Origin of the sequence: Methylobacterium sp. BE186, assembly GCF_031457035.1 — a bacterium.
Lineage (GTDB): Bacteria > Pseudomonadota > Alphaproteobacteria > Rhizobiales > Beijerinckiaceae > Methylobacterium > Methylobacterium segetis.
In genome coordinates this window covers 1-85,186 of record NZ_JAVDVV010000023.1, presented here as the reverse complement: position 1 = coordinate 85,186, position 85,186 = coordinate 1, and the positions used below count along the sequence as shown (strand labels likewise).

Below are 85,186 nucleotides of genomic sequence, written 5' to 3'. Positions count from 1 at the left end.
CTGCTCGGACAGCGAGGTCGAGAGCGTGGTGGCGCATCTGAAGCGCCAGGGCCGACCCGCCTATCTCGACGCCGTCACCGCCGACGACGGGTCGGCCGAGGCGGAGAAGCCCACCCGCGGCTCGAAGGCCGACAAGGCCGAGCGCGCCGAGCGGGCGGAGGCCGAGGAGGAGGCGGACGTCGCGGTCTTCGACGTCGGCAGCTTCGTGGCCTCCGGCGGCGGCGAGGCCGGCGGCGACCTCTACGAGCAGGCGATCCAGGTGGTGCTGCGGGACAAGAAGGCCTCGACGAGCTACATCCAGCGCCGCCTCCAGATCGGCTACAACCGCGCCGCCTCCATCATGGAGCGGATGGAGATCGAGGGGATCGTCGGCCCGGCCAACCACGCCGGCAAGCGCGAGATCCTGGTCGAGGGCGGCCATCACGCCGCGTCCGGCGTGATGTACGACGACGACTGAGACGCGGACGCCGGCCAGGTGCGGCCGGCGTCGCATATTCGCCACAGGGTTCGGGCCTAAGGCTCGGGCCCGCCCCTCGACCGCCCTGCCGCACGCCCCGGAGACGCCCCCCGATGATCGGCCGCCGCCACAGCCTGCTCGCCGGTTCTCTGCTCGTCCTCGCCGGGATCCTCGCCGAGCCGCGGCCGGCGGAGGCGCAGGTCACGTCCTTCCTCGACAGCCTGTTCGGCCGCAAGGAGGAGCCGGCCCCGGCGCCGCAGCCCGCCCCGCCCGCGGCCAAGCCGCAAGCGGCCAAGCCCGCGCCGAAGGCGGCCAAGGATGCGAAGGCCGCCCCCGACAAGGCGGCGGACAAGCCCGGTACCGAGAAGACGGGCAGCCTGAAGGCCGGCGCGGGGAAGCCCGCCGCGGAGGCCAAGGAGGCCAAGGTCGCGGCGATCGGCGCGCCGAGCGCGGGTGCGGCGACCTTCGCCGACGCCGACCCCGCCACGATCCTCGCCCAGGCGAACGGCTACTTCAACGGGATGACGACACTGACCGGCACGTTCCTGCAGATCGGCGCGGACGGCCGCCGGATCGGCGGCAAGCTCACGGTGGCCAAGCCCGGGCGCCTGCGCTTCGACTACGACGAGCCCTCCCCGCTCCAGGTCGTGGCCGACGGCACCTCGGTCGCCGTGCGCGACCGCAAGCTCTCGACGCAGGACCTCTACTTCATCGCGCAGACGCCGCTGAAATTCCTGCTGCGCGAGAAGATCGACCTCGCCCGCGACCTCTCCGTCACCGACATCGCCAACGACCCGGGCGGCGTGCGCATCAGCCTGGAGGACCGCTCGACGCTGGGCGGCACCTCGAAGATCCAGCTCTTCTTCGACGCCGAGATGAAGACGCTGAGCCAGTGGCGGATCACCGACCCGCAGGGCTACCTGACGACCGTCCAGCTCACGAACCTGCAGAAGGGCAAGTCGGTCGACACGGCCCTGTTCTTTATCAATTACGGGCGGAGCGAGGACAAGGCGATGCAGCAGCAGATCCAGCAGCAGCACTGACGCCGCCCGACCCGAGCCTCCGACGTGCGCCTCACCGTCACCACCTGGAACATCAACTCGGTGCGCCTGCGCATCGACCTCGTCCTGCGCTTCCTCGCGGAGGAGCGGCCGGACGTGCTCTGCCTGCAGGAGACCAAGTGCCCGGACGACGCCTTCCCGCTCAAGGCGTTCCAGGGCTCGGGCTACGAGAACATCGTCTTCGCCGGGCAGAAGGGCTACAACGGCGTCGCGATCATCTCCCGCTTTCCCCTGCTGACGCGGGACGTGATGAGCTTCTGCGAGCGCGCCGACGCGCGACACATCTCGGCGGTGCTCGGTCGCGAGGCGGGGCCGGCCGCCGGCATCGTGCTGCACGATTTCTACGTCCCGGCCGGCGGCGACGTTCCGGATGTCGGCCTCAATCCGAAATTCGCGCACAAGATCGATTTTCTCGACGCATTGCGCCTCTGGGGCGGGCGCCGGGTGAAGGGTCCGGCGATCCTCGTCGGCGATCTCAACGTGGCGCCGCTCGAGCACGACGTCTGGTCGCACAAGCAACTCCTCGACGTGGTGAGCCACACGCCGACCGAGACCGAGCGCCTGGAGACCCTCCGCGGCGAGGCGGGCTGGGTCGATGCCGCCCGCCTGCTGACGCCGGAGCCGGAGAAGATCTACACGTGGTGGAGCTACCGCTCGCCCGACTGGGCGGCCGCCAACAAGGGGCGGCGCCTCGATCACGCCTGGGTCTCGCCGGACCTCGCCGGTACGGTGCGCAGCGTCACCGTCGCCCGACACGCCCGCGGCTGGGAGCGGCCCTCGGACCATGTGCCCGTAACGCTCGCCCTCGAACTCTGAGCACGGAACGACGCGCGGCGCGGCGGCATTCTCTCGGCACGTGGCGGGCGCTTCCGTCCCGCGAACCGAACCCGAGAGACCCGATGCGCAAGATCCTCGTCGCCTTCCTGCTCCCCAAGGTCATCCAGTACCTGCGCCGCCGCTACGGCGGCCGGCCGGGCCATCGCCCGTACTGAGCGACGACGCACGATTCGCTTGAAACGCGAGATCCCTCTCCCGCGTCGGGAGAGGGATCCTGTCGCCTCCGCCCGTAGCCCGCATAGATCGCGAGCCCCACGGCGAGCCACGCCCACAGCCGCAGCCACGTCTCCGCCGGCAGGCCCGCCATCAGGGCGAGGCAGGCGAGGATGCCGAGGCTTGCCACCCAGGGTGCCGCCGGGACCCGGAAGGGACGCACCCTTCCCGGCTCCCGCCGCCGCAGCATCAGCAGAGCCGCGCAGACCAGCGTGAAGGCCAGGAGCGTCCCGATGCTGACGAGCTCTCCGAGCACCTCGATCGGCACGAAGGCGGCGACGAGCGCCGTCGCGAGGCCGGTCAGACCCTGGCTCAGGGCGGGCGTGCGCGTCGCCTCGTGAACCCGGGCGAAGGGCTCCGGCAGCAGGCGATCGCGCGCCATCGCGTAGAAGATCCGCGTCTGACCGTAGAGCGCCGTCAGCGTCGCCGTGGTCAGGCCGACGAGCGCTCCGAGCTTGATCGCGATGGCGAAGGCGCCGAGCCCGATCGCGTCGATCGCCTTGGCGATCGGGTCCGCCACCGCGAGGTCCCGGTAGGGCACGAGGCCGGTCAGCACCGCCGCCACCGCCACGTAGAGGAGCGTCGTGACGAGGAGCGCGCCGAGGAGGCCGACCGGCAGGTCCCGCCGCGGCTCGCGGGCCTCGCCCGCCGCCGTCGCCACGGTCTCGAACCCGATGAAGGCGAAGAAGACGACGCCCGCTCCCCGCAGCACCCCGCTCCAGCCGAACTCGCCGAAGGTGCCGGTGTTCGGAGGCACGAGAGGCGACCACAGGCTTGGCTTCACGTGCCAGCCGCCGATCACGATGAAGGTGAGGATGATCGCGATCTTGAGGGCGACGAGCCACGCATTCGCCCCTGCGGCGCGCCGGTTCCCGGCGATGAGAAGCAGGGTTAGGGCGAGCACGATGCCAGCCGCCGGAAGGTTGACGAGCCCGCCGGCGCCCGGGGCGGCTGCGAGCGTGGCCGGTAGGCGAAGGCCGAGATCGGCGAGCAGGCTCTGGGCGTAGCCCGACCAGCCGACGGCGACGGTGGCAGCCGCCATCGCGAATTCGAGGACGAGGTCCCAGCCGATGATCCAGGCGGCGAGCCGCCCGAGGGTGGCGTAGGCGTAGGTGTAGGTCGAGCCCGGCACCGGGATCATCGCGGCGAGCTCCGCGTAGCACAGGCCGACGCAGGCGCTCGCGAACCCGCCAAGGAGGAACGAGATCACGAGGCCCGGCCCCGCATATTGCGCCGCCGCCGTGCCGGTCAGCACGAAGATCCCGGCCCCGATCGTGGCGCCGACGCCGATGCAGCCGAGGCCGAAGGCCGAGAGCGTGCGAGCGAGTGGCGTCCCGCCCTGCCCCGCCCCGTCGAGGATCCGGTCGATGGACTTGGGCGCGATGGGGCCGGGCACGGGCATGGTTCGGGCGGGTCTCCTGCCGGGCGATCCTAGACGGATTCGCGGGCGCAGGCGGCACAACCCGTGCCAGGGCGCCAGCCCTGCGGCGGAGGGCTGGCGCTCCCGGCGGTTTCGTGTATGGTCCGGCCCGCCTCGACCCGGTGACGGGCGGGGCTGAACCGCTTGGGACGAGACCCTGCTGGACGACATCCCGGCAGCGGCCGAGACCTGGGCCCTGAGGCCGCCCCGAGAGGGGGCAGGCCGATCCGATACCCGATACCCGAAAGGCAGATGGCGATGTCGATCACGGCAGAGCGCAAGACCGCGCTCATCAAGGAATACGCTCAGGGCGGCAAGGACACCGGCTCGCCGGAGGTCCAGGTGGCGATCCTCACCGAGCGGATCACCAACCTGACCCAGCACTTCAAGACCCACGGCAAGGACAACCATTCCCGCCGCGGCCTCCTGAAGCTGGTCTCGCAGCGCCGCTCGCTGCTCGACTACGTCAAGCGCAAGGACGAGGCCCGCTACCGGTCCCTGATCGAGCGCCTCGGCATCCGCCGCTAACACCGACCCGCGCGGTCCCGGGCCCGGCCCTGGACCGCGTTTCATCATCGGCGGGGCGGAATGCCGGCCCGTCGGATCCCCGGGCGACTTCGAGGCGCGGCGCCAGGGCAGGATCGCGAGAGGCTTCGGCTCCGGAAGCCTCTCGCCGTCTTGCCGCTGGCGGCGCCGGGTTCGCCCGACCGCATGAAGGCATGAGAGATATGTTCGACGTACAACGTGAAGAGCTGATGTGGGGCGACCGCAAGCTCGTCCTCGAGACCGGCAAGGTGGCCCGCCAGGCCGACGGCGCCGTGGTCGCCACCTACGGCGAGACCTCGGTGCTCGCCACCGTCGTCTCCGGCAAGGAGCCCAAGGCCGGCATCGACTTCCTGCCGCTCACCGTGAACTACCAGGAGCGCGCCTACGCCGCCGGCCGCATCCCGGGCGGCTACTTCAAGCGCGAGGGCCGTCCGAGCGAGAAGGAGACCCTGGTCTCCCGCCTGATCGACCGGCCGATCCGCCCGCTCTTCGTCGAGGGCTGGCGTAACGACACCCAGGTCGTCGTCACCGTCCTGACCCACGACCTCGAGAACGACCCGGACGTGGTCGCGATGGTGGCGGCCTCCGCCGCCCTGACGCTGTCCGGCGTGCCCTTCATGGGCCCCATCGGCGCGGCTCGCGTCGGCTACGTCAACGGCGGCTACAAGCTCAACCCCCTCGTGACCGAGCTGGACGAGTCGACCCTCGACCTCGTCGTGGCCGGCACCCAGGACGCCGTCCTGATGGTCGAGTCGGAGGCGAAGGAGCTCTCCGAGGACGTGATGCTCGGCGCCGTGATGTTCGGCCACAAGCACTTCCAGCCGATCATCGAGGCGATCATCCGGCTGGCCGAGAAGGCCGCCAAGGAGCCGCGCGACTTCCAGGCTCCGGAGAACGCCGACGTCGAGACGGCCGTTCTCGAGGTCTGCGAGGCGGAGCTGCGCGAGGCCTACAAGAAGACCGTCAAGCAGGAGCGCTACGCCGCCGTCGACGCCGTGAAGGCGAAGGTGGTCGCCGCCCTCTGCCCGGCCGAGGGTGAGCAGAAGTTCGCCCCCGAGAAGGTCAAGGCCGCCTTCAAGGAGGCGCAGTCGAAGGTGGTTCGCTGGAACATCCTCGACACCGGCTCGCGCATCGACGGCCGCGACGTGAAGACCGTCCGCCCGATCGTCTCCGAGGTCGGCGTGCTGCCGCGCGCCCACGGCTCGGCCCTGTTCACCCGCGGCGAGACGCAGGCGCTGGTCGTCGCGACTCTCGGGACCGGCGAGGACGAGCAGTTCATCGACGCGCTGGAAGGCACGTACAAGGAGACGTTCCTCCTGCACTACAACTTCCCGCCCTATTCGGTCGGTGAGACCGGCCGCATGGGCTCGCCCGGCCGCCGCGAGATCGGCCACGGCAAGCTTGCCTGGCGGGCGATCCATCCGGTGCTGCCGCCGGCCCACGAGTTCCCGTACACGATCCGCGTCGTGTCCGAGATCACGGAGTCGAACGGCTCCTCCTCGATGGCGTCCGTCTGCGGCGGCTCGCTGTCGCTGATGGATGCGGGCGTGCCGCTGCGCCGCCCCGTGGCCGGCATCGCGATGGGCCTCATCCTCGAGGGTGAGCGCTTCGCGGTGCTCTCCGACATCCTGGGCGACGAGGATCACCTCGGCGACATGGACTTCAAGGTGGCCGGCACGGACGAGGGCATCACCTCGCTCCAGATGGACATCAAGATCGCCGGCATCACCGAGGAGATCATGCGGGTGGCGCTGGCGCAGGCCAAGGACGGCCGCGGCCACATCCTGGCCGAGATGGCCAAGGCGCTGACCGCCGCGCGGCCCGAGCTCGGCGAGTACGCGCCGCGCATCGAGACCATGCAGATCCCGACCGACAAGATCCGCGAAGTGATCGGCACGGGCGGCAAGGTGATCCGCGAGATCGTCGAGAAGACCGGCGCCAAGATCAACATCGAGGACACCGGCATCGTGAAGATCGCCTCCTCGGACGGCAAGGCGATCAAGGCGGCCTACAACTGGATCCGCTCGATCGTGGCCGAGGCCGAGCCGGGCATGATCTACGACGGCACCGTCGTGAAGACGATGGAGTTCGGCGCCTTCGTGAACTTCTTCGGCGCCAAGGACGGCCTCGTCCACATCTCGGAACTCGCCGCCCAGCGGGTCGCCAAGGTGACCGATGTCGTCAAGGAAGGCGACAAGGTGAAGGTGAAGTTCCTCGGTCAGGACGACCGCGGCAAGATCCGCCTCTCCATGAAGGTCGTCGACCAGCAGACCGGCGAGGACCTCACCGAGAAGCTGAAGTCCCAGCGCGACGCCGAGCGGGCCGAGCGCGGGGACCAGGAGCCCCGCCGCGAGCGCGGCGAGCGCCGCAACGCCGGCGAGTAATCGCCCCGGCCACACGGAACGATGCGGAGCGCGGTCCCTCGGGGCCGCGCTTCCCGTTTGGGGGCCTCTCGCTTTGTGCTCTTCTCCGGCCGCGCGAATCGGCGCGACGGAAAGGGAGGCCGCCATGTCTGACGAACTCGTCTTCTACACGACCCCGATGTCCCGCGGCCGCATCGTCCGCTGGATGCTGGAGGAGGTCGGCGCGCCCTACCGGGCCGAGATCCTGGAATTCGGCCGCTCGACGCGCTCGGCCGAGTATCTCGCCGTCAACCCGATGGGGAAGGTCCCGGCGATCCGCCACGGCGACACCGTGGTGACCGAGACCGCCGCCATCTGCGCCTACCTCGCCGACGCCTTCCCGGAAGCCGGTCTCGCGCCGCCGCACGGCAGCCGGGCCCGCGGCCCCTATTACCGCTGGATGTTCTTCGCGGCCGGTCCCGTCGAGGCGGCCACCACCAACAAGACCCTCGGCGTCGTCGTGCCGGACGATCCGCGCATGCGCGGCATGGTCGGCTACGGCAGTCTCGCCACCGTGGTGGACGCCCTCGAAGGCGCGGTCTCGGGCCGCGACTACATCTGCGGCGACCGGTTCACGGCAGCCGACGTCTATGTCGGCGCGCATCTCGGCTGGGGCATGGCCTTCGGCACGCTGGAGAAGCGCCCGGCCTTCGAGGCCTACGTCGCGCGCCTCAACGCGCGCCCGGCCGCGATCCGGGCCCGGGAGATCGACGACCGCCTGCTCGCCGAGCGGCAGGCCGGCTGAGCCCCGCGTGCGGCGCGGCACGCCCCTGCGGAACGCCGCCCCCCGCCCTGCGTTCGCCCCGCGAGAATCCCCTCAACCGGAGACGACGCCCGATGGCGAACGCGATCATCCACGACATCTTCAGCGGCCAGCAGAACCTGACGACGACGGAGCGCGCCGTCTCGGTGGTGCTCGGTCTCGGCATCGCGGCAGCGGCCGCGCAGCCGCGCCCGAACAAGCTTCTGAGCCTCGCCGCGCTGATCGTCGGCGCCGGCCTCGCCATCCGCGGCGCGACCGGGCACTGTTCCATCAAGGCCGCCTCCGAGCATATCTGATCGGACGTCCGGCCACGAAAAAAGGGGCGCCTCGCGGCGCCCCTTTCCGTATGCGCTCCGAGCTTCGCGTCAGAGCGTGGTGGTGCGGCTGCGGCCTGCGACGAAGCCGTAGATCGCCAGGACGACGACGGCGCCGACGATGGCTCCGATGAAGCCCGCGCCCTGGTTCGGTCCGTACCAGCCGACGGCCTGACCGATGAAGGTCGCTACGAAGGCGCCGACGATGCCGAGGATGGTCGTCAGGATGAAGCCCGACGGCTCGTTGTCGCCGGGCATGAGAAACTTCGCGATGACGCCGGCGATGAAGCCGATGATGATGGTTCCGATGATCGAGAACATGGCTCGTGGATCCTGAGCTTCGCTGTAACCTGCCGAAGCAACGTGCTGACGGCTCCTCTGGTTGCGCGGGTCGCGGAAAGTTTGTCGCAGGCGGGAGGCTTCCCCGCTTCATCTCCGTGAACGCCCCTTTACGGTCCCTGCCCGCAGGCGGCACAAGGCGCGGGGGCCGAGGCGGCCCGGCAACGAGGACAGAGGCCAGTATGACGATCGAGCGTTTCGAGACGGGCCCCCGCATGAGCCAGGCCGTCGCCTACGGCGACATGGTCTATCTCGCCGGCCAGGTCGCCGCCGAGGCGGTCGGCACCGGCGTCACCGCCCAGACGCAGGCGATCCTGTCCGAGATCGACCGCCTGCTCGCGGCGGCAGGAAGCGACAAGAGCCGGATCCTCGCGGCGACGATCTACCTCGCCGACATGAGCACCTTCGCCGAGATGAACGCCGCCTGGGATGCCTGGGTCGACCGGGCGAACCCGCCTGCCCGCGCCACCGTCGAGGCGAAGCTCGCGGGCCCGCAATATCTCGTCGAGATCGTCGTGACGGCCGTGCGCCACCCGTCCGGGGACGCGCGGTGAGGCGGCGCAGCCTGATCGGGGCGGCGCTCGCCGCCCTCCTCCTGACACCCGCCGGGGCGGCGCCCGAGCGCGTCGTGAACGTCTACAACTGGTCGGACTATATCGACCCGAAGGTGCTGGAGAGCTTCACCCGCGAGACCGGCATCAAGGTGGTCTACGACACCTACGACAACAACGAGATCCTCGAGACGAAGCTGCTCGCCGGCCGCTCCGGCTACGATGTCGTCGTGCCGTCCGGGCCCTTCCTGCAGCGGCTCGTCAAGGCGGGCGCCTTCCAGCCCCTCGACAAGGGCAAGATCCCGAACCTCGCCCATGTCTGGCCCGAGATCGCGGGCCGGCTCGCCGCCTACGATCCCGGCAACGCCTACGCCGTCGACTACATGTGGGGCACGACCGGGATCGGCCTCAATCTCGGCGCGGTGCGCGAGCGCCTGGGCGCGGGAACGCCCCTCAACACGTGGAATCTCGTCCTCAATCCGGGCACGGCGAACAGGCTCAAGGATTGCGGGATCATGATGCTCGACAGCCCCGAGGACCTGATCCCCAGCATGCTGCCGACCTACGGGCTCAAGGCGGATTCGAAGCGCTGGGACGACATCACCCAGGTGACGGACGCGCTCTACAAGGTGCGCGGCACGGTGCGGAAGTTCCACTCCTCGGAGTACATCCAGGCGCTCGCCAACGGCGACATCTGCGTGGCGGTCGGCTACTCGGGCGACGTGCTTCAGGCGAAGAAGAGGGCGGACGAGGCCAAGAACGGCGTCGAGGTCGGCTACGTCATCCCGAAGGAGGGTGCGCTGATGTGGTTCGACGCCTTCGCGATCCCGAAGGACGCGCCGCACGCCGCCGAGGCCCACGCCTTCATCGACTACATGATGCGGCCGGAGGTGGCGGCGGCCAACACCAACTTCGTGTCCTACGCGAGCGGCAACCTGCCGGCCAGGAAGCTCGTGAAGCCCGAGATCCTGAACAATCCCGGCATCTATCCGGACGAGGCCACGATGCAGCGCCTGTCCACCAACACGGCCTGGGACGACCGCACCCAGCGCTTCGTCACGCGGCTCTGGACCCGGGTGCGGACGGGACGGTGAACCCCGTGCGCCGCGAGGCCCGGATCAGCCGGAGGCGATCAGCTCCTTGATCCGGGCCGCGAGCGCCTCGAGCGCGAAGGGCTTCGTCATCACGTGCATGCCGGGCTCGAGATGGCCGTTGCCCACGACGGCGTTCTCGGCATAGCCCGTGATGAAGAGCACCTTGAGGTCCGCACGCACGTGCCGCGCCGCGTCGGCCATCTGCCGGCCGTTGATTCCCCCGGGCAGGCCGACATCCGTGATGAGGAGGTCGATGCGGGCGTCCGATTGCAGGATCTTCAGGCCCGACGGCCCGTCGGCCGCCTCGATCGCGGCGTAGCCGAGCTCCTCCAGGATCTCCGTGACGAGCATCCGCACGCTCGGCTCGTCGTCGACGATCAGCACCGTCTCGCCGTCGGCGGAGCGCAGGGCGTCGGTCCGGAACTGAGGCTCGTCCGCGGCCGCCACGGCCCCGGCGTGGCGGGGCAGGTAGATGCAGACCATCGAGCCCTGGCCGACCTCCGAATAGATCCGGACCTGACCGCCGGACTGGCGGGCGAAACCGTAGATCATCGAGAGGCCGAGGCCGGTGCCCTGGCCGAGGGGCTTCGTGGTGAAGAACGGGTCGAAGGCCTTCGAAACCACCTCCGGCGTCATGCCGGTGCCCGTGTCGGAGACGCAGATCGAGATGTACTGCCCGATCGGGAGGTCCCGCTCCTTGGCGCTGCGCCAGTCGAGCCAGCGATTGCCGGTCTCGATGGTGATGCGCCCGCCCTCCGGCATGGCGTCGCGGGCGTTGATGCAGAGGTTGAGAAGCGCGTTCTCCAGCTGGTTCGGATCGACGAGGGTCGGCCAGAGCCCGCCCGCCGCGACCACCTCCAGCGTGATCGAGGGCCCGATCGTGCGGCGGATCAGCTCCTCCATCTCGACGACGAGGCGGTTGGCGTCGGTCGCCTTCGGGTCGAGGGTCTGGCGGCGGGAGAAGGCGAGCAGGCGGTGGGTCAGCGCGGCGGCGCGGCGCGCGGCGCCCTGCGCAGCGGTGACGTAGCGGTCCACGTCCCGCAGACGCCCCTGCGCGATCCGGTTGGTGAGGAGTTCGAGGCTGCCGGTGATCCCGGTGAGCAGGTTGTTGAAGTCGTGGGCGATGCCGCCCGTGAGCTGGCCCACCGCCTCCATCTTCTGCGATTGGCGAAGCTGCTCCTCGGCCCGCATCAGTTCGGCGGTCCGCTCACGGACGCGCTGCTCCAGGGTCTCGTTCAGGGCGGCGAGCGCCTCCGCGCTGACGCGAAGCTCGGCCGCGGCGCCGACGCGCTCGATATGGGCCCAGGAGCGTTCCGTCACCTCGCGGATCAGCGCGAGCTCGTCCGCCGTCCAGGCGTGCGGGAGCTTGTGGTGGATCGCCATCAGCGCCGTCAGCCGGCCCTCCTTCACGAGCGGCATGCAGATCGTCGCGGTGATGCCGATGGCCTGGAAGGTGGCGGCCTCCTCGGGCGCGAGTTCGCGCAGGTTGTCGTTGATGATCAGGGGCTCGCCGGACCGCAGGTTCCGGACGGCGAGGCGGCCGAAGGCGGCGAGGCTGTAGTGCCCGACGATGCTCGGCGAGCCCGGCGCCGCCCAGTTCCCGCGGATCGTGAACCCGTCCTGATCCTCGTCCATGTCGGCATAGGCGCAGATCGAGACGTCCATGTGCACGCCGACCATGCGCGTGGTCGTGGCCAGGAGCTCGTCGGCGCTGATGCTGGGCGCCGTCTCCCGCGCCAGGGCGTCGAGGAAGCGCAGGCGCGCCTCGTTCTTCTGGAGCGCCTCGATCGCGCGGTTGCGCTCGGTGATGTCCTGGAAGAGGACGGCGACCTGCCGACGCGAGGGCGGCTCGATCCGGAAGGCCGCGAGTTCGAGATGGCGCCCGGTCGCCACCAGCTCGCGCTGGAAGCGGATCGATCGGCCGGTTCGCAGGACGCCTCCGTAGAGCTCGACCCAGCCGTCGGCCTCCTCCCCCACCATCGTTCGCAGCGTCTGTCCGACGACGTTCTCGATGCCGGCATGCAGCGCGTAGGCGCGGTTCGCCTCGACATGGACGTAGTCGCTGAGGGGGCCGTGCGGGCCGTCGAAGAACTCGATGACGCAGTAGCCCTCGTCCATCTGCTCGAACAGGGTCCGGTAGCGCTCCTCGCGCTCGGCGAGCGCTGCGCGCTGCGCTCGCTCGTCCGTGCGGAGGCGGCCGATCTCCGCTTCCAGTTCGTCGATCCGCCGTCTCAGGCTCTCGGTCTCGCTCACGCCTGCCACCCCGTCGACCCGCGAAACGGCCCGCGAAGTGACCCTGTATGCGGAAAGGCTCCGGTTAGGAACGCTCCGGCGACGGTTCGGCTGCCGACACGAGGCCGTCCCGTGCTCCGTCCGGGCTGCCCAAGGGGGGCCGTGCGGGTGTAGGATGCCGCTCTCGGGCGGGAGGCGCCGGCCATGGACAGGCTCTCCACGAAGGTGTGCATCGTCGGCGGCGGTCCGGCCGGCATGATGGCCGCGCTCCTCCTCGCGCGGGCGGGCCTCGACGTCCTGGTCCTGGAGAAGCACGCCGACTTCCTGAGGGATTTCCGCGGCGACACGATCCATCCCTCGACCCTCGACGTGATGGAGGAACTCGGCCTGCGCCGGGCCTTTCTCGCCCTGCCGCATCGCAAGGTCGCGACGCTGACGGCCTATGTCGGGGCCGACAGTTTCGGCATCGCCGATTTCCGGCACCTGCCGACGCGCAACCGCTTCATCGCCATGATGCCCCAATGGGACTTCCTCGACTTCCTAGCCGGCGTCGGGCGGCGCTATCCGGGCTTCCGCCTGCTCATGGAGACGGAAGGCGACGCGCTGATCGAGGAGGATGGCCGCGTCGTCGGTGTCCGGGCACAGGCGCCCGCGGGCCCGATCGAGATCCGAGCCGACCTCGTCATCGCGGCGGACGGGCGCCATTCCCGCATCCGCGAGCAGGGCGGATTCGAGCGGGAGGAGTTCGGCGCGCCGATGGACGTGCTCTGGTTCCGCCTCGGCCGCCGGCCCACCGACGCCGACGCGACGGGCGGACGTTTCGGGCGGGGCAGCATCCTCGTCACCCTCGACCGGGGCGATTACTGGCAATGCGCCTACGTGGTGCCGAAAGGCGGCGACGCGGATCTGAGGGCGCGCGGTCTCGACGCGTTCCGCGCCGCGGTGGCGGGCCTTGCGCCGTTCCTCGCCGACCGGGTCTGCGAGCTTGAGGATTGGGGAGCGGTGAAGCTCCTCACCGTCCGTGTCGATCGGTTGAAGCGCTGGCACCGACCGGGTCTGCTCTGCATCGGGGACGCCGCGCACGCGATGTCGCCGATCGGCGGCGTCGGGGTGAACCTCGCGGTTCAGGACGCGGTGGCGGCCGCGAACCTCCTCAGCGCGCCGCTCCTCGAAGGGCGCCTGACGGAGGACGATCTCGCCAAGGTGCAGGCCCGGCGGATGCCGCCGACGCGCATGACCCAGCGCCTCCAGCGCCTCGTACAGGACCGGGTCATCGCCCGCGTCCTCGACGGGTCCGGCGCGCCGCTCGCGCCACCCCTGGCGCTACGCCTCCTCGGCCGGGTGCCCTGGTTGCAGCGATTGCCGGCCCGCCTCGTCGGGCTCGGCTTCCGCCCCGAGCACGTCTCGGTTCCTCAGGCCGTCGCGCCGTAGACGCGGTCGGCCCGGCTCTCGAAGGCGTCGGTGAACTTGCGGAAGGCCTTGTCGAACATCTTGCCCATCAGGAGGCCGAGGGCGAAGCTCTTGAATTCGTAGGTGATGAAGAAGTCGATGCTGCAGCCGCCGTTCGGCCCCGGCTTGAACGCCCAGCGGTTCTCCAAGTGCCGGAAGGGACCGTCGATATACTCGGCGGTGATCTTCAGCGCCGCCCGGTCGAGCGTGACGCGGGTGGTGAAGCGCTCGCGGATCGCCTTGTAGCCGACCGCCATCTCGGCGACGAGGACCTCGACGCCCTCGCCCGGTCCCGGCTGCCGCCTGAGCACGCGCAGGGATTCGCACAGCGGCAGGAATTCGGGGTAGCGCTCGACGTCGGCCACGAGGTCGTACATCTGCTCGGGGCTGTGGCGCACCGCGCGCGTGATGCGGAAGGAGGGCATCGGGGATCCGGGTTCAGGCCTGGAGGCGGGCGAGGCGGGCCGCCTTGAGCCGGGCGAAATCGTCGCCGGCATGGTGGGAGGAGCGGGTGAGCGGGGTCGCCGAGACGAGCAGGAAACCCTTGGCGTAGGCGGTGGTCTCGTAGCCCTTGAACTCGTCCGGGGGAACGAAGCGCACGACCTCGTGGTGCTTCTTCGTCGGCTGCAGGTACTGGCCGATGGTCAGGAAGTCCACGTCGGCCGAGCGCAGATCATCCATGAGCTGCACGACCTCGTTCCGCTCCTCGCCGAGGCCGACCATGATCCCGGATTTGGTGAAGATGGTCGGATCAAGCTCCTTCACCCGTTGCAGGAGGCGCACCGAGTGGAAGTAGCGGGCACCCGGCCGCACGGTCAGATAATTGCCCGGCACCGTTTCGAGATTGTGGTTGAACACGTCCGGCTTGGCCGCGACCACGACCTCCAGCGCCGCATCCTTCCGCAGGAAATCGGGGGTGAGGATCTCGACCGTGGTGCCCGGGCTGCGGACCCGGATCGCCGCGATGGTGCGCGCGAAGTGCTCCGCTCCCCCGTCCGCGAGGTCGTCCCGGTCGACGCTCGTGATCACGACGTGGTGCAGGCCGAGCTTGGCCACCGCATCGGCGATCTTCTCGGGCTCGTCCGGATCGAGGGCGCCGGGCAGGCCGGTCCGCACGTTGCAGAAGGCGCAGGCCCGCGTGCAGGTGTCGCCCATGATCATGAAGGTGGCGTGCCGCTTCTCCCAGCACTCGCCGATATTCGGGCAGCCCGCCTCCTCGCAGACGGTGACGAGGCCGTGCTCGCGCACGATGGCGCGGGTCTCGGCATAGGCCGGCGATCCCGGCGCCTTCACGCGGATCCAGTCGGGCTTGCGCGCCTGCACCGGCTGGTCCGGCCTGTGCGCCTTCTCCGGGTGGCGCAGGCGGACGGGGGTGGCCGGACGGGGATCGTTCTGGAGGAGATCGAGGACGACGGCCATGCCACACCGCGCGAGGACTTGGCCCACGCTCGAGGGCGGGGCGTCGGATGATCCTGGGATCGGAACCCCTGACTTAGGGCCTCCCGGGCGCGCCCGCAAACCGGCGCGGCGGCGCGTCGCGACAGGCGCGCCCGTCAGTAACGCATGCTGCGCCCGCGGATGGCCCGGTAGATCGTGATGATGATGACGGCACCGATCGTCGCGGAGAGCAGGTTCCGCCAGAAGCCGAACACCGCGATGTCGAGCTTGGCCGCGAGGAAGTTGCCGAGCAGGCCGCCGAGGATGCCCATGATGATGTTCGAGAACAGGCCCATGTCGGCCGAGGTGAACTTCTCCGCGAGCCAGCCCGCGATCGCCCCGATGAGGATCGCCATCAGGAAGCCGACCCCGGGCTGTCCGAGCGCGCCGTAGACCTGTCCGTCCATGTAGCCGATCCCCTGCTTTGGTGGTGGCGGAGCATGGTCCGAAGCCGCACCGGGAGTCCAGCCTGCGGGCACCGCGGGGCGCTGCCCGACGGCCGTGCAGGGAACCGGAACCGTGTTCGGAGGGCTGCCGTTACAGGCGGCATTCGGGTGCCGGAGGCGGCGCCCCCACCATCGAAGGGACAGGCCCCGTGACCATCAGAACCGTTCTCGCCGCAATCCTCGTCGCCGGCCTCCCGAGCCTCGCCCTGGCCCAGGAGACGGCCAAGCCCGAGATGGCCAAGCCCGAGATGGCCAAGCCCGAGGCGGCGCCCTCGGCCACGGCCTCGCCGACGCCGAACTCGTCCTCCGCCGCGGCGGTCGCCGAGGGCGGTATGAAGATGGCCGACAGCGCCACCGCGAAGGTGCAGTTCATCACGACCCAGCCCGCCGACACCCTCACGTCGAAGCTCGTCGGCCTCACCGTCTACAACAACAGCAACGAGACGGTCGGCGAGATCGAGGATTTCGTGATCCTCGACGGCAAGACGATCCACGCCGTTATCATCGGCGTCGGCGGCTTCCTCGGCATTGGGGAGCGCTACGTTGCGGTCAGCCCGGCGAGCGTCACGCTGTCGAAGAAGGACGACAGGCTGCGCGCCCTCGTCAACACATCGAAGGACGAGCTCAAGAACGCTCCCGCCTTCGAGTACAAGAAGAAGTCCTGAGGCGCGGCGGGTCCCCGTCCGCGCAATGCGCACGCGGGCCTCGCGTCCCGTGCATGGACGGGGACCCGTAGGGCGCTCCCCGAACCCGTCAAGAATTTCCTAACACGAGGTTCACGGCTACGCTTGTCCACAGTGATGGATGAATCGGAGCGGTGATGGTCTCGGCGTTGCGCAGGGCGGTACGGTGGCGGCAGGCGATGCGGGAACGGGACCTGCGCCTCGGCACGAGCGGCTGCGCCAGGGCGCCGGCCGCGGAGAGCCGGGAGACCCCGTCTTCCCCAGGGCGCGGCCTCACGGCGCGCGAACTGATCCGGATGGCGCAGGCTGCCCGGCGCAGCCCGCAGGCGGGGCTCGGCGCGGAGCGCGAGGGCTGAACGGCGGCGCCGGACGCCGGTCCGGCGCTGCCGCCCGATGGCGCGCCGCTTCCCTGACAGAGGGGTCCGGACCGTCCTGCGCCGAGACGCAGGATGCGGGCCGGGATGGAGGGCGTCAGCCGTGGCCGGCCATGCTCAGGGCCACCACCCGGCAGATGTTGCGGGCGGGCTCGTTGAGGATCGTCTGCGCAGCCGTGATCTCCCGCTCCGGCCGAGTCGGGGTAGCCGCTGCCACCGTCGCGGCCGCGGGCACCGGTTCCGGAGCGCCGCGCCCGCGCTTCTCGTAGAAGGCATTGCCCCCGGCGAGCGCCACGTAATGCATGTTGCCGTAGGGGTAGCGGCGCCCGGCCGTGTGGAAGAACATGGCGCGGCCCACTTGCGGATGGCGCTCGCCGGCGAGCACGGCGTCGGCCACCTGCTCGATGCGCGGCCGGTCCTGCGCCCGCATCGGCTTCGTCAGGACGCCGGTGGCGAATTGCCGGGGCTGGCCGACCACGTCGCAGATCCGGTTCGGGTAGGCGGTCGCGTCCACGCGGTTCATCACCACGGTGCCGACCGCGAGCAGGCCCTCCTCGTCGCTGCGGTTCGATTCGAAGTACATGGCGCGGGCGAGGCAATCGCGCTCGGCCGGAGTCGCCGCGACGGGCGTGGCCCGGCCGATCGATCCCGTTGTCAAATCAGTATTCGGGCTGAGTTGGCAGGCGCCGAGGCCCGGCAATGCAAGAACAAGTCCAAGATAGACGGCCGATCTCGTGCCCCGGATAGCCTGCATGCAGCCCCTCTCGACCTCTGTTTCGAATCGTTGCCGTCAGTGATGCCTGAAGCCAAGCTTGATGGCAAATCGGCTATAGCCTGAGGGTGCTCGCGCAGGACTTTCCGGAGACCCTTCGGAAGCGCAGGCGCGGCTTCGTGAACAGGCTGCGGAGGCTGGCCTAACCTGCTGGCGCCGCTGCCCTTCCGTGGCCGTGGCCCCGCCGGCCCGCCGCGCTTGGCCGGGCCGGTGTTGCCGTCCTGTTCTTGTGGGCCTGCGCGGGATCGTGTCTACCGCCGGTCCTTGCCCGCCCTGCGGGCAAACCCTGCGAATCGGGAGCCTCCCTTGCCTCACACGAACGCCGGCGGATCACGTCGCGGTGCGCGGTTCGGCTTCTCGCGCGCGCGCCACGGGTCGTCCCGCAGGGTGTTGCTCGCGGCTCTTCTCCTCGCGACCGTGCCGGCCCAGGCGGAGACCTTCGCCTGCATCACCAAGGGTGCGACCACCGTATTGAAGGACGGCAGCCCCGAGGTGGTCGATGCTGTCGAGGGCAAGGGTGTCTCGGTCAGCCTCGAGGCGAAGGGGATGAGCCTCGTCCTCATCAACGATTCGAACAGCGCGGTCGCCCGCTTCGCCTGCCGTCGGGATCGGCTACGGTCCAGCGTCGTCGAGTGCACGCGACCCGACGAGACCCTGCGCCTCAACCGGCGCACCGGTGTGATGCTGCGAACCGTCACGACGAAGGGCGTGGATTTCGTGCTCTCCCTCGTCCTGGTCTGCACCCGCCCGAAATCGGCGCCGCCAGCGAGCGGCTAACCCCTTCGCGGTGGGGCGGCCTGCCGCCCCAGGATTTCCTGCGCGGGGCCGAGGAAGGCGCTCGTCGGCACCGCGAAGGAGGGACCCGGCGGTCCGCCGGCCCGGGGACCGGCGACGAGGACGCCGATCACCGTCGGCTGACCGTCCTCGACCTGAAGCAGGGCCGATCCGGATTCGCCCGGAATCGCGCGGCAATCGTGGACGAGGAGCGGGGCCGGCCCCTCCGTGAGGCGAGCGGCGCAGCTCCTCTGCGCGCTCATGAGCTGGGAGGTCGTGCGTCGATAGCCCGCCCGCTGGATGTCGATCCGGGTCCTGCGCTCCCCGCCGGCGGCAACGAGGTGCTCCAGGGCCAGGGGCTTGATCGGGATCGGGCTCGCGAGCTCGATCAAGGCCCAGTCATTCGGCATGTTCGGCCGACTCGTCCCGTAGGCATAGGTGTAGTCGGGCGGCTTCCGCACGCTGCTGGCGAGGGCGTGAGCGAGATAGCGACCCTGATCGTAGCCGGCCACGAAGTGGATCGAGTCCGGCTCGACCCAGCGTCGGCGCGCCCGATCCCAGAGACAATGCGCGGCTGTCAGGACGAGGCGGGGCCCGATCAGCGTCGCCGTGCAGAATTGCCGGCTTCCCGGCCCCGTCACGACGTTGAGCTTGCCGATCGCGGCGAAGGGCCAGCGAGCGGGATCGACCGTGATCTCCTCGGCCAGAGCGGTCTCGCCCGCGAGAATGAACCCCGCGAGGATCAGGCAGACTCGGGACGGCCCCCGCACGCGAAATCCTCCCCGGCGCACCGCCGGCTCCGCCCGGCAGATAGCCCGGGAGCACCGTGCGTCAAGCCGGCAGAGCCGCTCAGGCCGCGATGCCGGCGGTCTGGGGACTCGGCGCGGTGGCGGGGCGGTCCTCGTCGAGCCACTGAGCCGAGAGGTGGATGGCTGCCGCGTGCACGATGTGTCCGCTGCCGTCACGCACCGTCACGCGCAGGCCGCGATGCAGGTGCCGTTGGGGCCAATCGCCCGCGATCTCGCACAGGACGCGCAGGGCCTCATCCGAGACGGCGCCCCGGTCGACGCATTCCGCGCCGTACTCGTCGAGGGTCGTCACCTGGCTGTCGTGAACGTCGAAGAAGTAGCGGGCCATGGGTGCATCCGGCGAGTCGACGAGGGTTGGCTGGCGCGTCACCAGCGCGATGCGAAGCGCGGTCGGGCGACGGCTCCGAGCTAGAAACTTGGCCTGACCGCGGCATTAACAAAGTTTAAGTGCATAAACGTACTTGGACAAGCGCGACGCGTAAAAGCTTCGCTCCGTCGTGATGCAACTCCTGATCGGAACATTTCCGGCGATGGTATTCAACGATACCGCGCGGAGTTGCACTTGCAACCTTGCACTAAAGTACGACGCCGGAACCGGCCTCGAAACGGCGTTTTGCTGATTCGCGCTCGCGAAGCGCCCCTCACTTCTGTGCGAAGCCCGCGGCGAGGTTGATGCCGAGGGCCAGGATGCTCGTGTTGAAGAAGAAGGCGTAGATCGTCTGCAGGGTGACGACGCGCCTCATCATCTTCGCGGTGATGTCGGTGTCGGAGGTCTGCGAAGTCGCCCCGATCGTCACCGAGAAGTACAGGAAGTCCCAGGCGTCCGGCGCCTCGTCCCCGTTGAAGTCGAGCCCGCCCCGCGCGCCGCCCGCCTCCCCCTCGCCGTAGTAGAGATGCGCGTAGTGGATCGCGAAGACGACCTGCACGAAGGCCCAGGCGCAGACAAGGGTCGCGGCGGCGAGAACGAGATGGGGGGCACGCATCGGATCGTCTCCCCGCTCACCGAGGACCAGCATGGCCACCGCGCCGATGCTGGCAGCCGCCGCGAGCAGGGCGAAGACCGAGATCACCATCGCGCTGTCGTCGAGGCGGGAGGCCTCGCCGCGAAGCGTCGCCGGGTCGCGGGCGGCCCGCCAACCGACGAGGGCGACGTAGACGCAGACGCCGAGGCACCAGCCGATGAGGAGGCGCGTGGCGAGCGACTCGACGGGGAGCGCCACGGCGAGCGCCGCGACGAGGAGCAGCGAGGCGAGGAGACGCGGGCGCAGCCAGAACGCGCGCAAGGGGTTCGTCATGCCCGTCCGTCTCCCACGATCCCGGCCGCGCCCGCGCCTCAGAATTCGAGCCCGAGCTTCACCCGGACGGCGTGGCGCTCGAAATGGCTGAGGTCGAATGCGCGCCGGGTGTAGCTCGGATCCCGGTCGTGCCCGGCGATCTGCGCGGAATAGGCCAGCGTCACGAATGCCTTTTCCGTGATGCGGTGATAGAGGGCCGGCCCGAGGAAGACCGCGTGGCCCTCGAAACGGTTGAGGAACGCCCCGTCATAGGCACGCAGGTAGCGGAGCTCCGGACCGAGGAACGTGTCCTTGCCCACCCGCGCGACGACGGCGTGCGACCACAGGAAGGTCGAGGAGCGGTCGACCTCGCGCGATCCGCGCAGGCGGCCCACGCTCGGCTCGAAACTGATGTTGCTGCCGTACCAGATCGTGTCCGGAACGAGCCGGATGTCGAACTGCAGCACGCTCTCCATATCGAAGATGTCCGCCCCCTGCCCTTCGATCGGCAGCACCCGGGCGTAGCGGGGGCGCAGTTCCACCGCGAGCCCGAGCGGATTGTCGGCCGACGCCTTGAGGAACCGGACCTTGAACTCCGCCGAGGCCCCGTCGAAGGTGCCGTAGGACTTGTCGGGCAGGTCGGCGATGTTGCGGACGCTGCGAACGTCGGCGAAGACGCCGAGATCGATGCTGAAATTCTCGGCCGGGTCGAACTGATAGCTGAGCTTGGTGTTCGAGACCCCGTAATGCGATGGGCCCGGACCGGCGCGGCGCTTGCTGAACCGGCCGACGCTGTCGAGCAGAATCTCCTGTTCGCCCTTCTTGCCCGTCTCCGAGCCTTCCGTGAAGCCGAACAGGTTCTCGGTATCGACCTCGTCCTCCGAGCCGGACGATGCGCCGCCGGCACCCTGGCCCCCGCTCTTGGCCTCATCCTTGGGCTTGGCATCGTCCTTGGCCTTGGCATCGCCCTTGGCCTTGGCATCGCCCTTGGCCGCGCTGCCCTGCCCCGCCAGGGCAGGCGCCGGCACGGCCGAAAACGGGCCGGCGAGACACAGGATGACGAGGAAGAGGCGGACGGGATGACACGGTCTCATCGGCGCGACTCGGAAGCGACAGGCCCCGATCGACCGTCTTCCGAACCGGATGGCATGCCGGCCCGCGTCCTGACTGCATCCGCACGGACACATTTGTCAGAAATTCACTCATAAGTTGAAATTGTCGGGATGAAGCCCGGCATCTCCGCGTGGGATCCGCGCCCCAGCCCACCGGCGATGGATTATCGCCAGCGGATCATGAAGGCGACGCAGGCGAGGATGACGGCCGCGAACACCCAGGCCGGGCCGCCTTCCGACGCGTATCCCACCATGCCGATGAAGCCGATGACGCCGGCCCAGATCAGGGTGAAGGCAATCGGGTTCACGGTCTTACCGGCCCGACGGCCACCCGTACACACATACGCCGAAGACCTCGCCCGCGCCCGCTCCCACCCCTTCAACCGCGCGAGAACGGCAATATCGCGGCCGGCACGCGGATGTACGGCACCGGGCGCAGACATGCCGGCAAGCATTCGGCCGAGCCACCGTACCGATCAGCTGTCCGGATAAAGAAATAGCAACGGATTCGTCATTTCCTCTCGACAAAATCGCGTCTTGCCTTATCTGTTGAAGCATCGCGTCCGACGCGGTCCTCCGACACTGACGAGTTTCAAACACACCATGTCGCGCAGTCGCGTGCGGCGGTCTTTTACCGTCGAAGTGAAATCGAATGGCCGGCAGAGCCTCGGTCTCGCCATTCCATCCCGCGTTCCCGCCCCAACTCCTGTCTCGTCTGCCCGAGCCCTCGACGCCGAGAGCCTCTGGCTCAAGGCCGAGCGCGTGCCCGAGCACGTTTCGCCCGCGCCTCAGGCCGAGGCGCGGCGGGTGCTGCCGAGCCTGCTCGTCGCGGAGGCTCCGGCGCCCGAGCCCGAGATGCGGACCTTCGAGGAGCCGCCGCTGCCCCGGGTCCGCCGCGTGAAGCCGAGGACGGCGCGTTCGACGATGGCGGAGCCGGCGACTTCCGGCTCGCCGCTCCCGAAGGCCGCGAGGGTGGAGCCTGAACTCTTGCCCGCTGCCGACGCCAGCCCGTTACTCCTGCCGACCGCAGCGGAGCCCCCCGCGGGCCGCCGCAGGACCGTCGCGAAGGCGACCCCCGAGCTCGCCCGGGGCGAGCGCTGGAAGCGGCGGCTGCCCCGCGCCTGCTGGTAGGCAGCGATCCGCGGTGTTCCGCGTTGCTCTCCCGGCCGCGCCGACAGGCGCGGGCGTGATGGACAGCAGGAGGAGCATCCATGGCATCGACCCGCTCGCAGCAGTGGAACGAGGGTAGCGCGGCGAGACGCGCAGGCCAGCCGGACACGGTCAATCCCTACGAGGCCGGCTCCCAGGAGAGCGCCGACTGGCTCGACGGCTTCACCAGTGGCGAGCCGGAACAGAACGTGGATCGGCCCGAGCGCGGAGAGGGCTGAGGGCGAGTCTCGTCCGCGACGAGGCCGATCTACTCGGCCTCGTCGAAGTTGAGGGAGAGGCGGGCTCGGAACAGGACAGTCCCGCTCTCGTCCCGCACGGCTGCAACGCAATGCTGGTGGTCGGAACCGGCCTGAAATCCTTGCGCGACGGCCGACATGATCCCGACGACGCGCTCGCGCGCGATCATAGGCCCCGCGGCCTCAAATCCTTCCTTGTCCTGAATGTGCTGCGACCCGTCGTGAAGATCGATGAAATAGCGCGCCATGGAACAATCCGGTCGGGGTGACCCGAGAACAATACGGGTGCTTTAGCACGAGAACGTTTCCGGTGGGTGTCCCAACGGCCTCGGACGATTCTCGGTACCCTCGGGCACTTTGCCTCATGGGCCGCGGGTAGGAAAAACTCAGTCGTCCTGCTCCGGGTCGCCGCCGCCATTGCGCTCGTGGACGGCCGCTTCCAGACGGGCGCGGTCCTCGAGGGCGCGGATGGCATGGTGGCGGCTCAGGCTCTCGAAGAGATCCACCGCGGAGGTGCGGCCCTCCTGCGACAGGTAGGCAGCGAGACGCGCGTAGTCGCCCGCGAGGCGCTCGCTGCGGGCGGCATCCCGGGCAAGGCCCGCGACGGTGGTCTCGAAGGCGGTGAGGGTCGGGTCGGATGCGCGCATCGGCCAGGGTCCGGGCTCGGGCGCGCGATCGCCGTGCGCGAGCCTCGACGAGATGACGAAGCTTGGCGGCTCCGGTTCCACGGGCCCTCCCCCAGCGTCCGTTAACGCTCCACTCACCTTGTCGCGCGGGATCCGTCACCCGGGGCGGATCGCTGTGCGCCAGCGCATCCGCCGATACGGCAGGCGGCCCTAACCCCGTCGCCTCGTGCGAGAGGGGGCGGGGACGATGGCCTCGAAGGTTCTGCTGGTGCTCACGGTCGTCGCATTTCTGGTCAGCGGCCGGGCGCCGGGCATGCGCGAGTTGCGCAATCCGGATGCGGAGCCGGGCGGCCGCGTCGCTCTGGCGGCCAAGCGCGAGGCCGTCTGAGCGCGCCGGGCCGCGGCTCGCGGCAGGCCGCCAGACATTGCTCTCGCATGGAGTAGAGCCCGTGCCGCGAGGCGCGGAAGCCCGAGGCCGGCGCGGATGCGCGTCGACCGGCCGAGGCCCACGCCACGGGGGCGTGCCGGCGACGGCAAGGCGGATGAGACGGCCGCGACAGGGGTCGAATGAAGCGGAGCCAGGGCGATCAGGCCGGAGGCGGGCGGCCTCTGCCCTTAAACGCTGCGCCGACGCTTTGGCCGGGCGGGCCGCTTTCGTGCCGGCTTCTTGCCCGAGGCCGACCGGCCCGTGGCAGCCCGCGTCATCTCGGACAGGGCGATCTGCTGCTGGCGCCGTGCGGTCGATGTGGCCATGCCCATCCACCAGCCGGCCGCCTGATTGGCAGCGGAGAGCCAGAGGCTCAGTGCGGGATTCTTCATGTGGACCTCTCGGGAGCAGGAGACCGCTCGCGGGTCAACGCACGGGCGTGGATCCCGTTACCGTCCGAAGCCCTGCTGAAACATGCGCGCGAAGGTCTCCCGCATCTGGTCGGGGCTCTGCGAGACCGAGGACAGCCAATTCTTCAGAAGCGCATCGGGAGCGAAGCGATCCATCTCGGCCAGCATCCGCTTCTCCATCTCGGCCAGGAGAGCTGCCTGCATAGGCTGGACATCCGGAAGTCCGAAGAACGCTCGAGCTTCCTCAGGTGTGCAATCGATATTGACGCTGATTTTCATGTTCTCTCCTAAGACTCCGGTTGACATATCGCCGTGTCGGCGTTCGTACGAAAGGAGCGCTCCGGGTGTTTGGCATCCAAGATTTCATAAATACGACACAAAACCCGATTGTTCGTCGCGAATACCGGAAACTGTGGGGTCCGTCGCACATTTGTTAACGCCATGTCGCGACCCGCTCGCTAAAGGCGCATCCACGCAATGATGGATGAGCGAGCTGTGACCTCAGGCGGCCCTGAATACGTGATCGATGCGCCCGACATGGATTGGAACTACGAGCCGTCTCGGGAAGAGCTTTTCAGATCGTTGCGATCCCCTCTCTACACGACCGATGCGGACGGCTGGCTGACGTACTACAACGCGGCCGCCGCGGAACTCTGGGGCTATCCCCCCTCTCTGGGCGAGGCTCGCTGGTGTGGTTCCTGGCGCATCTACACGCCGGACGGCAGGCACCTCCCGCTCGACCAATGCCCGATGGCCGTCGCTCTGAAGGAAGGGCGGGCGGTCCGCGGCGTACAGGCGGTGCTGGAACGTCCTGACGGGTCCCGCCGCCCCTTCATGCCCTACCCGACCCCGCTCTACGATCGAGCGGGTCGCCTCGTCGGCGGCTCGAACATCCTCCTGCCCCTCGACTGAGCCTCGAAGGGGCGCCCGGGGCATCGATCTGGCTCCCGGCGCCCGGGCAGCGTGCGACCCGCGTATGTCGGGTCTCCGGTCAGGTATGGATCACGCGGCCATAGGCGTCGAGCACGCTCTCGTGCATCATTTCCGAGAGCGTCGGGTGGGGGAAGACCGTGTGCATCAGCTCTTCCTCGGTCGTCTCCAGCGTCATCGCGACGACGTAGCCCTGGATCAGCTCGGTCACCTCGGCCCCGACCATGTGAGCGCCGAGCAATTGCCCCGTCTGGGCGTCGAAGATCGTCTTGATCAGTCCGTCCGGTTCGCCGAGGGCGATGGCCTTGCCGTTACCCGCGAAGGGGAAGCGGCCGACCTTGACCGAGAAGCCCTGCTCCTTCGCCTTGGCCTCGGTCAGCCCCACGCTCGCGATCTGTGGCTGGCAGTAGGTGCAGCCGGGGATCTTGCCCTTGTCCATCGGGTGCGTGTGCAGGCCCTTGATGGTCTCGATGCAGATCACGCCCTCGTGCTCGGCCTTGTGGGCGAGCATCGGCGGCCCGGCCACGTCACCGATCGCGTAGACCCCGGGCACGTTGGTGCGGCCGAGCCCGTCGGTGACGACGATGCCGCGGTCGATTTTCACGCCGAGCTTCTCGAGGCCGAGATTCTCGATGTTGCCGACGACGCCGACCGCCGAGATCAGTTTTTCGGCCGTGATCTGCTGCGACTTGCCGTCCCCGGCCTCCACCGTCGCCGTGACCGAGTCGGAGCCCTTCTCGACCTTCGTCACCTTGGCGCCGGTGAGGATCTTGATCCCCTGCTTCTCGAAGCGCTTGCGGGCGAGGCCGGCGATCTCGGCATCCTCGACGGGCAGGATCTGGGGTAGCAACTCCACCACCGTCACCTCGGCGCCCATGGTGCGGTAGAACGAGGCGAATTCGATGCCGATGGCCCCCGAGCCCATCACGAGCAGGCTTTTGGGCATCTTCTCGGGCACCATGGCCTCGTAATAGGTCCAGATCTGCTTCTTGTCGGGCTCGATGCCGGGGATGGCCCGGGGGCGCGCGCCGGTGGCCACGATGATGTGCTTGGCCTGATAGGTGCCCGCGCCCTTGGCGCCCTTCGGCGCTTCGGCGCGCTTCGTCTCCTTGACGGTGACCTGGCCCGGCTGGTTGCCTTTCGCCGCGGAGTCGATCGCCGCCTCGCCCCAGATCACGTCGACCTTGTTCTTCTTGAGCAGCATGCCGACGCCGCCGTTGAGGCGGCCGGAAACGCCCCGCGAGCGCTTGACGATGGCCGCGGCATCGAACCCGACCTTCTCCGCCGACAGGCCGTAATCGGCGGCGTGCTGCATGTAGTGGTAGATCTCGGCCGAGCGCAGCAGGGCCTTCGTCGGGATGCAGCCCCAGTTCAGGCAGATGCCGCCCAGATGCTCCCGGTCGACCACGGCGGTCTTGAACCCGAGCTGCGCCGAACGGATCGCCGTGACGTAGCCGCCGGGCCCGGCGCCGATGATGAGGACGTCGTAGGTGTCGGGCATCTGGCTCTCCGAGCGATTCCCTCCCTTGCGAGGAGGGCTGGGGTGGGGGTGGTGACGCCTGGCCGGCCTGCGCGGCAGGCGCAGCGCGCCGGCCTACACCAGCATCCCCATCGGGTTCTCGATCAGGCTCTTGAAGGCCGCGATCAACTCGGCGCCGAGGGCGCCGTCGAGGACGCGGTGGTCGCAGGAAAGGGTGCAGGTCATCACCTGCACCACGGCCGGCGCATCGCCCTTCACGACCACCCGCTTCTCGCCGGCGCCGACCGCGAGGATCGTCGATTGGGGTGGATTGATCACGGCCGTGAAGTGCTTGATCCCGAACATGCCGAGATTCGAGACCGAGGTGACGCCGCCCTGGTACTCCTCGGGCTTCAGCTTCTTGGCACGGGCGCGGGCAGCGAAGTCCTTCATCTCGTTCGAGATCGTCGAGAGCGTCTTCTGGTCGGCCTTGCGGATCACGGGAGTGAACAGGCCCCCGTCGATCGCGACCGCGACGCCGACCTCCGCGTTGTTGAAGCGCAGGATCCGGTCTTCGGCCCAGACCGCGTTCGCCGCCGGCACGCGCATCAGCGCGAGGCCCATCGCCTTGATGACGAAGTCGTTCACCGAGAGCCTAAAGAGCGGCTTGCCGTCCTTGTCCTTGCCGGCGCTGGAATTCAGCTGCTCGCGCAGCTTCATGAGCGCGTCGAGCTCGCAATCGACGGTGAGGTAGAAATGCGGAGCCACCTGCATCGCCTCGGTGAGGCGCTTGGCGATGGTCTTGCGCATCCCGTCGAGGGGCACCTCCTCGTAGGCGCCCTTGTCGTAGAAGCCGCGGACCTGATCGAGGCTGAGGCCGGCGGCCCCGGCCGCGGCGGCCTTCGGTGCGGGGGGCGGCGCGGCGGCAACCGTCCCGGCGGGGGCCTCGGCGACCTTCGGGGCCGCGGCCTTGCCCGTGCCGTTCGCGGCCGCGGCGCGCACGTCGCGCTCGATCACCCGCCCGTGAGGACCCGAGCCCTGAATGCCAGAGAGGTCGATGCCCTCCTGCTTGGCGATGCGGCGCGCGAGCGGAGAGGCGAAGACGCGCCCGCCCGCGGGCGCGGCCTGCGCGGCTCCGTTGCCCTTCGCCGCCGGCTTTGCCCCGCCGGGCGCCTCGTTCACCCGCTCGTAGCTCATGTGGCCGCCGCCCGGCGTGGTGTTCTGGGCCGCGGGGGACGCCTCCGCCTTCGGGGCCTCCGTCGGCGCTTCGGCCTGCGCCGCGCCGCCCGACGGGGCCTGGACGCTGCCCGGATCCTCACCCTCGGCGGCGATCAGCGCGATGAGGTCGTTGACCGGCACGTCCGCGGTGCCCTCGGGCACCAGGATCTTGGCGAGCACGCCCTCGTCGATGGCCTCGACCTCCATCGTGGCCTTGTCGGTCTCGATCTCGGCCAGCACGTCGCCGGACTTGACCGCGTCGCCCTCCTTCTTGAGCCACTTGGCGAGGTTGCCCTTCTCCATCGTGGGCGAGAGGGCGGGCATCAGGACGTTGATCGGCATCGCTTGATGATCCTGAGCGGCCAAGGGCCTGGAATGAGTTCGTGAGCGGTCAGTTGAGGGCAGAGCCGGGCTCGGGATCCTCGCTGCCGCCGGAGGCGAGACCCTCCCGGATCTGCGCGAAGGCCTCCTCCTCGGTGAGGCCGGTCTCGAGCGCGTAGATGCGGGCCGCGTGACGGGCGAGGTCGATCAGGAGCACGCCCCAGGTGAAGGGATCGTCGAAGGAGCGGCGCAGGGCGATGCTGACCGCCCCGTCGACGACGCTGGCGCGCAGGACCTCGACGCCGCCCTTCTCGAGGGCGTCGGGAGGCGGGGAGAGTTCCTGGAAATCCTTCATCTTACTTGTAGCAGACGCTTTTCGCGGCCTCGACCACCTCGGCCACGGTCGGCAGCGCGAGCTTCTCGAGATTCGCCGCGTAGGGCATCGGCACGTCCTTGCCGGTGATGCGCAGGACCGGCGCGTCGAGATAGTCGAAGGCGTCGACCATCAGGCGCGCCGCGATCTCGGCGCCGACGCCCGATTGCGGGAAGCCCTCCTCCACCGTGACGCAGCGGCCGGTCTTCTTGACGGATTCCACCACCGTGTCCGTGTCCATCGGCCGGATCGTGCGCAGGTCGATCACCTCGGCCTCGATGCCCTGCTCGGCCAGCGCCTGCGCGGCCTTGAGCGCGTAGGTCATGCCGATCGCGAAGGAGACGATGGTGACATCCGAGCCCTGGCGGTGGATGCGCGCCTTGCCGATCGGCAGCACGAAGTCGTCGAGCTTCGGCACCGGGAAGGATTGGCCGTAGAGGATCTCGTTCTCGAGGAAGATCACCGGGTTCGGGTCGCGGATCGCGGCCTTGAGGAGCCCCTTGGCGTCGGAGGCCGTGTAGGGCGCGATGACCTTCAGCCCCGGCACGTTCGAGTACCAGGCCGCGTAATCGTGGCTGTGCTGGGCGCCGACGCGGGCGGCGGCGCCGTTCGGCCCCCGGAACACGATCGGGCAGCCGAGCTGGCCGCCCGACATGTAGAGGGTCTTGGCGGCCGAGTTGATGATGTGGTCGATCGCCTGCATGGCGAAATTGAACGTCATGAACTCGACGATCGGCTTCAGGCCCGTATAGGCCGCGCCGACGCCGATGCCGGCAAAGCCGTGCTCGGTGATCGGTGTATCGACCACGCGCCGCGCGCCGAATTCCTGCAGCAGCCCCTGCGTGATCTTGTAGGCGCCCTGATACTCGGCGACCTCCTCGCCCATCACGAAGACGTCCTCGTCCCGGCGCATCTCCTCGGCCATCGCGTCGCGGAGCGCCTCGCGCACCGTCGTCGTCACCATCTCGGTGCCGGCGGGGAATTCCTCCATCACCGGGGCCGGAGCCTTGTTGGTGATGGTGGCGGGGGCGGCGGGCGCGCGCGGCGCATCCTCGCCGCTCTTGGCCTCGGGGGCGGGCTTCTGCGCCTGCCCCTCCGCCTGCATGTCGGGTGCGGGCGCCGGCTGGCCGCCCGCATCGGCGCCGTTGCCCTTCGGCTTGCCCCCCGAGGAGGCGGCCGCCGAGACGTCCTCGCCCTCCTCCGCGATGATCGCGATCGGCGTGTTGACGGCGACGCCCTCGGTCCCTTCTTGGATCAGGATCTTGGCGAGCACGCCCTCGTCGATGGCCTCGACCTCCATCGTGGCCTTGTCGGTCTCGATCTCGGCCAGCACGTCGCCGGACTTGATCGCGTCGCCCTCCTTCTTGAGCCACTTGGCAAGCTTTCCCTCCTCCATGGTCGGGGAGAGCGCGGGCATGAGGATGTCGGTCGCCATGGAAGGACTCTGTCGGAGGGGCGTCTGGCGGGGCGGCCTGAAGGCGAAGGAGGCGACGTGCCGTCAGGCGCGCGCTTCGAGCAGGATGTCGGTCCAGAGCTCGGAGGGATCGGGCTCGGGATCGTGGGTCGCGAATTCGGCGGAATCGTTGACGATCTCGCGCACCTTGGCGTCGGTCGCCTTCAGGTCGCCGTCGGGTACGCCGTGCAACTCGATCAGGCGCTTGCGCACCATCTCGATCGGATCGTGCTCCTCGCGCATCTTCGAAACCTCGTCCTTCGAGCGGTATTTCGCCGGGTCGGACATGGAATGGCCGCGGTAGCGGTAGGTCTGCATCTCCAGGATGTAGGGGCCCTCGCCCGTGCGGGCGTGCTGGATGGCGCGCGCCGCCGCTTCGCGCACGGTGCGCACGTCCATCCCGTCCACCTGCTCACCGGGGATGCCGAAGGAGAGGCCGCGCTTCGAGAAATCCGTCTGGGCGGAGGCGCGGACGACCGAGGTGCCCATCGCGTAGCGGTTGTTCTCGATCACGTAGACGACGGGCAGCTTCCAGAGGGCCGCCATGTTGAAGCTCTCGTAGACCTGGCCCTGATTGGCGGCGCCGTCGCCCATGTAGGTGAGGCTGACCTTGCCGTTCTTCCGGTAGGCGTCCGCGAAGCCCAGGCCGGTGCCGAGCGAGACCTGCGCGCCGACGATGCCGTGGCCGCCGAAGAACTGCTTCTCGCGGGAGAACATGTGCATCGAGCCGCCCTTGCCGCGGGAATACCCGCCGCGGCGCCCGGTCAGCTCGGCCATCACGCCCCTCGGCTCCATGCCGCAGGCGAGCATGTGGCCGTGATCCCGGTATCCGGTGATCACCTGATCGCCCTCCTCCGCGGCCATCTGCATGCCGATGACCACGGCTTCCTGGCCGATGTAGAGGTGGCAGAAACCGCCGATCAGGCCCATGCCGTAGAGCTGGCCCGCCTTCTCCTCGAAGCGGCGGATCAGCAGCATCTCGTGATAGGCGTGGAGGTCCTCGTCGCGGGTGAATTGCGGCGCGTTCGGTGCGGGCCGGTGGGCGGCTTCCGGAGAGCCCTTCGCCTCGGGCTGCGCCTGCGACTGAGCTTCATCGGGCTTCGGCTGCCCCGCTTCCTTCGCGGCATCCATCGGCGACCTCCCGTGATCTGTCTCTCAGCCACGGTGTAGTGCACGGTCTGCCGGAAAGCGAGGGCCGCCCCTCTGACACCGCCGCGCTCTTGTCAGAGGTGCGGGGCGCCATTTCGATCGTGGGTTGAGTGGCTGCTCGCACCTGCGGCGGCACGTTGCCGAATGCGCGGGAGGTCGGCCGATCAGGGATCGATGATCACGACATCGTTGGCGTGAACGCGGCCGAGCACGACCCGGGCGCGCTCCTCCAGGAGGTCGCGGTCGATCTGCTCGCTGCGCAGGAGGGCGACCCGGTGCTCCCAGACCGCCCGGTCGGCCTTGACGGCGGCAAGCTCCCGGATCAGCCCGAAGGCCTGCTCCTTGACCGCGCGCTTGGCCTCCAGGCCGCGGCTGCCGTTCTCCGCCTGATGGACGAAGTAGCTGACGACGAGGGCCGACACGGTCCAGAGACCGAGCGGCATGAGGACGGATCTGACGCGGCGGCGGACGACCATGGGCCGACCATCGCCGCGCAAGGTTAACAAAGGCTTCAGGGCGCCAAGCGCGCTGCCCGGTCGAGGCTGTCCGTCAGCGCCCGGCGAGCTGCCTGATCGCGGCGCGGCCGGCGTAGCGACCCTGGGGTCCGAGGCCCTCCTCGATGCGGATCAGCTGGTTGTACTTCGCCAGCCGGTCCGAGCGGGCGAGCGAGCCGGTCTTGATCTGCCCGCAATTCGTGGCCACCGCGAGGTCAGCGATGGTCGAGTCCTCGGTCTCGCCGGAGCGGTGGGACATCACCGCCGTGTAGCCGGCGCGCTGGGCCATATCGACGGCCGCGAGCGTCTCGGTGAGCGAGCCGATCTGGTTGACCTTCACGAGGATCGAATTCGCCGTGCCGGACGCGATGCCGCGGGACAGGCGCTCGACATTCGTGACGAAGAGGTCGTCGCCGACGAGCTGGCAGCGATCGCCGACCTTGTCCGTCAGGAGCTTCCAGCCCTCCCAATCGTCCTCGGACATGCCGTCCTCGATCGAGACGATCGGGTACTTGGCCACGAGCTCGGCGAGGTAGTCGACCTGGGTGGCGATGTCGCGGGTCCTGCCCTCGCCCTCGTAATGGTAGGCGCCGTCCTTGAAGAACTCGGTCGCCGCGCAGTCGAGCGCCAGCACCATGTCGGTGCCGGGCTTGAAGCCGGCGGACGCGATCGACTCCATCACGAAGTCGAGGCCGGCCTCGGCCGAGGGGAGATTCGGGGCGAAGCCGCCCTCGTCGCCGACATTCGTGTTGTGGCCGGCCTTCTTGAGCGCGCTCTTCAGCGTGTGGAACACTTCCGAGCCCATGCGCACGGCCTCGGCGAGCGAGGTCGCGCCCACCGGCATGATCATGAATTCCTGGAAGTCGATCGGATTGTCCGCGTGCGCGCCGCCGTTGATGATGTTCATCATCGGCACCGGCAGCACCCGGCCCTGCACGCCGCCGATGTAGCGGTAGAGCGGCAGGCCGGACGCCTCGGCCGCGGCCTTGGCCACGGCGAGAGAGACGCCGAGAATCGCGTTCGCGCCCAGGCGGGCCTTGTTCGGCGTGCCGTCGAGTTCGATCATCGCCTCGTCGATCGCGACCTGATCCTCGGCGTCCATGCCGCCGATCGCGTCGAGGATCTCGGTCTGCACCGCGTTGACGGCCTTGCGCACGCCCTTGCCGGAGAACCGCGCCTTGTCCCCGTCGCGCAGCTCCACGGCCTCGTGGGCTCCCGTTGAGGCGCCAGAGGGCACCGCGGCGCGGCCGAAGGAGCCGTCCTCGAGGAGGACGTCGACCTCGACGGTGGGGTTGCCCCGGCTGTCCAGGATCTCGCGGGCAGCGATGTTGGTGATCGCGGTCATCTTTGGTCCCCCTCTCGAGGCGGCGGGCTTACATCGTCCAGCCCGGGTTCGGTCCGACGCGGGCGCCACAGGCCGGCAGGCGCCGCGGGCCGAAACGCGGGAATCGGCGCTCGGGCTTATCCGTCAACGAGGGGCGGCGGGCAAGCGCCTGCACGCGCCGGGGCTCGGCCGGTCCGGGAGCCCGGGGCGCCAGGCGTGGCTGCTGCGGTCGGGGATGCGCGCGGGCCGTCCGCAGCGTATAGGGCGGTGTCATGACGAATGAGACGACGAACACGGCTCCCGCCAACCTGCAGCTCGGCCAAGCGACGCTGCAACCGGGATCGCCCGAGGAGGCCCGCCTCGACCGGGTGCCGAACCCGCACGCCGACACGGACTATCTCGCCCGCTTCACCGCGCCCGAATTCACATCCCTCTGCCCCGTGACCGGGCAGCCCGATTTCGCGATTCTCGTGATCGACTACGTGCCGGACCGCTGGCTCGTGGAGTCGAAATCCCTGAAGCTCTATCTCACGAGCTTCCGCAACCACGGCGCCTTTCACGAGGATTGCACGGTGGCGATCGGCAAGCGGCTGACGGCACTTCTGGAGCCGCGCTACCTGCGCATCGGCGGCTTCTGGTATCCGCGCGGCGGAATCCCGATCGATGTCTTCTGGCAGACGGGCGAGCCCCCGAAATCCGTCTGGCTGCCCGATCCCGGCGTGCCGCCCTACCGGGCGCGCTGAGACCCGCACGAACGAGAAGAGCGGCCGGTGATCACCGGCCGCCCTCCAAGACGTCTAGGGATGGCTCGACTCAGTAGCCGTAATAGCCGTAGCCCGGACGGTCGTAGTAGCCGTCGCGGGAATAGGCGTCGCGCGCCGCACCCGCCGCGATGGCACCCGCCGCAAGGCCGGCGATGCCGAGGCCGACGGCTGCGCCCGTGCCGATGCCGCGGCGGCCGCGATAGCCGTGCCCGTAGCCGTAGGCGTGGTTGTGACCGTAGCCGTATCCGTGGCCGCGCGGACGGGCATCCGCGGAGGTGGCGGCCATGGTGCCGACCGAGAGAGCAACAGCGGAGATAAGGGCGAGCTTGCGCATGATATCCTTTCGTGAGCTATGACACGATTGGAGTGTCCAACGTCTCTCCTGCCAAGGCGTTCCCCGGAAAGTCGAATCGAATCCAGGCCGTTCCTTGGAAGGCCTCCGGCTTCATCCGGGAAGAACTGGCTCTCGGCTCCCTAGATCCGCGGCGATGCCGCCTCATCCCCTCCCCTTCGCCACCCGGTCGAAAGCCTGCAGGGTTTCGAGGAGCGCCGGCATGTCTCTCAGGGCCACCATGTTCGGGCCGTCGGAGGGGGCGCGGTCGGGGTCCGGATGCGTCTCGATGAACAGGCCCGCCACGCCGACCGCCACCGCCGCGCGGGCGAGAACGCCGACGAACTCCCGCTGCCCGCCCGAGGTCGCTCCCTGACCGCCCGGCTGCTGCACCGAGTGGGTCGCATCGAACACCACCGGCAGGCCGCCCGTCACCTGCGCCATGATGGGAAGGCTCCGCATGTCGGAGACCAGCGTGTTGTAGCCGAACGACGCCCCGCGCTCGGTGACCAGAACGTTGCCGTTGCCCGTCCCCGTCACCTTGGCGGCGACGTGCGCCATGTCCCAGGGGGCGAGGAACTGGCCCTTCTTCACGTTCACGACACGACCCGTCGCGGCGGCCGCCAGCAGCAGGTCCGTCTGTCGGCAGAGGAAGGCCGGGATCTGGAGGACGTCGACCACCTCGGCCGCCGCCGCGCACTGCTCGGCCTCGTGCACGTCGGTGAGCACGGGCAGGCCGAATCGCTCCTTGATCTCGGCGAAGATCGGCAGGGCCCCGGACAGGCCGAGGCCGCGGGCCGAGCCCGCCGAGGTCCGGTTCGCCTTGTCGAAGGACGCCTTGAAGACGAGGCCGATGCCGAGGCGTCCCGTCATCTCCTTGAGCGCCGCCGCGATCTCGAGTGCGTGGGTGCGCCCCTCGAGTTGGCAGGGGCCGGCGATCAGCGCGAAGGGCCGGTCGTTGGCGAAGGTGACCTCGCCCGCGCGGACGGTGACCGGCGGGCAGGAGGCGGCTGAGGGGGCGTTCGGGCTCGACATGGAGCGCGGTCTATCCCGCGGATGCGGCCGGCGAAAGGCCGGCGCGGCTGCGCAGGATCGCGGGTTCGCGCGGCCGGAGCACGCAGACCGTGAGGTTCTGGCCGAGCCCGTCCCCGCGCGGCCCGGTCTCGCAGCGCAGGCTCGCCCGCCCGACGCTGCCCTCTTGCGGCGCGCCCGCGAGGAGCGAATCCTGGTGCAATCGGAGGGCGAGGACCGTGGCCTCGTCGCGCGGGGCGCCTGCGAGCCCTTCGGCAGCGAGCCCGACCAGGGTGAAGAAGCGGCGATCCGGTTCGCGCTCGTGCGAGCCGAGAACGAGCCGGGCGGGTTTGCGGCACTCGAGGCTCATCCTGTCGGCATCGGCCGCGCGAAAGACGGCGAGCGATCCCTGCCGCCCCGCCACCGAGGCGCCGGTGGCGCGGATCATCCGCGCGGCGAGCGCGTCGCAGGCGTCGGCCAGGGCCGGTCCGGCACAGGCGAGGAGCAGAGGCAGGGCGAGGAGAGAGGCGCGCATGGCCCAGGTCTAGCGCGGACGGGCCGCCTCGTCAGCGGGCGCGAGAGACCCGGTGATGTCGTCCGCGCCCGCCCCGAGGCAGGTGCGGTACGCGTTGCCCCGGAGCACGCGGGGCAGCCGCAACGGGCGAGCGCCGCTCGCGTCGCTCAGCGTGCCCGTCAGGGCTTCGGCCGAGACCGTGCCCTCGAAGGAGATGGGGCCGGTCACCGTCAGCGCCGTGAAGGCGACCGTCCGGGCATCGTCGTCGACGGCGGGTGCCGCCTGGACGGGCACGATCCCGCTCCCCTGCCCGACCTCGTAGAGGAGGCCGTTCCCGTTCGGCGAGCGCCGCAGAGTGATGCGGCGCCCGAAGAGGTCCCCGCTCGCGGGCCGCGTGCAGAGATCCGCGTAGACGTAGGTGCCCGAGAGCCAGCCCGGCCGCGCCGCGACACCCGCCGGCACCAAGCCGGTCAGGACGGCCACAGGGAGGCCGAGGGCGGGGAGGAGGCTCGCGGCGCGCATGCGTACTCCGTCTCGTGTCGGCGTCGCACCGCATGCAGGATCTGGGCTAGGAGGCCCCTCCGGCCTGCCAGGCGGCGCGTCCCTGGCCGTCGAGGGCCTCGAATTCCGCGTCCGTGAGCGTGAGGGCGGCCCCCGCCATGTTGTCGGCGAGGTGCCCCGGATCGCCGGTGCCGGGGATCGGCAGCATCACGGGCGAGCGCTTGAGGAGCCAAGCGAGCGCCACCGCCCCGTCGCCGACCCCATGCCGCCCCGCGATCTCGGCGAGCACCGATCCCTCGCGGGCGAGCGCCCCGCGGGCGAGCGGCGCCCAGGGAATGAAGCCGATGCCCTGGGCGGTGCAATGGTCGAGGACGGCCTCGCTGGTACGGTCGACGAGGTTGTACTGGTTCTGCACGGTGGCGACGGGGAAGAATGGCCGGGCCGCCTCGATGTCGTCCACCGACACCTCGCTCAGGCCCACATGGCGGATCAGGCCCTCCTCGCGCATCCGCGCGATCGCCTCGAACTGCATCTCCCGCGGGCAGTCGGGGCCGATCCGGTGCAATTGCCAGAGGTCGATGCGCTCCAGCCCGAGCCGACGCAGGCTCATCAGCACGCACTGGCGCAGGTAGTCCGGATTGCCGACCGGGCGCCAGATGTCCGGCCCGTGCCGGGTAAGCCCGCCCTTCGTCGCGATGACGAGACCGGAATACGGATGCAGCACCTCGCGGATCAGATCCTCGCTCACGAAGGGCCCGTAGCTGTCGGCGGTGTCGATCAGGTCGATGCCGAGTTGCGGCACACGGGCGAGCGTCGCCTTCGCCACCTCGCGCGAGGCCGGGTCGCCCCAGATGCCGGGTCCGGTGATGCGCATGGCGCCGAAGCCGAGGCGGTGGACGGTGAGGTCTCCGCCGATGGCGAAGGTGCCGGAGGGATTCTTGCCGGAGGGATTCTTGCCGGAGGGCGTCTCGCTGGGCATGGGACACTCCGTGAGAGGTTCAGTGGCCGGCATATGGCGCGCCCGGCCGGCGCGGCGAGCCGGCCCCGTCGCTCCGCGCGCGGCCTGTCCGGGCTCCCGTCCTGCAACCGGAGCGTGAAAAAGGCGCCGGCCCGCGAGGACCGACGCCAGTGGAAGGGACCGGAAGAGGGGCGCCTGTCCCGAGCCTGGATGAGGCGGGTGCGCGATCACGAACCGGATCCTCGCGCGTAGAGCGCGATCATCCGGACGGGAGGCCGGTCCGGCGGGAAAGCGCGAGACCGGACAAGGACTTGGAGCCATGCCCGACCGCGCCGCGACCCGGCCTCGTGCTAGCCCGCGTTCTTGGAGAGCGCGACCGCGACGAAGCGGGTCACGCCCTTCTGGTTCTTGACGCGCATCAGCACCGCCTTGCGCCCGCTCGATTCGGCCGACCGGATGCGCTCCGCGACCTCGGAGGGCTTCGAGACACTCTGTCCGGCGACGTCCAGGATGACGTCGCCCTGCTCGATGCCCTTGGCGGCGGCCGGCCCGTCGGGATCGACCTCCACCACCACCACACCCTCGTCCGAGAGGCCGACATCGGCGGCCGGAGCGAGGCTGAGGCCGAGGCGGGGCTGGCCGTCGGAGGTGTCGCCGCCGCGGCTCGCCACCTTGGTGTCGTTCGGCAGCGCCCCGAGCGTGATCGTCGCGGTGTCCTGCTTGCCGCCGCGGAGATACGCGATCTCCACCTTGGCGCCGGGCTTGAGGCCCGCGATCTTGCGGGACAGCTCCTTCGCGTCGTTGACCGCGTTGCCGTTGACCGACTCGATCACGTCGCCGGATTTCAGGCCGGCCTTGGCGGCCGGCGTGCCGTTCTCGGCGTGGTCGACGAGGGCGCCCTTCGGCTTGTCGAGGCCGAGCCCGTCCGCGATGTCCTTGGTCACGGGCTGCACCTGCACGCCGAGGTAGCCGCGGGCCACCTTGCCGTCGGTGCGGAGCTGCTCGACCACCGCCTGCACGGTCTCAGCGGGGATCGCGAAGGCGAGGCCCACGCTTCCGCCGGACGGCGAGGCGATCGCCGTGTTCACGCCCACGACCTCGCCGTTCACGTTGAAGGTCGGGCCGCCCGAATTGCCCTTGTTGATCGGCGCATCGATCTGCAGGAAGTCGTCGTAGGGGCCGGCGCCGATGTCGCGGCCGCGGGCCGAGACGATGCCGGCCGTGACCGTGCCGCCGAGGCCGAACGGGTTGCCGATCGCCACCACCCAGTCGCCGACCCGCGGGGCCGCCTTCCCGAACTGGACGTAAGGGTAACTCCCCTCGTCCTTGATCTTCAGGAGGGCGAGGTCGGTCTTCGAATCCTTGCCGATCACCTTGGCGTCGAGGGTGCGGTTGTCGTCGAGCACGACCTGCACCGTCTTGGCATTGTCGACGACGTGGTTGTTCGTCACCACGTAGCCGTCGGCCGAGATGATGAAGCCCGAGCCGACCGCGCCGCGCTGGCCCTGGCGCTGGGGCATGCCCTGCATGCCGCCGCCCTGGCCGTTCTGCCCGAAGCGCTTGAAGAACTCGCGCAATTGCGGCGGCACGTTCTGGAGACCGCGGCCCTGGCCGGAGCCTTGGCCAGAACCTTGGCCAGGCCCGTCATCGTCGTCCGACGAGGCGCTCGCATCGAGCTTCACCTTCACCGAGACGACGCCGGGCTTCACCTTGTCGACGACGTTGGCGAACGAGCCCGGCGGGTGCTCGGGAGCCTCGATCGGGGTCTTGGGAAGCGCCTGGGCCAGGGCGGGCGTGCTCGGCTGCACGAAGCCGGCGCCGAGCGCGCCGCCCGCCACGAGGGCGGCGGCCGCCACCGAGGCGAGGGCACCGCGGCGAACGCGGGCGGGTCGGGTCTGGCAGTCGGTCATGAAGGTCGCTCCGGAGGTTTCGGAGGCCGCTCGGTCAGCGGGCCGTGGATCCGTCGTAGGGCAGACCCCCTGACCCGGGCGTGACGGCGGCATTACGGTTTCGTCAGGTCGGTGACGACGCGCCGATCCGGGACTGTGATCAGCACGTTCAGGCCGGATCCAACGACAACTTCAAATGGTATCCTCAAGTCTTGTGCAGAACAGTGACATGACGTTTCGTTAAATCGTCCATGCCAGGATATGCTTGTCTCGATTGAGATGGACCGAGCGCATTGCTCGGCTCATCGACAGAGATCCTTGCGGCCCGGCGCGGCGGGCCGCCCGACGAGAGCTTCGAGGAACGCCCCGGCATGATCCCGACGTGGTGCCGTCTGCCGACGCGGAGCCCCCTCCCCGCGCCTCACGGCGTCCAGCCCGCGCACGGGGAAGCCCCGAGGCGCGACGGCCAGGGGCGCCGTGAGGCGCGGGCGGCTCTCCTCGCCGAATCCCTGCAGGTCGCGAAGCTGGTCGCCGTCGTCCAGGTCCTGATCGCGCTGGGCGTGGCCGTCGTCTTTCGCGATACGCCGTCGCGGGCCTACGTCTTCGGGCTGGTCGTCGCCATCGGCTGCGTCGCGACGATGATGATCGTTGCGATGCGGCACGTCCGGACGGTTCTGGCGCGCGAGCCGTCGGACCGGACGGTCGTCGGCTGCACCCGGCTCCTGTCGTTCCTGCACTTCCTGCTCGGGCTGGTCTGGTCGACCATGCCGCCCACACTCATCGAGCGTTCCCTGAGCGACGGCTATTCCGCGATCGGGACGAGCGTGGGCGCAGGGCTGCTCGCGACCACGATCATGCTCGGTTCGATCTTCGCCCTCGGCGCCTGCTTCGCGCTCCCGCTCCTCGTGGGCGTGGTGATCGCCGCGGCGCGCCTGGACGCGCCGTTCGACATCTTCTTCGTGATGCTCCTCGCGATCTATGCCGGCTTCCTGCTCAACCACCATCACCATATGTGCACGCTCGCCCGCCGCCGCGTGCTCGACCGGATCACGGTCGGGCGACAGGGCGAGACGATCGGGCTCCTCCTCAACGATTTCGCCGAGGGCGCCAGCGACTGGCTGTGGGAGACGGATGCGGACGGGCGGTTGCGCCACGGCCCGACGCGGATGGCCGAGGCGCTGAACGGCCCGGCCGCCGACCTGTCCGGCGCGAGGCTCGACGAGCTGCTGACGCGACACGGCACCGGGAGAGCCGCCGAGGACCCCTCCCCGAGCCTGGAGGCGGTTCTCGAAGCCATGCGGCGGCGCGTGCCGTTCCAGGGCGCGCCGATGCCTCTCGCCATCGGCGGTGCTGTGCGCTGGTGGCAGCTGAACGGCAAGCCGATCCACGATGCCGGCGGGGCGTTCGCCGGCTACCGCGGGGTCGGATCGGACGTCACGCAGGCGCACGAGGCGGAGGCGCGCATCGCCCATCTCGCCAGCCACGACGTGCTGACGGGGCTTGCGAACCGCGCGGCCTTCCAGGGCGCGATCGCGCGCGCCTGTGATCCGCGCAACGGTCCCGCTGCCGCGGCCGCGCTCCTCTACCTGGACCTCGACGGCTTCAAGGGGGTCAACGACCGCGCCGGCCACAGCTTTGGCGACCGCCTTCTGCAGAGGGTGGCCGAGCGGCTGCGTGCGCGTGCGAAGGCGGCGGACGGGATCTTCCGGCTCGGCGGCGACGAGTTCGCCATCCTGCTGCCGTGCCCCGCGCCGGTCGAGGGGCATTCCCCGGCAGCCGCCCTCGCCGGCGCCCTCGTGGCCGACATCGCCCGGCCGTTCCGCATCGAGGGGGCCCAGTTCGAGATCGGGGTGAGCATCGGGATCGCCCACACGCCGCGGGACGCCGCGGATCCGACGGCGCTCCTCGCGCGGGCGGACCTCGCCCTCTACGCGGCCAAGGCGGCCGGCAAGGGCAGCTGGCGCACCTTCGACCCCGCGCTCGAACACAGGTCCGCGCGCACCCGCCGCCTCGACGCCGACATGCGCCAGGCGTTGGCGCGCGACGAGCTGGACCTGCACTACCAGCCCCTGGTGCGCTTCGGCGACGGCGCGATTGTCGGCTTCGAGGCCTTGCTGCGCTGGCACAAGCCGGGGCAGGGCTGGATCTCGCCGGGCGAGATCATCCCGATCGCCGAGGAGACGGGCTTCATCGTCGAGATCGGCACCTGGGCTCTTCAGCGCGCCTGCCGGGATGCGCTGGCCTGGCCGGGCCAGCGGATCGCGGTCAACATCTCCTCGCTCCAGTTCCGGATGCCGGACTTCTACGATCGGGTGGCCGAGGCGCTCGACGCCACGGGCATCGCGCCGGAGCGCCTCGAGATCGAGATCACGGAATCGATCATCCTCGACCTCACCGGCGAGGTCATGGAGACCCTGCGCCGACTGCGCGAGCGGGGCGTGCGCATCGTGCTGGACGATTTCGGCACGGGCTACTCGAGCCTGAGCTATCTGACCCGCTTCCACTTCAACAAGATCAAGATCGATCGCACCTTCATCCGCGATCTTCAGAACCGGCCCGACACCGTGGCGGTGGTGGAGGCGATCACCGCGCTCGCCCGTGCCCTCGCCATGGACGTGACGGTGGAGGGGGTCGAGACGCCGGAGCAGGCGGAGATCCTGCGCGGCCGGCGCTGCGACACCGCCCAGGGCTTCCTGTACAGTCCCGCCCGTCCGGCGGCCGAGATCCCGGCCCTCATGCGCAGGTTCCAGGCGCATCCCGTGACCGTCCTGACCGACGCGGCGTGATGCATGCGCCCCGCGCCTGATCGACGCCGATCCGACGGCCCGCCCGAGCGGGCCGCCCCTGGCCAAGCCGGGCCGGGCGGGCCATAGCCGTGCCGCGGGGACGGCCCCGCCCGCGCCAGTGCGGGATCGAGTCGGCTGGGGACGACCCTGCCAGGGACAGGGAGCCCCTCATGGCCTGGGCCATCCTCTTCGTCGCCGGCCTTCTCGAGACCGGCTGGGCGATCGGGCTCAAATACACCGAGGGCTTCTCGAAGCTCGTGCCCTCGGCGCTGACGCTCGCCGCGATGGCCGCCAGCGTGGTGCTGCTGTCGCTCGCCCTGCGCAGCCTGCCGGTCGGGACCGGCTACGCGGTCTGGACCGGCATCGGCGCGGTCGGCACCGCTCTCCTCGGCATCGTCCTGTTCGGAGAGCCGGCGACCCCGGCCCGGCTTGCCTGCATCGGGCTCATCGTCGCCGGGATCGCGGGGTTGAAGTTCGCGGGTTGAGGCGCGGTCAGGCGCCGTCCTTCAGCCGCGCCAGGGCCTCGCGCAGCTTGGCGAGGCGGGCGACCTCGGCGTCCCGCCGCTCGCGGATCTCGTCCACCACCTCCTCCGGCGCGCGGGCGAGGAAGTCGGCGTTGCCGAGCTTGCCGTCGAGCTTGCCGATCTCGCCCTCGGCCTTCGCCGCCTCCTTTCCGAGGCGCGCCACCTCCGCATCGAGATCGACGATGCCCTCCAGCGGCAGGGCCGCCACGCTGCCGCGCACGAGGAGCTGCACGGAGTTCTTCGGGGCAACCTCGGCGAAGGTGATCTCGGAGAGCCGCGCGAGGCGCAGCAGCGTGTCGCGCCACGCCTCGACCCGGGCGCGCACGGCCGCATCGGCGTTGACGAGGACGAGGGGCACCTGGGCACCGGCCGGCACGCTCGTCTCGGAGCGGGCCGAGCGCACTTCGGAGACGAGATCGACCACGAAGCCGATCTCGGCCTCGGCGGCGCTGTCCGCCAAGCCTTCGAGCTGCGGCCAGGGGGCGAGCGCGAGAAGCCCCCGACCTTCCAGCCCCTCGCCCTTGATGGCCCAGAGCTCCTCCGTGAGGAAGGGCATGAACGGGTGCAGGAGCTTGGCGATCTGGTCGATGAGGAAAGCGACCGTCGCCTGCGTCTCGGTCCGGGCGGCGGCATCGGCCCCCTCCCCCTGCAGCACGGGCTTGGCGAGTTCGAGGTACCAGTCGCAGAAGATGTTCCAGACGAAGCGGTAGGCGGCCGCGGCCGCGTCGTTGAAGCGGTAGGCTTCCAGCGCGCCGGTGACCTCGGCGACGGCGCGGGCCGCCTCACCGAGCGCCCAGCGGTTCAGGACCGCTCGCGCGGCCTCCGGCCGGAAGCGCGGATCGAGCCGGCAGCCGTTGAGCTCCGCGAAGCGGGCGGCGTTCCAGAGCTTCGTCGCGAAATTGCGGTAGCCCTCGACCCGTTGCAGGCTCAGCTTGATGTCGCGCCCCTGCGCCGCCATCGCGGTCAGCGTGAAGCGCAGCGCGTCCGCCCCGTACTGGTCGATCAGGCCGAGGGGATCGACCACGTTCCCCTTCGACTTCGACATCTTGGCACCCTTCTCGTCGCGGACGAGGGTGTGCAGGTAGACCGTATCGAAGGGCACGCGGTCGGTGACGTGCAGGCCCATCATCATCATCCGGGCGACCCAGAAGAAGAGGATGTCCTTGCCGGTGATCAGCGTATTGGTCGGGTAGAAGCGGGCGAGCTCAGGGGTGCTCTCCGGCCAGCCGAGCGTCGAGAAGGGCCAGAGCGCGGAGGAGAACCACGTGTCGAGGACGTCCGGGTCGCGGGTGAGCCTCACCGGGCCGCCGCGCGCTTCCGCAGCCTTCGCGGCGGCGGCGGCCTCGTTTTCGGCGACGTAGATCCCGCCCTCGGCATCGTACCAGACCGGGATCTGGTGACCCCACCAGAGCTGGCGCGAGATGCACCAGGGCTCGATGTTGGTGAGCCACTGGAAGAAGATCTTCTCGTAATTGTCGGGGACGAAGCGCGTCTGGCCGTCGCGCACGGCCTGGAGCGCCCGCTCGGCGAGCGGCTTCACGTTCACGTACCACTGGTCCGTGAGGTAGGGCTCGATCACGACGCCCGAGCGGTCGCCGTGGGGCACGGCGTGGGTGTTCGGCTCGATGGCGCGCAGGCGCCCGCGCGCCTCCATGAGGGCCACGACCGCCTTGCGCGCCGCGAACCGGTCGAGCCCGTGCAGCGCCAGCGTCTCCGGCTCCGGCTCGGCTTCGGCGAGGAAGTCGGCGTTGCCGTCGAGGAGGATGCGGGCCTCCGGATCGAGCACGTTGATCGGCCGGCAGCCGTGGCGGCGGCCCACCTCGAAGTCGTTGAAATCGTGCGCGGGCGTGATCTTGACCGCGCCCGTGCCCTTCTCCGGATCGGAATACGCGTCGGCGACGATCGGGATCAGGCGGTTCACGAGGGGCAGGCGCACCCGCTTGCCGACCAAGGCCGTGTAGCGCTCGTCCTCGGGATGGACCGCGACCGCCGTGTCGCCGAGCATGGTCTCGGGACGGGTGGTGGCGACGGTGATGATCTGCCCGGTCTCGGCACCCGCCTCGTCGACGACGGGGTAGTCGAAGTGCCAGAGATGGCCCTTCACCTCGATCTGCTGCACCTCGAGATCCGAGATCGCTGTCTGGAACGTCGGGTCCCAGTTCACGAGGCGCTTGTCGCGGTAGATCAGGCCCTGCGCGTGAAGATCGACGAAGACCTTGAGGACGGCCGCGGAGAGGCCCTCGTCCATGGTGAAGCGCTCCCGCGACCAGTCGCAGGAGGCGCCGAGGCGCTTCAGCTGGTTGACGATCGCGCCGCCCGATTCCGCCTTCCAGGCCCAGACCCGCTCGACGAACGCCTCCCGGCCCATCGTCCGGCGGTCCGGCGCGCCGGTCTCGGCGAGCTTGCGCTCGACGACCATCTGGGTCGCGATGCCGGCGTGATCCGTGCCCGGCTGCCAGAGCACATCGCGGCCCCGCATCCGCTCGAGGCGGACGAGGATGTCCTGGAGCGTGTTGTTGAGGGCATGACCCATATGCAGCGTGCCCGTCACGTTCGGCGGCGGGATCACGATGCAGTAGGGGCTGGCTCCGGCCCGCTCGGGGCGCCCGGCGCGGAAGGCGCCTCCGGCCTCCCAGGCGGCGGCGATGCGCGCCTCGACGGCGGCGGGGTCGAAGGTCTTGTCCATCATCGGAGTTCGGGCCGGTTTGAGCGCGCAGCGTGAGCGCCCGCTTTCAACCCGTCCCGGCGCCCGCGTCAACACGGGCGCGCCCGACGGGGCCGGTCAGCGGCCCCGCGAGACCCGCTCGATCTCCGCGCGAACGAGCCGCTCGACCATCACGGGGAGGTTGTCGTCGAGCCATGCTTTCAGCATCGGGCGGAGCATGTCGCGGACGAGATCCTCCAGCGTCCGGCTGTTCTGGCTCAGGACGGTATGGGCCAGGAGGTTGAAGGCTTGGCTGACGTTCGCGTCCGTGGCCGCCGAGACCAGGGGCTCCTCCGCGTCGAGGAAGGCCTCGCGCGGCGGGCTCGCCCGCGGCGGCTCGGGCGGAGGCGCCTGCAGCCGCGCGGGCTCGGGGGCTGCGCGCACCGGCGGCGCGGGCTCCGGCTCCACCTCGATCGCGTCGAAGTCGAGGGGTTCGTCGGCGAAGTCGATCGGGTCGGGTTCGATCGGCGTCGGCTTGACCGCCTGGGGCTTGCGCACCGGCTCGGCGACCTCGGCGAGGTCGAGCACGTCGTCGTTCTCCGGGACCGGCGCGGGGCGAGGTGCCTCGTCGCCGGGTTTGGCCGCCTGATCGTCGGCGATGATGCGGCGGATGGAGGCGAGGATCTCCTCCATCGAGGGCTCGCCGGCCTTCTCCAACGCCTTGTCCTGCGGTTTGGGGCTCGCTGCACTCATGCGGACGGCGCTCGGGCGGGAGGTGAAACGGTCTGGCGGTTCGAGATCAGTATTTCACGCTTGTCCGCCGCAGCAAGCGCACCCGCGACACAGTCCCACGTAAATCCTGCCCCACGTAAATCCTGCCGGATCCGTGCCGGGCGGCGGGAGCACGGCAGCGGGCGAGCCGCTGCCCGCGATGGGACCGACCGAGACCGCCGTCTCAGCGGCCGTCGGGCGTCCGCACGCCGTACCAGAGATCCTTGACCTGATCGAAATGGGTCTTGGCGCTGTAGGCGGCGACCGGCAGCGAGACGAAGCGGGCCGTCAGGCGGCCCATCGCCTGGACGACGCCGTAGGAGAAGATCACGCGGTCGCGCTGGGCCAGGATCAGCTGCACGCGGGCGTTGAGCAGTTCCTGCTGCGCGTTCAGCACGTCGAGGGTGGTGCGCTGGCCGACGCGGGCCTCCTCGCGCACGCCGTTGAGCGCCACCTCGTTGGCCTGGACCTGCGCCTGCGAGGCGATCACGCGGGCCTTGGCCGCTTCCAGGTTGCCCCAGGCCGTGACGATGGCGGAGCGGATCTGGTCGCGCGTCTGCTCGACCTGGATGCGGACCTGCCCCACCGTCTCCTTGGCCTGGCGGATCGCCGCGTACTCGGCGCCGCCCTGGAAGATCGGGATCGTGACCCGGCCGACGATCGCGGCGGTGACGCCGTTCGAATTGGCGAGCTGCTGGTCGTAGCGCTGGTTGACCTGACCGGACAGGCCGACCGTCGGGTAGAGCTGGCCCTCGGCGACCCTCACCTGCGCCTCGGCAACGTCGACCGCATGCAGGGTCGACAGGATCGAGGGATGCTCCTTGAGGCCGATGTCGATCGCCGCGTTGAGGTTGCCCGGCACGAAGCGGTCGAGGGGGCGGCCGGGGGCGAGCTGGCGCGGCTCGACGCCGATGACCTGCCGGTAGATGCCGATGCTGGCGCGCAGCTGCGCCTCCGCGGCGCTCACGTCCGAGCGGGCGCCCGCGAGACGGGCCTCGGCCTGCGCCACGTCGGTGCGCGTCACCTCACCGACGTTGAAGCGGTCGCGGGTCTGGCGGAGCTGCTCCTCGAGCACCTCGACGTTGTTGCGGCGCAATTCCAGGCTCGCGGTGTCGCTGAGCACGTTCATGTACGCCTGCACGGCGTTGAAGAGCGTGGTCAGCTCCGTGAAGCGCAGGGTCTCGCGCTCCTGCATGACGCGGGATTCCGCGCCGCGGGTGCGGTTGTCGGTCTGGAAGCCGTTGAACAGGGTCTGGTTGACGGTGAGGCCGGCACCGCCGGGCAGCGTCGTCTGGTCGATGTTCGCGCCGCTGAACCGGCCCTGGAACTTCGAGACGCCGATGTCGGCGTCGATGCTCACGGTTGGCCGATACCCGGACTGGGCCGCGGCCACGTCCTCGTCGCGGATGCGCACGCCGGCGCGGCCGGCATTCAGCACCGGGTTCCCGCCATAGGCCCGGGCAAGGGCGCTCTCCAGCGTCTCGGCGCCGCCCGGGCTTGTGGCCGCAAGCGTAGCCGCGACCGTCAGGCTGGCCAGCCGGAGCGCGGGGCGCGTCGCAGGTTTGCGTTCTCTCACGTCGGTCAGCCCTTGCGGTTTCTCGAAAGAACCGGATCTCCGTCGAGCGACGGAAGCGGCGCGGTGTTACGCGCGATCCGGTCAAGTCCGCCCTGATGCAACTTTAGCCGAGCTTGAGCAGTCGGGCACAGAGGTGTGAGCGCCTTCGGGGCGGAATCGCCGGCGGGTGGCGCATAAAAGCGACACTTTCGGAGGGCGCGAACGGCTGCGGAGGGGGCTTGTCCACGCTTTCCCCGAGGGGAAGCGGAACGCGCGCGGCGCGCCCGGGCGCAATGTCCGTGGGCGTACGAAGCCGGGACGGATTGGGCCGTTGGGGCGCCGCGGCCTGCAACGCGAGAGCGAATCGACTGACGGCAGGATCGCGCCGACCTGGCATGACCCCGCACGGACGAACCGCTCGGGTGCCGTCAGAACGAGAAGGCGGCCTCTGCGGCGAAGGCGGACAGCCCCGGCAGGGAGGCGTCGAACAGGGGGCGCGCCCCGAAGGCGTCGCCCGCCCTCACGAACAGCGTTGCCTTGGCGGCGCGCTCGCGGCCGAGCACGCAGGCGAGCCGGCCACCGTCCTTGAGCTGATCGAGGAGGGCCTGAGGGCGCACCTCGACGCGGCCGGCGATCAGGATCGCGTCGTAGGGACCCTTGTCCTTCAAGCCGGCCTGCAGCGGCCCCTCGACGACCTCCGCCGTCCCCGCGAGGCGCTCGCGTGCGCCCGCGGCGAGATCCGGCACCGTCTCCAGCGCCACCACGGCGGCGCCGAGCCGGCTCATCAGGGCGGCGGCGTAGCCATAGCCGGCACCGACGTCGAGGACGCGCGCGCCCGGCCGGATCGAGAGGGCCTGGATCAGGCGGGCGAGCACCATCGGGGCGGGCAGGAAGCGCGCATCCCCCTCGGCTCCGCCGAGGCGCAGCGTCTGGTCGATATAGGCGAAATCCTCGCGGCCCTGCGGCACGAAACGCTCGCGCGGGATGGTGTCGAAGGCGTCGAGCACGGCGACGTCGTTCACGTCGAAGGTCCGCAGCTGACAATCGACCATGAGGCGTCGCGCCTGCGCGTAGTCGAGCATGATGGCCGTCTTCCCTCGCTGCGTGACCCGGCGCATTCCGCCGCCCGCCATCGGGCCGGAACCGGCGCAGCGCTCAAGGTCGGCGGCTTTTCCAAGATCGGCCGCCAAAACGCAAGTCGTCGATGTCCGTGGAGAAGGGCTGGGGCGGCGCGGAACGCCCGCGGCTCTGAAGATGATGGAGGCCTCGCCCGGAATCGAACCGGGGTGCAAGGATTTGCAGTCCTCTGCGTAACCACTCCGCCACGAGGCCGTCCTGCATCCTCTCCGAAGGCCGGATGCATCCCGGAGCAGGCGGCCGCCCCGGGGAGTGCGGGTCTCTAGCAGAGGGTCGGTGGCCTGGGCAACGGGATTTCTCATTCCCGTCGCGCTTCGCCCCGCCCCCGCTTCGTTCCGGGCGGAATCGTCAAACAACCCGCAACCACGCCCTTGCGCCCGGCACCCGGGCTGTGTAGAGACACCGCCGCGGTCCCCGATAGCTCAGTTGGTAGAGCAAGCGACTGTTAATCGCTTTGTCGTAGGTTCGAGTCCTACTCGGGGAGCCAAACCTTTTCAGGCACTTGGCCAAGGTTCTTGATCGAACGCTCGAAGGGCGTTCGCGAGCCGCCGGAGCCTCAGCGCCCGGAGATGCCGGGGCACCTCACCACCATCGTCCTTCGCGCGTCCAAGCCGAGGCCGGGCCGTCACGCGCGGAGCAGGTGGAGATTGTAGCGGCCGAGCGGGTCCTGCCAGAAGCCGGCCGCCTCCCAGCCCCCCGCCGCCGCGAGCCGCCGGAACGCGTCGGGCGTGTATTTGTGCGATGTGTCGGTGCGGATGCTCTCGCCCGCCGCGAAGGTGAGGGGGCGGTCGCCCAGGCGGTAGGTGGCGGCTGCCCGTGCCACGAGATGCGCCTCGACGCGCTCCGGATCGGGGCAGAGCCGAACCTCGTGGCGGAAATTGCCGGGGTCGATGTCGGTGTCGAGCTCGCGCCGGAGGCGCGCGAGCAGGTTCAGGTGGAATGCCGCCATCAGCCCGTCCGAGCCGGCATAGGCGCCCTGCAGGGCCTCGCGGTCCCAGGTTGCGTCCACCCCGACGAGGAAGAGGCTCGGCCCGAGCGTCGCCCGTGCCCGGTCCAGGAAGGCGGTCGCCTCCGCGGGTGTGAAGTTGCCGATGCTGGTGCCGGGATAGAAGCCGAGGACGCTGCGCCCCTCCAGCGTCACCGGGAGGCGCACCGGCTTCGTGTAATCGGCGCAACTCCAGAGCATCTCGACGTCGGGATAGTCGGGCGCGAGCCGTGCGACCGCGGCCGCGAGATAATCGCGCGAGATGTCGATCGCCACGTAGGCCGCGGGACGCGCCAGGGCATCGAGCAGCGTCCGGATCTTGCGGCTCGCGCCGCTGCCGAACTCGATCACCGTCGCGCCGGGGCCGAGCCGCGCCGCCACCTCGGCCGCCGCCCGCGGCAGGAGGGCGCTCTCCTCCCGCATGGGATAGTAGTCGGCGTGTCCGCAGATCCGGTCGAACAGGCCGGAGCCCGCCTCGTCCCAGAGATACTTGCCGGGCAGCGATTTTTCCGGGGCCGTCAGCCCCGCCAAGGCGTCGCGCAGGAACTCGGCGCGCTCCCCCTCCGGACCGCTCACGAGCGGGTCGCGGTGAGGACGACGAGGGCGATGCGCTCCGCCTCCCCGTAGGCCGGATCGTCGAGTTCCTCGCCGTAGGCATCGGGGTCGTATTCCCGATAGGACCAGTCGAGACCGGCGCGGGCGCAGGTCGCTCCGGCCGCGTCCCGGAACCCGTCCTCGCCCTCGACGATCGCGGCGCCCGTGAAAAGAACGAGGCTCCCGCCCGGCGCGAGGCGCTCGGTCGCGGCCTCGACCACCGAGAGCGACAGGCCGGCCCCGAGCGGGCCGCCGCCGTGCCGGTAGGCGCGCTCCGAGGCATCGATCATGAAGGGCGGGTTGGAGACGATGAGGTCGAAAGAGCCCTCGACGTCCTGCAGGAGGTCGCTCCGGCGGGTCTCGATGCCATCGACCCCGGCGAGCCGGGCATTGACGCGCGCGGCGCGCAGGGCTGCGGGATTGATGTCGACGAGGACGGTCTCGGCGCCGGGACTGCGCTTGGCGAGCGCGATCCCCGCCGCTCCGGAGCCGCAGCCGATATCGGCGATGCGGCGCGGCGGACGCTCAAGGCCGTCGAGATGCGCCAGCACCGCCGCCACGAAGCGCGTCGTGTCGGGCCCGAAGAAGACCGCGTCGGCCGCGCTCGGCGGGTAGGCCGAGTGGGTGAACAGCTCCCCGTCGAGGCTCGACAGGCGGATCGTCGGACGCAGGAGCCCGCCGTCGCTCACGGCGGCTCCCGCCTCCTCCATCAGCCGCGCCAGCCCCTCGGGCAGACGATCCGGCCGGACGGGACGGCTCCAGCCGAACACGTCCCGGAGGCTGCGCGCCTCGGCGTTCCGGGGCCTCGCGTTGACGCGCGCATGGCTCGCGGGCGTCACGGTGGTGAAGCTGTAGCCCGTCTCGCGCACGGCCCGCGCCAGAGCGAGAAGCGCCTCCTCATTCTCCGGAAAGGGGCTCGGCTGGGTCGCCATCCCGACCTCGGCACCCATCTCAGCTCTCCATCTGCGGAGCGAGGAAGGCGCCCGTGCGCAGGTCCGCGGCGACCTGCTGCGCGTCCCAAAGGGGTGTCTCCTCTCGGCGCCGGAACGGGCAGGCCCAATCGTCCGCCACCGCGCGCCCGCTGAACTGCCGGGCGGCCGAGCGCTCGCCATGCTCGGCGAGCATCGGATTCGCCGAGCCCGCGAAGGCCACGTCCCGCTCGACGATCGAGGTGCGCAGGCGCTCATAGCGCCCCTCCGCCCGCAGACGCTCGAACTGGTCGTGCAGGTTGAAGACGAGGACCGGGCTCTCGAAGCGGCGCGCAGGCCGGCTCGCACCCGGATGCAACCCGACGATGAAGAAGCCCTCGCCGCCGAGGCTCACCGAGAAATGCGGGTCGTCCGGGTCCGCCGTGACGCGCGGATCGTAGCCTTGACCGAGGCACTGATCCTTGTCGGAGAGGGATTGGACGCGCGCCCACAGCGCCGCCTCGAACGCCTCTTCCGAGAGGGTGTCCGGCCCCTCGAACACGACCGCGAAGCTCTGGAACAGGTCCCGCTGCTCGCGGTAGCGGCAGATGAAGGCGAGCAGCGCCGGGTAGATGCGCAGGTCGTCCCACCCCGAAGCGATGTCGCGCGCGACCATGACCTTCATCTGCCCGCGCGACAGGGCGGATTTCGCACCCACGCAGGGAAAGGGTGCCTGTCGGATGAAGGTTCGGAAACGCTCGGCCAGGGGATGGGTGCTGTCGTCGGTGGGCAGGAACATTGCGCCTCGTGTCGTGGTGCCGAAGTCAGCCGCAGTGCCGCCCGACGGTCGTCGAACGCACAAGCGCGGCCGCCCAGCGGCTGATCGCAAGAAGATCGCGGTGGGAACCGTCGTGGCCGACCATGGTTCCGTGCAGTTGAGTCGCATCCACAGATATTAATCTGCGTTAATCTGCGTAATGGAGGCGCAATCCGCTTGAATTCTGAAACATATCTGTCAGTCCAGTACGGAAAGTCCGTCGGCGCTCATCATGTTTCATCCGAAATCTCGTAGAGAATCGGTTTGAAAGCGAAGTTGTTCGATTGCGGAGCCGAGCAGGCGGTGAGCCCGATGATCAGGTCGGTCTCCGCCCGGAGCACGATGCGGTCGCCCGCCCGGCTGAGCGGCGGTCGCACCGCCAGTTCCCCGGTCGTGCCGTCGACCGTGACGTTCATGAAGACGTTGAAGGCCACGGGGATGCGGTCGGGACCGATGCCGTAGGGGGCGAGCGCGTGGGCGAGATTGCCGAAGCAGCCGCGATGGGGCTCGGCCTCGTCGTAGAGGATCCGGAACGTGTCGGCCGAGCAGGGCGTCAGCAGGAAATCGTGGCGCCCGACCGTATCCTCGACGATGCGCAGCAGGACGTTGCTGCGGTTCGAGTAGAGCGCGTCGCCGGTCGTCAGGTAGATGCGGTTCGCGTAATCGAGGCTCCGCCCGGACGAGATCACCTCGTCGATGTCGTCGGCCGCGAAGGCGAGGAGATCGGCGACCTGCTCGCCCTCCGGGTCGATCACCGTGAGGTGCTGCCCGCGCGCGAGACGGAATGCGGCGCCCGACCGCGGCGGGATCGTACACCGCGTCCCGGGTCCCCTCTGCGGCGGCGTATCGGCTAGTGAATCAGGCATCGGAACGCGTCCCTCGCGGTCGCCGACAGGATGACGGGCCGCGGGCGTGAACGTGCGAGAAGCGGATTCGCTCACCCGTCGATGCCACTTATGCGTGCATTGCGGATCGCGACTCCCGAACCCGCGTTGTCGCGAGACCGCGGCGAGTCCGTTCCCGCGGCCGATCCTGCCGGCCTCGGGGAAGCGATGGAAACGAGTGTCGAGACGACGGCTCGGAAGAGGCCTGCGCGTGGCGGCGAGATCACGATCCGAGGTCTCGTGCTCGGAGCCGCCATCACCGTCGTGTTCATGGCGGCCAATGTCTATATGGGCCTGAAGACGGGGATGACCTTCTCCTCGTCGATTCCCGCCGCGATGATCTCGATGGGGTGCCTTCGGCTTCTCGGCGGCGCGGGCATCCTCGAGAACAACATCGTGCAGACCCAGGCCTCGGCCGCGGGGACGCTGTGCAACGTCATCCTCGTCCTGCCCGGCCTCGTGCTGATCGGCCATTGGCAGGGCTTTCCCTTCTGGCAGACGAGCGCGGTCTGCCTGCTCGGCGGCCTGCTCGGCGTCGCCTACTCGATCCCGCTGCGCCGTGCCTTGGTCGTCGGCGCCGGCCTCCCCTACCCCGAGGGAACCGCCGCGGCCGAGGTTCTGAAGGCCGGCGAGGGCGGGCGAAGCGACCTTCGCGCATTGATGGGAGCCGCCGCAATCGCCGCAACCCTGGGTCTCGCCACCAACGGGTTCCGCATTCTGGCGGAGGGCATCCACGGGACGGTCGCCGCGGGCTCGGCCGTCTTCCGCATCGGCACGGGCTTCTCCCTCGCCCTGCTCGGCGTCGGCTACCTCGTCGGGATCGGCGCCTGCCTCGCCCTCCTCACGGGCGTCGCCCTCGCCTGGGGGGTGGCCGTGCCCATTCTCACCGCCCTCGGACATGGCGGTCGGGAAGCGCCGGCCGTTGCCGCCGAGGCCGTGTGGTCGGGCGAGGTTCGGCTGATCGGCGCCGGCATCATTGCGGTGGGCGGTGTCTGGACGGTGGCGTCCCTCGTTCGGCCGATCCTCGACAGCGTCCGCACCGCCCTCGAGGCCGCGCGCGGGGGCGGCGGCGCCGAGGTGCCGCGGCAGGAGCGGGACCTGCCGATCACCTGGGTCGGCGCTGCCGCGCTCGGCCTCGCGGTGCCGCTCGCCGGCCTCTTCGGCTGGTTCTCCCTCGGCGCCGAACTCGGCCTCCTCCTCCCCGTGCTCGTCGCCGCGGCGAGCCTGTTCGCGATTCTCGCCGGCTTCCTGATGGCCGCGACCTGCGGCTATCTCGCTGGTCTCCTGGGCTCGTCCTCGAGCCCGATCTCCGGCATCGGCATCCTCACGACGATCCTCGCGGCGCTCCTCCTGCCGCTCATCGTCGGACGGGCGGCGGGGCCGGAGGGCGACCGGTTCGTGATCGCCCTGGCCCTCCTCATCGCCTCCGTGATCGTGACCGTCGCCTCGATCGCCAACGACAACCTGCAGGATCTGAAGACCGGCCAACTCGTCGATGCCACGCCCTGGCGCCAGCAGGTCGCCCTGATCGCGGGCGTCGTCGTCGGCGCCGCCGTGATCGCGCCGCTGCTCGCCCTGCTCTACCAAGCCTACGGCTTCGTCGGAGCCCTGCCGCGGGAGGGCATGGATGCGGGCAACGCCCTGCCGGCGCCGCAGGCCGCGCTGATGACCCAGATCGCGAGCGGCATCGTGCGCGGGGAATTGCCCTGGGCCATGGTGCTCACCGGCGCCGGGATCGGCGTCGCGCTCGTCGCGATGGAGGCGCGCCTGCGGCGGAGGGGATTGTCCTTCCCGGCCCTGACCGTCGGAATCGGCATGTACCTGCCGGTGACCGTGGTGATGACGATCGCGGCCGGTGGGCTCGTGGGATTCCTCGGCGAGCGTGCCCTGCGCCGCCGGACGAGCGATGGCGACGGAGCGGCCGTCGCCGTCCGTCGACGCGGAGTCCTTCTCGCCTCCGGCTTCCTCGTCGGGGAGAGCCTCGTCGGCGTGCTGATCGCCGCGGCCGACACGCTCATCGGCCGCAGCAACGGGCTCGCCCTCGTCGGACCCGGCTTCGGTTCGGCCGCGACCGGGCTCGGCGTCGCCGTCTTCCTCGCGGCCCTCGCCGTCTTCTACCGCTCCGTCTCGCGTCCGCCGGCCTGACCGCGCGCCGGGTGCGGCGCAGGTGCCACGCGCTGCGGCTCTCCGATCGCCCGTTAACGAACCGGTTACCATGGAGGAATAGCGCATTCGAGAAGACAGGCGCATCTCGGCGCCGACGAGTTCAGGTCATGGTCGCCGCAGACATCGTCCCGACTTTGTTGAATGCCGTTGGATCTCACCTCGATATCTTCGGAGCTCTGGGGCTTGCCCTCGGGTTTGCTGCGGGAATGATGCCAAGGCGGAGCCTGATCCTGTGCGTCTCCGCGGCCTGTGCTGCCACCTTCGGTCTCCATTACTGGCATATCGGAGCGGCCACCGGCATGGCGATGTGCTCCATCTCGGTGGTGCAGAGCCTCGTCTCGGCCCGGTTCATCGGTCCGGGGAGCCGGCGAGCCTGGGTCGTCCCGGTCTTCGGGGCGAGCAGCCTCGTCGCAGCCTCGCTGACGCTGGCGACCTGGAGCGGCTGGGCTTCGGCCTGTGCGGGCGTCGGCGCATTGCTGGCGAGTGCGGCACGCCTGCAGGCCGATGCGCAGACGATGCGCCGCCTCTTCGTCGCAGCGTCCCTGTGCTGGGCCGCGCACAATCTCCTGGTCGGATCGGTCTTCGGCCTGACCTGCGATCTCCTCACGATCTCCGGCCTGGTCGTCGCGCTGCGGCGCCGTGCCGGGCGGACCGGCGCCGGCCCGCTCCGGGCAAAAGCCGCCGACACGGGCGGCCGGGAGGTCGCGGCCTCCTGTCCGGTCGCCGCCTGATCCCGCGCAACCCGCCCGCTTCGCCTCGATGCCGCCCGCACAGGCCGCCATCGTTCGGGAAATAGTGGCACATCATCAGGGATGATTCGGCAATATAGAGCGGGCCGAATAAGCGCTTAACAGGGCCGTCCGGTCCCCCTACTCTCGCAACGATGACGGCCACGTGGCCGGCTCGCAGGAGGAACGTCGTGGCGAGAGTAGTGCAAGGGAGTAGTGCGACCGATTTCTTGGAGATCGGAGAGGACGATGATCCGATCATCATCTACGCCAATGGTGGGGACGACCTGTTCAACATCACGGGAGACGACGACAGTTTCAATCAGGTCGTGGTCATCGGCGGCAACGGCAACGAAGCCCTGAACGCAACCTTCACGAACGGCACCTTCGCCGGCGGCGCCGGCAACGACACGCTCGACTTGGTCGAGGGGAATTTCGTGTTCGATGGCGGGCCGGGCGTCGACATCCTCAACCTCGGGGCACCGATCACGGCCTTCACCATCGCGTCCCGGGGCGTCGCCGCCACGATCTCGACGGGCGACGATGACGACGACGACGACGACGACGACGACGATGATGACGACGTTGCCGTCCCGGCGCAGGCCGCGGCCCTCGATGACGACGACGATGATGACGACGATGACGGCGGCGGGGTCGGCACCGTCTCCGTCCAGACCGTCTCGGTCGAGACCTTCGTCTTCGGCAATCTCGTGGTGAAGCAGAACGACGGCAACGCGCTCGTCGACGACCTGCATTACCTGAGCCAGAATCCGGACGTGGCGGCGGCCGGACTCGATCCGGAGGATCATTACGCCGTCTACGGCTGGCGGGAGGGACGCGATCCCAACGCCTTCTTCGACACGGACGGCTACCTCGACGCCTACGCCGACGTGCGGGCCGCGGGGATCAATCCGCTCGACCATTATCGCACCTTCGGCTGGCGGGAGGGCCGCGATCCGTCGGACGATTTCGACACGAAGGCCTACCTCGCGGCCAATCCGGACGTGGCCGCGGCGGGCATCAACCCGCTCGAGCACTACCTCGCCTTCGGATCTGCCGAGGGCCGCGCGGTGGTCGACGATGGCGTCTTCGGCTGAGACCGGAGGGCGCCTAGTCCGTCTGCGCCGCGCCTGAGCCCCCTTTCGGGGGCGGTCGCGCCTCTTGCCGGCGGAGCGCGGGCGAGCGCATCATCCTCGGGCGAGACCAGGTCCCTGCGTCTCGTTCCGACAACTTCGCCCTGCGGTCTTCCGGACCGCGGGGCTTTTCGTATCGGGCGCTCGAAGCCGGATTCCGCGCCGAACCCGGGAGGCCGGCGCCGTGGTGGAACGGCCGCACCATCGCCGTGGGCCTCGAGACCGATCGGGAGGCGCGGACCTCCCGGCGGCCGAAGGTTTGGATGCGACAGAGCCCAGGCCTTGCCCCGGTCGGGGCTGCGAATGCTGCCTCCGGCGGACCCGAACCGGGTTTGCCCGCGTTCCGTCACGACCCTTCAACGAGGTGGACGCTGATGGCAACGAACACGCAGGGCCTCTCCGACAAGGCCCTCTCGATCTTCACCTTCGCCGCCTATCACCGTCTGCTGAGCGGCGAGCGCGTCGCCTCTGTGGTGCGCAAGGATGGCCACGGCCACGAGGCCGACCCGGACGGCGTGGCCGAACTCGAGCGGCGCGGATTGATCAGCGCCGACGACATGCGGATCTCCCTGAACGACGAGGCGGAAACGTTCGTCGACGGCTTGGTCTCCGCGATCCGCCGGGCGGGAGGCGCTTGAGGCGCCGGCAAGACCCGGGGCGACCGTGCTCGGCGCGTTCCGGACGAGCCGCGGGATGACAACGCGCGACGCCGCTCCAGATCGGGTGGGAGATTCCCGCATCCGGAGGCGGGCGCGGTGTGTTTCGCGGAGACTGGGGAGACGACCTTGGCGGCGACCAATCGGCAGAACACGGAGTTTCTGTTTCGCCTCGCCGACGAGGCTTGGCGCGCGGAGATGGCCGGGCGCTACGGGGCGGCCGCGGCCGACCTGCGATACGCGCCGGAGGCCCGCGGCGAGGCGGGTTCCCGCTTGCGGCAGGCCTTCAACGCGCGTGAGCGCGCCTATCACCTCTGGCTGAAGGCTCGGGGGCTGGGCGATTTCCGTCACGCACCGCTGGTCCGGGCGCCGGAGCCCCTCGCGGTCGGGCGCAACGGATTTCCGGCGTCCCTGTCCTCCTGACACGGCCCTGGAACGGGAGTGAGCGGTGGGGCGGATGCGGCCCGAGAGAGGAGCGCAGATCGCCCGCTTCGGCGACCGGCATGCAACCGGACCGTGTCCTTATCACCGGCCGCGCTGAACTCTTGCCGGCGGACCGGCGTTCCTTCGTCCCTGATCGAGGCTCACTCGACGGATGGAGGAACGCTCATGCGTATGAAGATCCTGCTGCCGCTGGCCGCTCTGCTCGCACTCACCGCCTGCAAGGACGAGAAGAAGGCGGAGGCGCCCCCCAACCCGCCGGCCTCGACCACCACGGCTCCGACGAACCCGGCTCCGCCCCCGCCGGCCTCGCCGACGCCGGCTCCCGCCAACAAGCCGGCGGGACAGTGAACGGCTGACACTCCGATCGGAGCGACACCGACGTCGCCGATCCAGGGCAGCGCGTTGCGGAAGCCGCGCGCTGCTCACGGCGCCCGTCCCATCCGCGTGACGGGCGCCCGCCGGCGCACCCTGACATCGCCGAAAGATTGGCCGAAAGATCGGCCAAGAGATCGGCCAAGAGATCGACCAAGCGATCGACCAAGAGATCGGGAGAGGTGCGGCGGGGATGTCGCCGTGTTCCTGGTGCCTGGAAGCGGAACCGGAGTCAGAGACGGGCGAGGCTGACGCGGGCTGTTCCCGCGACGCCGATGGCGCGGGCCGAGGCGTTCGACAGATCGATCACCCGGCCGCCGACGAACGGGCCACGATCGTTGATGCGGACCACGACGGAGCGGCCGTTCAGCCGGTTCGTCACGCGAACTTTGGTGCCGAAGGGCAGCGTCCGGTGCGCCGCGGTCAGAGCATGCGTGTTGAAGCGCTCGCCATTGGCCGTGCGCCGACCCTGGAAGCCGGGCCCGTACCAGGATGCGACACCGGACTGGCCCTGATGGTGGCCTGCGTGAACACCGTGCGTCCGGGCGCCCCGGGCCTGGGCCTCCGGAGTGGCAAACCCGCCCAGGACGATGACGGTCAGGGCGACGAGTGCGCGGTGGATGGTCGAGACCATCGTACATTCCCACTGTTGTTTTCGACGAAGCGCAAGATGTCTGGGAATGCGGCGAGACTATGTTGCGGTGCAATATGACGATGTTCGGGCGAGATTGCCGTATTTGTGGCAGTTTTTCATGGGAATATCGACGTAAGATCTCGATGATAATTGCAAGTAGACCGAAATTGATCATCGAATAGCGCGAACGCTCCGAATGATATCGCAGGACGCACGAATGTGCGCGCCGTCGGCAAAAGGTCACTCTTTGGCCCTCGGGCGGCTGCCATTTCGTGGCAGGAGGACCCGATCGGCAGCGATTGCCGGCCCCTCCCGCGCTCGAGATCCCGATGGTCCTGCGTCCGCCGTTGTTCCGGCTCAGCCTGTATCTCCTGCTCTGCCTGTCGCTGCCGGATGCCGCCCACGCGGAGCGCGCGGTGGGCGCCTCGGTGCGCACCTGGCTGTCGGCCGTCGTGACGAAGATCGGCGCGGCCGACCGCTCGGCCGCGCCGCGCTCACCGGGCGGCACCGTCACGATTCGGGTTCGCATCGCCGCCGACGGCAGCCTGAAGGATGCATCGGTGGAGGCGGGTTCGGGTTCTGCCGCCCTCGACGACCGTGCCCTGGCCGCCGCGCGCGCCGCGGGACCCTTCGCCCCGCCCCCGCGGGAACTTCTCACGGAGGATGGGACGACGGAGTTGAGCTTCCCGCTCGATCTCGCCCGCCGCCGCTGAGCGGGGCCGACGCGCCGCGGGCCGCTCCCGCGGACGGAACGTGCCGGCTCGACCCGAGGCCCTGCGCCGCGGCAGGACGCTCGCGCGGCTTTCGTGATCGATGAAGGCCGGGCGGCGTCCTAGTAGCTCGTGTCGCTGTTGCGCTGGCGGCAGCGGTAGCCGGCGAAGCACGCCGGATCGTCCCGCGCCGGCACGAAGGCGGGCGCGGCCGTGGTGTCGCCGGTGCAGACGCCGCCCGTCCGCGAGACCTGCTCGTAGGCGTTGGGGCTCGTCGCCAGCGTCACGGATCCGGCCCGCGTGACGAGGAGGCGCACGTCTTCGCAGGCGAGGGCCGGGGTGTAGGGGCGTTCCCCCGCCCGGGCGGGACCCAGCGCGAGGGTTCCCGCGAGCGCCAGGTATGCGGTGCGAAGCCGAAACCCGTCCATGTTGCGGATTGCCTCCCTACCCCGCCGTGATCGGCCGGCAGGCCCGATTTATCGATCCCGCCCCGCCGGCGGGCAAGAGGCTCCGGATGCGGCGCCGTGCGCGCCGAGGGCAGCCAGCAGGATCGCTTCCATGGCCCGGTAGCCCTCCGGGGTCAGGTGAACGCCGTCGCTGCCGAAGCCGGGCCGCAACGCGCCTTCCTCCGTGGCGAGAACCGCGTGGTAATCGATGAAGCGCGCCCCGGCGCCGGCCGCGTGCTCGCGAAGCCAGCGGTTCAGGGCGGCGATGGACGGCCTGGGGGAGACCTCCGGGTTCCAGGCGATGGCGGTCGCCGGCGTGATCGAGCCGAGCCAGACGGGCAGGCCGAGCCTCCGCCCCTCGGCCACCATGGCGGCGATGTTCTCCTGGATCCGCGGAAGCGGCACCGGCCCCTCGACCTCGGCGATGTCGTTGATCCCGCACATCAGGTGCACGCCGCGGGCGCCCGCCGCGAGGATCTCGTCGCGGAAGCGCGCACGGATCCGGCCGGAGGCCTCGCCGCCGATCCCGCGGTTGACGAAACCGTGCCGCGCGAAGAGGCCGGGCTGCGCCTCGCCCCAACCCTCGGTGATGGAATCGCCGACGAAGACGATCGGCCGCGGCATCGCCCCGGAAATCATGGCCGCTGCCTCATCGGCGTCGGGCGATCTCCGGCTCGGCATTGTGCCGGGTCGCCGAGGGCTGAAACGGCCGCGCTGAAACCTTCTGCTGTCCGCGTCATTAATTCCTCGAACCTGTCACAAGTTAATCCACGACCCCGGTCGGCGGACGAGGCGCCTCGCCGGAAGGAGGTGCCATGCGCGACTGTAACGGACGCCGCCCGTTCTGCACCGGAGTGACCGCGGATCCGCGCCTGCACGGGATCGCGCGGGGGCTTGCGGAACTCTACGAGCCGCAGCTTCGCGAGACGACGCCCGAGTCGTTGGCGAAGCTTGCCACCGTTATCGATCGCCGCCTCCGGTTTCAGCCCCCGAAGGGAACGACCTGATGCGCACGATCACGCACTCGCCGCCCCTGGCCCTCGTGGTCGAGACCGTCCCGGCCGAGCGCGAGCGGGCGGTGGCCCTGATCGAGGAGACGGCGCTCGACGTCATGGCCTGCGCGAGCGGCGAGGCCGCGATCGAGGTGCTGCAGAGATGCGGGCACGACGTCGCCCTGATGGTCACGCGCGCGTCCCTGGACTGCGAGCGCGACGGCATCCGCCTCGCCAGGGCGGTGGGAAAGCTCTGGCCGCGGATCCGCCTCGTCGTCACCGCCGGAGAGCCCGAGGCCGGGGCCGCGGATCTCCCGGGCGCTGCGACCTGCCTGAGGCGCCCGTGGCTGCCCCTCGACCTCCTCGTCGAGGCGCACCGGGCCGTGGACCGGGCGGCCCCGGTCGTGTGAGTCCTTAGCGCATCCCACGGGCCCGGCTGCGAAAGCGGCCGATCCGCTGTAGGGTGATCCCCGGGCCGTCCGGCCCGACGAGGCGAGCATGATCGACACGACGCCCAGCGCCCTCTTCGTCGCGGCCTTCTGTGCCGCAGCGATCGTCCTCAGCGGCCACTTCGCCTGCGCCACGCCCTTTGCCGCCCTCGCGACCCTCGCCGCCCTCACCCTTCCCGGCCGCGCGGCGCTCCTCTGCGTCGGTGCGGCGTGGCTGCTCAACCAAGTGATCGGCTTCGGGCTCCTCGGCTACCCGACGGACGGGGCGACGATCGGTTGGGGTTTCGCACTCGGGGCCTCGGCGCTCCTCGCCGTGCCGGCCGCCCGGGGTGCGGGACGATTCGCCCCGATTCCCGCCGCGCGCGCTGCGACCGGTCTCCTCGCCGCCTTCGCCGCCTACGAGGCCGGCCTCTGCGTCGCGGCCCTCGTCCTGCCCGGGAGCGCGGGGGCCTATGCGCCCGCCGTCGTCGCGCGGCTCTTCCTGATCAATCTCGGCACGCTCGCGGGCGCGATGCTCCTTCGTGCCTCGATCGCTACCCTTGCCCGCCCTCTCCTCGCCCGCCCTCGCCTCGCCGCCTGAGCCGGCCGCCATGCGCCGCTTCCCGCCCGAACGGATCGTCTGCCTGACGGAGGAGACGGTCGAGACCCTGTACCTGCTCGGCGAGGAGGACCGCATCGTCGGCGTCTCGGGCTACGCCGTGCGCCCAGTCCGGGTGCGCCGGGAAAAGCCCCGCGTCTCGGCCTTCACCAGCGCGGACCTTCCCAAGATCCTGGCGCTCCGACCCGATCTCGTCCTCGCCTTCTCCGACCTGCAGGCCGGGATCGCGGCCGACCTCGCCCGTGCGGGCATCGCCGTCCACCTCTTCAACCAGCGCGACGTTGCCGGCATCCTCGCGATGATCCGAACCCTCGGGGCGCTCGTCGGCTGCCCGGATCGCGCCGAGGCGCTGGCCACCGCCTACGCGGCCCGACTGGCCGAGATCGCCGCGGGGGCGGAGAACGACCGCCGGCCACGGGTGTATTTCGAGGAGTGGGACGAGCCGCTGATCTCGGGGATCGGCTGGGTCTCGGAGTTGATCGGGATCGCGGGCGGCAGGGATGTCTTCGCCGACCGCGCCCGCGAGCCGGCGGCCCGGGACCGGGTCGTGACGCCCGAAGCGGTGATCGCGGCGGCGCCCGAGGTGATCCTCGCCTCCTGGTGCGGCCGGAAGGTGGTGCCGGCGCGCATCGCCGCCCGCCCGGGCTGGGGCGCGATCCCCGCCGTGGAAGCGGGGCAGATCGTGGAGATCAAGTCGGCCCTGATCCTGCAGCCGGGCCCCGCCGCCCTCGGCGACGGGCTCGACGCGATCCGGGCCGCGCTGCGGCCGGCAGCCGCCGGTCGCGTCCAGCCGCCTGTCACCCGGACGGCGTGAGGCGCTCGCCCGGCGTGCCGCCGCCCGCCCGTGCGCCCCGTGCGCTGACGATGCCGTGGCGCAGGGTCACCTGCTCCAGATCGTCGATCACGGCGAGCAACCCCGCGCGGGCGCTCGCGAAAGCGTCCGGCTCGTCGTCGGGCGGCGTCTCCGCGAGCTTGACGGCGGCGATCAGGACCCGGTCCCGCTCGTCCTCGATGCGGGGATCGCGCTCGACCTGCCCGCGGATCCGGGCGTCGAAGGCCGCGATCACGGCGAAAGGCAGGTCGTCCCGGCCGCTGCCGCCCGAGAAGGCCCGCGCGCGAGCCCGGCCCTCGGCCGCCGCCTGCCTCATCGCATCCGCGAGTCTGTCCGCCACTGGCCGCTCCATGTCCGGGGTCGTCCCCGGACAACGCCAAGGCCGCGCGGTCGCTCCCGGGGCGCCGTAAGCCCTTTGCGCCGGCGCAGGGATGCCGGATCTTCCAGAAAGAGGCTTTACAACGTCGCCGCCCCTGGCGACTGATGGGCTCCAAGGCCGCTCGTTCTCCCCGGCTGCTGCCTGTCCCGAACCATCGCTTCCGACGGCGGCCGATGCCCCAGCGATACTTCTTCCGATTGGTGCAGGCACAGGCCGTGATCGAGGATCCGACCGGTGTCGTGGCCGACGATCTGGATCAGGCGATCACGGAGGCCCGGGCCGCCGTGGAGGAACTGCGGTTGGTGGGGGAACTTCCGGACGATGCCGGCGCCTGGCGCATGGAGATCCGGGACGAGGCGGGAAGCCTCCTACACGTGCTCAGCCTCGACTGAGGCGACGGGGAGCCGGGGGATCTTCAGCAGGATCGCCCGCACATGAGCGCGAACCAGGGCGGCGGTCGATCCGGACGGGGCGGGTGCGGAGATACCCAACGCATCAACCTGAAGGAGCATCTCCGTCGAAACGCCACCGCCGGACAACATGACGCGACTCCCGTACGAACGCCCTCATCCGTCATCGCAGCGCGAATCGGTGGACGCAGACTGTATCGGGTCGGGGGATGAGGAAATACCAAATGTTACTTTTGAAGCCTTGGCTATAAACGGCCCGACCCGCTAGGCTGCCATCATCCGGCCGTTCCGTCGGAACGCCACTCTTGAGCGTTCCCACGCCTCCTGACCGTTGACGGCCGCGCTGCCCGGCTTCCCCTTCACACCGACACGGCTCGCGTCATCCCGGATGCCCCCGATCTCCCCGACCCTGCGCGCGCTCCGCCGCGGCGATCTCGCCGGCGTGCGGGAACTCCGAATTTCAGAGGGGCTGACCGAATTCCCGGCCGAGATCCTCGGCCTCGCGGACACGCTGGAGGTCCTCGACCTGAGCGGCAATGCGCTCGCGGACCTGCCCGCGGAGATCGCGCGCCTCGGCCGCCTGCGGGTCCTGTTCTGCTCCGGCAACCGCTTCGAGCGCCTGCCGCCCGCCCTCGGCGGCTGCCCGATGCTGAGCCAGATCGGCTTCCGCGCCGCCGGCCTGCGCGAGGTTCCGGGCGAGGCGCTGCCCGCGACCCTCCGCTGGCTGACGCTGACCGACAACGCGATCGCGCACCTGCCGGATGCGCTCGGCCGGCGACCGCTTCTGCAGAAGCTGATGCTCGCCGGAAACCGCCTGCGCTCCCTGCCGCCCACCCTCGCGGGGGCGGAGCGGCTGGAATTGCTGCGGATCTCCGCCAACGGGCTCGATGCCCTTCCCGCCTGGCTCGGCGGCCTGCCGCGCCTCGCCTGGATCTCCTGGGCCGGAAACCCCTGCGAGCCCGCCGCGGGACAGGCGCGCGCCGCGGAGATCCCCTGGTCCGAAATCGTTCCCGGCGACCTCCTCGGCGAGGGCGCCTCCGGCCGGGTGCACCGCGCGCTCTGGCGTGCGGAAGGGGGAGCCGGAGGGCCCGTCGCCCTCAAGCTGTTCAAGGGCGCCATGACGAGCGACGGGCTGCCCGAGCGGGAGATGGCCGCCTGCCTCGCCGCGGGCGCGCACCCGAACCTGACCGGGGCTCTCGGGCGCCTCACCGGCCACCCGGACGGCGCGCAGGGGCTCGTGATGCCTCTCCTGCCGCCGCATTGGCGCCCGCTCGCCGGGCCGCCGAGCCTCGCGAGCTGCAGCCGGGACGTCTACGCTCCCGAGCTTCAGGTCGGATGGGCGAGCGCAACCCGGATCGCGCGCGAGACGGCGCGGGCCGCCGCCCATCTCCATGGGCGCGGGTTCCTCCACGGCGATCTGTACGGGCACAACATCCTGTGGGACGGCAGCGCCGGGGCGGCTGTGCTGAGCGATTTCGGGGCGGCCTCGGTTCTTCCGCCCGGTGACCTCGCCGCGGCCCTGCTGCGGACGGAGGTCCTGGCCTGGGGCCTCCTCCTCGGCGAGTTGCTCGACCTGTGCCCGTCCGACGCGTCCGCGACGAGCGTCCTGCGGACGCTGGAGGCCGCCTGCCTTCAGGCCGATGTCGCGGCCCGTCCGGACATGACCGAGATCCTGCACGCGCTTCCGGCCTGAGGCCGCGCGTCGGCCCTCGGGGCGGGAGGGGGCGACCATCGCGGGCGGCCCGGTCCCCGCGAGCGCACAGGCCCGCGCCGCCTCAGAGCCGGTCGGCGAGCCCGACGAGGGCTGCGGGCACGCTCGGGTTGGAGGCACCGGCCGACGGCTCCTCGGCCGCCGAGCGGAGCAGCCTCAGAAGCTTGCCGCGGTCGAGGGAGTCACGGTCGGACAGGCAGTTGACGATGACCTGCAGGCTGTACTCGATCGCGACGATGCGAGCTTCGAGCTCGCGCTGCTTCGTTTCCATCCCTGCCACTCCTCGTTTTTCTGCCGAGGATGGTAGCCGGCGCGGCGCCGGGCAGAACCCACAGTTTCGCCGACCCTGACCCGCTTCCGGCAGCGCGCGGCTCAGGTGCGGAAGGCCGCGCCGCAGACGATGGGCGCCGGTGCCCCGCAGCGGGGACAGGGGCCCGACAGGGCGACGAAGCCGCTCTCGCCACGGCGGCCGCAGGACGCGGCGCTCGGCCCCTTCGGCCGGACGCGGACGCGGTAGATCAGCCGGCAGGTGCCCTGATAGAGCATCGGCGTCTCCGCCAGGCGCCGGCCGAGGCGCGCCTGCGCCTCCCGGAAGACCGTGACGCCGTCCGAGCGCCGAAAGGCGTTGATCCAGTACGCGGCTTGGTCGTGTGCGGCCTCGGGCATGTCGGCGCTCCCTGTCGGCGGCCGGTCGCTGTCTCCCGCGAAGGCCGGGCGTGACGCGGGGACCGGCCCGAGCCTCAGGCGGCCTCCCGGTCCGGAGGCCAGGGTACGAAGCCCGCCTGTGCTCCGGTCCCCACGAGGCCCTTCGAGCGAAGATAGGCCGCGAGCCGCGGATATCGCTCGAGGTCCGGGCCGTCCGGATTCTCGGCGCGGCAGGGGTGGCAGACGGCGACGTTCCAGGCGGCGATGTGCCGTCCCTCCCCGAAGGATGGCCCCAGCCGCATCGAGCGGCGGCAGAGGATGCACGCGGTGCGGAATGCCTGTTCCATCGCGGATCGATGTCCTTGCGCCCCCGGCGCGTCTCTGGCCGGAAAGCTCTTGTGGATCGGTTAAGGCCGTTGGGCAGAGGGTGGAGAACCCCACCCGCGCGACGCTTTTTCCCCGTGATGTCCGTGCGCGCCGCGCTATGCTGGCGGGGATGAGCAACGTCATCCGCCCCGATTTCGGCAGAGCCCGGCGCCCCGAGCCGGATCCGGACACGCGTCGTGCCGCGGAGGCGATCTGCCTCTACGGTGAGGAGGCGGGCTACCGGGTCGGCTTGGTGGCGGACGAATCCGAGCCGCAGGGACCCGTTCTGACCGTCTTCGTCGGGGCGCTCGACAGCGAGGAGGTCGAGGCGGTCGCGATCACGCCCGCGACGCCCGAGGGCCGCGCCGACGCCGACGCGATCGGTCTCGCGATCCTGCGTGCGCTGGAGATCGTCGGCCGCGGCCGGGACCCCGAACCCGGCGAGCCGGCCTGAGGGCGGTCAGCCCCGCTTCTGACCTTTGGTGTAGGCCGAGATGGCGGACTGGCAGTTCGGCGACAGCTTGGCCTTGTTCTGCCGGAAGCAGGCCTGAACCTCTGGGCTGTCCGGCTCCAGGTCGCCGCAATAGGTGAAGTAATCGCCCGTGCAGGACCTCTTCAGCTCGCTGCGGTCGGCGGACGTGGCGCCGCCTGGGGCCGCCACCGCGGCGGCGGTGGTCAGAAGGAGGGCGGAAACGGTGCGTACCAGCAAGGACTCTACTCCAGACAGCCCGATCCTACCGGGCGGAGGCCGTAGACCAAGGGATCGCGACGAGAATGGGTTAGCGTGGCCGTAGCGGCCCCTGGATGCGATGAAGCCCGCCGCGGCGCGAGCCGGGCGGGCTTCACCGGATGGATCGTCCGATCGCTCAGCAATCGTCGTCCTTCTTGCCGACCTTCTGATCCGCGCCCGCATTGTTCATGGCACCGACGGTGCCGGGCGAGGCGGGCTGCTCGCCGCCGGCGAGGTTCTTGGCGGCCGGGTCGGTCCGGTCGCCCTTGCTGGCCTGATTGCCCGTCCCCTGGTTCGGACCGGTCGCTTGGTTCGCGCCGACGTTGTTCATCGCGCCGACGGTGCCGGGCGAGGCGGGCTGCTGACCACCCGCGAGGTTCTTGCTGGAATTGTCGACGTCCGAGCTCTTCGTGTTCGTCGCCTGCTGCTCGGGATTCTTGTCCTTGGTCGAGCCGGTGTTGCACGGCGCGGCGAGAACCGACCCCGCCGTGAGGGCGAGAATGGCGGCGCTGCTGATTAGAGTTGTGACTTTCATGGCGATTTCCTCCTCTAGTTGCTGCGGGGAAGGAAATCGTTCGGCTTACCGGAGGTTCCGCGCGGACGTCCCCGAGTTTCGGGAACGTCCGCGGTTGGATCGGGCGGCCGATGATCGCGATGCCGGCCGCGCGGCCCCGGCTCAGTGGCGCGGCAGCGTGTGCAGGGCCTTCAGGAAGACGTCGACGTCCTCCCGCGTGTTGTAGAAGGCGAGCGAGGCGCGCACCGACTGGTCGACGCCGAAGCGGCGCAGGGCCGGCAGGGCGCAGTGATGGCCGGAGCGCACCGCGATCCCGTGCGCGTCGAGGTGGTGGGCCACCGCCTCGTTCTCGTGCCCCTCGATGACGAAGGACATCACGCTGGCCTTCTCCCGCGCCGTGCCGATCAGCCGCAGGCCCTTCACCTCGGCGAGGCCGGCCTGCGCGTATTCGAGGAGATCGTGCTCGTAGGCCGCGATGCCCGGCAGGCCGACGCCCTCGAGATAGTCGAGGGCGGCGCCGAGGCCCACGGCGCCGGCGATGTCGGGCGTGCCCGCCTCGAACTTCTCGGGCGCGCCCTTGTAGACGGTCTTCGAGAAGGTGACGTCCTCGATCATGTGGCCGCCGCCCTGCCAGGGCGGCATCGCCTCGAGGAGGTGCGTCTTGCCGTAGAGCGCGCCGATCCCGGTCGGCCCGAACACCTTGTGCCCGGAGAAGACGAGGAAGTCCGCGTCGAGCGCCTGCACGTCGAGGGGGATGTGCGGCGAGGATTGCGCCGCATCGACCAGCACCGGAACGCCGTAGGCGTGCGAGAGCTGGATGATCTCCGCGACCGGGTTGATGGTGCCGAGCGCGTTGGCGACATGCGTCACCGAGACGATCTTCGTGCGGCCGGACAGGAGGGCGGCGAATTGCTCGAAGATGATCTCGCCCCGGTCGTTGACCGGGATCACGCGCAGCGTCGCGCCGGTGGCCTGGGTGAGGAGCTGCCAGGGCACGATGTTGGCGTGGTGCTCGATCGTCGAGACGATGATCTCGTCGCCCGGGCCGATATGGGCGCGGCCGTAGGAGTTCGCGACGAGGTTGATCGCCTCCGTGGTGCCGCGCAGGAAGACGATGTCGTCCTTCGTCGGCGCGTTGAGGAAGCGGCGCACCTTCTCGCGGCCGCCCTCGAACAGGTCCGTGGACCGGGCGGCGAGCGTGTGCGCGGCCCGGTGGATGTTCGAGTTGTGCCGGCCGTAGAACTCGCTCGTCGCGTCGATCACGCTCTGCGGCTTGTGGGTCGTCGCCGCGTTGTCGAGCCAGACGAGCGGGTGGCCGTTGACGCTCTGGTGGAGGGCCGGGAAATCCCGGCGCACGCTCTCCACGTCGAAGGGCGCGGCGACCGGGCTCGACCCGTGCGAGGTGACGCGCGGCGCGGGGCCGGGATGGCGCGAGGGCTCGACGCGGGGCCGGGCGTGGGTCTTCGGAGGCCGCGCGGCGGCGGGCGCCAGGAAGTAGTAGTCGGAGGCCGGCGCCGCGGGCTCCGGCGCCCGCGAGAGACGGCCCGTCCGCCGAAAGCTCTCCTGCGCCTCGTCGACGCCGTGGCGCGACGGGTCGGCCGGCACGAGCCCCGGCGCCAGCGCATGGGCGAAGGCGTTCGCCCGCGGATGGTCGGCCGCGATCCGGCGGTGCAGGTCGCGCCCGCCCGGCAGCGCTGCGGCCACCTCGGGCAGGCTCGGCACGAAGAACTCGGGCAGGGCCCGGCGCGAGGCGAACGGGTCGGAGAGGGGATGGACCGAGGGGATCGCCGCCGCGTCGAACGAGACGGGGCCGGCGGGCGCTGGGTTCGGCACGGAGGCTCCCGTCACCCCCGGCAGGCCGACGGGCGGCGCGCCGAAGGAGCGGGCGGCGAGCGCCGAGGCGTCCGGCTGCAGGCCCTGGGGTAATCCGCCCGCGGGCGCCGAGGGGACACCCAGGCCGGCGCTCGGCAGGGGCGCGCCGCCGGGCCCCTGCGGCAGGCTCTCGAAGCCCTGCGGCACCTGCGGGCTCGCCGGAAGTTCCGGCGCGAAGGGCTGGCTTGCCGCCTGCCCCTGCCCGTAGATCTCGCGGGCGAGGCGCCCGACGAGATCCGCATGCGCCAGCTCGCCGGGGTTGCCCGCCGGCAGGCCCAGGCTGGCCGCCGGCAGGCCCAAGCTGGCCGCCGGCAGGAAGGCCGGCGCCTTAGGCGTAGTCATGGTAGTTGCCCAGGAGCACGTTATCGAGACGGGCGATCGCGTCCTCGACCAGCACGGCGGCCGAGAAGTAGCGGGTCACGAGATGCGAGGCGATGGAGTGGTCGTTGGTGCCCATGTAGCGCACCGACAGGCCGGGCTCGATCTCGCCCGTGACGCCCGACTTCTGGAGGGCGACGACGCCCTGCTCGCCCTCGCCGACGCGCAGCAGCAGGATCGAGGTGGTCTGCGCCCCCGTGACCGGGTCGGTGTCGATCGGCAGCTTGTCGCTCGGCACCAGCGGCACGCCGCGCCAGGTGATGAAGGGCGCGCCGAACAGGTGCACCACCACCGGCGGCACGCCGCGGCGGGTCGCCTCCCGGCCGAAGGCCGCGATGGCGCGCGGATGCGCCACGAAGAAGGCGGGCTTCTTCCAGACGAGCGTCAGGAGCTCGTCGAGATCGTCCGGGGTCGGCGGGCCGCCGCGGGTCGGGATGCGCTGGCGCGAGCCGACCTCGTGGAGGAGGCCGAATTGCGAGTTGTTGAGGAGCTCCCACTCCTCGCGCTCCTTCACGGCATCGACCGTGAGGCGGATCTGCTCGCGGAGCTGGTCGATCTCGTTCGAGTAGAGATCGGTGACGCGGGTATGGGTGTTGAGGATCGTCTGGATCGTGGAGAGGTGGTACTCGCGCGGATCCACCTCGTAGTCGACGAAGGTGGTCGGCAGGCGCGGCTCGCCCGCATGCACCGCCAGGAGCTCTATACCCTGCTCGCCGTAGGAATTGGTGTGGCCCTTGAGCCGGTCACGCTCCTCGATGTGCTGGGTGATGCGCGAACGGATCGCCTCGTCCTCGATCGCGGCCCGGTCGAGAGTGAGGAGCGTCACGGCCGAGAGCGCCTTCACGGCCGGGGCCGGCCCGGCCTCGCCGACGAGGGTGTCGTCCCCGAAATAGTCGCCCCGGGTGGCGAGGCCCTGGCGCAGCCGGCCCTTGTAGGGGCCCGACAGGCTCAGCTCGACGGTGCCGTCGGCGACGATCGTCAGGCTGCGGTCGGCCGAGCCTTCCTCGCTGATGACCTCGCCGGCCTGATGGCGGCTCTCGGTGAACTTGCCGGCCAGCGTCGCCAGTTCGGCATCGCCGAGCCGGCTGAACTGCGGCACGGCCCGCAGGGAGCCGGGGCGGATGACCCGGCCCTTGTCGTCCGTGGCGAGATCGATGCGGCCGGGCTTGGCCAGCACCACGGCGCGGCGGTTCACGCGGTAGACGCCGCCGGGCACGTCCACGAAGGGCAGCAGGCGCAGGAGCCAGCGCGGGGTGTTGGCCGCGTTCTGGACCGATGTGACGGTCGCCGTCGCTAGATTGCGTGCCGCGGAGGCGCTCACGCTCAAACCCGGTCCGCTCATCGTCTCACGTCTCCGTTTTCTCAAGGCACGAGGAAGCGGCGACCGGCTGCGGGCTCAAGCCCGACCGATCCTGATACGCCGCAAGGTCACGTCACGCAGATGTCGGGCCTAGCGCAGTCGAGCGACCGCGCCGGGACTGCACTGTACTGGAGCGCACCCGAGGAAGTTGTCGATACTCTTGCCCGGGGCGCGGCTGAACTGCACCTGATTCCGGGTTAGTGCGGTCTAGCCTCGGCCCGGCCGAGGGGTCAATGGAAGCACCTTCTAAAATTTAGGGCTTCCATGGAACAACCTTGCCTTGAATAACAGATGCATGGAAAGGCATCCTCTGAAAGGCAATCTCAGAAGAACATTCATCTATCCGTTGCCGCAGCAAGCGACCCCTCGCGAACGATCGTGCGGAGGACATTTTTCCCCCGCTTCGCGCCGGGTCAGATTCCGTCGCCGAAGCCGAAGAACTGGTCCATCGTGAGGGCCGGCTGCTCGTCGAGCGGCAGGCGCGAGACGACGCGCGCCGGGACGCCCGCCACGGTCGTGTGGGGTGGCACCTCGTGCAGCACCACGGCGGCCGCTGCGACCTTGGCCCCCTCGCCGACCCGGATGTTGCCGAGCACCTTCGCGCCGACGCTGAGCAGCACGCCGCGCTCGATCTTGGGGTGACGGTCGCCGCTCTCCTTGCCGTTGCCGCCGAGCGTGACCGATTGCAGGATCGAGACGTCGTCGGCGATCACCGTCGTCTCGCCGATGACGACGCCGGTGGCGTGGTCGATGAACACGCCCGAGCCGATCCGGGCGGCGGGGTGGATGTCGCAGCCGAACACTTCGGAGATCCGGCTCTGCACGTGCAGGCTGAGCGTCGCCCGCCCCTGGTGCCAGAGCCAGTGGGCCACGCGGTAGCCCTCCAGGGCGGCGAATCCCTTGTAGAACAGGAACGGGTCGAGATACCGGCGGCAGGTCGGGTCGCGCTCCCGGATCGCGACGAGGTCGCGCACCGCGTGCGCTTCGGCATGCGGGTCGGCTTCGAAGGCGGAGAGGCAGAGGTCGCGCATGGACAGGCGCGCGAGGTCGCCGTCGCCGAGCCGGTGCGCGAGGCGATAGGCGAGAGCCTGGGCGAGGCTGCGCTGGTCGAGCACCGTCGCCTGGATGATGCCCGCGTAGAGCGGCTCCTCGATGAGCGCGGCCTCCGCCTCGGCGCGCAGGTCGGCCCAGACGTCGCGCTCGTGGGTGCTGCGGCTCGTGGCCCGCAGCGGCGGCTGGGTCGTGATCGCCGCGGTCACGGCCGCGACTCCTGCAACCCGCGGGCGCGCCTCGCCCCGAGGGCGGTCCGGCCGATCGTGCGCGGCATGGGATTACTGCACACGCCGGAACAGGTCCGGCAGGTAGCGCCGCAGGGTCTCGTGGCCCTCGAATTTCACGTCGACGGTCTGCGGGCGGCCGCCCTGGCCGTGGATGCTGACGACGCGGCCCCTGGCATGGCGCCAGATCCCCAAGACTTCGGCGACGTCGAGCCGCTCGAACACCACCTGATCGCCGCGCGTCATCGTCGCTGAGGCCATGGCATCATCCTTCGGAAACGGGCCGACCGGGCCGGTCGTACCGTGTGCGTGAGGCTGCGTGAGAACCGGATCCGGGCCGGGAGGAAGAGCTTTCCGGATGTCCGCGCCGGGGGAGAAGATTTCGGTCGCGGTTGGCACGGTAGAGAGCAAATCTTTCACTAAGTCTTTGTGATTGCTCGATAATTACAGACGGAACGCGGGCTGGCAAGCCTTGTTCCTAGGGTCCGTCCGCGCTACGCCGGATCGGGCCGCGCAGGGCGCGGCGGCTTGTGCAGGACCTTCGATGGGCCCCTATCTCCACTCGCTCGCGGGCGGCGTGCTGATCGGCCTGTCGGCCGTGATGCTGCTTCTCCTCAATGGCCGCATCGCCGGGGTCAGCGGCCTCGTCGCCGGCCTCGGGCGCCGACCCGACCGGCGCTGGCTCGCCGACCTCGCCTTCGTCGCCGGGCTGATCCTCGGCCCGCCCGCCTTCGCGGCGCTGAGCGGGCACTGGCCCGAGATGCGGATCGTCGCCTCCCTGCCGGTCCTGGCGCTCGCCGGATTGCTCGTCGGCTTCGGCACCCGCCTCGGCTCCGGCTGCACCAGCGGCCACGGGGTCTGCGGGCTCGCCCGGCTGTCGCCGCGCTCGATCGTGGCGGTGCTCACCTTCCTGGCGAGCGGCGTGGTCACGGTCTTCCTCGCGCGGGGGCTCCTCGGATGAGGCCGGCCGCCCAGATCCTGACGGCGCTCGCCGCCGGCCTCACCTTCGGGCTCGGCCTCGCCCTGTCCGGCATGCTCGATCCCGCGCGCGTGCGCGGCTTCCTCGACGTGACGGGCGCCTGGGACCCCAGCCTCGCCTTCGTGCTCGCCGGCGCGGTGAGCGTCTCCGCCCTCGGCTATGCGGTGTCGCGCCGGCTCCGGGCGCCGGCCTTCGAGAGCCGCTTCGCGATCCCGTCCGGGCGGCGGATCGACCGGCCGCTCGTCCTCGGCGCCGTGCTGTTCGGGGCGGGCTGGGGTCTCTCCGGCTTCTGCCCGGGGCCCGCCGTCGCCGCACTCTCCACGGGTCTGGTCCCGGTGGCGCTCTTCGTCGCCGCCATGCTGGCCGGCATGGCCCTGCATCGGCTCGCGACGCGGCCCTCCGGACTGGGCTCCGCGCCCACGAGCGCGCCCGCGCGATGATCCCCGGCCCGCCCCGGGAACTGGCGAGACCGCCGGCCGGGACGGGCGATGAGGATTGCGCCGGCCCGCGAGAAAAAGGGGGGCGCAGCCGTGATGTTCCACGCAAGCCGCCTGTCACGGCAAGGGCGATCCGCCGATCCCGAAGTCTTTGGGAGCACATTTCGCGGCGATCCGCCTAGTCTGTCCCTGTGAAGACTGTCCTGCGGCCGGGCTGCCGTGCGGAATGACGATGTGATGGCGCGGTCCGGCACGTTCGATTGTGCGGGACCTCCGGTTTCGTCCTGTCTCCGCTGCCGAACGCTGTCCGCGTCCGGTGAGGCTGCGAATGGGACGGGACGGATTCCGGCCGGTGCGCCTCGCGCATCCGCCGGCCGCCATCCTGTCGGGGCAGATCGGGCGGAGGGATCGGCCATGCGGCTCGGGCTCGTTGGCGGGGTGTTCGGCCAGATCTTTGGCCAGGGCTTTGGCCGAGTCTTCGGCAAGATCTTTGGCAGAGTCTTTGGGCAGCGTCGGCTCAGCGTGCCGATCCTCGGCGTCCTCACCGTGTTCGGCGGCGGCACGGCGTGCCCGGCCGCGGCGCCGCCGGACTTGCCCGAGGATGTGTCGCCACGGATCCGGGCCCTGTCCGTGCCCCGGCAGGCCCTCGACGGCGACGATGCCGGACCGCAGGCGCGCTTGGAACTCGGGCCGGACGGGCGCGACCTTCGCCTGACGGGCGATCTGACCGAGGGCGTCGCGAACCGCGTGGCGGCCCTGCTCGCGGCGCATCCCGAGGTGGTGCGGATCCACCTCACCAGCGACGGCGGCTTGGTCGAGGAGGGGCTGGCCCTCGGCGCCATCGTCGCCGTCTACGGCCTCGCCACCTACGTGCCGGATGTCTGCGCCTCGGCCTGCACCCTCGTCTACGTGCGCGGCCGCGGGCGCTATCTCGCGGCCGGCGGCCGCCTCGGCTTTCACGGCCCCTACGAGGTCGGCTTCTTCGATTCGGCCCATCCCGTCGACGCGGGTCCGGAGCGGACGGCCTACCTGAATGCGGGCCTCACGCCGGAATTCGTCGCGCGGGCGCTCGCCGTGCGGTCCGAGGACATCTGGGTTCCGGAGGCGGCGCTGCTGCGCGCGGCCGGTGTCGTCACGGAGATGGTCGGGCCCGGTTCCTTCCGCGAGGGGCCGGCCGCTGCCCCCGACCGGGTCGCGCAGCGGGGCGGCCCCTGAGGTCGCGCCGCAGCGGCGTTCATGAGGGGCCCGCGCCTATCCCGGCCCGTCCTGGCGCCTGTCCTGGCGCCCGATCTGCCGGGCAACGGCCATCAGCGAGGTCACGAGGGGCGTCGCGGGCTCCCGATGCAGCGCGACGAGGCCGATTGCGTGGGTCAGGTCCGGCTCGACGACGGGGATGGCGCGCAGCCCCTCGGTCGGCGGCAGGACGTCGGCCAGGGCGGCCGGCATGATGCTCGCCCAGCGCAGCGTCCGCACATGCGTCATCAGGACGATCATGGAAGTCGATTCCAGCGCCGGCGTCGGCTCGCCGCCGGCCGCGCGGATCTGCCCGTCGATGATGCGCCGGTTCTGCATGTTGGGCGTCAGCAGGCACAGCGGCAGCCGGGCCGCCTCCGCCCAGGTGACGCGGGCGCGGTCCCCGCAGGGGCCGTCGGCCGCGGTGATCAGGCGATAGGCCTCCTGGTAAAGCGGAACCGTCATGACACGGCCGAGGGGCTCGTTGTCGAGATAGGTGATCCCGGCATCGGCCTCGAGATTCACGAGGAGCGAGACGATGTCCGTCGAGGTACTCGACGCGACGGTCAGGCGCACGTCCGGGTGGCGCGCCCGGTAGGGCGTGGTGAGGGCGGCCACCATGGGGAGGGCGGTCGGGATCACGGCGATCCGCAGATGGCCGGTCAGGCCGCGGCGGAGCGTGGCCACGTCCTGCTGCTTGGCGCGGCTGTCGGCAACGATGCGGCGTGCCCAGGCGAGGACGCGCTGCCCTTCCGGCGTGAAGCCCTGGAAGCGCGAGCCGCGCTGCACCAGTTGCACGCCGAGCCGGTTCTCCAGATGCTTCACATCCGCCGAGAGCGTCTGTTGAGTGACGCTGCAGGCTTCGGCCGCACGGCCGAAATGCTCTTCCCGCGAGAGAGCCAGCAGATAGTCCAGCTTGTCGATCACGACCCAGAACCGAGCCCGCACGGCCGCCGAACCCGCGGCCATTCGGTCGTATTCTGCCGCTGCCTGCCCTTCGATATGAAGTGCGATGCCGGAGAGGCTTATCCGGCATCGCTGGCACCGGCTCCGAGGCGATGCGGATCGTAGGTGGCGGGCTGGATCGGCCCCGGATCGTCGGTCGGGCTGCCGATGGCCGCGACGACGAGCGGGTCGAGGCTTGCGCCCCTTTCCGCTGCGTGCGCCGCGAGCCTCTCCCGCATGCGCGGCGTCCAGAAGGCCACGAGGTGCCTGTGGATGCCGGCCACCGCCTCGTCGTCCGGGTAGGAGCGGAAGAAGGTGGCGATTTGGTTGGCCATCCGCACCAGTTTGTCGGTCTGCGAGGTCGCGCCCATCCTCCTCATGCAGCCATGCACCTCGGCGCGCGACAGGTTGAGCGCGTCGGCGATGAGCGGCACGGCCTCGGCGTCGACGTAGCCGAAGGTCTCCTGCAGCGCGTGCAGGATCGGCAGCGTCGCACCCTCGAGATGCGCGTGGTCCGAGACGATCCCGGCGGCGCGGGCGGCGCTCCAAGGTTCGTGGTGCGGCATGAGTTTTCCTGCCCAGTTTGGTCTTGTTCTAAGACCGATCGGAACAGGAGTGCCGGGTCCCTTCAATCAAGCTGTCGGGTCGGCCGACAGAGGATCCCTGTCGACGGGGGCGGCGCCGATGTGCGGGTGCGCATCAAAACATCGAAGCGTCTCCGCGCGGAGAAAAATTCAAGTTCTTTCGCGATGATCTCCTGCGAACAAGAAATTTCAGATGTTGATGCAGGTTATGGCGCCGGAACGACATCGGTTTAGAACAGATTCATCATCAGCTTTTCTGGAACAGGTGCTGATGGCTGGGAGAGGCATGCGCTTCCGCCTGCAAGGTAAGGCGACGCCGCCATGTCCCCGGCTTCCGACATCCACGTCCTGTCCGCGCTCGTCCGCAAGCTGGAGAGCATCGCCCGTCTCTCGGACGCGGAGCGGAGGGCCATCGAGAGCCTGCCGGCCAAGCCCCGCCTTCTCCAGCCCGGCCAGGACATCGTGCGCGACGGCGACAGGCCCTCGCAATGCTGCCTCATCCTCGACGGCTGGGCCTGCCGCTACAAGCTGCTCGGTGCGGGCAAGCGCCAGATCTTCTCGTTTCACATCGCGGGCGACGTCCCCGACCTGCAGACCCTGCACCTGCACGTCATGGACCACAGCATCTGCACGCTCACCGAGGCGACGGTGGCCTTCATCCCGCACGACAGCCTGCGGGACCTCATCACCCGCTTTCCCGGCCTTGCGGAGATCTTCTGGCGCGACACGCTGGTCGATGCCGCGATCTTCCGCGCGTGGATCGTCTGCATGGGCCGGCGCTCGGCCTACGAGCACATCGCCCATCTCTTCTGCGAATTGTATCTGAAGCTGCGGGCGGTGGGGCTGGCCGACGGCTACCGCTGCCCCCTCCCCATCACGCAGATCGACCTCGGCGACGCGCTGGGCCTGACGAACGTGCACGTCAACCGCGTGCTGCAGGAGATGCGCAGGCAGGGCCTGATCACCCTGCGCGACCACACGCTCGCGATCGAGTCCTGGGATGAGCTGAGCCGGATCTCGGAATTCGATCCCACCTACCTGCGTCTCGAGAAGCAGGCGGCTTGACAGACCTTCCCTTGCCGCGCGCGGTTCGTCCTCGCGACCGGACCTCCCTGGACGCGGGCCTTCCCCGCCGCGGGGAGCCGGTCCCCATGCGGTCGCCCCCCGGCCTGGACGCTTCTCGGCGCACGCACCCATCGCCCAAGGCCCCCTCCCCGCATCGCGCGCCCCCTCCTCGCCGCGGCCGGGCAGGTCCTTCGACAGGGGCTCCGCCCCCGCATTCCGCGCGATGCCGCGTCAGATCCGGCGTAGTCGTTCATACGCAGGGTCTAGGATAGCGTGCCTATATCTTTTCATAGGGCAGAGTTGCGAGAGGCTTCGGCCTGATTTAGGCTAACCGGAGATAACAACAAAAATTGTGATGCGTAAAATTACTTGGGGTACAATTTAGTGGTCGAGGATCCTTTCCTGCAGAAGCTCCTGCGAGCCGGGCCGTTGTCCGACGAAGAGCAGGCCGCTCTGCAGAGCCTGACCTTCAATCGCCGTCCCGTGTCGGCCCGGTGCGACATCACCAACGGCGCCCTCATCAACGGTGGCGTCACGGACCGCGTCTACCTCGTCATGAGCGGCTTCGCCTGCCGCTACAAGACGCTCCCGAACGGCAACCGCCGGATCGTCTCCTTCGCCCTGCCGGGGGACCTCTGCTATATGCACGATGCCGGGCCCTTCGGGCGCGATCTGCGCGTCGGCGCCCTCGCGGCCTGCTCCGTGGCCGACCTCTCGCGCTCCCGGCTGACGGAACTGATCGGCCTCCACCCAGGCATCAGCCGCGCGATCTGGTGGGTCACCCTGCGCGAGCTGAGCCGGGCCCGCGAGTGGATCGTCAACGACACGCGCCCGGCCGATCGGCGCCTCGCGCACCTCCTGTGCGAGTTGCTGATCTGCCTGCAGGTGACCGGTCAGGCCGACGATGACGGTTTCGAGTTCCCCGTGACGCAGGCGGACGTCGCGGACACGCTCGGCATCTCGCATGTCCACATCAACCGGGTGCTGCAGAGCCTGCGCACGGGCGGCCTGATCACCTGGAGCCATCATCAGGTGACGATTCCGGACGTGGAGGAGCTGAAGGCCTTCGCCGAATTCGATCCCGCCTACCTGTGCTTCGACGGGTTCGAGCCGCTCGGAGCGATCGCCGCACCGGTCGCGGTCCGCGCCGGGCCATGAAACCCGCTGCGGGCTCCTGAGTTAGTAGCCTCGAGCTTGGCGGTCGGCCGCCCCTCCGAGGAATGGAATGGTCGAGATCACGTTGCAGCCGGTGCAGATCGGGACGCTGACCGCGGATACCGACGGGCGCCTCGTCTTCGCGGACGGGAAACTGGTGGCCGTGCTGGTGCGCCTGAGCGAGGAGCTGCACAGCGCGGACGGCAATGCGGGTCAGTGGTGTGTCGAGGCCGGCTTCGGCGCCTGCGAGGTCGGGATGCTGGCCGTCCGCTTCGACAGCCTCGAGGCTGCGCGGAGCTGGGTCGCGGACCAGATCTCGACGAAGGCCCCGGCCATGTGAGCGCGTCGCGCCCCGCCGCGCAGGGCTGCTGCGCCCGGCAACGGGGCGGGGTGCGCCGGGCGTTCCGATGCGGCGCGGCGGGCCCCCGCGCATCGGATCCCCCTCCAACCACTCCGGGCCGGACAGGGGCGACCTCAGAGGGGGCGCGATGCGCGCATCCGGAGGAGGTCCAGCACCGCGAGGACCAGCGGCGTTCCGATGAGGAACAGAGCGAAGACGAGAGCCATGCGTCACCTTCTCAGTAAGTTCGGGGGAAGCGGATCCTCCGGCCTTGCGGGATCCGCCCGACCTGCGAGCTTTAATGCCTGACCGGCGCGCAGGGTTCGCCGTCCCGACCCGGTGATCTCGCCCCGGAGGCGTGGTCTCCCCGAAGGCCGACGCCGCGCTTCCTGACGTGGGCCGAGGAAACATCGCCACGGCGGAACGTTCGACCCAAGGATCCCCGTTGGGTCAGGAGTTCCTCATGGCCGACCTCTCAGACGTCCATCGCAGCCCCGTGACGCCCGGCGAGGACCTGCGCACGATCGCCCTGCATCACATCTCGTGGGGCGCCATCCTCGGGGGCGTGTTCATCGCCCTCATCCTGCAATTGATCCTCAACCTGCTCGGCCTCGGGCTCGGCCTGACCAGCGTCAGCGCGACGGAGGGCAACAACCCGGATGCCGGCACGATCTCCGTGGGCGCGGGCCTGTGGTGGGTGGTCTCCGGCATCGTCGCGGCGGCGGCCGGCGGCTACACGGCGGGACGCCTCTCGGGCAAGCCGGTCGAGTCCACCGCCGGCTACCACGGCCTGATCTCCTGGGCGGTGACGACCTTCGTGGTGATCTACCTGCTGACCTCGGCGCTCGGCGGCCTCGTCGGCGGCGCCTTCAGCACGGTCACCTCGGCACTGGGCGGCGTGGGTCAGGCCGCCGGCGGGGCCGTCCAGACGGCGGCGCAGGCGGCCGGTCCCGCCTTGCCGAACCTGTCCAACCCCTTCTCGGACATCGAGGGCAAGCTGCGCGGCGCGTCCGGCGGGCAGGACCCCGCCGCCCTCCGGGACCAAGCCGTGTCGGCCCTGCGCGACCTCCTCACCGGTGATCCCGCCAGGCAGCAGGCCGCCAAGGACAAGGCCGCCGACGCCGTCGCGAAGGCGCAGGGCATCCCGCCCGACCAGGCCAAGCAGCAGGTTCAGCAATACCAGGACCAGTACGACAAGACCGTCGCCGACGCGAAGGAGAAGGCCAAGCAGACGGCGGAGATGACCCGCAAGGCGGCGGCTCAGGGTGCCCTCTACGCGGCGCTGGCTCTGCTGATCGGCGGGGCGGCGGCGTTCTTCGCCGGCCGCGCGGGCGCGGTGAACCCGACGCTCACGGCGCCGGGCATGGGGACGGGCGCGCCGGCGCGCCGCGTCTGAGAACACGGGCGACGGCGCGCACGGGCGCGGCCGTCGCGGGCGAGATTCCGGGCTCCGCGTGCGGCGACGCGGCCGGGTGGCGAAACGACGGCCGACGGGAGCGGGTTCAGCAGCATGGAAGGCGGCATCATCTGGCTCGGCATCATCGGAGCCATCCTGGGACTCTCGCTGCTGGCCGTGGCGACGGTCGGGATGCGCCGGCACCGGCATCGCGGGCGGGCGGCCGATCCCGACCTCACGCAGGCCGCGAGCGGGTTCGCCCGGTTGCGCTGGCTGAAGCCCCGAGGCATGCGCCGACGCAGCTAGATCTTCCCCTCGAGACCCATCTGATAATACTTGTGAACGATCGTGTCCTGGTTCTCCAAGAGCCAGTCGATCGAGGGCTCGTGGGTCATGGCCTTGCGGATCGCCTCGGTCATGCCCTTGCGCTGGATCTCGAAGAGCGCCTTGTGATCGACCGTCTCGGCCTGGATCACGCCCGGGCTCAGCCAGACCGAGCAGATGATGCCGAGATCGTTGACCCGGTCCTTCGGCAGGTACCCGGCCCGGACCGCGTCCAGCACGCCGTTGGCGATGGCGAACTGCACCGTGCCCATCAGGATCGACGTGTACTTCGATTCCGTGACGCTGACCTTCGACACGCACAGCGTCACCGGGCGCACCATGATGTCGGTGTTCAGGAGCGCGAAGACGCGGCTGTGGCCGACGACCTGATCGCCCGTCAACGTCGCGATGGCCGTGCCGACCGGGCCGTCGAGCTCGCCGATGATCACTTCGGGCTCGGAGGCGGTATTGGGCGGGCCGCCCGCGACGAGGGCCTCGCCGGCACGAAGGATGATGCGCTCGCTCATGCGGGGTGACCTTCCTGACAATCCGGATCGAGGGGCGATCCGTCCGGCCGGGGTGTCTCACAGGTTCGGGAGCCGGGTCCACCCCATCCTCGGGCGGAGCGCCGCTGAAGGCCGGACCGTCCCGGCGAGCGCGACGCGCCGGCCGGGGCGATCGGTTCAGCCGTTCTGCTGCGTCTTCAGGCTGCTCCCGGCGCCCGAGGTGTCCGTCATCGGGTTCGAGACCCCGCTCGTGTTGCCGTCCCCCTGGCCGGGCGCCTGATCATCGAAGGTGCGGCGATTGCCTGCGTGATCCTGATACTGCTCGGTCTGAACGTTCTTGCTGTCGAGGCCGCGCTCGTCGCTGTGCTGCGCCTTGTCGCGATTGCTCAGGACCATGTTCTCCGGGAGGATGCCCTCCGGCAGTTCGGTCATCGCGCCGCTGCCCGATCCCTTGCCCTGTGCGCCGGCACCCATGTTCCGCTTGCTAGCATTCGCCATGTCTTGCTGCCCTTGCTCGTGCCTGTCGAAGATCGCGTGACAGATCAGGATGGTGTGAGTCTCGACGAAGGCAAGCTGAGCAGATGCAAAATTTGGCCTTCTCGCGAGGGGAACTTTCGGGGTTGGGTGTGGTTCTGCGGTGCTGAGGCGAGATCTGTCTTGGAACACGGCTCTTCGCGCTCGGGAATACGTTGCCGGAAGCCCACGAGTGAAGCAGATGGATCTGCAAGATCGAATCCGGGATGCCATCGTCGCCGAGCTGCAGCGTCAGGCGGAAGCCGGCGAGCCGGCCCCGACGGTCGATACGACGGAGCGCGGCTACGCCGTGATCGACGGGCGTATCGACCTCGACGCGCTGATCATGGTGATCGAGGGATCGCTGGCCGGCGGGCCCTAGCAGCGGGCGCCGCGACGGACAGGGTGTCCCCGCCCCTTCCGAGCCGATGAGGCCGAGGGGGCGGAGGCGACCCGGGGGGTGGCCGCCGCGGCCATCCTTACGTCGGGGAGGCCCCGCGAGCCCCGGGACCGCGGGGCTCGCGATGCGGCCTACTGGCCGCCGTTGCTCGAGCCGCTGCCGCCTCCGGCGCTGCCGTTCGGCACGGCGCGCTCCGGAAGGTTGGCGTTCCCGCCGGCCGCGGAGTTGGTCGTGATGGTCTCGGCTCCCGTCGCGCCCGGAGCGATGATCACGTCGCGTCGATTGCCGGTCGTGTAGGGCTGCTGCTGGATCACGGTCCCGGTCGCCTCCGGGGCGGAAAGGCCCGGCGCGGTCTGCGCGACGGCCGGCGCCGCCCCGAGGAGAGCGAGGCCGGCCAGCATCGCGTGGATCTTCATGGCCTTGATCGTCATCGCCCTGCCCATCATGAGGAATTGGTCCAGTCTCGCGTCGTCCCGGAGGAGCGCGCCCGGGAGCAACTTCGAGGCAAGGAGATGTATCCGGCCCGGCACGACGAATTCGGCGATGGCTGTGCTGGTGCGCCCGAGGCGGAATGCGGCGCGCCCGAGTCATTGTCCGGTGAAGCGGGTGGCGCGCAGACAGAAAGACGCCGCTCGGGTGATGCGAGCGAATAACCTGAGTTAGTTCTTGCGCCGCGAGAGGCTTGTTCCACGCGGAGCGGCCGATCTGTGCTGGCCCCGATCGGTCGGAGATTTCGCGGAACAGAGGCTTTTTCGGGCGGTTGGTTCATCATCACCCCTATCGGAGGAACGATGACCGCGAAGCCACCTCCCGTGCCACCTGCCAACCGCTCCAACAAGGGTCCCGGCAGCGCCACCGAAGCACCGGTCTCGCAGGGCCAGGCTTCCTCGCAGACGAAGGACCCGGACAAGGTCGGTCAGTCGGGGAATTCGAAGGTGAATACGGTTCACCAGGGCTACCAGCAGGACCGCTGATGAGCACGTCGAAGAAGCATCCCAACACCGACCGCCACCAGGGCGGGCCGGGAAGCAGCCACCAGGACAATTCCAAACCCCCGGTGGAGGAGCGGCACGGCCCGGAGCCGGGCAGCCCGACGAACCTGAGCAAGTCCGCCGTCTCGGGCGGGGGCGGCGAGCGCGACGCGCATCACACCCACAGCAACCTGGGCAACGCGCCCGACCGGACCGACCGCTCGCATTGAGGCCGGGCCTCGCCGCGAGCGAGCCGCCCGCGACCGCTCTCATTCGGACCAGCACCCGCCGCACAGGATGCGGCGGGTCTCCTGCCGTCGTCGGCGCGGTGTCGACCCGTCATGGAACGCCCGCGCCGTGCCGGCACGCTCTCCGGGAACGGAGTCAGGCGGCGGACCGGGACCCCGCCCGCGGATCGGTGCCGTCCGGGGACGTCCCGCCGGGCTTCAGCAGGATCGCCCGCAACCTCGCCCGGCCGAGCACGCGACCGAGTTCCCGGTACGTGAAATAGGGAAGCAGGGCGACCAGCAGGATCCAGGCGAGCGAGACGAGGCCGAGCGGGCCGCCGGCGATCTCCGGCAGGACCTGTCCCGGCGCTCTCCCGTGCCACGCACCCTCCAGCACCGCCTCCAGCACGTAGGCCGCGATCAGGACGGCGGTGAAGGCGAGGGCGCGGTAGAGGATCACCGTGACGAGCCGTCCCGATTCCAGGCGGCGCCCGATGGACCGGGAGCCGACGCGCGCCGCCTCGGCGATCAGCATGATCTTGGCAAAGACCAGGGCGTTGATCAGGCCGAGCGCGTAGAAGTGGTGGCTCGGGTAGCGCGGCACATCCTGGTCGATGCGCGCGTAGACGTTGAGACTGAAGACGATCAGCGTCCCCAGGACCACGATGAGATACAGGGCGAACCCGAGATAATGCTCGGCCTCGTCGATGGCGCGCCGGGTCCAGGACGGCGCGGGGTGCCCCGCGACGGGAGCGTCGGTCCCGGCCGGCGGGAAGGCCGGGGACCCGGTTCGATCCGGCAAAGCGCTCATGGATGACCTCGCGCGTTGGGAAGGGGGCCGGTGCCCGCCTCGAGCGTTGCCGAGGCCGCGGGCGGGCGGCTTCGGCCCTCACTCGGCCGGGCAACGCTGATAGGTCTGAAGGCTTCTGAAGTCCGAACCCAACGAGACCACGTTGTTCTCCCGCGAGACGAGGATCAGGTTCGCCGGCGCCGGCGGCTGCTGTTCCCCGGTCGAGCATCGCATGTGAGCGGAGTAGATCGGGCCCGCCCGCCCCGCGGTTTCGTCGACCCAGTCGATCGTGCAGCGCGCGTCGGCGCGGGTGTAGGCCGACGCGGTCACGGAGAGGGCCGGCCGAGCATCGGTGGGGCACGATTGGTCGGTCGGGACCCACTGGCCCCAGAACTGCTCCGGCACCGCCTTGTGGCGCTTGATGTCCGCGGTTGCAGCCTCCGGAACGACGAGGAGGGCGCCAAGGGCAAGGATGGCGATGACGCGCATGGAGGCCTCCCGTCTCTGGTTCGTTCCGTCTGGAACGGCCGACCGTTCGGAGCGGCCGGCGCCGCGCCGGCCGAAGCCCGGGACGGATGCGTGCCGAGCGCGCCGGCAGGCCACTAGAGCGCCGCGCCGGCGCTTCGGGTGACGGGCGGCGGTGCCCAGGACCCGTTCAGCAGCGCGTCCTTCGGCCAGTAGGTGCGCAGCATCAGCACGAAGGGGCCGGCCGGCGCCGGCAGCCAGTTCGATTCCCGCTGCGCGCCGGGGCTCTCGTGCTGGATCAGGAGGTCGACCGAGTCGTCCGGGTTGGTCTTGAGGTCGTTGCGCGGGCTCACCGTGTAGCGGTTGAGCGGGTTCGCGACGAAGAAGTAATCCGCGTCGTACATCGTCAGCGACCAGAAGCCGTTGACCGGCGGCAGCTCGCCGGGCGGGAAGCGCATCACGTAGGTCGAGGCGCCGGTCAGCCGCCGCCCCGCCGCATCGACCGTGGTGAGCGGGTAGACCGCATCCTGCG

The 85,186-nt window shown here is 70.2% G+C and carries 102 protein-coding genes and 2 tRNA genes; 45 read left to right on the top strand and 59 right to left on the bottom strand.

The window, feature by feature from the left end; genetic code table 11:
• The 3 genes from J2X36_RS20410 to J2X36_RS20400 form a co-directional block, all read left to right on the top strand.
• Positions 1–457: DNA translocase FtsK (locus J2X36_RS20410; protein WP_310353149.1), on the top strand; the 457-nt coding region annotated here is incomplete at its 5' end.
• Positions 458–570: 113 nt separating this feature from the next.
• A complete protein-coding gene (locus J2X36_RS20405; protein WP_132254970.1) occupies positions 571–1,500 on the top strand; it encodes an outer-membrane lipoprotein carrier protein LolA in 930 nt (309 codons plus the stop codon).
• A 24-nt stretch (positions 1,501–1,524) separates the two neighbouring features.
• Entirely contained in the window at positions 1,525–2,334 is an 810-nt protein-coding gene (locus J2X36_RS20400; protein ID WP_132254971.1) for an exodeoxyribonuclease III, read from the top strand.
• 142 nt (positions 2,335–2,476) lie between these two features.
• Here the strand turns inward: J2X36_RS20400 and J2X36_RS20395 are convergent, their stop codons facing one another.
• On the bottom strand, positions 2,477–3,970 hold the full coding sequence (locus tag J2X36_RS20395; RefSeq protein ID WP_310353145.1) for an amino acid permease: 1,494 nt from the start codon (positions 3,968–3,970) through the stop codon (positions 2,477–2,479).
• Between the two features lie 276 nt (positions 3,971–4,246).
• Between J2X36_RS20395 and rpsO the strand changes: the two genes are divergently transcribed.
• From rpsO to J2X36_RS20375, 4 genes are all read left to right on the top strand, one after another.
• Positions 4,247–4,516 carry a 30S ribosomal protein S15 gene (rpsO, locus tag J2X36_RS20390; RefSeq protein ID WP_132254973.1) on the top strand — a complete coding sequence of 90 codons (270 nt, stop codon included), beginning with the start codon at positions 4,247–4,249 and terminating at the stop codon, positions 4,514–4,516.
• 200 nt (positions 4,517–4,716) lie between these two features.
• Positions 4,717–6,918 (top strand): polyribonucleotide nucleotidyltransferase, encoded by a 2,202-nt coding sequence (gene pnp, locus J2X36_RS20385; protein WP_132254974.1) that lies wholly within the window; start codon positions 4,717–4,719, stop codon positions 6,916–6,918.
• 124 nt (positions 6,919–7,042) lie between these two features.
• A complete protein-coding gene (locus tag J2X36_RS20380) occupies positions 7,043–7,681 on the top strand; it encodes a glutathione S-transferase family protein (RefSeq protein WP_310353140.1) in 639 nt (212 codons plus the stop codon).
• A 92-nt stretch (positions 7,682–7,773) separates the two neighbouring features.
• Positions 7,774–7,995 carry a DUF2892 domain-containing protein gene (locus tag J2X36_RS20375; RefSeq protein WP_132254976.1) on the top strand — a complete coding sequence of 74 codons (222 nt, stop codon included), beginning with the start codon at positions 7,774–7,776 and terminating at the stop codon, positions 7,993–7,995.
• A gap of 69 nt (positions 7,996–8,064) precedes the next feature.
• Here the strand turns inward: J2X36_RS20375 and J2X36_RS20370 are convergent, their stop codons facing one another.
• The gene (locus tag J2X36_RS20370) at positions 8,065–8,334 is read right to left on the bottom strand and encodes a GlsB/YeaQ/YmgE family stress response membrane protein (RefSeq protein WP_132254977.1); all 270 of its coding nucleotides are present in this window, start codon (positions 8,332–8,334) and stop codon (positions 8,065–8,067) included.
• 200 nt (positions 8,335–8,534) lie between these two features.
• Between J2X36_RS20370 and J2X36_RS20365 the strand changes: the two genes are divergently transcribed.
• Both J2X36_RS20365 and J2X36_RS20360 read left to right on the top strand, forming a co-directional pair.
• Positions 8,535–8,906 (top strand): RidA family protein, encoded by a 372-nt coding sequence (locus tag J2X36_RS20365; protein WP_132254978.1) that lies wholly within the window; start codon positions 8,535–8,537, stop codon positions 8,904–8,906.
• Positions 8,903–9,997, top strand: a complete 1,095-nt coding sequence (locus J2X36_RS20360) for a polyamine ABC transporter substrate-binding protein (protein ID WP_405029828.1) — start codon at positions 8,903–8,905, stop codon at positions 9,995–9,997. The genes J2X36_RS20365 and J2X36_RS20360 overlap by 4 nt, the downstream gene beginning before the upstream one ends.
• 24 nt (positions 9,998–10,021) lie before the next feature.
• Here J2X36_RS20360 and J2X36_RS20355 read toward each other — a convergent pair whose 3' ends face one another.
• The gene (locus J2X36_RS20355; RefSeq protein ID WP_310353134.1) at positions 10,022–12,250 is read right to left on the bottom strand and encodes an ATP-binding protein; all 2,229 of its coding nucleotides are present in this window, start codon (positions 12,248–12,250) and stop codon (positions 10,022–10,024) included.
• 183 nt (positions 12,251–12,433) lie between these two features.
• Here J2X36_RS20355 and J2X36_RS20350 point away from each other — a divergent pair, with 183 nt between their 5' ends.
• Positions 12,434–13,660: an FAD-dependent oxidoreductase gene (locus J2X36_RS20350; protein ID WP_310353131.1), complete on the top strand. Its 1,227-nt coding sequence runs from the start codon at positions 12,434–12,436 to the stop codon at positions 13,658–13,660.
• Here the strand turns inward: J2X36_RS20350 and J2X36_RS20345 are convergent.
• The 3 genes from J2X36_RS20345 to J2X36_RS20335 all read right to left on the bottom strand — a co-directional run bounded on the left by J2X36_RS20345 (position 13,642) and on the right by J2X36_RS20335 (position 15,522).
• On the bottom strand, positions 13,642–14,103 hold the full coding sequence (locus tag J2X36_RS20345) for a type II toxin-antitoxin system RatA family toxin (RefSeq protein ID WP_132254981.1): 462 nt from the start codon (positions 14,101–14,103) through the stop codon (positions 13,642–13,644). The genes J2X36_RS20350 and J2X36_RS20345 overlap by 19 nt on opposite strands.
• A gap of 13 nt (positions 14,104–14,116) precedes the next feature.
• Positions 14,117–15,097, bottom strand: a complete 981-nt coding sequence (gene lipA, locus J2X36_RS20340) for a lipoyl synthase (protein WP_310353128.1) — start codon at positions 15,095–15,097, stop codon at positions 14,117–14,119.
• 134 nt (positions 15,098–15,231) lie between these two features.
• On the bottom strand, positions 15,232–15,522 hold the full coding sequence (locus J2X36_RS20335) for a GlsB/YeaQ/YmgE family stress response membrane protein (protein WP_132254983.1): 291 nt from the start codon (positions 15,520–15,522) through the stop codon (positions 15,232–15,234).
• A 188-nt stretch (positions 15,523–15,710) separates the two neighbouring features.
• On the opposite strand from J2X36_RS20335, the gene J2X36_RS20330 reads away from it, so the two are divergent.
• Positions 15,711–16,226, top strand: a complete 516-nt coding sequence (locus J2X36_RS20330; protein WP_132254984.1) for a PRC-barrel domain-containing protein — start codon at positions 15,711–15,713, stop codon at positions 16,224–16,226.
• A gap of 155 nt (positions 16,227–16,381) precedes the next feature.
• Positions 16,382–16,600 carry a hypothetical protein gene (locus tag J2X36_RS20325; RefSeq protein WP_310353124.1) on the top strand — a complete coding sequence of 73 codons (219 nt, stop codon included), beginning with the start codon at positions 16,382–16,384 and terminating at the stop codon, positions 16,598–16,600.
• A gap of 115 nt (positions 16,601–16,715) precedes the next feature.
• Here J2X36_RS20325 and J2X36_RS20320 read toward each other — a convergent pair whose 3' ends face one another.
• Positions 16,716–17,276 carry a cell wall hydrolase gene (locus J2X36_RS20320; RefSeq protein ID WP_405029827.1) on the bottom strand — a complete coding sequence of 187 codons (561 nt, stop codon included), beginning with the start codon at positions 17,274–17,276 and terminating at the stop codon, positions 16,716–16,718.
• A gap of 420 nt (positions 17,277–17,696) precedes the next feature.
• On the opposite strand from J2X36_RS20320, the gene J2X36_RS20315 reads away from it, so the two are divergent.
• Positions 17,697–18,167, top strand: a complete 471-nt coding sequence (locus J2X36_RS20315) for a hypothetical protein (protein ID WP_310353120.1) — start codon at positions 17,697–17,699, stop codon at positions 18,165–18,167.
• On the opposite strand, the gene J2X36_RS20310 is transcribed toward J2X36_RS20315, so the two are convergent.
• The 5 genes from J2X36_RS20310 to J2X36_RS20290 all read right to left on the bottom strand — a co-directional run bounded on the left by J2X36_RS20310 (position 18,164) and on the right by J2X36_RS20290 (position 21,667).
• Complete coding sequence (locus J2X36_RS20310) at positions 18,164–18,934, bottom strand: trypsin-like serine protease (RefSeq protein ID WP_310353119.1); 771 nt, start codon at positions 18,932–18,934, stop codon at positions 18,164–18,166. The genes J2X36_RS20315 and J2X36_RS20310 overlap by 4 nt on opposite strands.
• 79 nt (positions 18,935–19,013) lie before the next feature.
• On the bottom strand, positions 19,014–19,301 hold the full coding sequence (locus J2X36_RS20305; RefSeq protein ID WP_310353116.1) for a DUF6894 family protein: 288 nt from the start codon (positions 19,299–19,301) through the stop codon (positions 19,014–19,016).
• A gap of 313 nt (positions 19,302–19,614) precedes the next feature.
• Entirely contained in the window at positions 19,615–20,268 is a 654-nt protein-coding gene (locus J2X36_RS20300) for a DUF1345 domain-containing protein (protein WP_132254989.1), read from the bottom strand.
• 38 nt (positions 20,269–20,306) lie between these two features.
• Entirely contained in the window at positions 20,307–21,341 is a 1,035-nt protein-coding gene (locus tag J2X36_RS20295) for a hypothetical protein (protein ID WP_310353113.1), read from the bottom strand.
• Between the two features lie 182 nt (positions 21,342–21,523).
• On the bottom strand, positions 21,524–21,667 hold the full coding sequence (locus J2X36_RS20290; protein ID WP_310353112.1) for a hypothetical protein: 144 nt from the start codon (positions 21,665–21,667) through the stop codon (positions 21,524–21,526).
• Between the two features lie 454 nt (positions 21,668–22,121).
• Here J2X36_RS20290 and J2X36_RS20285 point away from each other — a divergent pair, with 454 nt between their 5' ends.
• A complete protein-coding gene (locus J2X36_RS20285; RefSeq protein WP_310353110.1) occupies positions 22,122–22,490 on the top strand; it encodes a hypothetical protein in 369 nt (122 codons plus the stop codon).
• A gap of 80 nt (positions 22,491–22,570) precedes the next feature.
• On the top strand, positions 22,571–22,747 hold the full coding sequence (locus J2X36_RS20280; protein WP_165937895.1) for a hypothetical protein: 177 nt from the start codon (positions 22,571–22,573) through the stop codon (positions 22,745–22,747).
• 29 nt (positions 22,748–22,776) lie between these two features.
• On the opposite strand, the gene J2X36_RS20275 is transcribed toward J2X36_RS20280, so the two are convergent.
• Together J2X36_RS20275 and J2X36_RS20270 are read right to left on the bottom strand one after the other, a co-directional pair.
• Positions 22,777–23,013, bottom strand: coding sequence for a DUF6894 family protein (locus J2X36_RS20275; protein WP_132254991.1), 237 nt, complete (start codon positions 23,011–23,013; stop codon positions 22,777–22,779).
• Between the two features lie 138 nt (positions 23,014–23,151).
• Entirely contained in the window at positions 23,152–23,412 is a 261-nt protein-coding gene (locus tag J2X36_RS20270; protein WP_132254992.1) for a hypothetical protein, read from the bottom strand.
• 226 nt (positions 23,413–23,638) lie between these two features.
• On the opposite strand from J2X36_RS20270, the gene J2X36_RS20265 reads away from it, so the two are divergent.
• The gene (locus J2X36_RS20265) at positions 23,639–23,779 is read left to right on the top strand and encodes a hypothetical protein (protein WP_165937896.1); all 141 of its coding nucleotides are present in this window, start codon (positions 23,639–23,641) and stop codon (positions 23,777–23,779) included.
• A gap of 227 nt (positions 23,780–24,006) precedes the next feature.
• On the opposite strand, the gene J2X36_RS20260 is transcribed toward J2X36_RS20265, so the two are convergent.
• Both J2X36_RS20260 and J2X36_RS20255 read right to left on the bottom strand, forming a co-directional pair.
• Positions 24,007–24,210: a hypothetical protein gene (locus J2X36_RS20260; RefSeq protein ID WP_132254993.1), complete on the bottom strand. Its 204-nt coding sequence runs from the start codon at positions 24,208–24,210 to the stop codon at positions 24,007–24,009.
• A 57-nt stretch (positions 24,211–24,267) separates the two neighbouring features.
• Entirely contained in the window at positions 24,268–24,507 is a 240-nt protein-coding gene (locus tag J2X36_RS20255) for a DUF6489 family protein (RefSeq protein ID WP_132254994.1), read from the bottom strand.
• A 303-nt stretch (positions 24,508–24,810) separates the two neighbouring features.
• On the opposite strand from J2X36_RS20255, the gene J2X36_RS20250 reads away from it, so the two are divergent.
• Positions 24,811–25,140: a PAS domain-containing protein gene (locus J2X36_RS20250; RefSeq protein ID WP_245516611.1), complete on the top strand. Its 330-nt coding sequence runs from the start codon at positions 24,811–24,813 to the stop codon at positions 25,138–25,140.
• Between the two features lie 79 nt (positions 25,141–25,219).
• Here the strand turns inward: J2X36_RS20250 and lpdA are convergent, their stop codons facing one another.
• The 7 genes from lpdA to eno all read right to left on the bottom strand — a co-directional run bounded on the left by lpdA (position 25,220) and on the right by eno (position 32,970).
• Positions 25,220–26,659: a dihydrolipoyl dehydrogenase gene (gene lpdA / locus J2X36_RS20245; protein ID WP_132254996.1), complete on the bottom strand. Its 1,440-nt coding sequence runs from the start codon at positions 26,657–26,659 to the stop codon at positions 25,220–25,222.
• A 93-nt stretch (positions 26,660–26,752) separates the two neighbouring features.
• Complete coding sequence (locus J2X36_RS20240) at positions 26,753–28,177, bottom strand: pyruvate dehydrogenase complex dihydrolipoamide acetyltransferase (protein ID WP_310353098.1); 1,425 nt, start codon at positions 28,175–28,177, stop codon at positions 26,753–26,755.
• 49 nt (positions 28,178–28,226) lie between these two features.
• A complete protein-coding gene (locus J2X36_RS20235) occupies positions 28,227–28,511 on the bottom strand; it encodes a DUF5076 domain-containing protein (RefSeq protein ID WP_132254998.1) in 285 nt (94 codons plus the stop codon).
• Position 28,512: 1 nt separating this feature from the next.
• Positions 28,513–29,964 (bottom strand): pyruvate dehydrogenase complex E1 component subunit beta, encoded by a 1,452-nt coding sequence (locus tag J2X36_RS20230; RefSeq protein ID WP_310353094.1) that lies wholly within the window; start codon positions 29,962–29,964, stop codon positions 28,513–28,515.
• A gap of 63 nt (positions 29,965–30,027) precedes the next feature.
• Complete coding sequence (gene pdhA, locus J2X36_RS20225; protein WP_132254197.1) at positions 30,028–31,113, bottom strand: pyruvate dehydrogenase (acetyl-transferring) E1 component subunit alpha; 1,086 nt, start codon at positions 31,111–31,113, stop codon at positions 30,028–30,030.
• Between the two features lie 182 nt (positions 31,114–31,295).
• A complete protein-coding gene (locus J2X36_RS20220; RefSeq protein ID WP_132254199.1) occupies positions 31,296–31,607 on the bottom strand; it encodes a septum formation initiator family protein in 312 nt (103 codons plus the stop codon).
• A 73-nt stretch (positions 31,608–31,680) separates the two neighbouring features.
• Complete coding sequence (gene eno, locus J2X36_RS20215) at positions 31,681–32,970, bottom strand: phosphopyruvate hydratase (RefSeq protein ID WP_310353091.1); 1,290 nt, start codon at positions 32,968–32,970, stop codon at positions 31,681–31,683.
• Positions 32,971–33,221: 251 nt separating this feature from the next.
• On the opposite strand from eno, the gene queF reads away from it, so the two are divergent.
• Complete coding sequence (gene queF, locus J2X36_RS20210; protein WP_310353089.1) at positions 33,222–33,692, top strand: preQ(1) synthase; 471 nt, start codon at positions 33,222–33,224, stop codon at positions 33,690–33,692.
• Between the two features lie 70 nt (positions 33,693–33,762).
• On the opposite strand, the gene J2X36_RS20205 is transcribed toward queF, so the two are convergent.
• The 6 genes from J2X36_RS20205 to J2X36_RS20180 all read right to left on the bottom strand — a co-directional run bounded on the left by J2X36_RS20205 (position 33,763) and on the right by J2X36_RS20180 (position 38,938).
• The gene (locus tag J2X36_RS20205; RefSeq protein WP_310353084.1) at positions 33,763–34,047 is read right to left on the bottom strand and encodes a hypothetical protein; all 285 of its coding nucleotides are present in this window, start codon (positions 34,045–34,047) and stop codon (positions 33,763–33,765) included.
• A gap of 162 nt (positions 34,048–34,209) precedes the next feature.
• Positions 34,210–35,079, bottom strand: coding sequence for a 3-deoxy-8-phosphooctulonate synthase (gene kdsA, locus J2X36_RS20200; protein ID WP_310353081.1), 870 nt, complete (start codon positions 35,077–35,079; stop codon positions 34,210–34,212).
• 10 nt (positions 35,080–35,089) lie between these two features.
• Positions 35,090–35,590: a hypothetical protein gene (locus J2X36_RS20195; protein WP_310353079.1), complete on the bottom strand. Its 501-nt coding sequence runs from the start codon at positions 35,588–35,590 to the stop codon at positions 35,090–35,092.
• A 9-nt stretch (positions 35,591–35,599) separates the two neighbouring features.
• On the bottom strand, positions 35,600–36,091 hold the full coding sequence (locus J2X36_RS20190; RefSeq protein ID WP_310353077.1) for a hypothetical protein: 492 nt from the start codon (positions 36,089–36,091) through the stop codon (positions 35,600–35,602).
• Positions 36,092–36,137: 46 nt separating this feature from the next.
• Positions 36,138–37,049: an aldo/keto reductase gene (locus J2X36_RS20185; protein WP_310353074.1), complete on the bottom strand. Its 912-nt coding sequence runs from the start codon at positions 37,047–37,049 to the stop codon at positions 36,138–36,140.
• A 329-nt stretch (positions 37,050–37,378) separates the two neighbouring features.
• Entirely contained in the window at positions 37,379–38,938 is a 1,560-nt protein-coding gene (locus tag J2X36_RS20180; RefSeq protein ID WP_310353073.1) for a Do family serine endopeptidase, read from the bottom strand.
• Between the two features lie 350 nt (positions 38,939–39,288).
• Here J2X36_RS20180 and J2X36_RS20175 point away from each other — a divergent pair, with 350 nt between their 5' ends.
• Together J2X36_RS20175 and sugE are read left to right on the top strand one after the other, a co-directional pair.
• Entirely contained in the window at positions 39,289–41,703 is a 2,415-nt protein-coding gene (locus tag J2X36_RS20175; RefSeq protein WP_310353071.1) for an EAL domain-containing protein, read from the top strand.
• 170 nt (positions 41,704–41,873) lie between these two features.
• The gene (gene sugE, locus J2X36_RS20170; RefSeq protein WP_310353068.1) at positions 41,874–42,188 is read left to right on the top strand and encodes a quaternary ammonium compound efflux SMR transporter SugE; all 315 of its coding nucleotides are present in this window, start codon (positions 41,874–41,876) and stop codon (positions 42,186–42,188) included.
• A 7-nt stretch (positions 42,189–42,195) separates the two neighbouring features.
• On the opposite strand, the gene J2X36_RS20165 is transcribed toward sugE, so the two are convergent.
• The 5 genes from J2X36_RS20165 to J2X36_RS20145 form a co-directional block, all read right to left on the bottom strand.
• Positions 42,196–44,916 carry a valine--tRNA ligase gene (locus tag J2X36_RS20165; protein WP_310353065.1) on the bottom strand — a complete coding sequence of 907 codons (2,721 nt, stop codon included), beginning with the start codon at positions 44,914–44,916 and terminating at the stop codon, positions 42,196–42,198.
• 93 nt (positions 44,917–45,009) lie between these two features.
• A complete protein-coding gene (locus J2X36_RS20160; RefSeq protein ID WP_132254270.1) occupies positions 45,010–45,564 on the bottom strand; it encodes a DUF2497 domain-containing protein in 555 nt (184 codons plus the stop codon).
• A gap of 262 nt (positions 45,565–45,826) precedes the next feature.
• Positions 45,827–47,227: a TolC family outer membrane protein gene (locus tag J2X36_RS20155; RefSeq protein WP_310353160.1), complete on the bottom strand. Its 1,401-nt coding sequence runs from the start codon at positions 47,225–47,227 to the stop codon at positions 45,827–45,829.
• Between the two features lie 398 nt (positions 47,228–47,625).
• Entirely contained in the window at positions 47,626–48,279 is a 654-nt protein-coding gene (locus J2X36_RS20150; RefSeq protein WP_310353063.1) for a protein-L-isoaspartate O-methyltransferase, read from the bottom strand.
• Positions 48,280–48,455: 176 nt separating this feature from the next.
• A tRNA-Cys gene (locus J2X36_RS20145) sits at positions 48,456–48,529 on the bottom strand.
• A 216-nt stretch (positions 48,530–48,745) separates the two neighbouring features.
• On the opposite strand from J2X36_RS20145, the gene J2X36_RS20140 reads away from it, so the two are divergent.
• Positions 48,746–48,821, top strand: a tRNA-Asn gene (locus J2X36_RS20140).
• Between the two features lie 138 nt (positions 48,822–48,959).
• Here J2X36_RS20140 and egtD read toward each other — a convergent pair.
• From egtD to J2X36_RS20120, 4 genes are all read right to left on the bottom strand, one after another.
• Complete coding sequence (gene egtD, locus J2X36_RS20135) at positions 48,960–49,895, bottom strand: L-histidine N(alpha)-methyltransferase (RefSeq protein ID WP_310353060.1); 936 nt, start codon at positions 49,893–49,895, stop codon at positions 48,960–48,962.
• The gene (locus J2X36_RS20130; RefSeq protein WP_310353056.1) at positions 49,892–50,863 is read right to left on the bottom strand and encodes a class I SAM-dependent methyltransferase; all 972 of its coding nucleotides are present in this window, start codon (positions 50,861–50,863) and stop codon (positions 49,892–49,894) included. Before J2X36_RS20130 ends, egtD begins: the two co-directional genes overlap by 4 nt.
• Before the next feature lies 1 nt (position 50,864).
• Positions 50,865–51,620: a guanitoxin biosynthesis heme-dependent pre-guanitoxin N-hydroxylase GntA gene (gene gntA, locus J2X36_RS20125; protein ID WP_132254228.1), complete on the bottom strand. Its 756-nt coding sequence runs from the start codon at positions 51,618–51,620 to the stop codon at positions 50,865–50,867.
• 248 nt (positions 51,621–51,868) lie between these two features.
• Positions 51,869–52,504, bottom strand: coding sequence for an urea carboxylase-associated family protein (locus J2X36_RS20120; protein ID WP_310353051.1), 636 nt, complete (start codon positions 52,502–52,504; stop codon positions 51,869–51,871).
• 186 nt (positions 52,505–52,690) lie between these two features.
• Here J2X36_RS20120 and J2X36_RS20115 point away from each other — a divergent pair, with 186 nt between their 5' ends.
• The 6 genes from J2X36_RS20115 to J2X36_RS20090 all read left to right on the top strand — a co-directional run bounded on the left by J2X36_RS20115 (position 52,691) and on the right by J2X36_RS20090 (position 57,997).
• Positions 52,691–54,667 carry an OPT family oligopeptide transporter gene (locus J2X36_RS20115; protein ID WP_310353048.1) on the top strand — a complete coding sequence of 659 codons (1,977 nt, stop codon included), beginning with the start codon at positions 52,691–52,693 and terminating at the stop codon, positions 54,665–54,667.
• Positions 54,668–54,795: 128 nt separating this feature from the next.
• Positions 54,796–55,419 carry a YgjV family protein gene (locus J2X36_RS20110; protein WP_310353046.1) on the top strand — a complete coding sequence of 208 codons (624 nt, stop codon included), beginning with the start codon at positions 54,796–54,798 and terminating at the stop codon, positions 55,417–55,419.
• A gap of 227 nt (positions 55,420–55,646) precedes the next feature.
• Positions 55,647–56,513 carry a calcium-binding protein gene (locus J2X36_RS20105; protein ID WP_310353042.1) on the top strand — a complete coding sequence of 289 codons (867 nt, stop codon included), beginning with the start codon at positions 55,647–55,649 and terminating at the stop codon, positions 56,511–56,513.
• 410 nt (positions 56,514–56,923) lie between these two features.
• A complete protein-coding gene (locus tag J2X36_RS20100) occupies positions 56,924–57,187 on the top strand; it encodes a hypothetical protein (RefSeq protein WP_310353040.1) in 264 nt (87 codons plus the stop codon).
• Between the two features lie 147 nt (positions 57,188–57,334).
• Positions 57,335–57,628 (top strand): hypothetical protein, encoded by a 294-nt coding sequence (locus J2X36_RS20095; RefSeq protein WP_132254240.1) that lies wholly within the window; start codon positions 57,335–57,337, stop codon positions 57,626–57,628.
• Between the two features lie 186 nt (positions 57,629–57,814).
• Positions 57,815–57,997, top strand: a complete 183-nt coding sequence (locus J2X36_RS20090; RefSeq protein ID WP_132254242.1) for a hypothetical protein — start codon at positions 57,815–57,817, stop codon at positions 57,995–57,997.
• Positions 57,998–58,253: 256 nt separating this feature from the next.
• Here J2X36_RS20090 and J2X36_RS20085 read toward each other — a convergent pair whose 3' ends face one another.
• Positions 58,254–58,655, bottom strand: a complete 402-nt coding sequence (locus tag J2X36_RS20085; RefSeq protein WP_310353036.1) for a septal ring lytic transglycosylase RlpA family protein — start codon at positions 58,653–58,655, stop codon at positions 58,254–58,256.
• A 329-nt stretch (positions 58,656–58,984) separates the two neighbouring features.
• Here J2X36_RS20085 and J2X36_RS20080 point away from each other — a divergent pair, with 329 nt between their 5' ends.
• A complete protein-coding gene (locus tag J2X36_RS20080) occupies positions 58,985–59,368 on the top strand; it encodes a TonB family protein (protein WP_132254247.1) in 384 nt (127 codons plus the stop codon).
• 119 nt (positions 59,369–59,487) lie between these two features.
• On the opposite strand, the gene J2X36_RS20075 is transcribed toward J2X36_RS20080, so the two are convergent.
• The gene (locus J2X36_RS20075; RefSeq protein ID WP_310353033.1) at positions 59,488–59,793 is read right to left on the bottom strand and encodes a hypothetical protein; all 306 of its coding nucleotides are present in this window, start codon (positions 59,791–59,793) and stop codon (positions 59,488–59,490) included.
• Between the two features lie 48 nt (positions 59,794–59,841).
• On the bottom strand, positions 59,842–60,435 hold the full coding sequence (locus tag J2X36_RS20070) for a GDSL-type esterase/lipase family protein (RefSeq protein ID WP_310353031.1): 594 nt from the start codon (positions 60,433–60,435) through the stop codon (positions 59,842–59,844).
• 382 nt (positions 60,436–60,817) lie between these two features.
• Here J2X36_RS20070 and J2X36_RS20065 point away from each other — a divergent pair, with 382 nt between their 5' ends.
• The 3 genes from J2X36_RS20065 to J2X36_RS20055 all read left to right on the top strand — a co-directional run bounded on the left by J2X36_RS20065 (position 60,818) and on the right by J2X36_RS20055 (position 62,664).
• Positions 60,818–61,213 carry a response regulator gene (locus J2X36_RS20065; protein WP_310353029.1) on the top strand — a complete coding sequence of 132 codons (396 nt, stop codon included), beginning with the start codon at positions 60,818–60,820 and terminating at the stop codon, positions 61,211–61,213.
• An 88-nt stretch (positions 61,214–61,301) separates the two neighbouring features.
• Positions 61,302–61,832, top strand: coding sequence for a hypothetical protein (locus J2X36_RS20060; RefSeq protein WP_310353027.1), 531 nt, complete (start codon positions 61,302–61,304; stop codon positions 61,830–61,832).
• Between the two features lie 10 nt (positions 61,833–61,842).
• A complete protein-coding gene (locus tag J2X36_RS20055; RefSeq protein WP_310353157.1) occupies positions 61,843–62,664 on the top strand; it encodes a cobalamin-binding protein in 822 nt (273 codons plus the stop codon).
• Here J2X36_RS20055 and J2X36_RS20050 read toward each other — a convergent pair.
• The gene (locus J2X36_RS20050) at positions 62,648–63,022 is read right to left on the bottom strand and encodes a hypothetical protein (protein ID WP_132254257.1); all 375 of its coding nucleotides are present in this window, start codon (positions 63,020–63,022) and stop codon (positions 62,648–62,650) included. The two genes, J2X36_RS20055 and J2X36_RS20050, sit on opposite strands and share 17 nt — an antisense overlap.
• A 212-nt stretch (positions 63,023–63,234) precedes the next feature.
• Between J2X36_RS20050 and J2X36_RS20045 the strand changes: the two genes are divergently transcribed.
• Both J2X36_RS20045 and J2X36_RS20040 read left to right on the top strand, forming a co-directional pair.
• Positions 63,235–63,453, top strand: a complete 219-nt coding sequence (locus J2X36_RS20045; RefSeq protein ID WP_132254259.1) for a DUF6894 family protein — start codon at positions 63,235–63,237, stop codon at positions 63,451–63,453.
• Between the two features lie 406 nt (positions 63,454–63,859).
• Complete coding sequence (locus J2X36_RS20040; RefSeq protein WP_310353023.1) at positions 63,860–65,164, top strand: leucine-rich repeat-containing protein kinase family protein; 1,305 nt, start codon at positions 63,860–63,862, stop codon at positions 65,162–65,164.
• Between the two features lie 82 nt (positions 65,165–65,246).
• Here the strand turns inward: J2X36_RS20040 and J2X36_RS20035 are convergent, their stop codons facing one another.
• From J2X36_RS20035 to J2X36_RS20025, 3 genes are all read right to left on the bottom strand, one after another.
• Positions 65,247–65,453: a hypothetical protein gene (locus J2X36_RS20035; protein WP_132254262.1), complete on the bottom strand. Its 207-nt coding sequence runs from the start codon at positions 65,451–65,453 to the stop codon at positions 65,247–65,249.
• A gap of 101 nt (positions 65,454–65,554) precedes the next feature.
• Positions 65,555–65,848: a hypothetical protein gene (locus J2X36_RS20030; protein WP_132254263.1), complete on the bottom strand. Its 294-nt coding sequence runs from the start codon at positions 65,846–65,848 to the stop codon at positions 65,555–65,557.
• A gap of 74 nt (positions 65,849–65,922) precedes the next feature.
• Complete coding sequence (locus J2X36_RS20025) at positions 65,923–66,174, bottom strand: hypothetical protein (RefSeq protein WP_132254264.1); 252 nt, start codon at positions 66,172–66,174, stop codon at positions 65,923–65,925.
• Positions 66,175–66,323: 149 nt separating this feature from the next.
• On the opposite strand from J2X36_RS20025, the gene J2X36_RS20020 reads away from it, so the two are divergent.
• Positions 66,324–66,647 (top strand): hypothetical protein, encoded by a 324-nt coding sequence (locus tag J2X36_RS20020; protein WP_310353018.1) that lies wholly within the window; start codon positions 66,324–66,326, stop codon positions 66,645–66,647.
• 6 nt (positions 66,648–66,653) lie between these two features.
• Here J2X36_RS20020 and J2X36_RS20015 read toward each other — a convergent pair whose 3' ends face one another.
• The 6 genes from J2X36_RS20015 to J2X36_RS19990 all read right to left on the bottom strand — a co-directional run bounded on the left by J2X36_RS20015 (position 66,654) and on the right by J2X36_RS19990 (position 72,585).
• Positions 66,654–66,902, bottom strand: a complete 249-nt coding sequence (locus J2X36_RS20015; protein WP_132254266.1) for a hypothetical protein — start codon at positions 66,900–66,902, stop codon at positions 66,654–66,656.
• A gap of 157 nt (positions 66,903–67,059) precedes the next feature.
• Positions 67,060–67,458, bottom strand: coding sequence for an exopolysaccharide production protein YjbE (locus J2X36_RS20010; protein ID WP_132254267.1), 399 nt, complete (start codon positions 67,456–67,458; stop codon positions 67,060–67,062).
• 141 nt (positions 67,459–67,599) lie between these two features.
• On the bottom strand, positions 67,600–69,651 hold the full coding sequence (locus J2X36_RS20005; protein WP_132254268.1) for a family 2A encapsulin nanocompartment cargo protein cysteine desulfurase: 2,052 nt from the start codon (positions 69,649–69,651) through the stop codon (positions 67,600–67,602).
• Positions 69,638–71,029: a family 2B encapsulin nanocompartment shell protein gene (locus tag J2X36_RS20000; RefSeq protein WP_310353012.1), complete on the bottom strand. Its 1,392-nt coding sequence runs from the start codon at positions 71,027–71,029 to the stop codon at positions 69,638–69,640. The genes J2X36_RS20005 and J2X36_RS20000 overlap by 14 nt, the downstream gene beginning before the upstream one ends.
• 431 nt (positions 71,030–71,460) lie before the next feature.
• Positions 71,461–72,306 carry a serine O-acetyltransferase gene (gene cysE, locus J2X36_RS19995; protein ID WP_132257136.1) on the bottom strand — a complete coding sequence of 282 codons (846 nt, stop codon included), beginning with the start codon at positions 72,304–72,306 and terminating at the stop codon, positions 71,461–71,463.
• Positions 72,307–72,378: 72 nt separating this feature from the next.
• On the bottom strand, positions 72,379–72,585 hold the full coding sequence (locus J2X36_RS19990; protein WP_132256223.1) for a hypothetical protein: 207 nt from the start codon (positions 72,583–72,585) through the stop codon (positions 72,379–72,381).
• 283 nt (positions 72,586–72,868) lie between these two features.
• On the opposite strand from J2X36_RS19990, the gene J2X36_RS19985 reads away from it, so the two are divergent.
• The 3 genes from J2X36_RS19985 (at position 72,869) to J2X36_RS19975 (ending at position 74,955) form a co-directional block, all read left to right on the top strand.
• On the top strand, positions 72,869–73,285 hold the full coding sequence (locus tag J2X36_RS19985; RefSeq protein WP_310353010.1) for a YeeE/YedE family protein: 417 nt from the start codon (positions 72,869–72,871) through the stop codon (positions 73,283–73,285).
• Positions 73,282–73,743, top strand: coding sequence for a YeeE/YedE family protein (locus J2X36_RS19980; protein WP_310353007.1), 462 nt, complete (start codon positions 73,282–73,284; stop codon positions 73,741–73,743). The genes J2X36_RS19985 and J2X36_RS19980 overlap by 4 nt, the downstream gene beginning before the upstream one ends.
• A 411-nt stretch (positions 73,744–74,154) precedes the next feature.
• A complete protein-coding gene (locus J2X36_RS19975) occupies positions 74,155–74,955 on the top strand; it encodes a hypothetical protein (protein WP_310353006.1) in 801 nt (266 codons plus the stop codon).
• 36 nt (positions 74,956–74,991) lie between these two features.
• On the opposite strand, the gene J2X36_RS19970 is transcribed toward J2X36_RS19975, so the two are convergent.
• Positions 74,992–75,900 (bottom strand): LysR family transcriptional regulator, encoded by a 909-nt coding sequence (locus J2X36_RS19970; protein WP_310353155.1) that lies wholly within the window; start codon positions 75,898–75,900, stop codon positions 74,992–74,994.
• Positions 75,901–75,998: 98 nt separating this feature from the next.
• Positions 75,999–76,484, bottom strand: coding sequence for a formate dehydrogenase subunit delta (locus J2X36_RS19965; protein WP_245516718.1), 486 nt, complete (start codon positions 76,482–76,484; stop codon positions 75,999–76,001).
• A 339-nt stretch (positions 76,485–76,823) separates the two neighbouring features.
• On the opposite strand from J2X36_RS19965, the gene J2X36_RS19960 reads away from it, so the two are divergent.
• The 5 genes from J2X36_RS19960 to J2X36_RS19940 all read left to right on the top strand — a co-directional run bounded on the left by J2X36_RS19960 (position 76,824) and on the right by J2X36_RS19940 (position 80,764).
• The gene (locus J2X36_RS19960) at positions 76,824–77,567 is read left to right on the top strand and encodes a Crp/Fnr family transcriptional regulator (protein ID WP_310353000.1); all 744 of its coding nucleotides are present in this window, start codon (positions 76,824–76,826) and stop codon (positions 77,565–77,567) included.
• A 429-nt stretch (positions 77,568–77,996) separates the two neighbouring features.
• Positions 77,997–78,725, top strand: a complete 729-nt coding sequence (locus J2X36_RS19955) for a Crp/Fnr family transcriptional regulator (protein ID WP_310352998.1) — start codon at positions 77,997–77,999, stop codon at positions 78,723–78,725.
• A 67-nt stretch (positions 78,726–78,792) separates the two neighbouring features.
• Positions 78,793–79,062: a hypothetical protein gene (locus tag J2X36_RS19950; RefSeq protein WP_132256233.1), complete on the top strand. Its 270-nt coding sequence runs from the start codon at positions 78,793–78,795 to the stop codon at positions 79,060–79,062.
• Between the two features lie 463 nt (positions 79,063–79,525).
• Positions 79,526–80,458: a PhnA-like protein gene (locus J2X36_RS19945; RefSeq protein ID WP_310352997.1), complete on the top strand. Its 933-nt coding sequence runs from the start codon at positions 79,526–79,528 to the stop codon at positions 80,456–80,458.
• A gap of 114 nt (positions 80,459–80,572) precedes the next feature.
• Positions 80,573–80,764, top strand: coding sequence for a hypothetical protein (locus J2X36_RS19940; RefSeq protein ID WP_310352994.1), 192 nt, complete (start codon positions 80,573–80,575; stop codon positions 80,762–80,764).
• Here the strand turns inward: J2X36_RS19940 and J2X36_RS19935 are convergent.
• Positions 80,761–81,309 (bottom strand): formaldehyde-activating enzyme, encoded by a 549-nt coding sequence (locus tag J2X36_RS19935; protein WP_132256240.1) that lies wholly within the window; start codon positions 81,307–81,309, stop codon positions 80,761–80,763. The genes J2X36_RS19940 and J2X36_RS19935 overlap by 4 nt on opposite strands.
• 156 nt (positions 81,310–81,465) lie before the next feature.
• The gene (locus J2X36_RS19930) at positions 81,466–81,786 is read right to left on the bottom strand and encodes a hypothetical protein (protein ID WP_310353152.1); all 321 of its coding nucleotides are present in this window, start codon (positions 81,784–81,786) and stop codon (positions 81,466–81,468) included.
• A gap of 217 nt (positions 81,787–82,003) precedes the next feature.
• On the opposite strand from J2X36_RS19930, the gene J2X36_RS19925 reads away from it, so the two are divergent.
• Positions 82,004–82,183: a hypothetical protein gene (locus J2X36_RS19925; protein ID WP_132256242.1), complete on the top strand. Its 180-nt coding sequence runs from the start codon at positions 82,004–82,006 to the stop codon at positions 82,181–82,183.
• Between the two features lie 149 nt (positions 82,184–82,332).
• Here the strand turns inward: J2X36_RS19925 and J2X36_RS19920 are convergent, their stop codons facing one another.
• Positions 82,333–82,632 carry a hypothetical protein gene (locus J2X36_RS19920; protein WP_245516717.1) on the bottom strand — a complete coding sequence of 100 codons (300 nt, stop codon included), beginning with the start codon at positions 82,630–82,632 and terminating at the stop codon, positions 82,333–82,335.
• Positions 82,633–82,992: 360 nt separating this feature from the next.
• Between J2X36_RS19920 and J2X36_RS19915 the strand changes: the two genes are divergently transcribed.
• Together J2X36_RS19915 and J2X36_RS19910 are read left to right on the top strand one after the other, a co-directional pair.
• Positions 82,993–83,175 carry a hypothetical protein gene (locus J2X36_RS19915; RefSeq protein ID WP_132256245.1) on the top strand — a complete coding sequence of 61 codons (183 nt, stop codon included), beginning with the start codon at positions 82,993–82,995 and terminating at the stop codon, positions 83,173–83,175.
• Positions 83,175–83,402 (top strand): hypothetical protein, encoded by a 228-nt coding sequence (locus J2X36_RS19910; protein WP_310352988.1) that lies wholly within the window; start codon positions 83,175–83,177, stop codon positions 83,400–83,402. The genes J2X36_RS19915 and J2X36_RS19910 overlap by 1 nt, the downstream gene beginning before the upstream one ends.
• A gap of 154 nt (positions 83,403–83,556) precedes the next feature.
• Here the strand turns inward: J2X36_RS19910 and J2X36_RS19905 are convergent, their stop codons facing one another.
• The 3 genes from J2X36_RS19905 to J2X36_RS19895 form a co-directional block, all read right to left on the bottom strand.
• Positions 83,557–84,210: a hypothetical protein gene (locus tag J2X36_RS19905; protein WP_310352986.1), complete on the bottom strand. Its 654-nt coding sequence runs from the start codon at positions 84,208–84,210 to the stop codon at positions 83,557–83,559.
• Between the two features lie 78 nt (positions 84,211–84,288).
• Positions 84,289–84,678: a hypothetical protein gene (locus J2X36_RS19900; protein ID WP_310352983.1), complete on the bottom strand. Its 390-nt coding sequence runs from the start codon at positions 84,676–84,678 to the stop codon at positions 84,289–84,291.
• 113 nt (positions 84,679–84,791) lie between these two features.
• Positions 84,792–85,186, bottom strand: a 395-nt coding sequence (locus tag J2X36_RS19895) for a DUF1214 domain-containing protein (protein WP_310352981.1), incomplete at its 5' end; no start/stop codon positions are given.

Excerpts from the sequence above, each read along its gene's own strand:
- J2X36_RS20405 (WP_132254970.1), top strand. The coding sequence starts at position 571 with ATGATCGGCCGCCGCCACAGCCTGCTCGCCGGTTCTCTGCTCGTCCTC.
- J2X36_RS20395 (WP_310353145.1), bottom strand. The coding sequence starts at position 3,970 with ATGCCCGTGCCCGGCCCCATCGCGCCCAAGTCCATCGACCGGATCCTC.
- rpsO (WP_132254973.1), top strand. The coding sequence starts at position 4,247 with ATGTCGATCACGGCAGAGCGCAAGACCGCGCTCATCAAGGAATACGCT.
- pnp (WP_132254974.1), top strand. The coding sequence starts at position 4,717 with ATGTTCGACGTACAACGTGAAGAGCTGATGTGGGGCGACCGCAAGCTC.
- J2X36_RS20380 (WP_310353140.1), top strand. The coding sequence starts at position 7,043 with ATGTCTGACGAACTCGTCTTCTACACGACCCCGATGTCCCGCGGCCGC.
- J2X36_RS20375 (WP_132254976.1), top strand. The coding sequence starts at position 7,774 with ATGGCGAACGCGATCATCCACGACATCTTCAGCGGCCAGCAGAACCTG.
- J2X36_RS20370 (WP_132254977.1), bottom strand. The coding sequence starts at position 8,334 with ATGTTCTCGATCATCGGAACCATCATCATCGGCTTCATCGCCGGCGTC.
- J2X36_RS20365 (WP_132254978.1), top strand. The coding sequence starts at position 8,535 with ATGACGATCGAGCGTTTCGAGACGGGCCCCCGCATGAGCCAGGCCGTC.
- J2X36_RS20350 (WP_310353131.1), top strand. The coding sequence starts at position 12,434 with ATGGACAGGCTCTCCACGAAGGTGTGCATCGTCGGCGGCGGTCCGGCC.
- J2X36_RS20345 (WP_132254981.1), bottom strand. The coding sequence starts at position 14,103 with ATGCCCTCCTTCCGCATCACGCGCGCGGTGCGCCACAGCCCCGAGCAG.
- lipA (WP_310353128.1), bottom strand. The coding sequence starts at position 15,097 with ATGGCCGTCGTCCTCGATCTCCTCCAGAACGATCCCCGTCCGGCCACC.
- J2X36_RS20335 (WP_132254983.1), bottom strand. The coding sequence starts at position 15,522 with ATGGACGGACAGGTCTACGGCGCGCTCGGACAGCCCGGGGTCGGCTTC.
- J2X36_RS20325 (WP_310353124.1), top strand. The coding sequence starts at position 16,382 with ATGGTCTCGGCGTTGCGCAGGGCGGTACGGTGGCGGCAGGCGATGCGG.
- J2X36_RS20305 (WP_310353116.1), bottom strand. The coding sequence starts at position 19,301 with ATGGCCCGCTACTTCTTCGACGTTCACGACAGCCAGGTGACGACCCTC.
- J2X36_RS20300 (WP_132254989.1), bottom strand. The coding sequence starts at position 20,268 with ATGACGAACCCCTTGCGCGCGTTCTGGCTGCGCCCGCGTCTCCTCGCC.
- J2X36_RS20295 (WP_310353113.1), bottom strand. The coding sequence starts at position 21,341 with ATGAGACCGTGTCATCCCGTCCGCCTCTTCCTCGTCATCCTGTGTCTC.
- J2X36_RS20280 (WP_165937895.1), top strand. The coding sequence starts at position 22,571 with ATGGCATCGACCCGCTCGCAGCAGTGGAACGAGGGTAGCGCGGCGAGA.
- J2X36_RS20275 (WP_132254991.1), bottom strand. The coding sequence starts at position 23,013 with ATGGCGCGCTATTTCATCGATCTTCACGACGGGTCGCAGCACATTCAG.
- J2X36_RS20270 (WP_132254992.1), bottom strand. The coding sequence starts at position 23,412 with ATGCGCGCATCCGACCCGACCCTCACCGCCTTCGAGACCACCGTCGCG.
- J2X36_RS20265 (WP_165937896.1), top strand. The coding sequence starts at position 23,639 with ATGGCCTCGAAGGTTCTGCTGGTGCTCACGGTCGTCGCATTTCTGGTC.
- J2X36_RS20260 (WP_132254993.1), bottom strand. The coding sequence starts at position 24,210 with ATGAAGAATCCCGCACTGAGCCTCTGGCTCTCCGCTGCCAATCAGGCG.
- J2X36_RS20255 (WP_132254994.1), bottom strand. The coding sequence starts at position 24,507 with ATGAAAATCAGCGTCAATATCGATTGCACACCTGAGGAAGCTCGAGCG.
- lpdA (WP_132254996.1), bottom strand. The coding sequence starts at position 26,659 with ATGCCCGACACCTACGACGTCCTCATCATCGGCGCCGGGCCCGGCGGC.
- J2X36_RS20240 (WP_310353098.1), bottom strand. The coding sequence starts at position 28,177 with ATGCCGATCAACGTCCTGATGCCCGCCCTCTCGCCCACGATGGAGAAG.
- J2X36_RS20235 (WP_132254998.1), bottom strand. The coding sequence starts at position 28,511 with ATGAAGGATTTCCAGGAACTCTCCCCGCCTCCCGACGCCCTCGAGAAG.
- J2X36_RS20230 (WP_310353094.1), bottom strand. The coding sequence starts at position 29,964 with ATGGCGACCGACATCCTCATGCCCGCGCTCTCCCCGACCATGGAGGAG.
- pdhA (WP_132254197.1), bottom strand. The coding sequence starts at position 31,113 with ATGGATGCCGCGAAGGAAGCGGGGCAGCCGAAGCCCGATGAAGCTCAG.
- J2X36_RS20220 (WP_132254199.1), bottom strand. The coding sequence starts at position 31,607 with ATGGTCGTCCGCCGCCGCGTCAGATCCGTCCTCATGCCGCTCGGTCTC.
- eno (WP_310353091.1), bottom strand. The coding sequence starts at position 32,970 with ATGACCGCGATCACCAACATCGCTGCCCGCGAGATCCTGGACAGCCGG.
- queF (WP_310353089.1), top strand. The coding sequence starts at position 33,222 with ATGACGAATGAGACGACGAACACGGCTCCCGCCAACCTGCAGCTCGGC.
- J2X36_RS20205 (WP_310353084.1), bottom strand. The coding sequence starts at position 34,047 with ATGCGCAAGCTCGCCCTTATCTCCGCTGTTGCTCTCTCGGTCGGCACC.
- kdsA (WP_310353081.1), bottom strand. The coding sequence starts at position 35,079 with ATGTCGAGCCCGAACGCCCCCTCAGCCGCCTCCTGCCCGCCGGTCACC.
- J2X36_RS20195 (WP_310353079.1), bottom strand. The coding sequence starts at position 35,590 with ATGCGCGCCTCTCTCCTCGCCCTGCCTCTGCTCCTCGCCTGTGCCGGA.
- J2X36_RS20190 (WP_310353077.1), bottom strand. The coding sequence starts at position 36,091 with ATGCGCGCCGCGAGCCTCCTCCCCGCCCTCGGCCTCCCTGTGGCCGTC.
- J2X36_RS20185 (WP_310353074.1), bottom strand. The coding sequence starts at position 37,049 with ATGCCCAGCGAGACGCCCTCCGGCAAGAATCCCTCCGGCAAGAATCCC.
- J2X36_RS20180 (WP_310353073.1), bottom strand. The coding sequence starts at position 38,938 with ATGACCGACTGCCAGACCCGACCCGCCCGCGTTCGCCGCGGTGCCCTC.
- J2X36_RS20175 (WP_310353071.1), top strand. The coding sequence starts at position 39,289 with ATGATCCCGACGTGGTGCCGTCTGCCGACGCGGAGCCCCCTCCCCGCG.
- sugE (WP_310353068.1), top strand. The coding sequence starts at position 41,874 with ATGGCCTGGGCCATCCTCTTCGTCGCCGGCCTTCTCGAGACCGGCTGG.
- J2X36_RS20165 (WP_310353065.1), bottom strand. The coding sequence starts at position 44,916 with ATGATGGACAAGACCTTCGACCCCGCCGCCGTCGAGGCGCGCATCGCC.
- J2X36_RS20160 (WP_132254270.1), bottom strand. The coding sequence starts at position 45,564 with ATGGAGGAGATCCTCGCCTCCATCCGCCGCATCATCGCCGACGATCAG.
- J2X36_RS20150 (WP_310353063.1), bottom strand. The coding sequence starts at position 48,279 with ATGCTCGACTACGCGCAGGCGCGACGCCTCATGGTCGATTGTCAGCTG.
- J2X36_RS20130 (WP_310353056.1), bottom strand. The coding sequence starts at position 50,863 with ATGGGTGCCGAGGTCGGGATGGCGACCCAGCCGAGCCCCTTTCCGGAG.
- gntA (WP_132254228.1), bottom strand. The coding sequence starts at position 51,620 with ATGTTCCTGCCCACCGACGACAGCACCCATCCCCTGGCCGAGCGTTTC.
- J2X36_RS20120 (WP_310353051.1), bottom strand. The coding sequence starts at position 52,504 with ATGCCTGATTCACTAGCCGATACGCCGCCGCAGAGGGGACCCGGGACG.
- J2X36_RS20115 (WP_310353048.1), top strand. The coding sequence starts at position 52,691 with ATGGAAACGAGTGTCGAGACGACGGCTCGGAAGAGGCCTGCGCGTGGC.
- J2X36_RS20110 (WP_310353046.1), top strand. The coding sequence starts at position 54,796 with ATGGTCGCCGCAGACATCGTCCCGACTTTGTTGAATGCCGTTGGATCT.
- J2X36_RS20100 (WP_310353040.1), top strand. The coding sequence starts at position 56,924 with ATGGCAACGAACACGCAGGGCCTCTCCGACAAGGCCCTCTCGATCTTC.
- J2X36_RS20090 (WP_132254242.1), top strand. The coding sequence starts at position 57,815 with ATGCGTATGAAGATCCTGCTGCCGCTGGCCGCTCTGCTCGCACTCACC.
- J2X36_RS20085 (WP_310353036.1), bottom strand. The coding sequence starts at position 58,655 with ATGGTCTCGACCATCCACCGCGCACTCGTCGCCCTGACCGTCATCGTC.
- J2X36_RS20080 (WP_132254247.1), top strand. The coding sequence starts at position 58,985 with ATGGTCCTGCGTCCGCCGTTGTTCCGGCTCAGCCTGTATCTCCTGCTC.
- J2X36_RS20075 (WP_310353033.1), bottom strand. The coding sequence starts at position 59,793 with ATGGACGGGTTTCGGCTTCGCACCGCATACCTGGCGCTCGCGGGAACC.
- J2X36_RS20070 (WP_310353031.1), bottom strand. The coding sequence starts at position 60,435 with ATGCCGCGGCCGATCGTCTTCGTCGGCGATTCCATCACCGAGGGTTGG.
- J2X36_RS20065 (WP_310353029.1), top strand. The coding sequence starts at position 60,818 with ATGCGCACGATCACGCACTCGCCGCCCCTGGCCCTCGTGGTCGAGACC.
- J2X36_RS20060 (WP_310353027.1), top strand. The coding sequence starts at position 61,302 with ATGATCGACACGACGCCCAGCGCCCTCTTCGTCGCGGCCTTCTGTGCC.
- J2X36_RS20055 (WP_310353157.1), top strand. The coding sequence starts at position 61,843 with ATGCGCCGCTTCCCGCCCGAACGGATCGTCTGCCTGACGGAGGAGACG.
- J2X36_RS20045 (WP_132254259.1), top strand. The coding sequence starts at position 63,235 with ATGCCCCAGCGATACTTCTTCCGATTGGTGCAGGCACAGGCCGTGATC.
- J2X36_RS20040 (WP_310353023.1), top strand. The coding sequence starts at position 63,860 with ATGCCCCCGATCTCCCCGACCCTGCGCGCGCTCCGCCGCGGCGATCTC.
- J2X36_RS20035 (WP_132254262.1), bottom strand. The coding sequence starts at position 65,453 with ATGGAAACGAAGCAGCGCGAGCTCGAAGCTCGCATCGTCGCGATCGAG.
- J2X36_RS20030 (WP_132254263.1), bottom strand. The coding sequence starts at position 65,848 with ATGCCCGAGGCCGCACACGACCAAGCCGCGTACTGGATCAACGCCTTT.
- J2X36_RS20025 (WP_132254264.1), bottom strand. The coding sequence starts at position 66,174 with ATGGAACAGGCATTCCGCACCGCGTGCATCCTCTGCCGCCGCTCGATG.
- J2X36_RS20020 (WP_310353018.1), top strand. The coding sequence starts at position 66,324 with ATGAGCAACGTCATCCGCCCCGATTTCGGCAGAGCCCGGCGCCCCGAG.
- J2X36_RS20010 (WP_132254267.1), bottom strand. The coding sequence starts at position 67,458 with ATGAAAGTCACAACTCTAATCAGCAGCGCCGCCATTCTCGCCCTCACG.
- J2X36_RS20005 (WP_132254268.1), bottom strand. The coding sequence starts at position 69,651 with ATGACTACGCCTAAGGCGCCGGCCTTCCTGCCGGCGGCCAGCTTGGGC.
- J2X36_RS20000 (WP_310353012.1), bottom strand. The coding sequence starts at position 71,029 with ATGAGCGGACCGGGTTTGAGCGTGAGCGCCTCCGCGGCACGCAATCTA.
- J2X36_RS19990 (WP_132256223.1), bottom strand. The coding sequence starts at position 72,585 with ATGGCCTCAGCGACGATGACGCGCGGCGATCAGGTGGTGTTCGAGCGG.
- J2X36_RS19985 (WP_310353010.1), top strand. The coding sequence starts at position 72,869 with ATGGGCCCCTATCTCCACTCGCTCGCGGGCGGCGTGCTGATCGGCCTG.
- J2X36_RS19980 (WP_310353007.1), top strand. The coding sequence starts at position 73,282 with ATGAGGCCGGCCGCCCAGATCCTGACGGCGCTCGCCGCCGGCCTCACC.
- J2X36_RS19975 (WP_310353006.1), top strand. The coding sequence starts at position 74,155 with ATGCGGCTCGGGCTCGTTGGCGGGGTGTTCGGCCAGATCTTTGGCCAG.
- J2X36_RS19965 (WP_245516718.1), bottom strand. The coding sequence starts at position 76,484 with ATGCCGCACCACGAACCTTGGAGCGCCGCCCGCGCCGCCGGGATCGTC.
- J2X36_RS19960 (WP_310353000.1), top strand. The coding sequence starts at position 76,824 with ATGTCCCCGGCTTCCGACATCCACGTCCTGTCCGCGCTCGTCCGCAAG.
- J2X36_RS19950 (WP_132256233.1), top strand. The coding sequence starts at position 78,793 with ATGGTCGAGATCACGTTGCAGCCGGTGCAGATCGGGACGCTGACCGCG.
- J2X36_RS19945 (WP_310352997.1), top strand. The coding sequence starts at position 79,526 with ATGGCCGACCTCTCAGACGTCCATCGCAGCCCCGTGACGCCCGGCGAG.
- J2X36_RS19940 (WP_310352994.1), top strand. The coding sequence starts at position 80,573 with ATGGAAGGCGGCATCATCTGGCTCGGCATCATCGGAGCCATCCTGGGA.
- J2X36_RS19935 (WP_132256240.1), bottom strand. The coding sequence starts at position 81,309 with ATGAGCGAGCGCATCATCCTTCGTGCCGGCGAGGCCCTCGTCGCGGGC.
- J2X36_RS19930 (WP_310353152.1), bottom strand. The coding sequence starts at position 81,786 with ATGGCGAATGCTAGCAAGCGGAACATGGGTGCCGGCGCACAGGGCAAG.
- J2X36_RS19925 (WP_132256242.1), top strand. The coding sequence starts at position 82,004 with ATGGATCTGCAAGATCGAATCCGGGATGCCATCGTCGCCGAGCTGCAG.
- J2X36_RS19920 (WP_245516717.1), bottom strand. The coding sequence starts at position 82,632 with ATGACGATCAAGGCCATGAAGATCCACGCGATGCTGGCCGGCCTCGCT.
- J2X36_RS19915 (WP_132256245.1), top strand. The coding sequence starts at position 82,993 with ATGACCGCGAAGCCACCTCCCGTGCCACCTGCCAACCGCTCCAACAAG.
- J2X36_RS19910 (WP_310352988.1), top strand. The coding sequence starts at position 83,175 with ATGAGCACGTCGAAGAAGCATCCCAACACCGACCGCCACCAGGGCGGG.
- J2X36_RS19905 (WP_310352986.1), bottom strand. The coding sequence starts at position 84,210 with ATGAGCGCTTTGCCGGATCGAACCGGGTCCCCGGCCTTCCCGCCGGCC.
- J2X36_RS19900 (WP_310352983.1), bottom strand. The coding sequence starts at position 84,678 with ATGCGCGTCATCGCCATCCTTGCCCTTGGCGCCCTCCTCGTCGTTCCG.